Source organism: Paraburkholderia sp. CHISQ3 (assembly GCF_030464945.1).
Lineage (GTDB): Bacteria > Pseudomonadota > Gammaproteobacteria > Burkholderiales > Burkholderiaceae > Paraburkholderia > Paraburkholderia megapolitana.
Map to the genome: position 1 here is coordinate 1 of NZ_JALPRG010000017.1, position 115,343 is coordinate 115,343.

General features: G+C 62.2%; 98 protein-coding genes, 2 tRNA genes and 1 riboswitch. Of the genes, 52 read left to right on the forward strand and 48 right to left on the reverse strand.

The window, feature by feature from the left end:
• Positions 1–207: 207 nt before the first annotated feature.
• Positions 208–408, forward strand: coding sequence for a hypothetical protein (locus tag M0D65_RS30665; protein ID WP_266255851.1), 201 nt, complete (start codon positions 208–210; stop codon positions 406–408).
• A gap of 188 nt (positions 409–596) precedes the next feature.
• Here the strand turns inward: M0D65_RS30665 and M0D65_RS30670 are convergent, their stop codons facing one another.
• The gene (locus M0D65_RS30670) at positions 597–1,529 is read right to left on the reverse strand and encodes an SOS response-associated peptidase family protein (RefSeq protein ID WP_266255852.1); all 933 of its coding nucleotides are present in this window, start codon (positions 1,527–1,529) and stop codon (positions 597–599) included.
• Positions 1,530–2,090: 561 nt separating this feature from the next.
• On the opposite strand from M0D65_RS30670, the gene M0D65_RS30675 reads away from it, so the two are divergent.
• From M0D65_RS30675 to M0D65_RS30695, 5 genes are read left to right on the forward strand one after another with little or no spacing between them, the layout of a single operon-like run.
• Entirely contained in the window at positions 2,091–4,904 is a 2,814-nt protein-coding gene (locus M0D65_RS30675) for a type VI secretion system Vgr family protein (RefSeq protein ID WP_266255921.1), read from the forward strand.
• Positions 4,905–4,930: 26 nt separating this feature from the next.
• Positions 4,931–7,129 carry a DUF3274 domain-containing protein gene (locus tag M0D65_RS30680; RefSeq protein WP_266255853.1) on the forward strand — a complete coding sequence of 733 codons (2,199 nt, stop codon included), beginning with the start codon at positions 4,931–4,933 and terminating at the stop codon, positions 7,127–7,129.
• Between the two features lie 6 nt (positions 7,130–7,135).
• Entirely contained in the window at positions 7,136–8,755 is a 1,620-nt protein-coding gene (locus tag M0D65_RS30685; protein ID WP_266255854.1) for a DUF2875 family protein, read from the forward strand.
• Positions 8,756–8,783: 28 nt separating this feature from the next.
• Positions 8,784–9,182: a hypothetical protein gene (locus M0D65_RS30690; protein WP_266255855.1), complete on the forward strand. Its 399-nt coding sequence runs from the start codon at positions 8,784–8,786 to the stop codon at positions 9,180–9,182.
• 48 nt (positions 9,183–9,230) lie between these two features.
• Positions 9,231–9,491, forward strand: coding sequence for a PAAR domain-containing protein (locus M0D65_RS30695; RefSeq protein WP_266255856.1), 261 nt, complete (start codon positions 9,231–9,233; stop codon positions 9,489–9,491).
• 84 nt (positions 9,492–9,575) lie between these two features.
• On the opposite strand, the gene M0D65_RS30700 is transcribed toward M0D65_RS30695, so the two are convergent.
• A complete protein-coding gene (locus tag M0D65_RS30700) occupies positions 9,576–9,839 on the reverse strand; it encodes a hypothetical protein (protein WP_266255857.1) in 264 nt (87 codons plus the stop codon).
• A 94-nt stretch (positions 9,840–9,933) separates the two neighbouring features.
• Positions 9,934–10,767 (reverse strand): hypothetical protein, encoded by an 834-nt coding sequence (locus M0D65_RS30705; RefSeq protein ID WP_266255858.1) that lies wholly within the window; start codon positions 10,765–10,767, stop codon positions 9,934–9,936.
• A gap of 811 nt (positions 10,768–11,578) precedes the next feature.
• Between M0D65_RS30705 and M0D65_RS30710 the strand changes: the two genes are divergently transcribed.
• The 9 genes from M0D65_RS30710 (at position 11,579) to M0D65_RS30755 (ending at position 20,938) form a co-directional block, all read left to right on the forward strand.
• Positions 11,579–12,613, forward strand: coding sequence for a LacI family DNA-binding transcriptional regulator (locus M0D65_RS30710; protein WP_266255859.1), 1,035 nt, complete (start codon positions 11,579–11,581; stop codon positions 12,611–12,613).
• Positions 12,614–12,782: 169 nt separating this feature from the next.
• Positions 12,783–13,775, forward strand: coding sequence for an ABC transporter substrate-binding protein (locus tag M0D65_RS30715; RefSeq protein ID WP_266255922.1), 993 nt, complete (start codon positions 12,783–12,785; stop codon positions 13,773–13,775).
• Positions 13,772–14,596 (forward strand): ABC transporter permease, encoded by an 825-nt coding sequence (locus M0D65_RS30720; protein ID WP_091014630.1) that lies wholly within the window; start codon positions 13,772–13,774, stop codon positions 14,594–14,596. Before M0D65_RS30715 ends, M0D65_RS30720 begins: the two co-directional genes overlap by 4 nt.
• Positions 14,597–14,631: 35 nt before the next feature.
• Positions 14,632–15,555, forward strand: coding sequence for an ABC transporter permease (locus M0D65_RS30725; protein ID WP_266255860.1), 924 nt, complete (start codon positions 14,632–14,634; stop codon positions 15,553–15,555).
• Positions 15,552–16,610, forward strand: coding sequence for an ABC transporter ATP-binding protein (locus M0D65_RS33195; protein WP_367619348.1), 1,059 nt, complete (start codon positions 15,552–15,554; stop codon positions 16,608–16,610). The genes M0D65_RS30725 and M0D65_RS33195 overlap by 4 nt, the downstream gene beginning before the upstream one ends.
• 61 nt (positions 16,611–16,671) lie before the next feature.
• The gene (locus M0D65_RS30740; RefSeq protein WP_266255861.1) at positions 16,672–17,499 is read left to right on the forward strand and encodes a phosphodiesterase; all 828 of its coding nucleotides are present in this window, start codon (positions 16,672–16,674) and stop codon (positions 17,497–17,499) included.
• Between the two features lie 134 nt (positions 17,500–17,633).
• Positions 17,634–18,860 (forward strand): MFS transporter, encoded by a 1,227-nt coding sequence (locus M0D65_RS30745; protein ID WP_266255862.1) that lies wholly within the window; start codon positions 17,634–17,636, stop codon positions 18,858–18,860.
• A gap of 231 nt (positions 18,861–19,091) precedes the next feature.
• On the forward strand, positions 19,092–19,970 hold the full coding sequence (locus M0D65_RS30750) for a glycosyltransferase family 9 protein (protein ID WP_266255863.1): 879 nt from the start codon (positions 19,092–19,094) through the stop codon (positions 19,968–19,970).
• Complete coding sequence (locus tag M0D65_RS30755; RefSeq protein ID WP_266255864.1) at positions 19,967–20,938, forward strand: glycosyltransferase family 9 protein; 972 nt, start codon at positions 19,967–19,969, stop codon at positions 20,936–20,938. Before M0D65_RS30750 ends, M0D65_RS30755 begins: the two co-directional genes overlap by 4 nt.
• A 25-nt stretch (positions 20,939–20,963) precedes the next feature.
• On the opposite strand, the gene M0D65_RS30760 is transcribed toward M0D65_RS30755, so the two are convergent.
• The 4 genes from M0D65_RS30760 to M0D65_RS30775 all read right to left on the reverse strand — a co-directional run bounded on the left by M0D65_RS30760 (position 20,964) and on the right by M0D65_RS30775 (position 24,243).
• On the reverse strand, positions 20,964–21,191 hold the full coding sequence (locus M0D65_RS30760) for a sulfurtransferase TusA family protein (RefSeq protein ID WP_091014813.1): 228 nt from the start codon (positions 21,189–21,191) through the stop codon (positions 20,964–20,966).
• A 91-nt stretch (positions 21,192–21,282) separates the two neighbouring features.
• Positions 21,283–22,344 carry a Gfo/Idh/MocA family oxidoreductase gene (locus M0D65_RS30765; protein ID WP_266255865.1) on the reverse strand — a complete coding sequence of 354 codons (1,062 nt, stop codon included), beginning with the start codon at positions 22,342–22,344 and terminating at the stop codon, positions 21,283–21,285.
• On the reverse strand, positions 22,341–23,366 hold the full coding sequence (gene iolG, locus M0D65_RS30770; protein ID WP_266255866.1) for an inositol 2-dehydrogenase: 1,026 nt from the start codon (positions 23,364–23,366) through the stop codon (positions 22,341–22,343). Before iolG ends, M0D65_RS30765 begins: the two co-directional genes overlap by 4 nt.
• Positions 23,359–24,243: a MurR/RpiR family transcriptional regulator gene (locus M0D65_RS30775; protein ID WP_266255867.1), complete on the reverse strand. Its 885-nt coding sequence runs from the start codon at positions 24,241–24,243 to the stop codon at positions 23,359–23,361. The genes iolG and M0D65_RS30775 overlap by 8 nt, the downstream gene beginning before the upstream one ends.
• A 252-nt stretch (positions 24,244–24,495) precedes the next feature.
• Between M0D65_RS30775 and M0D65_RS30780 the strand changes: the two genes are divergently transcribed.
• The 7 genes from M0D65_RS30780 (at position 24,496) to iolB (ending at position 33,613) form a co-directional block, all read left to right on the forward strand.
• Complete coding sequence (locus M0D65_RS30780; protein WP_266255868.1) at positions 24,496–25,551, forward strand: sugar ABC transporter substrate-binding protein; 1,056 nt, start codon at positions 24,496–24,498, stop codon at positions 25,549–25,551.
• A 204-nt stretch (positions 25,552–25,755) separates the two neighbouring features.
• Positions 25,756–26,922 (forward strand): ABC transporter permease, encoded by a 1,167-nt coding sequence (locus M0D65_RS30785; RefSeq protein WP_266255869.1) that lies wholly within the window; start codon positions 25,756–25,758, stop codon positions 26,920–26,922.
• 61 nt (positions 26,923–26,983) lie between these two features.
• Entirely contained in the window at positions 26,984–27,787 is an 804-nt protein-coding gene (locus M0D65_RS30790) for an ATP-binding cassette domain-containing protein (protein WP_091014815.1), read from the forward strand.
• Between the two features lie 82 nt (positions 27,788–27,869).
• Positions 27,870–29,894: a 5-dehydro-2-deoxygluconokinase gene (gene iolC / locus M0D65_RS30795; protein WP_266255870.1), complete on the forward strand. Its 2,025-nt coding sequence runs from the start codon at positions 27,870–27,872 to the stop codon at positions 29,892–29,894.
• Positions 29,891–31,885 carry a 3D-(3,5/4)-trihydroxycyclohexane-1,2-dione acylhydrolase (decyclizing) gene (gene iolD / locus M0D65_RS30800; RefSeq protein WP_266255871.1) on the forward strand — a complete coding sequence of 665 codons (1,995 nt, stop codon included), beginning with the start codon at positions 29,891–29,893 and terminating at the stop codon, positions 31,883–31,885. The genes iolC and iolD overlap by 4 nt, the downstream gene beginning before the upstream one ends.
• Before the next feature lie 10 nt (positions 31,886–31,895).
• The gene (gene iolE, locus M0D65_RS30805; protein ID WP_266255872.1) at positions 31,896–32,810 is read left to right on the forward strand and encodes a myo-inosose-2 dehydratase; all 915 of its coding nucleotides are present in this window, start codon (positions 31,896–31,898) and stop codon (positions 32,808–32,810) included.
• Positions 32,807–33,613, forward strand: a complete 807-nt coding sequence (gene iolB / locus M0D65_RS30810; protein ID WP_266255873.1) for a 5-deoxy-glucuronate isomerase — start codon at positions 32,807–32,809, stop codon at positions 33,611–33,613. Before iolE ends, iolB begins: the two co-directional genes overlap by 4 nt.
• Positions 33,614–33,694: 81 nt before the next feature.
• Here iolB and M0D65_RS30815 read toward each other — a convergent pair whose 3' ends face one another.
• From M0D65_RS30815 to M0D65_RS30855, 9 genes are all read right to left on the reverse strand, one after another.
• On the reverse strand, positions 33,695–35,941 hold the full coding sequence (locus tag M0D65_RS30815) for a hypothetical protein (protein WP_266255874.1): 2,247 nt from the start codon (positions 35,939–35,941) through the stop codon (positions 33,695–33,697).
• Between the two features lie 417 nt (positions 35,942–36,358).
• The gene (locus M0D65_RS30820) at positions 36,359–37,072 is read right to left on the reverse strand and encodes an ABC transporter ATP-binding protein (protein WP_266255875.1); all 714 of its coding nucleotides are present in this window, start codon (positions 37,070–37,072) and stop codon (positions 36,359–36,361) included.
• On the reverse strand, positions 37,069–37,821 hold the full coding sequence (locus M0D65_RS30825) for an ABC transporter ATP-binding protein (RefSeq protein ID WP_266255876.1): 753 nt from the start codon (positions 37,819–37,821) through the stop codon (positions 37,069–37,071). Before M0D65_RS30825 ends, M0D65_RS30820 begins: the two co-directional genes overlap by 4 nt.
• Complete coding sequence (locus M0D65_RS30830) at positions 37,818–39,017, reverse strand: branched-chain amino acid ABC transporter permease (protein WP_266255924.1); 1,200 nt, start codon at positions 39,015–39,017, stop codon at positions 37,818–37,820. Before M0D65_RS30830 ends, M0D65_RS30825 begins: the two co-directional genes overlap by 4 nt.
• 109 nt (positions 39,018–39,126) lie before the next feature.
• The gene (locus M0D65_RS30835; protein ID WP_266255877.1) at positions 39,127–40,065 is read right to left on the reverse strand and encodes a branched-chain amino acid ABC transporter permease; all 939 of its coding nucleotides are present in this window, start codon (positions 40,063–40,065) and stop codon (positions 39,127–39,129) included.
• Positions 40,066–40,071: 6 nt separating this feature from the next.
• Complete coding sequence (locus M0D65_RS30840; RefSeq protein ID WP_266255878.1) at positions 40,072–40,518, reverse strand: thioesterase family protein; 447 nt, start codon at positions 40,516–40,518, stop codon at positions 40,072–40,074.
• A gap of 60 nt (positions 40,519–40,578) precedes the next feature.
• Positions 40,579–41,727 (reverse strand): iron-containing alcohol dehydrogenase, encoded by a 1,149-nt coding sequence (locus tag M0D65_RS30845; protein ID WP_091014674.1) that lies wholly within the window; start codon positions 41,725–41,727, stop codon positions 40,579–40,581.
• Between the two features lie 47 nt (positions 41,728–41,774).
• A complete protein-coding gene (locus M0D65_RS30850) occupies positions 41,775–42,305 on the reverse strand; it encodes an NUDIX domain-containing protein (protein WP_091014676.1) in 531 nt (176 codons plus the stop codon).
• Between the two features lie 550 nt (positions 42,306–42,855).
• Entirely contained in the window at positions 42,856–44,181 is a 1,326-nt protein-coding gene (locus M0D65_RS30855) for a YbfB/YjiJ family MFS transporter (RefSeq protein WP_266255879.1), read from the reverse strand.
• 162 nt (positions 44,182–44,343) lie between these two features.
• Between M0D65_RS30855 and M0D65_RS30860 the strand changes: the two genes are divergently transcribed.
• Positions 44,344–45,264 carry a LysR substrate-binding domain-containing protein gene (locus tag M0D65_RS30860; protein ID WP_266255880.1) on the forward strand — a complete coding sequence of 307 codons (921 nt, stop codon included), beginning with the start codon at positions 44,344–44,346 and terminating at the stop codon, positions 45,262–45,264.
• A 188-nt stretch (positions 45,265–45,452) separates the two neighbouring features.
• Here M0D65_RS30860 and alaS read toward each other — a convergent pair whose 3' ends face one another.
• The gene (gene alaS, locus M0D65_RS30865; RefSeq protein WP_266255881.1) at positions 45,453–48,077 is read right to left on the reverse strand and encodes an alanine--tRNA ligase; all 2,625 of its coding nucleotides are present in this window, start codon (positions 48,075–48,077) and stop codon (positions 45,453–45,455) included.
• Positions 48,078–48,531: 454 nt separating this feature from the next.
• Here alaS and M0D65_RS30870 point away from each other — a divergent pair, with 454 nt between their 5' ends.
• Entirely contained in the window at positions 48,532–49,752 is a 1,221-nt protein-coding gene (locus M0D65_RS30870; RefSeq protein ID WP_266255882.1) for a CaiB/BaiF CoA-transferase family protein, read from the forward strand.
• A 47-nt stretch (positions 49,753–49,799) separates the two neighbouring features.
• On the opposite strand, the gene M0D65_RS30875 is transcribed toward M0D65_RS30870, so the two are convergent.
• The gene (locus M0D65_RS30875; protein WP_266255883.1) at positions 49,800–50,009 is read right to left on the reverse strand and encodes an ornithine carbamoyltransferase; all 210 of its coding nucleotides are present in this window, start codon (positions 50,007–50,009) and stop codon (positions 49,800–49,802) included.
• Between the two features lie 300 nt (positions 50,010–50,309).
• Here M0D65_RS30875 and M0D65_RS30880 point away from each other — a divergent pair, with 300 nt between their 5' ends.
• Positions 50,310–52,034 carry a glutamine--tRNA ligase/YqeY domain fusion protein gene (locus M0D65_RS30880; RefSeq protein WP_091014690.1) on the forward strand — a complete coding sequence of 575 codons (1,725 nt, stop codon included), beginning with the start codon at positions 50,310–50,312 and terminating at the stop codon, positions 52,032–52,034.
• Between the two features lie 110 nt (positions 52,035–52,144).
• Here M0D65_RS30880 and M0D65_RS30885 read toward each other — a convergent pair whose 3' ends face one another.
• Complete coding sequence (locus M0D65_RS30885) at positions 52,145–52,594, reverse strand: NUDIX hydrolase (protein ID WP_266255925.1); 450 nt, start codon at positions 52,592–52,594, stop codon at positions 52,145–52,147.
• A gap of 237 nt (positions 52,595–52,831) precedes the next feature.
• On the reverse strand, positions 52,832–54,166 hold the full coding sequence (locus tag M0D65_RS30890; RefSeq protein ID WP_266255884.1) for a cytochrome-c peroxidase: 1,335 nt from the start codon (positions 54,164–54,166) through the stop codon (positions 52,832–52,834).
• 289 nt (positions 54,167–54,455) lie between these two features.
• Between M0D65_RS30890 and M0D65_RS30895 the strand changes: the two genes are divergently transcribed.
• On the forward strand, positions 54,456–56,036 hold the full coding sequence (locus M0D65_RS30895; RefSeq protein WP_091014692.1) for an acid phosphatase: 1,581 nt from the start codon (positions 54,456–54,458) through the stop codon (positions 56,034–56,036).
• Positions 56,037–56,141: 105 nt separating this feature from the next.
• On the opposite strand, the gene M0D65_RS30900 is transcribed toward M0D65_RS30895, so the two are convergent.
• The 5 genes from M0D65_RS30900 to M0D65_RS30920 form a co-directional block, all read right to left on the reverse strand.
• Positions 56,142–56,417: a hypothetical protein gene (locus M0D65_RS30900; RefSeq protein ID WP_091014693.1), complete on the reverse strand. Its 276-nt coding sequence runs from the start codon at positions 56,415–56,417 to the stop codon at positions 56,142–56,144.
• A gap of 349 nt (positions 56,418–56,766) precedes the next feature.
• Complete coding sequence (locus M0D65_RS30905; protein ID WP_308076826.1) at positions 56,767–57,474, reverse strand: alpha/beta hydrolase; 708 nt, start codon at positions 57,472–57,474, stop codon at positions 56,767–56,769.
• Positions 57,475–57,516: 42 nt separating this feature from the next.
• Entirely contained in the window at positions 57,517–58,275 is a 759-nt protein-coding gene (locus M0D65_RS30910) for a hypothetical protein (protein ID WP_266255885.1), read from the reverse strand.
• 1,018 nt (positions 58,276–59,293) lie between these two features.
• Positions 59,294–59,368, reverse strand: a tRNA-Arg gene (locus M0D65_RS30915).
• 79 nt (positions 59,369–59,447) lie between these two features.
• On the reverse strand, positions 59,448–60,278 hold the full coding sequence (locus M0D65_RS30920) for an undecaprenyl-diphosphate phosphatase (RefSeq protein WP_266255886.1): 831 nt from the start codon (positions 60,276–60,278) through the stop codon (positions 59,448–59,450).
• Between the two features lie 78 nt (positions 60,279–60,356).
• Here M0D65_RS30920 and M0D65_RS30925 point away from each other — a divergent pair, with 78 nt between their 5' ends.
• From M0D65_RS30925 to M0D65_RS30945, 5 genes are all read left to right on the forward strand, one after another.
• Positions 60,357–60,644: a hypothetical protein gene (locus tag M0D65_RS30925; RefSeq protein ID WP_266255887.1), complete on the forward strand. Its 288-nt coding sequence runs from the start codon at positions 60,357–60,359 to the stop codon at positions 60,642–60,644.
• Between the two features lie 167 nt (positions 60,645–60,811).
• Positions 60,812–61,720, forward strand: coding sequence for an aldose epimerase (locus tag M0D65_RS30930; protein WP_266255888.1), 909 nt, complete (start codon positions 60,812–60,814; stop codon positions 61,718–61,720).
• Between the two features lie 122 nt (positions 61,721–61,842).
• Complete coding sequence (locus tag M0D65_RS30935) at positions 61,843–62,571, forward strand: peptidoglycan DD-metalloendopeptidase family protein (RefSeq protein WP_266255889.1); 729 nt, start codon at positions 61,843–61,845, stop codon at positions 62,569–62,571.
• A 138-nt stretch (positions 62,572–62,709) separates the two neighbouring features.
• Positions 62,710–63,018, forward strand: a complete 309-nt coding sequence (locus M0D65_RS30940; RefSeq protein ID WP_091014704.1) for a hypothetical protein — start codon at positions 62,710–62,712, stop codon at positions 63,016–63,018.
• 635 nt (positions 63,019–63,653) lie between these two features.
• Positions 63,654–63,962 (forward strand): DUF2288 domain-containing protein, encoded by a 309-nt coding sequence (locus M0D65_RS30945; protein ID WP_091014823.1) that lies wholly within the window; start codon positions 63,654–63,656, stop codon positions 63,960–63,962.
• A gap of 209 nt (positions 63,963–64,171) precedes the next feature.
• Here M0D65_RS30945 and M0D65_RS30950 read toward each other — a convergent pair whose 3' ends face one another.
• The gene (locus M0D65_RS30950) at positions 64,172–64,357 is read right to left on the reverse strand and encodes a hypothetical protein (protein WP_266255890.1); all 186 of its coding nucleotides are present in this window, start codon (positions 64,355–64,357) and stop codon (positions 64,172–64,174) included.
• A 163-nt stretch (positions 64,358–64,520) separates the two neighbouring features.
• On the opposite strand from M0D65_RS30950, the gene M0D65_RS30955 reads away from it, so the two are divergent.
• Entirely contained in the window at positions 64,521–64,694 is a 174-nt protein-coding gene (locus M0D65_RS30955; protein WP_170043828.1) for a hypothetical protein, read from the forward strand.
• Positions 64,695–64,863: 169 nt separating this feature from the next.
• Here M0D65_RS30955 and M0D65_RS30960 read toward each other — a convergent pair whose 3' ends face one another.
• Positions 64,864–65,481 (reverse strand): helix-turn-helix domain-containing protein, encoded by a 618-nt coding sequence (locus tag M0D65_RS30960; protein ID WP_266255891.1) that lies wholly within the window; start codon positions 65,479–65,481, stop codon positions 64,864–64,866.
• A 121-nt stretch (positions 65,482–65,602) separates the two neighbouring features.
• Between M0D65_RS30960 and M0D65_RS30965 the strand changes: the two genes are divergently transcribed.
• From M0D65_RS30965 to M0D65_RS33205, 4 genes are all read left to right on the forward strand, one after another.
• Positions 65,603–66,364 carry an SDR family oxidoreductase gene (locus M0D65_RS30965; protein WP_266255892.1) on the forward strand — a complete coding sequence of 254 codons (762 nt, stop codon included), beginning with the start codon at positions 65,603–65,605 and terminating at the stop codon, positions 66,362–66,364.
• A 2-nt stretch (positions 66,365–66,366) separates the two neighbouring features.
• The gene (locus tag M0D65_RS30970; RefSeq protein WP_266255893.1) at positions 66,367–67,482 is read left to right on the forward strand and encodes an S-adenosylmethionine:tRNA ribosyltransferase-isomerase; all 1,116 of its coding nucleotides are present in this window, start codon (positions 66,367–66,369) and stop codon (positions 67,480–67,482) included.
• An 813-nt stretch (positions 67,483–68,295) separates the two neighbouring features.
• Entirely contained in the window at positions 68,296–69,588 is a 1,293-nt protein-coding gene (locus M0D65_RS33200) for an ESPR-type extended signal peptide-containing protein (RefSeq protein WP_323136872.1), read from the forward strand.
• Positions 69,589–71,459: 1,871 nt separating this feature from the next.
• Complete coding sequence (locus tag M0D65_RS33205) at positions 71,460–72,503, forward strand: YadA-like family protein (protein WP_308076832.1); 1,044 nt, start codon at positions 71,460–71,462, stop codon at positions 72,501–72,503.
• 165 nt (positions 72,504–72,668) lie between these two features.
• Here M0D65_RS33205 and M0D65_RS30980 read toward each other — a convergent pair whose 3' ends face one another.
• Both M0D65_RS30980 and M0D65_RS30985 read right to left on the reverse strand, forming a co-directional pair.
• Positions 72,669–72,947, reverse strand: coding sequence for a hypothetical protein (locus M0D65_RS30980; RefSeq protein ID WP_091020398.1), 279 nt, complete (start codon positions 72,945–72,947; stop codon positions 72,669–72,671).
• Positions 72,948–73,211: 264 nt separating this feature from the next.
• Positions 73,212–73,288, reverse strand: a tRNA-Pro gene (locus M0D65_RS30985).
• A 185-nt stretch (positions 73,289–73,473) separates the two neighbouring features.
• Here M0D65_RS30985 and sixA point away from each other — a divergent pair.
• Both sixA and M0D65_RS30995 read left to right on the forward strand, forming a co-directional pair.
• Complete coding sequence (gene sixA, locus M0D65_RS30990) at positions 73,474–73,932, forward strand: phosphohistidine phosphatase SixA (RefSeq protein ID WP_266255894.1); 459 nt, start codon at positions 73,474–73,476, stop codon at positions 73,930–73,932.
• Positions 73,933–74,128: 196 nt separating this feature from the next.
• Positions 74,129–74,950: a GNAT family N-acetyltransferase gene (locus tag M0D65_RS30995; protein WP_091020402.1), complete on the forward strand. Its 822-nt coding sequence runs from the start codon at positions 74,129–74,131 to the stop codon at positions 74,948–74,950.
• 148 nt (positions 74,951–75,098) lie between these two features.
• Here the strand turns inward: M0D65_RS30995 and ppx are convergent, their stop codons facing one another.
• Positions 75,099–76,712 carry an exopolyphosphatase gene (gene ppx, locus M0D65_RS31000; protein WP_207556578.1) on the reverse strand — a complete coding sequence of 538 codons (1,614 nt, stop codon included), beginning with the start codon at positions 76,710–76,712 and terminating at the stop codon, positions 75,099–75,101.
• 178 nt (positions 76,713–76,890) lie between these two features.
• Between ppx and ppk1 the strand changes: the two genes are divergently transcribed.
• Entirely contained in the window at positions 76,891–78,954 is a 2,064-nt protein-coding gene (gene ppk1 / locus M0D65_RS31005) for a polyphosphate kinase 1 (protein WP_266255895.1), read from the forward strand.
• A 106-nt stretch (positions 78,955–79,060) separates the two neighbouring features.
• On the opposite strand, the gene M0D65_RS31010 is transcribed toward ppk1, so the two are convergent.
• From M0D65_RS31010 to M0D65_RS31030, 5 genes are all read right to left on the reverse strand, one after another.
• The gene (locus M0D65_RS31010) at positions 79,061–79,975 is read right to left on the reverse strand and encodes an EamA family transporter (RefSeq protein ID WP_091020408.1); all 915 of its coding nucleotides are present in this window, start codon (positions 79,973–79,975) and stop codon (positions 79,061–79,063) included.
• Between the two features lie 346 nt (positions 79,976–80,321).
• Entirely contained in the window at positions 80,322–80,588 is a 267-nt protein-coding gene (locus tag M0D65_RS31015; RefSeq protein ID WP_266255896.1) for a pentapeptide MXKDX repeat protein, read from the reverse strand.
• 144 nt (positions 80,589–80,732) lie between these two features.
• Positions 80,733–81,509, reverse strand: a complete 777-nt coding sequence (locus M0D65_RS31020; RefSeq protein WP_266255897.1) for a molybdopterin-dependent oxidoreductase — start codon at positions 81,507–81,509, stop codon at positions 80,733–80,735.
• Positions 81,510–81,531: 22 nt separating this feature from the next.
• Positions 81,532–82,149: a cytochrome b/b6 domain-containing protein gene (locus M0D65_RS31025; RefSeq protein WP_091020502.1), complete on the reverse strand. Its 618-nt coding sequence runs from the start codon at positions 82,147–82,149 to the stop codon at positions 81,532–81,534.
• Positions 82,150–82,221: 72 nt separating this feature from the next.
• Positions 82,222–83,070: a thioredoxin family protein gene (locus M0D65_RS31030; RefSeq protein ID WP_266255898.1), complete on the reverse strand. Its 849-nt coding sequence runs from the start codon at positions 83,068–83,070 to the stop codon at positions 82,222–82,224.
• A gap of 245 nt (positions 83,071–83,315) precedes the next feature.
• A riboswitch (TPP riboswitch) is annotated at positions 83,316–83,435 on the forward strand.
• A gap of 80 nt (positions 83,436–83,515) precedes the next feature.
• Here M0D65_RS31030 and thiC point away from each other — a divergent pair.
• From thiC to M0D65_RS31055, 5 genes are all read left to right on the forward strand, one after another.
• Positions 83,516–85,447 carry a phosphomethylpyrimidine synthase ThiC gene (gene thiC, locus M0D65_RS31035; RefSeq protein ID WP_266255899.1) on the forward strand — a complete coding sequence of 644 codons (1,932 nt, stop codon included), beginning with the start codon at positions 83,516–83,518 and terminating at the stop codon, positions 85,445–85,447.
• Between the two features lie 329 nt (positions 85,448–85,776).
• Positions 85,777–86,262 (forward strand): hypothetical protein, encoded by a 486-nt coding sequence (locus tag M0D65_RS31040; RefSeq protein ID WP_266255900.1) that lies wholly within the window; start codon positions 85,777–85,779, stop codon positions 86,260–86,262.
• A 16-nt stretch (positions 86,263–86,278) separates the two neighbouring features.
• Positions 86,279–86,842 (forward strand): dihydrofolate reductase family protein, encoded by a 564-nt coding sequence (locus M0D65_RS31045; protein WP_266255901.1) that lies wholly within the window; start codon positions 86,279–86,281, stop codon positions 86,840–86,842.
• Positions 86,843–87,125: 283 nt separating this feature from the next.
• The gene (locus M0D65_RS31050; protein WP_091020424.1) at positions 87,126–88,724 is read left to right on the forward strand and encodes an L-lactate permease; all 1,599 of its coding nucleotides are present in this window, start codon (positions 87,126–87,128) and stop codon (positions 88,722–88,724) included.
• Between the two features lie 268 nt (positions 88,725–88,992).
• Complete coding sequence (locus M0D65_RS31055) at positions 88,993–89,928, forward strand: DMT family transporter (RefSeq protein ID WP_091020506.1); 936 nt, start codon at positions 88,993–88,995, stop codon at positions 89,926–89,928.
• Positions 89,929–90,476: 548 nt separating this feature from the next.
• Here M0D65_RS31055 and bamC read toward each other — a convergent pair.
• Entirely contained in the window at positions 90,477–91,709 is a 1,233-nt protein-coding gene (bamC, locus tag M0D65_RS31060) for an outer membrane protein assembly factor BamC (RefSeq protein ID WP_091020426.1), read from the reverse strand.
• Between the two features lie 125 nt (positions 91,710–91,834).
• Positions 91,835–92,359: a hypothetical protein gene (locus M0D65_RS31065; RefSeq protein WP_091020428.1), complete on the reverse strand. Its 525-nt coding sequence runs from the start codon at positions 92,357–92,359 to the stop codon at positions 91,835–91,837.
• Positions 92,360–92,587: 228 nt separating this feature from the next.
• Between M0D65_RS31065 and M0D65_RS31070 the strand changes: the two genes are divergently transcribed.
• Both M0D65_RS31070 and M0D65_RS31075 read left to right on the forward strand, forming a co-directional pair.
• Positions 92,588–93,184 (forward strand): cadmium resistance transporter, encoded by a 597-nt coding sequence (locus tag M0D65_RS31070; RefSeq protein WP_266255902.1) that lies wholly within the window; start codon positions 92,588–92,590, stop codon positions 93,182–93,184.
• Between the two features lie 168 nt (positions 93,185–93,352).
• Complete coding sequence (locus M0D65_RS31075; protein WP_091020432.1) at positions 93,353–94,204, forward strand: class I SAM-dependent methyltransferase; 852 nt, start codon at positions 93,353–93,355, stop codon at positions 94,202–94,204.
• A 12-nt stretch (positions 94,205–94,216) separates the two neighbouring features.
• Here the strand turns inward: M0D65_RS31075 and M0D65_RS31080 are convergent, their stop codons facing one another.
• The 7 genes from M0D65_RS31080 to M0D65_RS31110 all read right to left on the reverse strand — a co-directional run bounded on the left by M0D65_RS31080 (position 94,217) and on the right by M0D65_RS31110 (position 102,163).
• Complete coding sequence (locus tag M0D65_RS31080; protein WP_091020434.1) at positions 94,217–94,984, reverse strand: amino acid ABC transporter ATP-binding protein; 768 nt, start codon at positions 94,982–94,984, stop codon at positions 94,217–94,219.
• Positions 94,984–95,661, reverse strand: coding sequence for an amino acid ABC transporter permease (locus tag M0D65_RS31085; protein WP_091020436.1), 678 nt, complete (start codon positions 95,659–95,661; stop codon positions 94,984–94,986). The genes M0D65_RS31080 and M0D65_RS31085 overlap by 1 nt, the downstream gene beginning before the upstream one ends.
• A gap of 22 nt (positions 95,662–95,683) precedes the next feature.
• On the reverse strand, positions 95,684–96,463 hold the full coding sequence (locus tag M0D65_RS31090; RefSeq protein WP_091020439.1) for an amino acid ABC transporter substrate-binding protein: 780 nt from the start codon (positions 96,461–96,463) through the stop codon (positions 95,684–95,686).
• 257 nt (positions 96,464–96,720) lie between these two features.
• Positions 96,721–97,953, reverse strand: coding sequence for a benzoyl-CoA 2,3-epoxidase subunit BoxA (boxA, locus tag M0D65_RS31095; RefSeq protein ID WP_091020441.1), 1,233 nt, complete (start codon positions 97,951–97,953; stop codon positions 96,721–96,723).
• 32 nt (positions 97,954–97,985) lie between these two features.
• Positions 97,986–99,413 (reverse strand): benzoyl-CoA 2,3-epoxidase subunit BoxB, encoded by a 1,428-nt coding sequence (gene boxB, locus M0D65_RS31100; protein WP_091020444.1) that lies wholly within the window; start codon positions 99,411–99,413, stop codon positions 97,986–97,988.
• A 27-nt stretch (positions 99,414–99,440) separates the two neighbouring features.
• Positions 99,441–101,123, reverse strand: coding sequence for a 2,3-epoxybenzoyl-CoA dihydrolase (gene boxC / locus M0D65_RS31105; RefSeq protein ID WP_091020446.1), 1,683 nt, complete (start codon positions 101,121–101,123; stop codon positions 99,441–99,443).
• Positions 101,124–101,212: 89 nt separating this feature from the next.
• Positions 101,213–102,163 carry a helix-turn-helix transcriptional regulator gene (locus tag M0D65_RS31110; protein ID WP_266255903.1) on the reverse strand — a complete coding sequence of 317 codons (951 nt, stop codon included), beginning with the start codon at positions 102,161–102,163 and terminating at the stop codon, positions 101,213–101,215.
• 191 nt (positions 102,164–102,354) lie between these two features.
• Between M0D65_RS31110 and M0D65_RS31115 the strand changes: the two genes are divergently transcribed.
• The 6 genes from M0D65_RS31115 (at position 102,355) to M0D65_RS31140 (ending at position 109,303) form a co-directional block, all read left to right on the forward strand.
• Positions 102,355–102,822, forward strand: a complete 468-nt coding sequence (locus M0D65_RS31115; protein ID WP_091020451.1) for a DUF4863 family protein — start codon at positions 102,355–102,357, stop codon at positions 102,820–102,822.
• An 80-nt stretch (positions 102,823–102,902) separates the two neighbouring features.
• Positions 102,903–104,498 (forward strand): benzoate-CoA ligase family protein, encoded by a 1,596-nt coding sequence (locus M0D65_RS31120; protein ID WP_091020454.1) that lies wholly within the window; start codon positions 102,903–102,905, stop codon positions 104,496–104,498.
• Positions 104,499–104,514: 16 nt separating this feature from the next.
• Positions 104,515–105,360 carry an alpha/beta fold hydrolase gene (locus tag M0D65_RS31125; protein WP_266255904.1) on the forward strand — a complete coding sequence of 282 codons (846 nt, stop codon included), beginning with the start codon at positions 104,515–104,517 and terminating at the stop codon, positions 105,358–105,360.
• A 175-nt stretch (positions 105,361–105,535) separates the two neighbouring features.
• On the forward strand, positions 105,536–105,871 hold the full coding sequence (locus M0D65_RS31130) for a hypothetical protein (protein ID WP_266255905.1): 336 nt from the start codon (positions 105,536–105,538) through the stop codon (positions 105,869–105,871).
• A 79-nt stretch (positions 105,872–105,950) separates the two neighbouring features.
• Positions 105,951–108,065: a phosphocholine-specific phospholipase C gene (locus M0D65_RS31135; RefSeq protein ID WP_091020458.1), complete on the forward strand. Its 2,115-nt coding sequence runs from the start codon at positions 105,951–105,953 to the stop codon at positions 108,063–108,065.
• Between the two features lie 167 nt (positions 108,066–108,232).
• Positions 108,233–109,303, forward strand: a complete 1,071-nt coding sequence (locus M0D65_RS31140) for an SGNH/GDSL hydrolase family protein (RefSeq protein ID WP_091020460.1) — start codon at positions 108,233–108,235, stop codon at positions 109,301–109,303.
• Positions 109,304–109,364: 61 nt separating this feature from the next.
• Here the strand turns inward: M0D65_RS31140 and M0D65_RS31145 are convergent, their stop codons facing one another.
• The 4 genes from M0D65_RS31145 to M0D65_RS31160 form a co-directional block, all read right to left on the reverse strand.
• Entirely contained in the window at positions 109,365–110,945 is a 1,581-nt protein-coding gene (locus tag M0D65_RS31145) for a thioredoxin family protein (RefSeq protein WP_091020463.1), read from the reverse strand.
• 21 nt (positions 110,946–110,966) lie between these two features.
• Complete coding sequence (locus M0D65_RS31150; protein ID WP_266255926.1) at positions 110,967–111,938, reverse strand: TonB-dependent receptor; 972 nt, start codon at positions 111,936–111,938, stop codon at positions 110,967–110,969.
• Positions 111,939–111,941: 3 nt separating this feature from the next.
• Positions 111,942–113,705: a TonB-dependent receptor plug domain-containing protein gene (locus tag M0D65_RS31155; RefSeq protein WP_266255906.1), complete on the reverse strand. Its 1,764-nt coding sequence runs from the start codon at positions 113,703–113,705 to the stop codon at positions 111,942–111,944.
• 690 nt (positions 113,706–114,395) lie between these two features.
• Positions 114,396–115,310 carry a LysR family transcriptional regulator gene (locus M0D65_RS31160; protein WP_091020466.1) on the reverse strand — a complete coding sequence of 305 codons (915 nt, stop codon included), beginning with the start codon at positions 115,308–115,310 and terminating at the stop codon, positions 114,396–114,398.
• Positions 115,311–115,343: the final 33 nt, after the last annotated feature.

Genomic DNA, 115,343 nt, shown 5'->3' on the forward strand with positions numbered 1-115,343 from the left:
GGGTGGGTCAGATTTAGATGAAATCGGTGGGTTAAGACTCGGTGGAAATCAACAATCAACAAGGTCAGCGTCACACGCTCTAACGGATATTTTGCAGGAGGCCAGCTGATGATCGATTCGTGACGCTATGGAGCCGTGTATCGTTTCTTGGGAAATTTCCCAATTTGCACCGAGTAATTGTTCGACCTGTTTCGTAGGCGTTAGAACGTGGCGAAATTTGTCTCGCATCTGGTACTCACGCTCGAGTCGAACGACTTCTGGGAGAATCCAAACGATATCCAGATCGCCATGCCTGGAGTGGTCCGCGATAGCTCCGGCAGCCTTTCTGCTGATGAGCTGTTCAAAGCTGTCTGCAAAGATGGCGTTAGTATCGAACAACACGTGAAGTGTCTTGCGTTTTTTTCTTGATGGCATGAAATTCTTCGTCGGCAATGTTAATCGTTGTGACTTGCACTTGATCGTTCGTCTCATGACCGACCATGGCGCCCTGGACGTTTGTTCGCCAGAGAAATGCTCAGGTGATCAGCTCGCGGTCATCGCAGCGGGCCTTCGAGCGAGATTCCAAGAAAGTAGACGTCAACAAAGTCACTTTCGAATCACGCTGCCTTCTCGATCTCGTGCTCATAATACGGTCGCATCTTGTCGTCCAGGATAGCTAATTGGGTAGCAAGATCTCGCGGATCCGGGTTCAGCCACGTGTTGACGTTCTCTAACTTGATCGGGATGACGCAGCGGTCGTGTCCGGCAGCAGCAACCTCTGGCGGTGGGTCGTCGGTGATTACGGCAAACGAGTAGATATCTGGCTCGCCAGGCGTTGACGTCAGGTTCCAGGGGCACGCCAGCATGAGCGGTTCACCCGGCGCCGGATCGAAACGCAGAATGACATTTTTGCCGTTGCGTTTGACGTGTTCATAAAAGCAGTCTGCGAGTATCACCCCGTGTCGAACCCCGAAAAGATGCCGCCAGGCCGTTTTCAAACTGTCCCGCCGCGCGCAGTACGTTCCGTCTTTCTTCTTTTCAATTTCAGCCGTCCACCCAGGCAGACGGCACCGGAAACGCATCGGCACGAGCGTTCGTTGACCGTCCTGAACGATCGCCACAGGTGCATACCATCCGGGGTAAATCCGGGAGTCAGAATCCGTTAGTTCCTTGCGGTTGAGATCTTCAAGCCGGCGCAACGCGGCCCTGATTTTCTTGTCTGCAATGCGCCGGCTCTCCGTCGCGGCCTTCGTCGTCTTTTCCTGCAGCGCTCGCTCCGCATCGGCAAAGCGCTTACGTTGCTCGAACAGTTCCTGCTGCAGAGGCTGTTCCTGCATGGCTTTGATTTTCTCGATATACGGGGCGATGGTGTCGTGCCCGTCGACCAACGGATCGGAAAATACCGCGTCCATTGCCTTTAGGGTCACCCCCTGCGTACTACCTTCGGCAATTCCCCAATAGAGACGCGCGAACTCCCGCAGACTCATGTCCGCACCGAAAATCCTGACATATTTGCGGTAATCAGCACGAATCTGCGCCGAATAGCACATGGTCACCGCTCCCCGTCTATCCTTGCATGGTATTGCACACATGATCTGAATATACCGCGCATCCATACAGGTATTTTAATCATACCCCGGCTTCAATTCATCGCTAAAAATGCTACTGAACGCCACGCGCAAGAAATAATGCGCCGATCCAAACAGAGATGTCGAGCGGCTAAAGTTTGAGGTCGTGCGTCTATGTTAACTGCTCCACGAACTTAGTGAGTATTTTTGAACCAGGCAGAAAATGTCGGCGAAAGACGGCGACGGGCACTTGATCGTATGTACAAGATTCGGTGGCTCTTCAGCAACCATATTCCACAACGACTGCCAAGCAAAAATCCCAAACCAAGGGACAAACATAAAGGTTTCATTCAAACGTCCAGCAAGCTTGTATATTGCAGGACCAATCCATACAAATAACATACAGATAGTTAAATCTGGTTATTTTCTGTTTAAATGTTGCGCATTTTGATATCCTCTGGCGAATCAGGGGGTCGCCATCTGGGTGGCATTACGGGCGAAATCGCCTGAGACGATGAAGAGACCAACCCTGAGAGACTCGTGATGAACCCCGCCGCATCCCTGCGCGCCCTCGCTTCCGCCGCGCTTGATTCCAATAACCGCCCCGCCCGCCTGAGTTTCGGCACACAGCAGCGCGCCCTCGAACAGTTACTGGTACTCCAGCGCCTCGACATCACCGAAGGGCTTATGACGGGCCTGCACGGCCGGTTGACCTGCGTGTCGTCACAGGCCGATCTTTCAGAGAAGAAATTCCTCGGTGTGCCCGTGTCAGTGCAGATCGTCACCGACCGGGGTCAGTTGCACGCCATCAACGGGATCATCACGAGATTCAGGCGCGGACAATGGGATGGCTCACTGTGCTGCTATGAATTGACGGTGAGAGACGCCCTCTCCGTCATGGAGAAGCGCCGCAATTCGCGCATCTTCCGCACCATGAATCTGCCTGACATCCTCCAGACGCTGCTTGGCGAGTGGAGGCAGCGCAGCCCTGCCCTTGCAAGTGCTTTCGACTTCGATGTGTCAGGGCTGCAGAGTTCGCGCTATCCCGCACGTGAACTCGTCCGGCAGGACAACGAGACTGACGCCCGTTTCATCCAGCGCCTGCTGCGCCGCGATGGCGTCACCTTCTTCGTCAAGGCAGGGACAGCGACAAGTCAACCATCGTCAGGCGGTGGAGACAGCACGCCGATCCATACGCTCGTGTTCTGTGACGATCCGATGCGCCTGCCGCAGTGTGCAGCGGGCACGGTGCGCTATCACGCGCGCGACGCAGCTACCGAACAGCGCGATTCGATCACCTACTGGTCATGGATGTTCGAACTGGTAGCTGGCCGCGTGGAGCGTGCGAGCTGGGACTACAAGCAAGGCAGCGTTCATCAATCCAACCAGGCCACCAATCTCGATCAGGGTACAGCGGGTAATGACATCGCTCACCTGCTGTCGGACTCCGTGATCGATGTGCCGCACGCGTTCGACTCGTGGAACGATCACGACCGGATCAGTCACGACCGCATGCTTGCCCACGAATTCCAGGCCGCACGGATCGATGCGATCAGTGGTGTGCGTGATCTTGCCGTGGGTTCGTGGGTCCAGGTATCTGAACACCCCATCCTTGACGCCCAGAGTGAGAGTGACCGCCAGTTCGTTATCACGTCACTGCATCACCGCGGCGACAACAACCTGCCGAAGGATCTCGACGATCAGGTGATGACGCTGCTCGAAGCGAGCCGTTCGTTGTTTGACGCGCACGCCTCGTCATCTGCTGCATTGCCCACTTCATCTGTCAGCAACGGACACGCTGACACGCGCTACCAGAATACGTTTTCGTGCGTGCATCGGGGCGTGCCGCTTACGCCCGCCTACGAACCGGCTGTCGATCTACCGCCTGATCATCTCATCACCGCGGTCGTGGTCGGCCCCGATGGTGAGGAAGTGTTCGTCGACGAGCTGGGACGTGTGCGTGTACAGATTCAGGGGCTCAACGCCGATGATCACGCCCATGCGCAAGGAGCAGGCACCAACAGCAACCCAAGCGACAGCGCGCCGGTACGCGTCGCATGCTCCCTAGCGGGCGCAGGATTCGGGGCCAACATTCCCCTACGCGTTGGCATGGAGGTACTGCTGGGCACAGTCGGTGGTGACCCCGATCGCATGGTCATCATAGGGGTACTTTCGAGCGGCCCGAATCCACCGGCGACGTTCAGCCATACCGGTAACCTGCCAGGCAACCGCTATCTGTCCGGGATGAAGTCGAAGGAAATCAAGGGAAGCCGATATGGCGGCCAGCTCAGATTCGACGACACGCCACAGCAAATCAGCGCGCAGCTCGCGAGCCAGCACGCGTATTCCGAGCTGAACCTGGGGTATCTGACCCAGCCTCGCAATAATGGCAGTGGACAGGATCGCGGCGAAGGCGCCGAACTGCGCACGGACGCGGCGGCTGCACTGCGGGCGGCACAGGGCATCCTGCTGACAACCTACGCTCGCACGCAGGCGAGCGGTGGCCAGCTTGACCGCGATGAACTGGTTCAGTTGCTCAGCGAGTGCACGGAACTCTTCAAATCCCTTGGAGATTACGCCGGCCAGCACGGTGGGCAGACGACGGACCTGACCGGCCAGCAAGCGATCGCCTCAACCTTCAAAGGCTGGAAACCCGGCGAAGGTCAGGCGGGAACAGGTGCCGGCGCCACAGCCGGGTCACAGGCGCTAATGGCATTTGGCGCGCAGGCCGGATCGGTGAACCTGACGCCAAAGACGCACGTAACCTACGCCGGAGAGAACATCGACCAGGTGGCGCAGAAGCATCTGCAACTGACAGGCGGCCAGCACGTCACCGTGCAGGCAGGCGAAGGAGTCTCGCTGTTCGCGCAGCAAGGCGGCGTTGCGGCGATCGCCAATCAAGGCAAGTTGCTACTCCAGGCACAGGCAGATGAGGTCGTCGTCAACGCACAGAAGAACGCACAGATCACGTCGTCGACAGGCGAAGTCCTGATTACGGGCAAGACGATCCGTCTGGTCGCCGAGGACGGCAGCTACGTCAAGATCGGTGGTGGAATCACTGTCGGTTCGAATGGTGCATTCGAGGCTCATACAGCGAGTCACGATTTTGTTGGCCCATCTACCGATCAGGCAGACCGGCCGAGCTTTGGTAAGGATGGAACCGATCAGAAGTTCCGTCTGCATTACCCCGGTACCGAAACCGCAGACACGCCACATCCGGCGCCAAACAAGCCCTATGAGATCACGCTCGATGATGGCCGGGTGATCAAGGGAACGTCGGACGCAGACGGGCTCACGCAGCTTGTGCAGAGTGATGTGATGCGGATCGCCAATATCAAGGTGTTTGACCAGATTTGACTCAGAACAAATAACGGGTGATTTCAATGAGCGACACAGATTCTGGGCGCAAGCCCATCGCGCACCACACCGGCACAACCGTACCGAACCGGGATAGCAAAGCCCATCGTCACGTGCCGCTGCCGCAAAGGTTGCCCTGCACGACGATCTTGATCCACGGCGTGAATGATCTCGGTGTGGATTTCGGGACGGTTGAGGGCGGACTGTGCGAGGGGTTGAATGACCGGCTTGGTCGCAAAGACCTGAAGGGCGGCACGTACACGCACGGGCGCACGCCAAACGATCCGACCAACGTAAAGACCTCTGACCTCATGAAGCATCTTGACGACGTGATCTACCGCCGCCAGGAGTCGGAGGGGACGAAGAGTCCGCTAATCCCGTTCTATTGGGGGTTCAAAGCCAGTACTGCCGACATGGCAAAAAAGGCCCGCAAACAGATCAAGAATGGTCAGTATGTCGACAAGTTCGGCAACCGCCTCGATAGTCATCGCGCGAAGAACGGCGGGATGTTCGCGAACGCGACGACTAACATACCGGCCATGTTCGACTCACACTTTGAGGGAGGCTTAAAGACTGCATTCCTGAACTGGAAGAACGATGATCTGACCCATCCGTTATACGAAGCACCGAATCGGCACTACATGGTATTGGCAGCGATGCGGCTCGCCGCACTGGTCCGGCAGATTCGGATTATCGACAAGGACGGGACGGTTAACATCATCGCGCACAGCCAGGGCACGATAATCTCGTTGCTCGCTCAAGCGTTCCTGGTCGACGGGCTGAATCCGCAAAACCGTGGGGCATTCGACCGGCCAGCCGACACCCTGATCTTGATTGATTCGCCATACTCATTTGCTGAATCGAGCATGGACCAGACGCTGCAAACCGGGAACCAACAACAAACGATCTGGGCGCGTGTGAAAACCCTGGCGAACCTAACGGGCGTAGTTGCGTCCGCCAAATACGGTACACCGCCCCCTCAAAAACTGAAGCACCAAAAGGGTAACGATAACTACGGAGTCACTGGCCCAAAGTGGGACCCGGATCATGCCACCCGGCTGACAGGGCCTGAAGGGAACACATCGGTTGTGTTCGCCGAGCGCGATAACCGTGGCAAAGTGTATGTATATTTTTGTCCTGAAGATCAAACCGTTGGGCTCAGGGGCGTGAACGGAATGGGCAGTATTGGGTTACCCAATTCGATAAATGCAGCTCCTGCGCAGGAAGGTGCGAAGCCATCGGCTATAGGGTTGGTGTCGGACACTTTTCGCCAGCGGATCTTTACGCGCCGTTTGCGACATGGCAAACCCGTCCAGGTCGGAACTCCCCCTGGACCATACAATATGCGTGAGCATGGCGAGACTTCGCACGGCGCCAGTGGTACATCGGCACTTGCAAAACAGGCACAGATCGCCGAGAACACGATGCGCAACATCAACGGTGAAGCACTGACGCCGCCTTTCAATCCGGATTTGGAGGAAAACCGACTTCCTGACGCCGGGGGAAAGCCGCAGCCGCTCGACGGGAAATCTCCAAATGAGTTCGAGGGTACCAAACAGTCGATTGATCAGGTCGACGCAGAGACCGCACTGAGCGCTTCAGACCTTCAGCAAGTGACGCCGTACAGAATGCGATGGCCCGGTCTGAATATAGGCGATCTGCCGACTGCAAAGGAGGTTGAGCAAGTACTGAACTCCGAAAAGGGTCCGGACGACCAATGCAAGGTGGACGCGATAGCCAATGCGTACGACGGCGGCGACGAGAATCTCAGGCTTGTACGGGACACCATCGTAGTGCTTCGGACGGAAACCCCGAACGAGGCGAAGGTGCGGTTGATGAATAATTACACGGTGGACGACTCATATCACTCCGCGGTAATGAGTGGGCGTTTGAACCACCGCTGCGCGACAGCGTTTGATGTCTCAATCGGCCAGGCTCGCGCGTTGGACGATCCTCACTGGCAAGCGCTATTGCGCGCAATCGCCGACTGGCGCATACCGATACAACAGGTGAAAGATGCCAGTCCCAACTATCCCAGTCTCGAAGGTATGACCCAAAGAATCGTGGAGGCGAATTGCGCATATTACGATGTGGGGAAATTCCCCTCTGACCTTGTACCGGCAACACCACCAGCACCAGTAGTAAGCGAGACTATCCAGGCCAGGGACACTCTAGCAGTCAAGCAAATGCGGGCCGATCCGTCGTTTGATCAGCCGGCGTTGTGACGCGTTATGACGACCACTATGACTCGCCCCTCCGGCATCCGGTTGTTCCTGTTCGCACTGCCAGTGCTCGCATTGATCTGGATCGTGGCGCTGAAACTCCTTACCATGGGCGGCTATTCGCCCTTAGGAGACACATCAATGATCCAACGTCTGCTGCTGTTGGTCCTGCCACCGCTATTGCTATCGGGAGCTGTGTATGCGGGATACAGCATCTGGGCACACAAGGACGATGCGAGGCAAGAGGTTGGCCCTGCCGCCGTGCAGGGAGCAGCTGCAGGAGGGAAAGCTTCAGCTGACATGCAACGAGATCAGAGCTTCACGCTCGAGGTGCGTCGTTTCGGAGTGACAGTCGATAAGTTTCGTCAACGCGCCATATTGATGCGTCTCGACGAAGCCGGCCCAAAGGGTGCGCTTCTATCACGGGATCCGAAGGAATATCCTTACACGCCCGACGATCGATCGTCGGCGGCCCGACAACGTGAAAATAACGTGTTCGGCTACACACTTCGAGATTGGGTAGATTTCTGGCCGATTCCCGTGATCGTTGCAGGCCCGCCACGCGCTGCGAATGACTCGGAAGCTGATCGCATGGCGACGCATATAAACAGCGCCGATAATGGCGCAGGCATCGGGAATCCGATCTATATCCGCCTTGATGAGATTCATACCGACCACGGCGATGACGTGGTCGCACGCCTGTTCGAGTTTTTTGACCAGCATCCTGATTTGCCCGCAGCGGTTGTCCTGGTTGAGGACGGTCTTCAAACCCGCTCTTACCTGCGATCGGCTGGCGCCGATCGAGATCTGCTCCATACGAAAGGGTACTTTGTGCCGAAGCAGCCAGATAGCTTCGTCGCACTTTTGGTGACACGCAAAGATCGCGTGGATCGATTGATCCGACCTTATGTTGTGGATACACCTGAAGAGATCGACAACACCAAGACGCAATACGACGTAATCAAGCTCTGGAATTATTTCTTTGCCCAACAGAATGCCTATCCACAACCGTCGTTCGGGGTCTACCAGATGCCGTGGGACTACTGGCAAGGCAAACTGGCGGAGTTCTGGAAGACAACACCGTTGAAGGCACCGGCCGGGTTCAAACCAGACCCGTGGGTACCAGTGCCGTGGACGACCTGGCAACTGAAGGAGTATGACGACTGGCCTGTACTCTCCTATCTGCATCGGCCGGTGCGAATCGACCTGAGCGATGGCCATGGCGAGCCGCTCAAAAAGGCCGAACGACTGGACAAGGTCCGTGAAGGATGGCAGCAGGCGCTGGCCACTCTCTCGCCAGGTGATCAACCGAGCCGAATGTTCTTCGATACCGGCGCGTCGACAAACAACCTCGCTCTTCTCGTTCAGGCGCTGCATGACAATCCCCAACACATCGACCTCGATGACCCGAAAGATGCATTCGACATGCAACGTCGTATCGGGGGGGATACTGGGACCAGTTCGACGTGGGTACAAATGGCGCTCGCTCTGATGATGGGATATGGTGATGGCAAGACGAGTGCCCTCGTCAATCTGCGCGATCCGTTGCACGCGACGATCGTCATGATGACGCCGCCTGACGCTGCATCACGCAAGGCGCATCCGCAGACATTTAGCTGGGACTTCTAGGACGTACCCAAACCTTGGCCCACCAACAATGAACAAACTTGATTTTCAGGCGTGGATTTCGCTGGCATGGATCCTTGCATCGCCGCTTGTTATCAACAAGCTTGTTGTCACAGGGCGTTCGGACCGGATGCCGGTTGCGGCACTGGCCCCAGTTGGCGTCGTCTATCTGCTGACCGTAGCAGGCGCGGTATATCTCGCGCACGCGGCATTCTCTGGAAATATGAGCGACGGTTCTTTCGGTGTGTTCTTTTTCTTTGCAGCGATTGCTCCACTGTGGATTCTCGCATCTCCCTTTGTTATATACAGGCTCTTCAAGGCCAAGCGACCGCAATGGGCGTGCGTCGCCATATTGGTTGTAGTGGGCGCGATCACGGCTGATTGGATAGCATTGGGTGGGATCGCCGGCACGCAGTCGTTCCGGAACTAGCGGCGATCTTCTGACCTCGGAATTGCCAGCCTACGAGAGGCAAACGTTATGGGTGAAAAGCGATACATCCTTGAAGGCGACACCCACAGTCACGGTGGTCATGTGCTGTCCGGTGCGCCGAAGTCCCACATCAAGGGGCGGGCAATTGCGCGACTCAACGACCCCGCCATCTGCGAGATTCACGGTCAAACCCACATTGCGAAAGTGTCGGGCAATGCGCGCCTCTCGGGACAGCCGGCCGCCTGCGATGGGGACGAACTCGCGTGCGGCGCACGCCTGATCGCCAGCCAGTCGACCACAGGTGGTTGATCGTTCCGGCTCGTATGTCCGTCGATTTCAGATGCCAAATCGCTCGCCGTATTGCGACCCGTCGTTTCGAGCCGAGACGACAAATCACGCCATGTAGGTGAATAAGCTCTGGCCGTCGAAAAGACCGCAGCACACCACCTGTCCCCAAGGGCCACTAAAGAAAAATAGCCACACGACACCTGCAAGATAGCCAATCGGCACAATCGATAGGCCAATCGTTCCGAACGCCCATTTTCGCGCGCCCGCTTTGAATTGAAAATAGATTATGAACGGCGAAATCAGAAGCCACCCGACAGAGACGAAGAGCGCTCCTATGGCGATATACGGTGCGGCGAGCTCCAGGTTCATATGCAGTTCTCTCAATGTATGCAACTGACAAGTCATCTAGCGGAAGATCGATGCGCGACCTGTTCACCACGCCACATCGGAACGCACGCGCCTCTCAGCCACGAGGCAGCTCAAATTTACCGCCGAACAATAAAAATATGAGGAAGAAGAAATCCGAAATGACGCTTTTTACGGCATCCGTAACCATGGTTAAAGGCCGTAGCAAGCCGTTGAGACGAACGTTGTGCTCCATCTTCTCCTGCGTGTCGAGAATTACCCGGAGATCACTGTTGCAGCAGGTTAACAGGTCCGCTCCTGAATACGCCCCGAGGCTGTTATGGTCATGCCGATGGCCGGTAATGTTCGTGGACCACGTAGCGTTGAAATCACCGGTGGCGTCATTCTTGACTTGCGTAAAACCATATTTTTCCAGCCGGGCAATTTCCGTATGCGGGAGCCCGATATCAAGAGGACGGATATCTGAATCGTAGCCAATGAACGTTACCGTAAGACGCGAGCTAAAGCTGCCATTGGTGTTGATCTGCAGATCCGACAGTTCTCCGTGCGCGTACCATGGCGTATCGGAGCGCTTTATCGGAACCGAGTGTTTCAAAGGCGCCAATGCCACGCTCAGGGTTCGACTGGGAAGAGCGAAGTCGTAGTCGTATTGTTCTGTGCGTACAAGCAGCATGTCTCCCGCCCCGTTGAGCTTCAGCTCGTCAATTGACTCACTGCTCGACTGAGGGTTTTCCGGGAACTCGGGGACGAGGTAGCACACGGCAACAAAAAGAACTGCAAAAATCGCCAGATACTTGATGACTTTCGTTAGTGATTTTCCGGCCATTGTTCTGAAGCGCTCCAGAAATCGGGACTGCTGGTCTCGTGCAGCACCGGAGCCGCTCGCGACGGCGTGCACTTTCTTGCCGTCCGACGACGAGGAATCAGTCAAGCGTTTATCGCGCCACTCGGCCTACGTGGAAGTGGCCGCCTTCGATAGCGGTCGCGATTCGAGCCGCTCTTGCCGGGCACGCATACATAGACCCTGAGCCCGTCTCTGTGCGGAGTAATCGATGCTATTCGTGGGGAATTCCGTGAGTAGAAAATGGGGAGTTTTGTCCGCATTCTCTACCTTTCGTTGTCGAAAGACACGCACGAGAATAACAAGGGAATGAGTATAAGCCCTTGTTTCTACAGGAATAGACATTCGACAGAAAGCGCACGGAAATGTCATCTGGTGCCGGGGACCGGACTCGAACCGGCAAGCTGTTAAGCGGCGGATTTTCGTCACACCACGTCTTTCGACGCCGGCCTTGCATAACAAAAAACAAGGCCGTTCGTGCGCTGGACTATGCCTTCACCATCGCGCGCGTCGGGCCAAGCCCGCCGCGCCACCTTAGGCGCCCCCCGTCTAGTCTCTACACCTTCCACACCAGGCGTCGCAATCGAGATCGAGATCAAGATCACAAACGCAGGCAGGCTTGGCTCGGCGTTGCCTCGGCAGCGCTCATCGCGCTCCAGGGGTTTCACCGAATTTGAGGGGTTCTGCACCGGCCGTTTCCGGCCGGGCACTCAATACTTTAAGTCCGCTATGTTTACCAATTTCATCACCCCGGCAAGGGCGGACGCGATTCTACCATCGCGCCGCAGGCACTCCAAAATCTCTGCCTCCCTCACCCCGATCACCCGCTGCACGTCATCGCGTAGTCATAAAGCATATCGATAATCCGCTCGACGAAAACGTTTACAACAGGCCGATTTCGATGATTCCGACCATCAAGGACGTAGCCGCCCACGCGGGGTTTTCGATCGCGACGGTCTCGCGCGCGATCAACGCGCCGCATACGGTCAATCCACTCACACTGGAGAAAATCCGCCGTTCGATCGACACGCTGAACTTCCGCCCGAGTCCGCTCGGCCGGCAACTGCGCGGCGAACGCACGCGCCTGATCGGTGTCGTGCTGCCGACACTCGCCAACCCCGTGTTCGCCGAATGTCTACAAGGCATCGATGACCTCGCTGCCGCACACGGCTATCGATTGATGCTGATGACGACGCAATACGACGCCGATCGCGAGCGCCACGCGATCGAAACGCTGCGCGCGCAACGCGTCGAAGGGCTGATCCTGACGGTCGCCGATGCCGACACGCATCCGCTGCTCGACGAGCTCGACCGCGACGGGCTGCTCTACGTGTTGATGCACAACGATACGGTGCGTCGTCCGGCGGTATCGGTCGACAACCGGCTCGCTGCATTCGACGGTGTGCGCATGTTGATCGCGCACGGTCATCGCCGCATCCTGATGCTGGCCGGCACGCTCGCGGCTTCAGATCGCGCGCGATTGCGCCATCTCGGTTACGCGCAGGCAATGCAGCAAGCCGGCCTCGTCGCTGCGCCCGCGCTCGAAATCGACTTCAACGCCAACGAACTCGCACCCTCTGTGCTCGCGCATCTAACCACCGGCCCGCACCGCCCTACCGCGCTCTTTTGCAGCAACGATCTGCTCGCAATGGTCGTGATGCGCGGCCTGCATCGTGCACGCCTGCAAGTTCCCAACGACATGTCGATCCTCGGCTTCGACGGTCTCGCGATGGGCGAGCTGCTATCGCCGCCGCTCGCGAGCATCTGTGCGCCGAATCGCGAGATCGGCAGCGCCGCGTGGCATCGGTTGATCGCGCGCATCGATCGCACCGCACCCGATACTTCACTCGCGCTCACGCTGCCGCACACGCTGCGCACAGGCGCAACGATCGCCGCAATTTCGCATACCAGCGAGACCCCTCGCACCACCGCCTGACTCCCTACGTTCCGCTCTGACCACAAGGAGACCTCCTGTGACCCGCCGTTCCCATTGCAACTCCACCCCGCTGCTGCGCCTCGCGCGCACGGCGTTATCCGCATCCGCGGCAGGCATCGCGCGGCTTGCCGCTGCGCTGCGTGTCGCGCCCGTCGCGACCTCGCTTGCCGTGCTCAGCACCACCCTGCTCGCCGGTGTTGCGGCACCGCAGTTCGCCTACGCCGACGAAACCGCGATCTGCTACAACTGCCCGCCCGAATGGGCCGACTGGGCGAGCCAGATCAAGGCGATCCAGCAAAAGACCGGTATCCGCGTACCGTTCGACAACAAGAACTCGGGGCAGTCGATCGCGCAACTGATGGCGGAGCAGAAAAGCCCCGTAGCCGATGTCGTCTATCTGGGTGTGTCGTCGGCGTTCCAGGCAAAAGATAAAGGCGTGATCCAGCCGTACAAGCCCGCGCACTGGAACGACATCCCCGCCAATCTGAAGGACCCGCAGGGCTACTGGTTCGCGATCCACTCGGGCACGCTCGGCTTCTTCGTCAACAAGGACGCACTTGAAGGCAAGCCGGTGCCGCGTTCGTGGGCCGATCTGCTGAAGCCCGAATACAAAGGCATGATCGGTTACCTCGATCCGTCGAGTGCGTTTGTCGGTTATGCAGGTGCGGTCGCCGTCAACGAGGCACTTGGCGGCAGCTTCGACAATTTCAAACCGGCACTCGACTGGTTCAGCAAGCTGAAAGCCAACGCGCCGATCGTGCCGAAGCAGACCGCTTACGCGCGTGTGCTGTCCGGTGAAATTCCAATCCTGCTCGACTACGACTTCGATGCGTATCGCGCGAAATACAAGGACCAGGCGAACGTCGAGTTCGTGATTCCGAAGGAAGGCACGATCTCGGTGCCGTACGTGATGAGCCTCGTCAAGGGCGCGCCGCACGAAGCAAATGGCAAGAAGGTGCTCGATTTCGTGCTCTCCGACGAAGGCCAGAAGCTGTGGGCCAATGCATGGCTGCGTCCAGTCCGCGCGAGCGCGATGAGCCCCGATGTCGCCTCGAAGTTCCTGCCGGCCAGCGACTATGCGCGCGCACACACCGTCGATTTCGCAAAGATGGCAGGTCAGCAGCAAAGCTTCGGCGAGCAGTATCTGCAGGTGATGCATTGAACGACGTCACGTTCCCGCTGCGCTGGCGCATCGCGTTGCTTGCGCCGGCGCTCGCGGTGTTTTGCGCGTTCTGGCTGCTGCCGATGGGTACGCTCGTCCAGGTGAGCGCCGACGGTCATGCGTTCGCCACGTATCGTGCGTTGCTGACCAACTCGCGTTACATGGAGAGTCTGGGTGCGACCGTGTTGCTGTCGGCGGCGGTCACGGCGGCTACGCTCGTGCTGTCGGTGATATCGGGGTTGCTGCTCGCGCGGCGTGAATTTCCCGGCAAGCGCATGCTGCTCGCACTGCTGACGTTTCCACTCGCGTTTCCTGGCGTCGTCGTCGGCTTCATGGTGATCATGCTTGCGGGCCGTCAGGGGTTGATCGGTGCGTTGTCGCTGAAGCTGACCGGTGACCGCTGGGTGTTCGCGTATTCGATGGCGGGGCTTTTCGTCGGGTATCTGTACTTTTCGATTCCGCGCGTGATCGTCACGGTGATGGCGTCTGCGACAAAACTCGATGCCTCACTTGAAGAAGCCGCGCGTTCGCTCGGTGCGTCGCCGTGGCAGATCATGCGCGACATCGTGCTGCCCGCGTTGTCGCCGGGATTGATCGCGGCCGGTGCAGTGTGCTTTGCCACTTCGATGGGCGCATTCGGCACGGCGTTCACGCTCGCCACCGATATCTCCGTCCTGCCGATGACCATCTACACCGAGTTCACGCTGAACGCGAACATGGTGACGGCCGCTGGCCTGTCGATCGTGCTCGGCATCGTGACCTGGCTAGTACTCGCGCTCGCGCGTAACGCGACCGGCTCCGCTGTTGCGGCTACTGCCTGAAACACGCCCCTCTCGATTCCGATCCGCTTATACGCATGAACCCGCTCACCAACACCGCCCCACACAACGCCGCCCGGCCGCGACCGTTGCCGCGCATATCGTCGCGTACCCTGCTCGCCGCCGGGCAATGGTTCGTCACACTGCTGCTGTGCGCGTTCCTGATCGTGCCGGTCGTCATGTCGATCGTCGCCGGCCTTACCGTCAACTATTTCAAGGGCGTATCGAGCGGTCTCACACTGCGCTGGCTCGCCGAGGTATGGGCGCAGTACAACGGCTCGGTGTTCCTGTCGCTCGAAGTCGCGGCGCTTACGCTCGCAGTCACGTTGATTACCGGCGTGCCGGCGGGATACGCGCTCGCGCGCAGCAAGACGCGCGCGGCACGTTTCATCGAGGAACTGCTGGTGCTGCCGATCGCGCTACCGGGTCTCGCGTCCGCACTCGCGCTGCTCGTCGTGTACGGCGGTTTCACGGCGTTCCGGATGAGCGTGCTGTTCATCGTCGTCGGGCACGTCGTGTTCACGCTGCCGTTCATGGTGCGCGCGGTTGCCGCAATCTGCGCGAGCGCCGATCTGCGCACGCTCGAAGAAGGCGCCGCGAGCCTCGGCGCAACCTTCATGCAGCGTTTCATCACCATCGTGCTGCCCAACGCGCGGCCAGGCATCGTCGCCGGTGCGCTCGCGGTGCTCACGCTGTCGATCGGCGAATTCAACCTCACGTGGATGCTGCACACGCCCGACACGAAAACGCTGCCGGTCGGGCTCGCCGATACGTACGCCTCGTTGCGCATCGAGATCGGCAGTGCGTACACGATCCTGTTCTTCATCATGACGATGCCGCTGCTCGTCGCGATGCAATGGTTCGGTGTCGACGCCACCGGCCAACGCAACACGACAAAGCCGCGTCGCACGCGCGTCGCCAATCTGCAGAATCCCTCTTCGCTTTCCGACGAATCGCCATGAAACTCGCCTCCGTTCCGGTCACGCTCACGCAATGCGCGAAAACGTTCCGCGGTACCCGCGTGCTCGAGCCGCTCGACCTGCACATCGCCGCCGGCGAAACATTGGTGCTGCTCGGACCGTCCGGTTGCGGCAAGACCACGACGCTGCGCATGATCGCGGGGCTCGAAACGCCCGATGCGGGTGGCCGTGTTGTCTTCGGTAATGAAGACGTCACTGCTCTGCCGATCGAACGTCGCGAAGTCGGCATGGTGTTCCAGAGCTACGCGCTGTTTCCGAATCTGACCGTGCGCGGCAATATCGGCTACGGCTTGCGGATCAAGCGCGTGGAGAAGCGCGCCGCGCGCAGCCGCGTCGATGAATTGCTCGCGATGATGCGGCTCACCGCGCATGCCGACAAACCGATCGATCAACTCTCCGGCGGACAACGTCAACGCGTAGCTCTCGCCCGCGCGCTCGCATTGCAGCCGCGCGTGCTGCTGCTCGACGAGCCGCTCACAGCGCTGGATGCCCGTCTGCGCGACACGCTACGCAGCGAAATGAACACGCTGCTGCGTGGTCTAGGCATCACGACGGTGTACGTCACGCACGATCAGGCTGAAGCGATGGAACTCGGCGACCGCATCGTCGTAATGAGCGCCGGTCGCATCGAGCAGATCGGCACGCCGCGCGACATCTACTACCGGCCCGCTAATCGCACGGTTGCGCAGTTTATCGGCACGATCAATCGTCTCGCGGGCGAAACGCGTAACGGACAACTGGCCACGACCGGCGGTGCTGTGCCACTACCCGCCGCACATGCTCATACGCACGCAGAGTCGTCATCACCGCACGAGCTCTTCTTCCGCCCCGAAGACGCCTACCTCGCCGACCCCGCACAAGCCCATCTACGCGGCACCATAGAGACTGCCGCCTTCCTCGGCGAACGCACCCGCCTGACGATCGCCGGCGCGGCTCCCGATGCGCTCGTCATCGATGTCGCCGGCCGCGTCGAACTGGCGCGCGGCACACCGGTCGGCATCTCGATCGCGCAAGACGGGTTGATTGCGTTATCGTGACTATCGTGACAGTCACAGCGCGTCAAATTCAGACACACGCATTCAAAATCAAGGATTCCCCATGCTGCTAGCCCAGATCAGCGATCTCCACATCAAGCGCCCCGGCGCGCTCGCCTATCGGCGCGTCGACACCGCGGCGTATCTCGTGCGCTGCATCGCCAGGTTGAATGCGCTCGACCCGCGTCCCGACGCGATCGTCATGACCGGCGATCTGGTCGATCAAGGCACCGCCGAACAGTACGCGCATCTGAAAACGCTGCTCGCCACGCTCGAGATTCCGTACTACCTGCTGGTCGGCAATCACGATGCACGCGGCCCGTTGCGCGAGGTCTTCGGCGAGCGTCCGGAACTGTCGACAGGCGGCGAATTCGTGCAATACGCGCTCGACATTGGTCCGTTACGGTTCATCGCGCTCGATTCGCTGGTGCCCGGCCAGAGCGGCGGCACACTGTGTGATACGCGCCTCGCATGGCTCGCCGCGCAACTCGATGACGCGCGTGGGAAACCCGTAGTCGTCGCGCTGCATCATCCACCGTTCGACGCGGGCATCGGCCACATGGACGAGATCCGGCTCGATGCGCCGTCGTCGCAACGTCTCGCCGCCCTCATCGCGCAACATCCGAATGTCGAGCGCGTACTGTGCGGCCACGTGCACCGGCCGATGTTCGCGCGTTTCGGCGGCACGATCGCATCGGCGATTCCGTCGCCAGCACATCAGGTCGCGCTCGATCTGCGCGACGATGCGCCGTCCGCGTTCACGATGGAACCGCCCGCATTCGCGCTGCATCGCTACGATGCGGCGACCGGGATCGTCACGCACCATGCCTATGTCGAAGCGGCGGACGGCCCCTATCCGTTCTACGAGCCCGAAGGCGCGCTGATCGATTGAGCGATTGAGCGTGTGCGGCACGTCGTATGGCGGCCTGCCGGGCCGCCAGCACGATCGCGGGGGCTCCGGTATGATCGGCACGCTTGAAGCCTTCTGCCGGCCGGTGCGCCGGCTTACCGCCAGTCGTCCCGCTCATGTCTACGCCCGCCCCCTCTTCTCCCGCCGTGCCCGAACGGTCGCTCGCCGGCCTGCTGTTTCTGCTCGCGACGATCGCCGGCGTTTCGGTTGCGAATATCTATTACAACCAGCCGCTGCTCGACAATTTCCGCCAGTCGTTTCCGCATAGCGCGTCGTGGGTCGGTGCGGTGCCGGCGGTCACGCAGCTCGGCTACGCGGCCGGCATGCTGCTGCTTGCGCCGCTCGGCGACCGCTTCGACCGGCGCCGTCTGATCCTGCTGCAAATCGCCGCGATCTGCGTCGCACTGATCGTCGCAGCGACAGCGCCGACGCTAGAGGTACTGATCGCCGCCAGTCTCGCGATCGGTGTGCTCGCAACGATCGCCCAGCAAGCGGTGCCGTTCGCCGCCGAACTTGCGCCCACTTCGCAGCGCGGTCACGCCGTCGGCACCGTGATGAGCGGTTTGCTGCTCGGCATCCTGCTCGCGCGGACCGCGGCGGGTTTCGTCGCCGAGTACTTCGGCTGGCGTGCGGTGTTCGGCGTATCGGTGGTGGCGCTGCTCGCACTGTCGATACTGATCATCGTGCGCTTGCCGCGCAGTCAACCCACTTCGACGCTACCTTACGGAAAGCTTCTCGCTTCGCTCTGGCATCTGACCGTCGAACTACGCGGCCTGCGCGAATCGTCGCTGACAGGCGCGGCGCTGTTCGCGGCGTTCAGCATTTTCTGGAGCGTGCTGGCGTTATTGCTTGCCGGTGCGCCGTTTCATCTCGGGCCGCAGGCTGCGGGACTATTCGGCATCGTCGGCGCAGCGGGCGCGCTGGCCGCGCCGTATGCCGGCAAGTTTGCCGACCGGCGCGGGCCGCGCGCGATCATTTCGCTGTCGATTGCCCTGGTAGCCGTGTCGTTCGTCGTGTTCGGGCTATCAGGGGCGAGCATCGTCGGACTCGTTATCGGTGTGATCGTGCTCGACGTCGGCGTGCAGGGTGCGCAGATTTCCAACCAGTCGCGCATCTATGCACTCAAGCCGGAAGCGCGTAGCCGCGTCAACACGGTCTACATGGTGTGCTATTTCATCGGCGGTGCTGTGGGGTCCGGCGTGGGTGCCGTGGTCTGGCCGGCCTTCGGATGGGTTGGCGTGTCGGTTGCCGGATTACTGTTTGCCGGGCTTGCGGCATGGAGCCATGCCCGCGGACGGCAGCAAAATCCCCAGAGGAATTGCGATGCAAACCCCACGCTTTGAGGGGCAATTGAAAGGGCAACCAAAGCGGCAACTAAAGGGGCAATACCCGTAACTATGGCGCGTGGGACAAAATCCTTACGGCACTTTATACTTGCCGCCGAAAGATGTCGTAAACATTGACCAGGCACCAATTCGAAAAGGGCCGACGGGGCAATCATGGGTCATAACTCTCCGATAACGGGGCGTGTTGCTGTAATTTCATCGAAAGCAATAGGCGACTCATTGTTGCTCATGACGGTTGCCCACAACCTGCAACTGAACGGTGCAACGGTTACGGTATTCGGCCGCCACATCCATGCGTTGCGCAAGTGGTTCCCCGGTGTCGAAGTCCGACCTCCGCTCGAACCCGCAACCGCGCAAACAACACTCGGCGATTTCTCGCTGGTCCTCGCCCTTCACCCCACACTCGATCTGACCGGCACCCATCCTCGCGTCGTGTTGCTCGACCATCTTTGCAGAAGCGGTTCGCAGGAACCGATGGCACGCCGCTTGTTCGATTTCTGTCGCGATGAGCTCAACCTGCCGGTCACGCAGAACATCAACGGCCTCACCGCTCCGGCGGACCTTCAGCATCGCAAGCACGCGAGCCGCGTGATCATTCATCCCACCGCGAGCACCGCCGACAAATGCTGGCTCAAGTCGCGCTACGTCAATCTCGCGCAACGGTTACGCCACAATGGCTTCGATCCGCATTTCGTGGTTGCGCCCGAAGAGCGCGCTGAGTGGCTCGACGTCCTGCGCGAAGGATTGAATCTGCCCGCATTCGACACGCTCGAAGACGTCGCGGCCTCGGTCTACGAGAGCGGCTGGTTCATCGGCAACGACTCCGGCATCGGTCACCTCGCGTCGAACCTCGATATACCGACGCTCTCGCTCTTCATGCGGCGCGGTATTGCGCGGACCTGGCGTCCGGGCTGGGGCGGCGGGCAGATATTGATCGGCAGTTCGTTTATTCCCGGCGCACACCTCAAGGAGCGGTTCTGGAAATACGCGCTGACCGTGGGCCGGGTCGAGCGCGCGTTCGCACGGCTGCGGCACGCTACCGGTCAGGTCTCGGCGCAAGCGGCGCCGACCGTCACGGCACCGGCGTTCGTGCGGGAAACGGTATGAACGCGCGCCTCGAAGCGCGCATGCTGGCCCGACAACATCCGAGCACCGAACCCCGTCTGCACAAAAGCAATCTTGGCCGGATGGCGTTCTCGATGTCGAACGCGATCGGCGACACGCTGATCTCGATGATCATCGTGAGCAATCTGCTGAAGAACGGCATCGACGTCACTGTCTACGGCAATCCTGCCTACGCGCTTCGACACTGGTTTCCCGGTGTCGTCGTGCACCGCCTGCCCGCCGAAGAAGACAGCGCGAACACCTTCGCCGCCTACGACACCGTTCTGCAGATGCAGTGGAACCAGCCGCTCGTCCGCTTGCTGGATGCCCATTCGCGTGTGCGGACGCTGCACGACGTCGAGTTCGGCGAGCATTCGGGGTGCATGGCGGAACGCTTCGCCGACTTTTGCCGCAACGAGCTGGATCTCGACGACGTGGATCTGGCCAACGGGGTCGTAGCGCCCGCCGGTCTGCTGCACCGGCGGCACGCGAGACGTGTGGTCATTCACCCCGAAGCCAGTACCGACGACAAGCGCTGGCCCGCCGCACGCTTCGTGAAACTGGCGCGGCGGCTGCAACGCAAAGGTTATGAACCCCATTTCGTGATCGCGGAACACGAGCGGGCGCGCTGGAAAGACATCGATATGTCCGGTGTGCCCGCGCCGGTTTTCGCCGATCTCGGGACGCTGGCTGCCTGGGTTTACGAATCCGGCTACTTCATCGGCAACGATTCGGGCATCGGGCACCTGGCATCGAATCTCGACATTCCAGCCGTGAGCCTGTTTCGCCGCCGCGGCGTGTCGGCACGCTGGCGACCGGCATGGGGTGCGGTGGAGATCATTCTGCCGTGGCAGTGGGTGCCGACGTCGCGATTGAAGGAGCGTCTGTGGAAGGAGACGCTGACCTGTTCGCGGGTGCTGTCGGCGTTCTTGAGGATGACGCGGCGATATCCGGTTCCGGCATCGCTGTAAGGGCGAAAACCGGCCGAAACAAGACTTACCGTCTCTTCATCAGAAAAACAAAAACCTTGTCCTGCGTCGAGACTTCGACGATCTCATTGCCGGTCTGCTTCGCGAACGCGGCGAAGTCGCGTTGCGAACCGGGATCGGTGGCGAGCACCTTGAGAATCTGGCCGCTTTCCATATCGGCGAGCGCTTTCTTCGCGCGCAAGATGGGCAGCGGGCAGTTTAGCCCGCGTGCGTCGACTTCCTTGTGAATCTGGATCTGCATCGAGGAAAACCTTTCTGCCAGAGCGGCAACAGCGGCGGCAACGGCACCGCACAGAGGCCCAGATTCTACCGCAGCCGCCCCGCGCTCACAGCGTCACCGCCTCCCCGCTTGCCAGCGAAGCCCGCAGCGCACTGCCGATGCGCGTCGCCTCCAGCGCATCCGCGAGGCTCGCGCCCGTTTGCGCGCCGCCGCGCACCGCCGCGACGAATGCCTGCGCCTCGGCCAGAAACGCGTCTTCGAAGCGCTCGAAGAACGTCGGCGTGCATTCGTTACGCACGCCGTGCGCATCCAGAATCTCGACGCGATTCAAACGCGGATTGCGACCGATAGAAAGCGCACCCGCCGTGCCGATCACTTCGCTGCCCGAGTCGTTGCCATGCGCCATCGTGCGCGACGCGTAGAACACCGCCAGCCGTCCGTCTTCGAATTCGCAGATCGCGACGCCATTGTCGACATCACCGAATTCGCGCAGGCCTTCATGCAGCGCCACCGTGCCGCTTGCAAACACGCGCTTCGCGCGCGGCTTGCCGAGCAACCAGCGGGCCACGTCGATGTCGTGCACCGTACAGTCGAGAAAAATGCCGCCCGACGTCGGCGCAAAGCGCACGAAAAAGCCATCCGGATCGTTCCAGTCGCAAGTCTGCGAGCGCACGAGAAACGGCCTGCCGATCGCGCCATCGCGCACCTTGTCGAACGCATCGCGATAGCTCGGATCGAAGCGCCGCATGAAGCCGATCGTCGCCTGCAGATGCGGATAACGCGCCGCCTCCGCCAGCACGCGTTCGCATTCGGCGACATCGAGCGAAAGCGGTTTCTCGCAGAACACATGCTTGCCCGCGTGCAGCGCATCGACGATCTGCTGCGCGTGCAACGCCGACGGTGTGACGAGCCACACCGCGTCGACGGTCGAGTCGACCAGCAGCGCCGCGTAATCGTCGTAGAGCCGCAGATCGGGCAATGTATCGCGCGCCCACGCACGCTCTTCGTCGAGCGGACTGCATGCCGCCACGAGCGTCGCGCCCGGCACGCGATACGCGAGATTCTGCGCATGCCGGCGCCCCAACCGCCCCAGCCCCACTACCCCGACGCGCACGCTCTGCCTGCTCTTACTACCAGGTTCCTGCCCCACCCCGTTCGCCACAGTCATCGCACCGCCTCATCGAGTTTCACCGCGCGGCCTTCGCGCCACGACCGCGTCGCCGCTTCGGCGAGTTCGAGTGCTTTCACGCCATCGGCGACTGTCGTGCGCACCGGTTTACCCTGCGTGACAGCTTCAAAGAAATGCGCAATTTCCAGCGCGTACGCCGCACGATAACGTTCGAGGAAGAACGCTTCGGGTACGTCGCTCGACACTTCGGTCTTCGAATACGCGACCACTTCGGTCGGCCGCACGTTGCCCGCCTGCAGCATCCCCTCACTGCCGAGCACTTCGAAGCGCTGGTCATAGCCATAGGCCGCGCGCCGCGTAGTATTGATCTGGCACAGCCGCCCGCGTTTCGTGCGGATCGTGACCGCGGTGCAATCGATATCGCCCGCGGCCTCGATCGTCGGGTCAGTCAGCACGCTACCCGTTGCATGCAACGTGTCGGCTTCGTCGTCGAGAATCCAGCGGAAGATGTCGAAGTCGTGAATCAGCATGTCCTTGAAAATGCCGCCCGAGTGACGGATGTAATCGACCGGCGGTGCGCCGGGATCGCGGCTCGTCACGACGAGCATTTCCGGCGTACCGATCTCGCCCGCGTCGATGCGCGCCTTCAGTGCCGAGAAGGTCGGATCGAAGCGCCGCTGAAACCCGATCATGCAGACCACGCCCGCGCGCGCTACCGCATCCGCGCAGGCACGCGCACGTTCGAGCGTGAGGTCGACCGGTTTCTCGCAGAACACGTGCTTCTTCTGCGCCGCCGATTGCAGGATCAGTTCGGCATGCGTGTCGGTGCTCGAACAGATCACCGTCGCGCCGACCGCCGCATCGCCCATCGCGCCGTCAATGTCGGCCACCTGCGCACCGTGCTGTGCCGCGAGCGCGGCTGCGGCTTCCTGGTTCACGTCCACTACGTATTTAAGCCGCACGCCCGGCTGGCGTGCGAGATTCGCCGCGTGAATGCGGCCGATCCGGCCCGCGCCGAACACCGCGACATCGATCGGCTTGCGGCCTGCTGTGTCAGTCATCGTATCCTCCAGTGTCTTTCGATTCTTCTACGTTCAGTTCGAGCTTGTACGCGAGCGCAATGAAGAGCGCCTGGCACAGGCAGATCGTGCTCGTGAGCGAGCGGAACGCGAACGCGCTCCCCTCCTTCACATACAGTTGCGTCGTGGCGTAACGCGCGAGCGGCGACAGCTGGCTGTCGGTGATCACGAGCGTCTTCGCCTGATGGTGATGCGCGACGCGCAGGCAATACTGCGTTTCCTTTCCATACGGCGCGAAACTGATCGCAACGACCACGTCGCCCTTCTTCACGCTGCGAATCTGTTCGCGATACATACCGCCAAAACCGGACACGAGATGCACGCGTTTCGGTGTGTGCTGCAACGCGTAGACGATGTAGCTCGCAACCGGAAACGAACGCCGCACGCCGATCACGTAGATGTTGTCCGCGTGCTGCAACATCTTCACGGCGGCATCGATCTGCGCATCGTCGAGGCTCGTTTCCAGCTCATCGAGACCGCCGCGACACGCAGCCACGAATTCGCGTGCCACCGCACCGCCCGAAAGCCGTCCGCCCGGCTTCTCGTCAATCAGCTTACGAATGCGCTGCTGGTAACTCGGCGACGACGCGCCCTGCCCCGTGTACGCCTGCCTGAACACCGCCTGCAGATCGGAAAAACCCGAGAAACCGAAGCGCTGCGCAAAACGCACCACCGCCGACGGATGCACACCGCAACTCGCGGCGATATCGCTCGTGCGATCGACCATCACGCTCGCGCGATGCTGCTCGATATACGTCGCCACGCTCTTTAACTGCCGCGGCAGGTCTTCGTAGTTTTCCGCGATGCGCTGCATCAATTCTTCGACGCTCGGCAACTCTTCGGTGCTGTCGTCCGCCATGGTGCTCCCTCAGATATTTTTTGCGCTGCAAAACCGCTGCTTCACGTGCCGCCGAACGGCCCGTCGATGCTGCCGATTATAGGCAGCGCTCCGCATAAATGGAACGGATTTTCTATTTTTATTTGTAATGAAATTTTCGTTGCACGCTCGCGAAAGATCGCCTAATCTTGGTTTTGAGCAGCGACGCGACATGCGTTGCGACGCACGACGTCACGCTCCCTCAAAAACGACAGACCGACAAAAGGTGGAGACATGAGACTTGGCAATGGCAAGGCTTCGCTCAGAATTCTGGTGGCCGCGCTTACGCTCGCGGCGGGGTTCGGAGCACCATCAGCGGCATCGGTAGCCCAGGCAGCGGACGCGCACTTCGTCCTGATCAGCCACGCACCGGACTCCGATTCGTGGTGGAACACGATCAAGAACGCAATCAAGCAGGCCGACGAGGACTTCAACGTCCAGACCGACTACCGCAACCCGCCTAACGGCGACATCGCCGACATGGCGCGCCTCGTCGAACAGGCCGCCGCGCGCAACTACGACGGTGTGATCGTCACCATCGCCGACTTCGACGTGCTGAAAAGCTCGATCACGAAAGTGACCGAGAAAAAGATTCCGCTCGTCACGATCAACTCCGGCACTGAAGAACAAAGCGCGCAACTCGGCGCGATCATGCACGTCGGCCAGCCCGAATACGTAGCCGGTCATGCGGCCGGAGAGAAAGCGAAAGCAGCCGGCGTGAAGTCGTTCCTGTGCGTGAACCACCTCGCCACCAATACGGTGTCGTTCGATCGCTGCCGCGGTTTCGCTGAAGCAATCGGCGTCGACTACAAAACCTCGACGATCGATTCAGGCCAGGATCCGACCGAAATCCAGTCGAAGGTCAGCGCGTATCTGCGCAATCATCCGAACACTGGCGCAATCCTCACGCTCGGCCCGGTACCCGCCGCGGCAACGCTGAAGGCCGTGCAACAGATGGGCCTTGCCGGCAAGATCTACTTCTGCACGTTCGACTTCTCCGACGACATCGCGAAGGCGATCCAGGCCGGCACGATCCAGTTCGCGATCGACCAGCAGCCGTATCTGCAGGGCTATATCCCGGTGGCCGTGCTGGCGATCGTGAAGCAGGAGCACACCACCGATCCGACGAAGATCCGCCAGATCCTGCAGGCCAATCCGAAGTTCAAGGCACGGCTCGAAGCGTACGGGCTGCAACCGTCGTACGGACCGAAGAACATCCGCTCGGGCCCGGGTTTCATCACGAAGGACAATCTCGACAAGGTCATCAAGTACGCGGGCCAGTACCGTTGAGGGTCACCCGGTCGGCCTGACACGCCGACCGTCAGTCGCACGCGGCGCCACTCGTAGACAGCGGTACATCCGGCACCGGACACTCCGGTGCGCTTACCGCCACGCACAGGGCGCGAAGCACGAGGCGCCGCGGTTTTCCCCGTATTTCACCGGTCTGCCGGCGCGCACGTCGCGTCGTCGGGGGACCGGCATCAAGGAGACATCATGGGCGTAGCCGGTAAACACTTTCCTTCGCACGCGAGCAAGAACGTCGACGCACCATCGTCGGGGCAGCCCGCTCCGGCCGGCGCCGACGAGCGCGTTCGCAAGGAATCGTGGTTCGGCCATCTGCTGAACCGTCCGGAATTCGCCGCTATTTCGGGTGCCGTGCTCGTATTCGCCGTGTTCGCGTTTGCGGCTGGCGGCTCGGGCATGTTCAATCTCGACGGTGTGATGAACTGGTCGCAGGTGTCGGCCTACCTCGGCGTACTCGCGGTCGGCGCGTGCCTGTTGATGATTGCCGGCGAGTTCGATCTGTCGATCGGTTCGATGATCGGCTTCGCCGGCATGATGGTTGCCATCCCGTCGGTCTACTTCCACTGGCCGCTGTCGCTATCGATCCTGTTTGCGTTCGCCGGCTCGATGCTGCTCGGCGCGCTGAACGGCTATCTTGTGATGCGTACGCGGTTGCCGTCGTTCATCGTCACGCTCGCCTTTCTGTTCATCCTGCGCGGCCTGACGCTCGCGCTGTCGATCATGGTCGCCGACCGCACGATCATCTCCGGTGTAGGCGATCTCGCGAAGCAGGACTGGATCGCCAATACGCTGTTTCACGGTGTCGCGTTCACCGGCCTATTCACGGCGCTCGCGCATATGGGCATCGGTCAGATGCTCGACAACGGCCAACCGCTCGTGCCCGGCATTCCGAAGGTGATCTTGTGGTGGTTCGCACTCGCCGCGATCTGCGCGTTCGTGCTCGCCAAAACGCGTTACGGCAACTGGATTCTCGCGGTTGGCGGCGATGCGAATGCGGCGAAGAACGTCGGTGTGCCGGTGCGGCGCGTGAAGATCTCGCTGTTCGTGCTGACCGCGTTCTGCTCGTGCCTGTTCGCCGTGCTGCAGGTGTGCGACATCGGCTCGGCTGCGGCGGACCGCGGCCTGCAAAAGGAATTCGAGGCGATCATCGCCGCGGTGATCGGCGGCACGCTGTTGACCGGCGGCTACGGCTCGGTGATCGGTGCCTGCTTCGGCGCGTTGATCTTCGGCGTCGTGCAGATCGGCATCACCTATACCAACGTGAGTTCCGACTGGTTCCGTGTGTTCCTCGGCGTGATGCTGCTGATCGCCGTGCTGTTCAATCACTACGTGCGCCGCCGCGTCGCGCAATCGTAACCGTCACGAGGAGACAAACATGTCCGATACCCTCCCCGGTAACAACGCGCCTGCCAACGCTATGACTCCTGCAGTCGATACCGGCGACACGATTCTCGCGCTCGAAAACGTCAGCAAGTTTTTCGGCAAGGTGATCGCGCTGTCCGGCATCACGTTGCGCCTGAAACGCGGCGAAGTGCACTGCCTGCTCGGCGACAACGGTGCCGGTAAATCGACGCTGATCAAGACGCTCGCCGGTGTGCATCAACCGTCGTCGGGCCAGTATCTCGTGGACGGCAAGCCCGTGCACTTCGAGTCGCCGAAAGACGCGCTCGATCTCGGCATCGCCACCGTCTATCAGGATCTCGCGCTCGTACCGCTGCTGTCGGTGGCGCGCAACTTCTTCATGGGCCGCGAACCGCAGAAAAAGATGTTCGGTTTTCTGAACGTGATGGACCTGCAGACGAGCGCCACCACCGCACGCGAAAAACTCGCGGAAATGGGCATTCATGTGCGCGATCCACATCAGCCGATCGGCACGATGTCCGGCGGCGAGCGGCAGTGTCTCGCGATCGCGCGCGCCATTCACTTCGGCGCACGTGTGCTGATTCTCGACGAACCGACCGCCGCGCTCGGCGTGAAGCAGAGCTTCAATGTGCTGAAGCTGATTCACACGGCGCGCGCCAAGGGCATCTCGGTGATCTTCATCACGCACAACGTGCACCACGCGTATCCGATCGGCGATTCGTTCACGCTGCTCAATCGCGGCAAATCGCTTGGCACCTATACGAAGGAAACCATCAGCAAGGACGAAGTGCTCGACATGATGGCCGGCGGCGCTGAAATGCAGAAGATGATCGGCGAACTCGACGGCGCCGTCATCTGACGCACGAGCCCCCTACGCTGCCACGCTGCTGCGCTATCACCGCTCGCGCGCCCTGGCGCAACCCAGACACTCAGGACATTCCATGGCACTTTCCAGCAACTCCAGCGCAGCGACCACGAGCCCGAGCCGCTTCGCCGCCGGCCGCAGCCGCGACATCGTCTGCCTCGGTCGCCTCGCGGTCGATCTCTACGCGCAGCAAGTCGGCTCGCGACTCGAAGACGTATCGAGCTTCGCAAAGTATCTGGGCGGCTCGTCGGCCAACATCGCGTTCGGCTGCACGCGGCTTGGCCTCGCCGCGGCGATGCTTGCGCGTGTCGGCAACGATCACATGGGGCGCTTTCTGACCGAAACGCTCACGCGTGAAGGCTGCGACGTCAGCAACGTGCGCGTCGATCACGAACGGCTGACAGCCCTCGTGGTGCTCGGTCTGAAAGATCGCGACACGTTTCCGCTGATTTTCTATCGCGAGAACTGCGCGGACATGGCCGTCGACGAACACGACTTCGACGAAGCGTTTATCGCATCGTCGAAGTCGCTGCTCATTACCGGTACGCATTTCTCCACCGAACAGGTGAACCGCACGAGCCGCCGCGCACTCGACTACGCGCGCCGTAACGACGTGCGTACGGTGCTCGACATCGATTACCGGCCGGTGCTGTGGGGACTCACCGGCAAGGCCGATGGCGAGACCCGCTTTATCGCCAACGAAAGCGTCACCGCGCATCTGCAGCGCATCCTGCCGCTATTCGATCTGGTGATCGGCACCGAAGAGGAATTCTGCATTGCGGGCGGCAAGACCGATCTGCGCGAAGCGCTAGCGATGGTCCGCGCCGTCACACCGGCGACACTCGTTGTGAAGCGTGGGCCGCTCGGTTGCCAGATTGTCGACGGCGCGGTACCTGCGTCGCTTGACAGCGTGCCGGTGCATGGCGGCGTCGAGGTCGAAGTGCTGAACGTGCTCGGCGCAGGCGATGCGTTCGCGTCGGGCTTCCTGTCCGGCTGGCTGCGCGATCAACCACTCGAAGCCTGCGCGCGCGCCGCAAACGCGAGCGGCGCGCTGGTCGTATCGCGCCACGGCTGCGCCCCCGCAATGCCGACGCCCGCCGAACTCGACTACTTCCTGCGCGAAGCGCAAACCGATCCGCAGCGCATGCGCCGTCCGGACCGCGACGCCACGCTCGCGCGGCTGCATCGGGTCACACCGCCGCGTACGCCGCGCGACGAAGTGCTCGGCTTCGCATTCGATCACCGCAACCAGTTCTTCGATCTCGCGCAGCAGACCGGCGCCGATGAAAGCCGCATCGCGCAACTGAAGGGGCTGTTCGTCGAAGCAGTCGCGCAAACGGAAGCCGCACTGGGATTGCAAGGCCGCATCGCCGTGCTGATCGACGACCGCTACGGTCAGGACGCGTTGAACGCGGCAACCGGACGCGGCTGGTGGGTCGGTCGCCCGGTCGAACTGCCCGGTTCGGTGCCGCTCGTGTTCGATCACGGCCGCTCGGTCGGAACGACGCTGGCGAGCTGGCCGCGCGAACATATCGTCAAGTGTCTCGTGCAGTTTCACCCCGACGAGCCGATCGAACAGCGGCTCGAACAGGAAGCCCAGTTGCGCGCGCTCTATGACGCGGTACAGGCAAGCGGTCACGAACTGCTGCTCGAAGTGATTCCACCCAAACATTTGCCGCAGGCACCTGATACGGTCTATCGTGCATTGAAGCGCCTGTACAACATCGGCATCTACCCGGAATGGTGGAAACTCGAGCCGGTGGACGCCACGCAGTGGCAGGCAATCGACGCACTGCTTGCGGAGCGCGATCCGTATTGCCGCGGCGTGGTGCTGCTCGGGCTGTCGGCGGGGGTCGAGCAATTGAGCGACGGCTTCCGGGCAGCGGCCGGATCGGCGACCTGTCGTGGGTTCACGGTCGGCCGGACGATCTTCCATGAGCCGAGCCATGCCTGGCTCGCCGGGCAGATCGGCGACGACGAACTGATTGCACGCGTGCGGCAGACATTCGAAACGCTGATCGCGGCATGGCGCGATACGCGCAGCGCGTCGGCTACACAGTCGGCGCAGCCGCGCAACGTTCATCAGGAGCAGGCGGCATGAACCAACGCGTGTTGCATCAGGATCAAGCTGCTTCACCTGCGGTTCCGACCGCGGGCGAAGCGCACGGCACGATCCGTCTCACCACCGCGCAGGCGCTCGTACGCTACCTCGCCGCGCAACGTGTCGCTACGGAAGACGATCCCAACAGCAGTGAACCGCTTTTCGGTGGTGTGTTCGCGATCTTCGGTCACGGCAACGTGGCGGGGATCGGTGAAGCGCTGTATCAGCACCGCCACGAACTGCCGACGCTGCGCGCGCACAACGAACAGGCGATGGCGCACAGCGCGATCGCCTACGCAAAAGCGCACTTCCGCCGCCGGATGATGGCGGTCACCACCTCGATCGGACCCGGTGCGACGAATCTCGTCACGGCTGCTGCGCTCGCGCACGTCAACCGTTTGCCGGTGCTGATGCTGCCTGGCGACATCTTCGTCTCGCGTGCGCCCGACCCGGTGTTGCAACAGGTCGAGGATTTCCACGACGGCGGTATTTCCGCTAACGATGCGCTCAAGCCCGTCTCGCGTTACTTCGATCGTATCGTCCACCCTGCGCAATTGCTCAATGCGTTGCCGCGTGCGATCCGTGTGCTGACCGATGCCGCGCTATGCGGCCCGGTCACGCTCGCGTTGCCGCAAGACGTGCAGGCAACTGCGTGGGACTTTCCGCTCAGTTTCTTCGAACCGCGCGTCGTCAAACCGCACGCCCCTGCTCCGCGCACCGATGAAATCGATGCAGCCGTCGAGCGTCTACGCCGTGCGAAACGGCCGATGATCGTTGCCGGCGGAGGCGTGCTATACGGTGGCGCGACTGCTTCGCTACAGGCGTTCGCGGCAACGCACGGCATCCCGGTCGCGGAAACGCAGGCCGGCAAGAGTTCGCTAGCGTGGGACGACCCGTTGAATACCGGGGCGCTCGGCGTGACCGGCTCGCCCGCGGCGAATGCACTCGCGCACGACGCCGATTGCGTGCTTGCCATCGGCACGCGCTTGCAGGACTTCACGACCGGCTCGAACACGCTCTTCACGCAGGCCGACGTAATCGGGATCAATGCAAACGCATTCGATGGTTTGAAGCATCGCGCGCTGGCTGTCGAAGCCGATGCGCGCCTTGCACTCGACACACTCACTGAACGCCTGCACGACTGGCACGCGGACCGCGCGTGGACTGCGCGCGCACAGCAGGCCGCGACCGACTGGCGCCACACCGTCGGCACGCTGACACACACGCCACAGCGCGACACCGTGCTGCCGTACGACGCCGACGTGATCGGCGCCGTGCAGCGCTCGAGCCCGCAGTCCACCACCGACGACATCGTCGTCTGCGCAGCCGGCACCCTGCCCGCCGAGTTGCACAAGTTGTGGCGCGCAGGCCGCCCAGGTGCCTATCACGTCGAGTACGGCTACTCGTGCATGGGCTACGAAATTGCCGGCGGCCTCGGCGCGAAACTCGCGCGGCCCGAGCGCGAAGTGATCGTGATGGTCGGCGACGGCAGTTATCTGATGATGAACAGCGAGATCGCAACCTCGGTGATGCTTGGTGCGAAGCTGATCATCGTGGTGCTCGACAATCGTGGCTACGGTTGCATCAACCGTCTGCAACAGGCGTGCGGCGGCGCACCGTTCAACAATATGTTCGACGACTGCGCGCAAGGTCCGCTTGGCGCTCCCGCGATCGATTTCGCAGCACATGCACGCTCGCTCGGCGCGCATGCGGAACACGTCGCCGATGTGGCAGCACTCGAAGCCGCGTTGCAACGCGCCCGCACCGCCGATCGCACCTACGTGATCAGCATCGACACCGACGCGTCGCGCACCACCGACGACGGCGGCTGGTGGTGGGAAGTCGCCGTGCCCGAAGTGTCGGCACGCGAGGCTGTCCGCACGGCCCGCGCGCAGTACGAAACTCATCTCGCGGCCCGCGTCGAAGGCGCGAATCCTGCCGCCGGAAACGACACTAACGACGCCAACGGCGCTAACAGCGCTAACGATTAAGGACCCGAGCATGACTTCCTTCGACGTACGTATCGGCATCAACCCGCTGTCGTGGATGAACGACGATCTGCCGTCGCTCGGCGGCGAAACACCGCTCGAACTCGCGCTGACCGAAGGCCGCGCAATCGGCTACCAGGGGTTCGAACTCGGCAACAAGTTTCCGCGCGAGCCAGAAGCATTGAAGGCACTCCTTGCGCAATACGATCTCGCGCTTGTCTCCGGCTGGTATTCGGGTCAACTGGCCCGACGCAGCGCCGAAGCGGAAATCGCCGCGGTCGGGCCGCATCTGGAGCTGCTCGCGAAGAACGGCGCCACTGTGATGGTGTACGGCGAAGTCGCCGACACGATTCAGGGCGCGCCGCGTCCGCTGTATCAGCGGCCGCGGTTTTTCAGCGAAGCACAGTGGGACGAATACGCGGCGCGCGTCGAGACGTTCGCGCGCTACACGCTGAGCCACGGCGTGCGGCTCGCGTATCACCATCACATGGGCGCGTATGTCGAGACGCCCGCCGACGTCGACCGTCTGATGGCAAAAACCAGCGAAGCCGTCGGTCTGCTGTTCGATGCGGGGCATATCACGTTCGCAGGCGGCGATCCGGTCGATGTACTCGACCGCCATATCGCGCGCGTGTGCCACGTGCACTGCAAGGACGTACGGCCCGCAGTCGCAAAGCTCGCGCGCAATCGCAACTGGAGCTTTCTTGAAGCGGTGATCGCAGGCGCATTCACGGTGCCCGGCGACGGCAGCATCGATTTCCCGGCTATCATTGACCGGCTCAAGCGGCACGGCTACCGCGGCTGGCTCGTCGTCGAGGCGGAACAGGACCCGGTCGTCGCGCCTTCGTTCGCGTATGCGCAAAAGGGCTACCAGACGCTGCGTGCCCTCGTCGATGCGCCGCTCAATCCTGCCAGGGAGGCTGCATGAGTTTGCTAGTCAAAGCCCAGCGCGAAGGTCAGACAATCGCGCGCGTCACGCCGGAGTCGGCCGGCTGGCAGTATGTCGGCTTCACCGCCCACCGGCTCGCGGCGGACGGCGTCATGCGGGTGCTCGAGACGAACCGCGAGTCGTGCATCGTCGTGCTGTCCGGCACGATCGACATCGATACGCCCGCTGCAAAATGGCTCAGCCTCGGTACGCGCCGCAGCGTGTTCGACGATGCGGCGCCGCATGCGGTGTACCTGCCGCCGAATGTGCGCGCCACGATACGCGCACGCAACAATGCCGAGATCGGTGTGGCCAGTGCGCCTGCCACCGGACGCTATCCGGCGCGCCTCATCCCGCCGTCGCAGATGACGCGCTCGACGCGCGGCACCGGCCTCAACACGCGCTACGTGTGCGATATCCTGCCGCAAACCGAACCCGCCGAATCGCTGCTCGTCGTCGAAGTGCGCACACCGGGGGGTCATGCATCGAGCTACCCGCCGCACAAGCACGACACCGACAATGTGCCGGTCGAGAGTTCGCTGGAAGAGACTTACTACCACCGGCTCAATCCGCCGCAAGGGTTCGCGTTTCAGCGCGTGTATACGGATGCGCGCGATATCGACGAGTCGATGGCCGTCGAGGATCACGATGTCGTGATGGTGCCGCGCGGCTATCATCCGGTGGTCGTGCCGTATGGCTACGACTCGTACTATCTGAACGTGATGGCGGGTAGTCGGCGCACGTGGCACTTCAAGAACGATCCCGCGCATGAATGGATCATCGAGCGGGATGCGCGTAGCTGAAGGCAACTGAAGGCAACTGAACGTAGCCGGGCCGCGTCGATGCGCGCGGCCCAGATGATCGTGCATGTGGTTAGCCGTAAGTTACTTCCGCGCCGCGACATCCACCGCGAGCGCGCCATCCTCCGCCATCCGCACCGTCCCCTTCGCCACATCGCGGCGATATCCGTACAGATCGAAATGCATCGGGTCGCTGTTTGCGCTATCGCGTATCAGCGTATGGCCGTTCACGACCAGCGAGTTGTACATCTTGATGTCGCCCGATTCGATCCACACGTAGCTGCCGCCCGCGCCCGCCGGCGGATGCGCGACGGCCGCGCCCGTCTGCCGCTTGAACTTCAGCACGAGCCCTTCGTTTGTCACGGTTGCACCCGCGAGACGCCCCTGCAACACCGGCGGCGGAAACACCGTGTACTGATCGAATACCAGCTCGTTACCTTCCAGCTTGACGCCCTTGCGCGCAAACGGTGTCAACGAGGCGAGCGGAATATTCAGCGCGCGCAGCAAGCCGGCCTGCGGCACACCGAGCACCGACACCGATTCGGGCGTGTAGACCAGATGCCGTTCGTCGCGTACGGCGAGCGTGCCGTGCATCTTCGTCGGTAGCCAGACGCCGGGGAAGTGATTCCATAGCTTGATACCACCGGTCACGTCGAGGCCACCGTCGGCGGGCGTCAGTTGCATGTCGTTCAGCGAGCGCGGCGTGTAGTCGAGCAGATAGTCGTTGAAGAGCGATGCCATCGCCGGCCACGGTTCGACAACCTCGCCACCGAGGATATGAATGTCGTACTGGTTCGGATCGTCGAGATCGACGGGCTGACCGGGCTTCTTCGGCACGAGCTGCGCATCGAGTGTGCGTACGTGAAAACCGATTCGTCCCGACACGTAGAAGTCGACGTTCTGTACGTGGATCAGCGGTGTACCGCCCGGTGAATGGCGTTCGTCGGAGAGCGTGGTGCCTGCCGTAGCTGTTGAACGCAGGCTCACCGGGATGCGCCGCCATTGCTCGCGTGCGGCGGCGAGCGCGACCTGTTGCGCACGGATGTAGCTATCGTTGTAGCGCGCCGCCGCGCTACCGGTTTGCGCTGTCTGTGCCGCATCGCGCGCAGCACCGGGCAGCGTCGTGTACGACGGCAGATGCACATCGAGCGCACCGTTTTCGTCGAACGTGAAATAGCCCGCCGCCATCTGCTCGCGATAGTGATACAGGTCGAGCACGAAAGGCGCGCCCGACGTGCCGGTATCGAGCGGCGTGATCGCCATCTCGATGTTCATCGGGATCGAGCGCATGAACTTCACGTCGCCGCCTTCGAGCAACATGCCGCGCGCGGGCATCTCCGCGGGGAACGCGACGTCGGGCAGCGTACCGTCGTCGAGCGTGAAGCGCACGCCGGCCGGCGTCGTGTCGACCGCCGTGATCCTCATACGCAACGCGGGCGGCGGCGTCAGTTTCGCGACCTGCATCACGACGTTGTCGCCGTCGAGTTGCGCAATCGGCGTGTTCACCTTCAGCAGGTCTGCCATGCGCACGTGTGCGGCCTTCATCAGACGGTCCGCAGCGACGCCCGCGACTTCGGTATGGTCGGCGTGAAACACGAGTTCGGTTGCGTTGCGCATCGCCAGCGTGCCCGTGAGCGCAATCGGCACCCAGCCGTCGCGTTGCATTTCGCCGGTGATCCGCAACTGCCTCTGCTGCGGCTCGACCCGCATATTGCGCAGCGGCGAGCCCTGGTACTGGAACAGATAGCGATTGAAGATTGCTGTGAGCTTCGCGGCATCGAGCGTGACCTCGCCGCGGTGGACGTTGATCGTCACGCTGTTCGGATCGTCGAACACGATCGGATTGCCGGCGCGTGTCGGCGTAAGCGTTGCAGCCATGCGGTGGATCAGGAAGCCGATGTCGCCGGTCAGGCGGAAATCGACATCGCGCGCGAACATCATCGAGCCGTCGATGCCGGAGTCGCGTAATGTCAATGGCCGCGTTCGTGTAACGCGCATACCGCCGGCAGCGGGTACGCGGGCCGCGACTTGCTGCTGCTCTGCTAGCTGGCGCGCCTTCGCAACTTCGAGCGTGGGTAGCGTTGAGGATGCGGGTTGTGCGGCGGCGGCATCGCCGGGATTTTGTACGGTGGTCCCGCTCGCACTTGAAGCCGTAGGTGCAGCTACATTCGCGGAGCTTGCTCCAGTGGGAACAACTACGCTCGCGGCACCCGACGCACCGACGGCAGAACTCGCAGCCGAACTCGCGTCAGCACTCGCATCGGCACACGCACACACCAGCAGCGACGCGATGACGATCACGACCGCGGACACGCTCAGCGCGTGACGCATAGGCCCGCTATCAACCGCAGAGTGCCGCCCACTCCCTCCGTTACCCCTGGGATTGCAGCCTTGTTCACTGCCGGCGTGGGTACGCGGCAGATGCAATCTGTCGTCGGTATCGTGCATATCGTCTCCTCCCTGGTCCGGTACGCCCGCACAGGCGGGACGCCGGACTGTCTCGCGCCGGCACGGATGGCCGGGCATCTTTGCCTTCGATTGTCTTTATTTGTGGCCGCGCTGCCGACAAGATTCCTGGAGGGCCGGCACCAAACGCTCAGACGTTTGAATGAAACAGAGCACGGGCCGCCAACCCGCGCGGGGCGGACATGCGACGCCGCTGCGCGCAATCGGGTCAAACAGAAGGGAAACCGGCGTTGGCCGAGAACGACTGGTTGCGCCCGCTGCGCCGCACGCAAATGAGCCGCGTTAGCCGACGCCGAGCCATTCCTGCATCACATCGTGACGCGCGCGAAACGCCTCGAACGTGCCGTCGAACACGATCTCGCCATGCCCCATCACCGCGACCCGACTCGCCAGTTCGTGTGCGATTGCGAGCCGTTGCTCGATCAGCAGCATCGCGACGCCGCGCGCATGCAAGGTCCGCAGGCACGCTGCAACCTGCGCGACGCGCTGCGCGGCGAGCCCTTCGGCCGGCTCATCGATGACCAGCAGATCCGGATCGCCGAGCAGCGTGCGCGCGAGCGTCAGCATCTGCTGCTCGCCGCCCGAGAGTGCAGCAGCACGCGTGCGCTGTCGTTCACGCAACACGGGAAAAAGCGCGTAGGCATCGTCGAAGGTAAAACGCGGCGGCCGCGCGCGCCTGGTCGAAGCTACGCCGAGCAGCAGGTTTTCGTGCACGCTGAGCGTCGGAAACACATCGCGATGCTCAGGTACATAACCGATGCCGAGCCGCGCGATCTGGAACGGCCGCAAGCCCACCAGCGAGCGGCCCGCAAAACGCAGTTCGCCCTCGGTGTGCACGAGTCCCATGATCGCCTGCGCGAGCGTCGAGCGCCCCGAACCATTGCGCCCCGCGAGCGCCACGATCTCGCCTGCCTCGATGCGCAGATCGACGCCGTGCAGCGCCTTGCTCGCACCATGCCACGCATGCAGACCGGCGATATCGAGCAAAGCGGTCATGTTTCGAACCCATCGCCGAGATAGGCCGCGCGCACCGCAGCATGCGAGCGAATCGCGGCCGGTGTGCCGGTCGCGATCACGCGCCCCTCCACGAGCACGGAGATGCGGTCCGCGAGACCGAAGACTGCATCCATGTCGTGCTCGACCATCAGCAGCGTGCGGCCGGCGGTCGCGCTGCGGATCAGTTCGATCGCGCGCGCAGCTTCGGCCCGGTTCATGCCGGCCGTCGGCTCGTCGAGCAGCAGCGTGTGCGCGCCGCCCGCGAGCGCTAGACCGAGATCGAGCGCGCGTTGCTCCGCATAACTGAGCGTGCCGGCCAGCACCTGGGCGCGTGCGCCGAGGCCCACGGCATCGAGTACCTGTTCGGCGCGCGTGGAGGCGGCACGCGCATGCGTCCAGCGACGCCACCGGCTGCCGCGCCCGCGCTCCGCAAACAGCGCGGCACAACGCAGGTTGTCGAACACCGACAGCCCCGCGAACACACTCGTGTTCTGGAAGCTGCGCGCAAGCCCGCGGCGGTTCACCGCGGCCGGCCCAAGCCGCGTGATGTCGACGCCGAACAGTTCGATGCGACCCGCGCTCGGCCGGCCACCACCGGCGATCAGATTGAACAGCGTCGATTTGCCCGCGCCGTTCGGTCCGATCAGCGCATGGCGCTCGCCGGGTTCGATCGACAGATCGACACCGCGCAGCACCTCGGTGGCACCGAAGCGTTTGTGGACCCGTTGCACGGCGAGCGCGGCGGTCATCGAATGCTCCCGGCTTCGCGTGTGTTTGCCGCCTGTACGTCGCGCGGCCATGCGCGCCGTGCACCACGCGAAGCAATCCAGCCGGCGCCTGCGAGCAACACGACAGCAGCGGCGATCCATTCACCGGAAGACGTCGCACCGGCAAGCAACAACCCGCTGAACGGCAAACCAGTGCCGTCATCGGTGCCGAACTGTCGCGCGTACGCCCATTGCACCGCAAGCACGACCGCACCGGTCCACGCGAGCGCCGCGCTCACGCCGCATAGCCACGACTTCGCGCAAACCCGCCAGCCGTGCTGCGCGAGCCGCGCGGCCTGGCGCTGCGCGAACCCGGCGATGCCATCGGGCGAGCCCGCCACGATCACGATGAACAACAGCCCAAGATAGAACAACCACGCACGCGTCACGCTCGCCACCGCGACGCTGAAAAACGTCAACACGACCGCCCCCGCCACCGGCCCGAAGAACGCACCGGTTCCACCGATCACCGTCGCGATCAGCACCGCGCCCGAGCGCAGCATGCCGACGCTTTCCGTCGATACCAGCTCGACGTTGATCAACCCAAGCGTGCCCGCGATACCCGCAAAGAACGCCGCGAACACGACACTCGCATAACGGATGCGGCGCGGCTCGCAACCGATCGCCGCAGCCCGCACCGGGTTGTCGCGCACCGCATTCGCGACGCGCATGAACGGCGTGCGCGACAACGCGAACATCGCGGCACACGCAAGCAGACACCACAGCGCGATCAGCAGATACGCTTCGCGCGCGGGGCCGAAGGTCCACGTGCCGAGTGCAAGGCCGCTCGCGCGATCGATCGGCATGCCCGCTTCGCCGCCGAACCAGTCGGGCAGCGTCCATGCGGCAGCCGCCACGAGTTCGCCGATACCGAGCGTGATCATCGCGAACGCCGTGCCTGCGCGCCGCGTCGACACATAACCGGCAAGCAGACCGGACAGCGCCCCGCCGATCCCGCCCACCAGCGGAACGAGCGGCAACGGCAAGCGCCATGCGTTGAACAGATACGCGGCCACGAGCGCGCCGAGCCCCGCGTGCGCGGCATGACCGAGCGACAGCAAGCCGGTGCCGCCAAGCAGCAGGTTGTACGACAGCGCGAACACGATCATCGCCGCGGTCTGCGCAAGCCACGCGAACAACCAGCTCTGCGATGAGACGAGTGGCGGCACGGCGAGCATGGCGATCAGCACGAGCCACGGCAATGCAGCACGCCATGTCGGCGTACGCGGTGCGCGCGCGGCGGCAAGCGTCTGCGGCGCTGCGTGTCGGGAAGCGGTGTCGTGCGGCTCAGACATCGTCATCGCGCAGACCGAAGAGTCCGCCCGGCCGCAACGCGAGCATCGCGACGAGCAGCACATACGGCACGAGCGGTGCGAGTTGCGCGAGCGTGAGCCCACCCCATGCAGTGGACAGCGGCTGCCCGAGCGCCGCCGCGATACCGCCGAGCGACACGTCGCTCGCCACCGCGAAAGTCTGGATGCAGCCGATCAGCAGCGACGCCGCAAGCGCCCCGCCCAGCGATCCGAGCCCACCGATCACGACGACCACGAAGACGATCGAGCCGACCGATTCGGCCATCGCCGGTTCGACCACGAAGAGCGGCGCACCGATCACACCGGCAAGCGCAGCGAGCGCGGTACCCGCAGCAAAGACAAAGGTAAATACGCGTGGCACGTTGTGGCCGAGTGCTTCGACGGCGTCCGGATGCATGAGCGCCGCGCGCACGATCAACCCCGTCTTCGATACGCGCAACACCGCGTACAGCACCACGAGCATCGCAAGCGACACCACCATCATGAACGCGCGATAACGCGGAAACGCAGCGCCATCGAAGGTAAATAACGCGCCGTCGAGCGCGGCCGGCACCGGTGCGGCGATCGCCTGCAAGCCCCAGGCCAGCTTCACCGCTTCGCCGATCAGATACGCGGCACCGAACGTGAGCAGCAGCTCGGCGAGATGTCCATGCGGTCGAACGCGACGCAACAGCCAGCGTTCGACCGCTGCGCCGATCAGGCCAACTACCAGCGGCGCACCGATCAAAGCGCCCCAGAAACCAAGGTGCGCCGTCAGCGCGAAACCGACATACGCACCGAGCATGTAGAAACTTGCATGCGCGAAGTTAAGCACGCCCAGCATGCTGAAGATCAACGTCAGCCCCGCCGACAGCATGAACAGCAGCAGCCCATAGCTGACGCCGTTCAGCAGGTTGATCGCAAACGACTGCATGCGCGACTACTCCGCGAGCGCGACCACGAGCGGCAGGAGCGCCGCGCGTAACGCATCGGGTAACGTGACCGGTTTACGCGTCGCACGGTCCACATAGACGTGCACGAAATGACCCTGCGCCGCCGGCTGGGCCTCGCCTGCGCGAAACAGCCCGACTTCATAACGCACGCTCGAACCGCCGAGCCGCGCGACGCGCAGACCTGCCTCGACCGGCTCCGGGAACACGAGTGGCGCGAAGTAGTTGCACTGTGTCTCGACGACGAGCCCGATCGTCTCGCCATGCTCGACGTCGAGCACACCCGCGCGGATCAGGTACTCATTCACTACCGTATCGAAGTAGCTGTAGTAGACGACGTTGTTCACGTGGCCGTAGACGTCGTTGTCCATCCAGCGTGTCGTGATCGGCAGGAAGTGGCGGTAAGCGTTGCGCAGCGCGGGAGCGGGCTTGTTCATCGGGCGGGTGTGTGGGTCCGGAAATGAGCGAGTGAATGATTGCCGAATGCGGCGGCGCGGTCAGAGCGATTCAGTCAACATGCGCCGATAATCGTCGGCACTCGCTTCGCGTGGATTGGTCTTGTGGCAATGATCGGCGAGCGCACCTGCGATCACCTTGTCGAACACCTGCTCGTCGACACCCATCTGTCGCAGCCCGGTCGGCAGCCCGAGGCGCGCGGTCATGTCGAACAGCGCCTGCGCAAGGTCCGCGCCGTCCGGCAGATTCATCACGCGACGCATGCGCGCATAGCGGTTGTTCGCCACCACGGTCTCCGCGCTTTCGTTGAAACGCAAAACCGCAGGCAGCACGACCGCGTTCAGCGTGCCGTGATGTAGCGACGTGCGTCCATTGACCGGCACGCCGCCCAATGGATGCGACAGCGAATGCACGCAACCGAGTCCCTTCTGGAACGCCATCGCCCCCTGCATCGATGCGCTCATCATGTTCAGGCGCGCATCGCGGTCGCTGCCGTCGCGCGTCGCGCGCTCGAGGTTCGCCCATGCGCGCTCGAGCCCGTCGAGTGCGATGCCGTCGGCGGGTGGATTGAACGCCGGCGCGAGGAAGGTTTCGATGCAATGCGCGATCGCGTCCATGCCGGTGGCCGCCGTCAACGGTGCGGGCAGGCCGAGCGTGAGGCCCGGGTCGCACAGCGCCGACTTCGGCAGCAGATGCCACGAGTGAAAGCCGAGCTTGCGACCATCGTTGAGAATCACGATCGCGCCGCGCGCCACTTCACTGCCGGTGCCGGCCGTGGTGGGCACCGCGATCAGCGGCGCAGCGGCGTCGGTGATCTTGCCGCTGCCGCCTTCGATCGTCGCGTATTCAGTGAGCGTGCCCGGATGTGTTGCTGCAATTGCCACGCCCTTCGCGAGATCGATCGACGATCCGCCGCCCACCGCGATCAAACCATCGCAGCCCTCCTCGCGATAACGCGCGGCCGCGGCCAGCACCATCGCCTCGGTCGGATTCGATGGTGTGTCATCGAACACCGGCACATCGCCGAGCTTCAGCACATCGAGCGCGCGCTGCACGAGGCCGGCTGCGACGACGCCCTTGTCGGTCACGATCAGCGGTCGCGCGATACCGATGCGCGCGCATTCCGCCGGCAACTGCGCGAGCGCGTCGTAACCCAGATGGATGTGAGTCAGATAGAAGATGAAGGCCATGTCGATGTCCGTTGCGGGGTTGAAGGAGCGCGCGCCGTTATTCGCCGTTATTGTCCGGGCCGCTCGACGAATTCGAACGGCAGCCCGCGCCGGCGCATCCATTCGCCGAGCGCCTGGCCGGTGCCCGCACGCCACGGCCGCAGCTTCGCCGGTTCGACGAGCCGGTATTCGAGCAGCTCCGGCGAGAGCGCAATCGTGCCGTTCGCGCGCACGTGGTACGCGATGATCAGCTCGTTCTTGCGGATGAACTCGTACACGCCGATCAGCTCGACCGATTCCGTGTCCAGCGAGGTCTCTTCTTTCACCTCGCGCGCGATGCCCTGCTCGGGTGTCTCGCCGTTTTCGAGGAAGCCGGTGATCAGCGCAAACATGCCTTCAGCCCATGCGGCATTGCGCGCGAGCAGGATCTTGCCTTCGTACTCGACGATCGCGGCGACCACCGGCAGCGGGTTGTTCCAGTGGACGTAGCCGCAGGTGTCGTCGGGACAGACCTGACGCACGCGGCCGCCTTCGTGCGCGGGATCGGCGCGCTCGATTAGCGGGGTGGCGCAGCGGGGGCAGTATCGGTAGTCGCTCATGTTCTATTGAAGTGGGGTGGAGGTGTCGTCGGTTGACGACACGGCGCAGTGATGACCGCGGTCCGTGCCTGCGGATAGCTGCTCGCGAGGTTGTCCGGTTCGTTATCCGATGCGTTGATCCATACGTTGATCGATGCGTTATTCGATGCGAACGGCGGCATGACTGGCGAAACGTCCGGCGACGGACGCAGGAGAATGGCAGGAAAGCGGACATTTTAGTGCGCGGCCCCGAAACGTGTTCGATTGATCGAACGAAGGGGCGGTGGAGGCGATTGGGGAGCGGGAGACGATCCGTGTGGGAAGACGTGACGGACGGCGCACTACGGAGCGCAGAGACTGGCGCCCGGGCCATTGACGACGTTCAACGGAGCGACCGGGATTTCATCTCGATGCAGCAGCGAGTCCGGTTTCCCTGCGGCAAGTCAGTGGCATCGCATCGCCGCTGCCGCCACCAGGCAGCGACGCTCTTCGTTCGCGCTACAACGAAGGAGTGACAGGGAAGTTTCGACAGAAGGAGCAGCGAATGCGGCTCCGGGTGTGCAGACCGTGATCAGCGGCGGCGCATCGACGCAACCGCCACCAGCGCGACGGCGCCGAGCAGCAACGCCCCCGCTGCCAGCCACAGCGCCGGCGAGAACGAGCCCGTATGCGCCGCAACCGGCGCGGCGACCAGCGGCCCGACGATCTGCCCAAGCCCATAGGCCGCCGTCGCGTATCCCATCAGCCCCGCCGCCGTGTCGCCATGCAGGCGACGCGCCTCGCGCATCGCAAAGAGCGTGATCGCCGTGAACGGCAAACCGATCAGCACGCTACCCAACGCGAAGCCCCCCGCGGTCGGCCACACGATGCCAAGCACGATGCCGATGGCCTGCAGCACATAACTGCCCGCGAGCAGCGTGCGGTTGTCCCAGTGCGAAGGCAGCCGCGCCGCGCCAAGTGCCCCGACGATCAACGCAGCGCCGAACATCGGCCAGAACAGGTCCGGCCATGCGGAGCCGGTGGGCAACGCATGACGGGCGATCACCGGGAGGAAGGTGGCGGTGATGATGTAGCCGAAGCCGGGAATGCCGTACAGCACGACGAGCCAGAAAGCGTCTGCGCGATGTGCAGGGCGGTGGGTCGTCACGGCCGCCGCGGGTGCTTCCCGGGCATCTGCCTGCGTGGCGGCCGGTGCCACGTTCGCCGCTGAGCCGTGCGCTGAAGCGTCGGCTGTGGCGGCTGTGGCGGCTGTGGCGGCTGTGGCGGCTGTGGCCAGCGTAGTCCGCCCATGTTGCCCCCTCGCGATCGGCGCAACAAATACCCGCCACACGAAAGCCGTCAGCACCGCCGATATCGCACCAAAGCCGAGCCACCCGAGCGTCGCGCCATACCCACCCGCCGCACTGACGAGCAATCCCGTACCAACGATGCCAAACCCAGGCCCCGTATAAATCACACCACTCCACTCGTTCGCGTGGAGTTCGGCGAGCCGGCGCAGGCCCCATTGCGACGCGAACACGAAAGTCCACGCACTGACGACGCCGGCCACGAAGCGCACCGGGGCCCAGATCCAGAACGTCGACGTGAGTCCCATGGCAAGCGTCAACAGCACGGTGAGCACGAGGCCGACGTGCACCATCCGCGCGGGTTGGACACGCAGCGCGGCACACGTCACCGCCCCGACGAAGTAGCCCGCGTAGTTGAACGATGCGAGCCAGCCGCCGTGCCGGATGTCGAGCGCGCCGCTCGACAGCATCAGCGGCAGCAATGGCGTGAACGCAAAGCGCCCCACGCCCAGCACCACCGCGAGCGCGATCATGCAGGCGAGCGCCGCGCGGCGGGCCGCGTGCGGTTCGGTATCGGCGGGGGCCAAGGGTGGGGAGGCGAAATCGGTCATGAAGCAGTCGGGTTTGGCAGCGCGGACAACGGGGATCGGCAAGCGAGACGGCTAAACGTGCAAGCGGTTAGCAAGCGGCTATCCACCTGACAGTATGCTAACTTGACGCAAACATCACGAAAAATGAATAATCCAGATATGAATCATCGCTAGGAGAGAACCATGGATCTCGCCGCCTTGACGATCTTCCGCGCTGTGGTGCGCGAGAACGGCGTCACGCGGGCCGCTGCGAAGCTGAACCGGGTGCAGTCGAATGTGACGACGCGCATCAAGCAGCTCGAAGAGCAGCTCGGCACCGAGCTGTTCATTCGCGATGGGCGGCGGCTTGTGCTGACGCCGGCCGGCCAGACGTTACTGCCCTACGCCGAACGCCTGCTCGCGCTCGCCGACGAGGCGCGCCACGCGCTCCGCGAAAACCGTCCGGCTGGCCGCCTGCGGCTCGGCACGATGGAAAGCGCGGCGGCGAGCCGCCTGCCCGGGCTGCTCGCGCGCTATCACCAGGCCTGGCCTGAGGTCGAACTCGAACTCGAAACCGGCACGACCGCCAGCCTGATCGAGCGCGTGCGGGAATTCGAAATCGATGCTGCGCTGATCGCGCGACCGCTCGATAGCCCCTGGCCCGACGACCTGTTCGAAGCGGTGCCGGTGTTTCGCGAAGAACTCGTGATGCTGACCCCACGCGGCCATCGACCGATCCGTCAGGCGCGCGACATCGCCCTGTCGACGCTGATTGCGTTCGAGCGCGGTTGCACGTACCGCAGCTATGTCGAGCGGTGGTACATGGAGAACGATATCCGTCCGGCGCGGGTGCTCGAACTCGGTTCGTATCACGCGATCGTCGCGTGCGTGGCGGCCGGTGCGGGCGTGGCAGTCGCGCCGCGCTCCGTGCTCGAGCTACAGCCCGAAACGAACGACATCGCGCTGCATTCGCTCGGTGAACTCGGTGAGATCGATACGTTGCTGACGTGGCGGCGCGGGCATTTTTCCGCGGCGCTCAATGCGTTGCGTGCTGCGTTGCTCGGGGAAAGCAATCTGGTTGCGCATGCGGCTGGGCGGAATGATGCGGTGCTGACGCGAACGTAAAAGCTGAGTGCGTATCGTGCACCTCCTGGCTTTCATCAGCGTGATGCACCGCGTGCCAATGCCGGTACCAACGCCGCAGTGAAGACAACAGCAGTGGCTAGCGGCCATAAAAAAACCGCGCGTTGCGAAACGCGCGGTTTTTCATTTCAGCCTGAGTCCAGCCAGAGGCCAGACGAATGCGTCTGCGCTTACAACTGCGCTTCGACCCACCCCTTCACGCCAGCCAGCGCCGCCGCCAGACCAGCCGGGTCCGTGCCGCCTGCCTGCGCCATGTCCGGACGTCCGCCGCCCTTACCGCCGACCTGCTGCGCCACGAAGTTCACCAGCTCGCCCGCCTTCACCTTCTTGCTGGCCTCTGGTGTCACACCGGCGATCAGGCTGACCTTGCCACCCTCAACCGACGCAAGCACGATCGCCGCGTTCTTCAGCTTGTCCTTCAGCTTGTCGACGGTTTCGCGCAGCGTCTTCACGTCTGCACCATCGAGCGTCGCAGCCAGCACATGCACGCCTGCCACGTCGATCGCCTGGCCAACGAGCTCGTCGCCCTGGTTCGATGCGAGCTTCGACTTCAGCGCGCCGAGTTCCTTTTCCAGCGACTTCACCTGTTCCTGCACCTGCACGATCCGCTGCGTCAGCTCGGACGGCTGCGCTTTCAACGCGGCAGCAGCTTCGCCGATACGCGTGTCGAGTTCCTGCACGTAACGCACCGCGTTATCGCCGGTGATCGCTTCGACGCGGCGAATCCCTGCTGCCACACCGCCTTCCGCCACGATCTTGAAGAAGCCGATATCGCCCGAGCGGCTGACGTGCGTACCACCGCACAATTCACGCGAGAAACCGAGATCGAGGACGCGTACTTCGTCGCCATACTTCTCGCCGAACAACGCCATCGCACCGCCCTTCACGGCTTCGTCGAACGGCATCACGCGCACGATGCCCGGCGCGTTCGCCAGTACTTCCGCGTTGACGATCGACTCGACCTGGCGAATCTGCTCGTCGGTCATCGGTGCGTTGTGCGCGAAGTCGAAGCGTGTCTTGTCAGCGTCGACGAGCGATCCCTTCTGCTGAACGTGCGTGCCGAGTACTTCGCGCAGCGCCTTGTGCATCAGGTGGGTCGCCGAGTGGTTACGCTCGGTACGGGCGCGGCGGATCGCATCGATCTCTGCCTTCACGACGTCGCCAAGCTTCAACGTGCCCTGCTCGAGCGTGCCGTGATGGCCAACCACGTCGGCCTGCACCTTCAGCGTATCGGCCACCGCGAAACGCACGCTCGCATTGCTGAGCACGCCCTGGTCGCCGACCTGGCCGCCCGACTCCGCGTAGAACGGCGTGTGGTCGAGCACGACGACAGCCTGCTGGCCCTTCGCGACCTCGTTCACCGACGCACCATCGACGTACAACGCAATCACCTTCGCGTCGTCGAAAACGATTTCTTCATAACCATGGAACGTGGTCTTCGCACCTGAGTACTGGAGACCCTGTGCCATCTTGAACTTGCCGGCCGCGCGCGCCTGGTCGCGCTGGCGCGCCATCGCGTCGTCGAAGGCGGGCTCGTCGACGGAGATGCCACGTTCGCGACACACGTCTGCAGTCAGGTCGAGCGGGAAGCCATATGTGTCGTGCAACTTGAACGCGAGTTCACCGTCGAGCGTCTTGCCACCCTTCGCATCGAGTTCCGCCAGCGCACCCTCGAGAATCGACATGCCGTGTTCGATGGTTTCGAAGAAGCGCTCTTCTTCCTGGCGCAGCACGTCGGTCACGCGCTGTTCGGCTTCCTTCAGTTCGGGATACGCGCCGCCCATCTGCGCGACCAGATCGGAGACGAGCCGATGGAAAAACGCGCCCTTGCGACCAAGCTTGTAGCCGTGGCGGATCGCACGGCGCACGATCCGGCGCAGCACATAGCCGCGCCCTTCGTTGCCGGGAATCACACCGTCGACGATCAGGAACGAGCATGCGCGGATGTGATCCGCAATCACCTTCAGCGAGTTGTTCGTCAGATCGGCCACGCCGGTTTCGCGACCGGCTGCCTTGATCAACGCCTGGAACAGATCGATTTCATAGTTGCTGTGTACGTGCTGCAGCACGGCGGCGATCCGCTCGAGGCCCATGCCGGTGTCGACGCACTGCTTCGGCAGAGGCGTCATGTTGCCCTGCGCGTCGCGGCTGAACTGCATGAACACGAGATTCCAGATCTCGATGTAGCGGTCGCCGTCTTCTTCCGGCGATCCCGGCGGACCACCCCACACGTCCGGGCCGTGATCGTAGAAGATTTCCGAACACGGGCCGCACGGGCCGACGTCGGCCATCTGCCAGAAATTGTCCGATGCGTAGCGCGCGCCCTTGTTGTCGCCGATGCGGATGATCCGCTCGACCGGCACGCCGACTTCCTTCGCCCAGATGTCGTGCGCCTCGTCGTCCTCGTGATAGACGGTGACCCAGAGCTTGTCTTTCGGCAACTGGTAGACGCCGGTCAGCAGTTCCCACGCGTAGTGGATCGCGTCGCGCTTGAAGTAGTCGCCGAACGAGAAATTGCCGAGCATCTCGAAGAACGTGTGATGCCGCGCGGTGTAGCCGACGTTTTCCAGATCGTTGTGCTTGCCGCCCGCGCGCACGCTGCGCTGGGAGGTCGTCGCACGCGCGTACGGACGCGATTCCGCGCCGAGGAAGACATCCTTGAACTGCACCATGCCCGAATTGGTGAACAGCAGGGTCGGGTCGTTGCCGGGCACAAGGCTCGACGAGCGGACGATCGTGTGGCCCTTCGATTCGAAGAACTTGAGGAATTTCTCGCGGATTTCGGCGGCTTTCATGGCGTGCTGGGGACGTTCTCTGCGTGATCTGGCGACATCGCGGGGATGCGCCAGCCGATTAGCGCTGGATTGGCTTTGAAACGACCGATTATACGGGATCGGCGCTTCTGCGCGGGGGGTTGGGCTTTGTCGGGACACGCTGCGGGCCGGTGGGCCGCATGGGTTGCGCTTCTTGCGCGGCGGCGGTTGCCCCGGGGGCGCGCGGCATCGTGCGGGCCGACATCGGTGTCCCTGGCGTGCACGCCCGACTGCCCCAGGACTCGGGAATCGCTTAAGATTCCGCACATTCAGACGATTTCGGCTGCCAGTTGGTGGGCGAAACCCAGTCGGTCGCCCTACGGGCATGGGACCGCAGTAAGTGCTCTGCATAGGCCCCGAGTAACGTGCTAAAGCGCGAACTCGGGTCGACAGCTAAAGCGCTAACTGCGGTCGACAATGGAGACGTGATCAAAATATGGGTGCACTCAGTCATATCCGCGTACTAGACCTCACCCGCGTACTCGCGGGCCCCTGGTGCGCGCAAACGCTCGCCGACTTCGGCGCCGACGTGATCAAGGTCGAGCGCCCCGAGGTCGGCGACGATACGCGTCACTGGGGGCCGCCGTACCTGAAAACGCCCGCCGGCACGGACACCCACGAAGCCGCGTACTACCTCGCGGCGAACCGCAACAAGCGCTCGCTCACCATCGATATCGCCACCCCCGAAGGCCAGCGGATCGTGCGCGAACTGGCCGCGCACAGCGACGTGGTGCTGGAAAACTACAAGGTCGGCCAGTTGAAGAAGTACGGCCTCGACTACGAATCGCTCAAAGCGGTGAAGCCCGATCTGATCTACTGCTCAGTGACGGGTTTCGGTCAGACCGGGCCGTATGCGCAGCGTGCGGGCTACGACTTCATCGTGCAGGGCATCGGCGGCTTCATGAGCATTACCGGCGAGCGCGACGCGCTGCCGGGCGGCGGTCCGCAGAAGGCCGGCGTGGCGATTGCCGACCTGATGACCGGGATGTATTCGACGGTCGCGGTGCTGACCGCGCTCGCACACCGCGACCGCACGGGCGAAGGCCAGTACATCGACATGGCGCTGCTCGACGTCCAGGTCGCGATGCTCGCAAACATGAACTCGAACTTCCTCGCAAGCGGCACGCCGCCCACGCGCTGGGGCAACGCGCATCCGAACATCGTGCCGTATCAGACGTTCCAGACGAGCGACAGCTGGATCATCGTCGCAGTCGGCAACGACGGCCAGTTCCGCAAATTCGTCGAGGCTGGCGGCCGCGCAGAACTCGCCGACGACGACCGCTTCGCGACCAACCCGGACCGCGTGCGCAATCGCGATGTGCTCGTGCCGCTGCTGGCCGAGATGGTCCGCACGCGCGACAAGCACGACTGGATCGCGGCGCTCGAAGCCGCCGGCGTGCCGTGCGGTCCGATCAACGATCTTGAGGAAGTGTTCGAGAACGAGCAGGTGATCGCGCGCGGCCTGCAGGTCGATCTGCCGCATCCTTCGGGCGGAACGGTCAAGCTCGTGCGCAATCCGGTGAAAATGAGCGCCACGCCGCCGCAGGCACTCACTCATCCACCCACGCTCGGCGAACATACCGACGAAATCCTGCGTGACGTGCTGGGTTACGACGACGGGCAGATTGCCGCGTTGCGCGGGCAATCGGTGATCTGAAGAAACGGTGGACTGAAACAGGCGGCGCGGTCGTTCGGCGACCCGCCTCAGTGACCCGCCCCAATCAGCCCGCCCGCTGCCGCGCCGACGATCGTACCGACCGGGCCGCCCGTCAGCACATAGCCAAGCGCGCCGCCTGCCCCCGCGCCGATCGCCGCGTGCGCCTGCGAGCGCGACATCGAATAGCATGCGGACAGACTCGCAACCAGTGCGACAGAAACCGTAATTTTCAGTACGCCAGCGATACGTCGATTCATGATGATCCTTGTGAACAGGCAGATTGCAGCCGCCCTGTAGAGCGGCCCGCAGCGGCATCCCACCGCCGCGACCGACGCATCCTAAGTGGCCGCCATGCGCGCGCACAAAGCGTTTTACCTCCTGTTACAGCGTGCAACAGCGCGGTCGAAAATTCGCCGGCCGGGCGGCGAACCAAGGTGGCAGCGGCGCGCCGCGATGCAGAAAGGCGTGTAAAGGCAGCCGCGTATTGACACGTCAGGTAGAATTGACAAATCAGCAGGCGCATAACGCGCTTCAAACTGTCTCTCTCTCCTTCTCGCATGAACAACGAACGCAAAGACGCCGATCGCGGCGACGCGCCGGCGGCGTCCAATTTCATCCGCAACATCATCGATGACGACAACCGCTCCGGAAAGTGGGGGCAACGGGTGGAAACGCGCTTTCCGCCGGAGCCCAACGGCTACCTCCACATCGGCCACGCGAAGAGCATTTGCCTGAACTTCGGCATTGCGCGCAGCTATGGCGGCGTGTGCCATCTGCGCTTCGACGACACGAATCCGGAAAAGGAAAGCTTCGAATACGTCGACTCGATCGTCGACGCGGTGCGCTGGCTCGGCTTCGAATGGAAAGAAGCGGACGCCGACTACCAGTACTTCGCGAGCGATTACTACGGGAAGCTGTACGAATTCGCCGAACTGCTGATCCAGCGCGGCAAGGCGTATGTCGACAGTCAGTCGGCGGATGAAATGCGCGCCAATCGCGGCTCGGCCACCGAACCCGGTGTGCCCTCGCCGTTCCGCGACCGTACGCCGGAGGAAAACCTCGACCTGTTCCGCCGCATGAAAGCAGGCGAGTTCAAGGAAGGCGAGCACGTGCTGCGCGCGAAGATCGACATGGCGTCGCCGAACTTCAACATGCGCGACCCGGTCATCTACCGCATCCGCTTCGCTCATCACTACCGGACTGGCGACACGTGGTGTGTGTACCCGATGTACGACTACACGCACTGCATTTCGGATGCGCTCGAGAACATCACGCATTCGCTGTGCACGCTCGAGTTCGAGGATCACCGGCCGCTGTACGACTGGATCCTGAACGAACTTGCCGAAGCCGGTATCTTCACGCGGCCGCTGCCGCAACAGATCGAGTTCTCGCGCCTGAACCTCACGTATGCGATCACCAGCAAGCGCAAGCTGCTGCAACTCGTCACCGAGGGGCATGTGGACGGCTGGGACGATCCGCGGATGCCGACTATCGTCGGTGTGCGTCGGCGCGGCTTCACGCCGGAGAGTATCCAGTTGCTGTGCGAGCGGATCGGCGTGACGAAGGTCGATTCGTGGATCGACATGAGCGTGTTCGAAGGTGCGCTGCGCGACGATCTCGACGACAAGGCGCCGCGCGCCGCAGCCGTGCTCGATCCGCTGAAGCTCATCATCGATAACTTCCCCGCGGGCACGACTGAAACCTGCAGCGCGCCGGTGCATCCGCATCATCCGGAGCGCGGTACGCGGTCGTTCGAGATTTCGCGTGAACTGTGGATCGAGCGCGACGACTTCAACGAAACGCCGCCGAAGGGTTTCTTCCGTCTGTTCCCTGGCAACAAGGTGCGGCTGCGTTACGGCTATGTCGTCGAATGCACGGGTGTGGACAAGGATGCGGACGGCAAGGTGATCGCCGTGCACTGCAACTATTTCCCGGACAGCAAATCGGGCACCGAAGGCGCGAACAACTACAAGGTGAAGGGCAACATCCACTGGCTTAGCGCCACCGATGCAGTCCCCGCCGAAGTACGCCTGTACGATCGCCTGTTCAAGGAAGCGCAGCCCGACGCGGGCGGCCGCGATTTTCTCGAAGCACTGAATCCGGACTCGAAGCGCATCGTTAACGCTTGGGTCGAACCGGGTGCGCGCGATGCCGAACCCGAACAGCGCTACCAGTTCGAGCGCCACGGCTACTTCGTCGCGGACCGTGTCGATTCGAAGCCGGGCAAACCGGTGTTCAACCGCATCGTGAGTCTGCGCGACAGCTGGGGTAAGCCGGCCTGAATGGGCGGTGTCATGGCAGTCGAGGCACGGTCGCGGCATTGCCCGGCCGCGCCTCGTTGAATCGCGTGGCGTGGTGACGTGACGCGATTCAAGGTGCACTCATCGCACGTTCACAACGTGCGGTGCAGTTCGGGCAACAGCAGCGTCGTCTGAAACAGCCGCGTCAGACTGCGGCTCGCGTACCGCTCCACTTCGTCGTTCGCGGCCCAGCGATAGGCGTCCATCTCGGGAATCATCGTGCCATCCGAGCGGCGCGGAAACATCGACGTACATACACACACGCTGAGATCGAGCTCGTGATCGCGTGCACGCGCGCCGAACAGATGCAGGTCCTTGTCGCGCCGATAGACAAAGCGGCCCAGGTCCTTCAGTCGCTCGACCCCGAGAACGATGCCGGTTTCCTCGACCAGTTCACGCAATGCGGTGACATGCGGCACCTCGCCTTCTTCGCCGTGGCCTTTCGGAATGTCCCAGTGAGAAGTATCGGTGGCGTGCGCGAGCAGGACGCGGCCGTCGGGGTCGAGCAGCACAACGCCGCACGACACGATGCGCGCGCTCATCGACGGGACGAGCCGCGGGATGCAGGCGTAGCGGATGCGCAGCGTGCGCGAGGTGAGATTAACGAGAGCGGTTGCGCGCAAGCCGCGCATTCGGCATTCGATACCGTCATGTCCTTTTCCCGGGTAGCTGAGGAACCGCTGGTCCGTACTGCACAGGCATAACCCATCGGACCAGGCGCGAAAAAGGATAGCACGGTGCCTCTAGCGCCCCGCTCTGCTAGCGGTAGCGCATCAAGCTCATCGCACCGGCGGCCGGTAACCGTCGGTCAACGTGTTCAGGAAGGCGACTACATCCTTGATCTCCGCTTCGTCGAGCGCGGGCGCATCGCCGCGTTTGCGATCGAACGGCGGGTCGGTGTTCAGATTGCTCCAGTAGCGCTTCGGCAGATCGTCGAACTTCTGCACGACGCCATTCTTCGATACTGGATAAAACTTCTCCGGGTTCGTATCGCGCTCCACATAGAAGCGCACGACCTCGTCGAGCGAACTATACAGACCGTTGTGGAAAAAGCGCTTCTTCAACGCGACGTTGCGCAGCGTCGGTGTGCGGAAAATACCGCAAAACTCGTCGCGTCCCTGCAAGTCCTTGCGCTCGGGTCCGCACGCGCCGAGATCGTAAAAGCGCGGATCGCGATTCACCGCGAGCGCATGGTTGCGCGGCACGCCGATCGCAATCAGGCCGAAATCGCTGAACTGCGGCGGCGAGCCGTCTCTCGCCCGCTCGCTCAGGTGGCAGCTCGCGCAGTTGCCCTTCTTCTCATCGTTGAAGAGCTGCAAGCCGCGCGACTCGGCGGCAGTCAACTGCGTCTTGCCCGCGAGATACGCGTCGTATTTACTCGTGTAGGGATAGAAGGTTTCGGGCGTCTGTTCAAAAGTTTCGAGCGCTTGCAACACGGCCTTGAAAGTCGCATCGTCGCTGTCGAAAATCTGCGCACCGAACGCGTCGCGAAACGCTGCGGCATATGGCGACGCCTTGACGGCAGCGGCCACCTTCTGCGGTGAGCTGCTCATTTCGAAGGTAGACAGCAACGGGATGCGCGCCTGGTCCGAGCCACGATCGACGCGGCCGTCCCACGTGAGCCCGCCCGTCGGACCGGCATCGACGCTTTCGTCGCCCTCGTCTTCCGAGTCGTGAAAGTGCTCGCTGAATGCGGGCACCGATTGCAGATACTTGAGCGTCGGCACCGCGCGAAAGCCGGGCTGCCGCATATCGCCGCCGCCCAGTTGTACCTGCAGCGAATTCGGCGGCGTAAAGGCATGGTCGGGGCTGTGGCACGACGCACACGAGAGCTTGCCCGAGCCCGACAGCGACGGGTCGAAGAACAGCTGCTTGCCGACCGAGGTCATCTTGCGCACCGACGCATACACCTCGGCGCGCGTCTGGCCGCCCGACGCTGCCGAGCCGGCCACGGGCAACAGCAAACCGCTCGCTGTCGCGCCCGACGCAGATGCAGCAGCGGTTGTGCCGCTGTCCGGGCCGTGCGCATCGCAAGCCACGAGCGCAAGTATCAGCGGCAAACATGCCGCACCTCGCCGGCCGGCGCGCAAGGTCGCTCCAGCAAGCCGCTCCATTCGAATCCCCGCCAGACCACGCAGCATAGTAAGTAGTTTTATGTGTTGAGCAACTGCGCGAGCGTATGTCATTCATGTGTCGCTCACATGACATATCCCCTACGAAACCCTCCGATCGCTAGGCGTTTAGTGTGTAAACCCCAAGCAAAACGTTCGAAAACTTTAAGCTACTAGTAATTATTTACATCTCTCTGTCAAAAACCGCTGCGACACTTCCGTCGCAGGTAAGCCGTCCGTGCCTGGAGCCGGGCGGCATCGACCTGTCCCCAACGCGAGAGAGATAAAACCGATGAACAAGAAACTGATCTGCGCGACGCTTACCGCGATCGCAGCAGCAATCGGGCTGTACGCCTGTGGCGGCAACGACATCAGCGGCAAGCCCGACATCACCGCGGTGAAGACCGTCGTCGTCATCTATGCGGAGAACCGCAGCTTCGACAACCTGTACGGCAACTTCCCCGGCGCCAACGGCTTGCAAAACGTGAGCGCGACAAGCGCGCAGCAGCTCGACCGCGACGGCTCCGTGCTCGCAACGCTGCCGCAGATCTGGAACGGTCTCACCCAGACCGGCGTCACGCCGGTGATCACCCAGGCCATGACGGCTAACCTGCCGAACGCCGCTTTCGCCATCGACGATCCGAACGGCTTCAACGCACCGGCCAGCGCAACGACACGCGACCTGTACCATCGTTTCTACGAGAACCAGATGCAGATCGACGGCGGCAAGAACGACAAGTTCGCCGCATGGGCCGACTCGGGTGGCCTCGTGATGGGTCACTACACGATGAACGCGGACAAGCTGCCGCTGTGGAAGATCGCACAGCAATACACGCTCGCCGATAACTTCTTCATGGGTTCGTTCGGCGGCTCGTTCCTGAACCACCAGTGGCTCGTCTGCGCATGCACGCCGACCTATCCGAACGCGGACAAGAGCCCCGCGGCCGGGTCGATTTCGTCGGTGAATACGGATGGTGTGTCACTGAAGCTCGCGACGAATTCGCCGGCGTCGTCATTGAGCGGCCCGCCGAAGTTCGTCAACTCGGGCAACCTGACACCCGACTTCTACGCGGTCAACACGATGCAGCCGCCGTATCAACCGAGCGGCAACAAGCCGGCTTCGGGCGGCGATGCGAACCTCGCTGATCCGGGTGCTGCAACGACGCTGCCGCCGCAGACGCAGCAGAACATCGGCGACCTGTTGAATACGGCCGGCGTGTCGTGGGCGTGGTACGGCGGTGCATGGGGCGCAGCACAGCAAGCCGCGCAAACCGGTACTTCAGGCGTGATCTATGGTGCGAATCTGTCGGCACCGAACTTCCAGCCGCATCATCAGCCGTTCAACTTCTTCGCTAATCTCGCACCGGGCTCGGCGAATCGCGCGAAGCATCTGCTCGATGGCGGTCTGGCCGGTTCGGAGTTCATCAAGGCCATCGATGCCGGCACGCTGCCGCAAGTGTCGTTCTACAAACCGCAGGGCAACCTGAACGAACACGCGGGCTATACCGACGTGACGTCGGGCGACCAGCATATTGCCGACCTGATCGCGCATCTGCAGAAGAGCCCGCAGTGGAACAACATGGTCGTCGTCATCACGTATGACGAGAACGGCGGCTTCTGGGATCACGTCGCGCCGCCGAAGGGCGATCGCTGGGGTCCGGGTACGCGCATCCCCGCATTGATCGTTTCGCCGCTCGCGAAGAAGGGCTACATCGATCACACGCAGTACGACACGACGTCGATCCTGCGCTTCATCACGCATCGCTTCGCGCTGCCGGCACTGCCGGGACTCACCGCACGCGACAATGCACTGGTCGCGAACGGCGGCAAGGCGATGGGCGATCTGACGAACGCGCTGGATATCGCGCATTGATACAGCGCGGTGATGCGTTACGTTGACAAACGATAAGCAGCAGTCCGCTCAAGGCGGGACTTTCGCAAGGCAGCTTCGGCTGCCTTTTTTTACGTCAGCGCGCCGTCACTTTCCCGTAGCCAGGCGCGGACCGATCGTACGACCCGATCCAAAGTCCGCAATCACTTTCGGCACCACACTCGCCGACGGCTGGATGCCGCGCGTCTGCACGTCCTCGAGGAACAGCACGCGTGCGCGCCAGTATTCGAGCTGAATGTTGGCATCGATCACGCGCTGCTCCGCGGTGAACAGTTGCATGCGCGCATTGACCAGCATCGACGTTGCCGCTTTCTCGGGCGTAGGAGCACGTTGTTGCATCAACCGGCTGAGCCACTTTGCCATGACGACCTCCGTTCTCGATGGGTACCGGATGGCACCCCGACGGGACCATAGTAGGTAGCCCAATGCGATAAGGCGATGTCATTTAGCCAAAATTGACATTGCGTTTACGACTTTTACCTGGGGATTCAATTGGTTACATTCGGGCCGGGTGGCTCAGCTTCATGAGGTCCTGCAGCGCTTGCAACGTTGCCGCGGGCGCTTCTTGCGGAATGTTGTGGCCGATACCGGACAATACCCGGCGCTCGTAGTGGCTTCGAAAGTGTGCGTGATCGTTGTCCGTTCTGGACGGTGGATCGACGCCGTCATCGGCGCCGCATAGTGAAATCGTGGGGACATCGATGGCTGGTTGCTAACTTAGCTGGTACTCGATTTCTTCAAGCGCGGGATCGCCCGGCGCGTAGCCGTAGCGATGCCGATACGAGTGGATCACGACATCGACGAAATCGGGGTTGTCGAAAGAAGAAGACGTGCGCGCATAGGTGTCGTCGTCGAACGACCATGATGGCGACCACAAGCGCCATAACAAACGGCACAGCGCCTCGCGGTTTGCCGTCAATCCGGCGACACCGCGTTGACCGTGAAAATAGTATTGATACCAGAACCGGTGTTCGGCTTCGGGATCGGCGGGAATGACGGAGCCTGGGATGTTCTGGATGTTGTAGCCATCGCCGGTGATGAGGCAGCGCACGCGTTCCGGCCAGAGCGCCGCGACGATGCAGGCGGCGCGGCCACCCCAGTCGTACCCCACCAGTGCTGCGCGAGGAATTGAGAGCGCGTCCAGAAGATCGAGCAGGTCGCGGGAGAGAGCGGCCTGTTGACCGGAGCGCATGACATCGCTGGAAATGAATCGGGTTGGGCCGTAGCCGCGCAAGTAGGGGGTGATGACGCGGTGTCCGCTTGCCGAGAGTCCTTCTGCTACGTCGTCGTAGCCGCGCGGGTTGTAGGGGAAGCCGTGCATTAACACGACGGGATCGCCGGTTGGCGAGCCGCGCTCCTCGTATGCGAGGTCGAGCATCGAGGTGCGGATATGGCGGATGGTGTTCATCGTGGCGGACACACGGGAGCTTCTCCTATAAGTCTCTCTCGCGATATAACGAAGCTAGTTCAACGACGTGGCTATCAAACCTTTGAGATTATCGTCGTCAAAGATCACCGTTTTGCCCGTGTAATAGTTGGCACGTTCAAACTGCTTCTTGCCCACCGCCTTCTGACTCTCCACGACCGCCAGAACGAAGCCGGGCGTCTTCTGCATGCGATATTGCATATGGATGACTTCAGCCTCAAGCAACCGCGTTGCCCCAGTGGCAGCGATTACGATCAGAGGTATCGGCGTGTCTATCACGTGGTCCGCAAGCAGGCCACCGGAAATCGGCAGCTGCACATTTTCGTGATGCTTCAAACCCAAGTCTGAGGCGATATCAAGAACGGCGCGGGTCAGTCGTTCCCTGAAATCGCTGGAGTGCCGGTCGGCACGAGCCGTGGCGAGCGCGTATAGATGTTGGGCTGCTTCAGCAACGCGGAAAATGGACGGCGCTATCAACCGGGTGTCGAGACAATTGACGATTAATGTTTCATCGTCGTCCATGGTCACTGGACCGCCCTCCGATAGATCATCGACCCACCGCTTCACCACTTCAGATTCGGTGTCGCCATCCGCCATATTTGCGTACATCGCGGCTTCGCCGTTTTCATCAACGCGATAACTACCATCGGGCTGCGGGCGTACACGCACAACAATCCGGTCGGATGTCCCTGGATATTCGATAGGCGTGACAATACGCTGCACACCGTTCTCGTCAGCATGGACTTCGAAGAGTGAGCAAATTGATCGCTTGAGATCGTCTACCAGGAGTTCCATAGGTTCAGTTGAGACTTGTCAGCGTCAGGGTCAAGTGTCACGCCACAGGCCTCGCAAAAAAGCACGATCAGTTTTTGTCGATCCAGATCCACGCGCGGATCCAGGGAGGTTGAACCCGAGAGAGCGAGCTCCGGTGCCCTCACCAAAAACCGGTCCGTGTAGTCCAGGTCCGTCCTACACGGTATTTTGCAGTGTATTCCCTTGTGACTTGGGTGCCAATGGAACTCAAGAATGATGCAAAGGGCACCCTGAGCGAGGTTACACGTTAAATATCCAAAGAAAGAAGCGTCTGCAAGTGTCTCGCCATTTCTCCAGATGAACAGAGCCGAATGATCGTCGGATAGTTTGATCATGCCGCTGCTCTGGCATCGTAGGCCACCCATCTTGTGAAAAGGTTTTGGCAATTTGCCCTTCTTCAAAGGCAAAAAATCAGGCATTGCGGTCAGCACCTTGCTCGTCGCCTTATGCATTGCCAATTCCCTCGGATTCATTTCTGGTCCCTATTTTTTCGTTCGACCGCCGCCCTCTCGCTGCCTCGGGTATATCTTGTGTCCGCCCACCATCCACCAGCTGATTCTGCGGCAAATTATGCCTTTTCTCTGGTCCCGAAAATCACCTCACCACGGCCTCATCCTTCGAGGCAAAGACAGTTGCTAGGCATGGTTGTACGCCGCCCGAACGTCGTGCGCTCGCTGTGCGCGAGTTACCGTTCGGTCCAGTCGCTGTTGAATTCGTTCTCGTTATGTGAGGGGTCGAGGCCCGAGTGCGAAGAGTCCTTGATGGCACTCCGGAATTTGCGGGCGGTGAGCAGGGAAAGTGTCGGATGGACGGCCAGAGTGGCTCGTCGCGCTTCACCGTCAAAGCGGGATTTCTGGCGTCGGTATCTGGCACCCGCGCGTATAACTAGATGCCCCACGAGGCGTGGGTATCACCGGGAAAAGCAAGTAAAGCGAAACCGACCGGTCCCCGACTGCCTTAATTATCTGGCGAGTGTGGAAATTGTCGGCCCAACAACCTTTGGCCCCCCCACGAGGAATCGAACCTCGATTTCAGGTTTAGAAGACCCGTGTTCTATCCGTTGAACTATGGGGAGGCAAGACCGCGATTTTAACCGACTGCGCGTCCGCTGACGAGGTTGCTCTTCGATCGGGATCGCGCGCCGGAAAAAACCGTCACACCGGCGCCGGATGCAGCACGAACCAGCCGAGACACAACGCACCCGCGATCACGCAATACACGCCGAACGCCGCGAGCCGCCCGCGCCCTTCGAAATAGCGCATCAGGAAGCGCACGCTGAGATACGCGGCGACCGCAGTGAGCACACCGCCAAGCACCGCATCGGCGAGCTGGCCAGGCGCATGAAACAGCTTCGGCACTTCGAGCAGACCTGCCGCGAAGATGATCGGCGTGCCGAGCAGGAACGCGAACTCCGCGGCCTTCTCGGATGTGAGACCCGCTGCGTTGCCGGCGATCATCGTCAGACCGCTGCGCGAAAAACCCGGAATCAGCGCGCCAACCTGCGCAAGCCCGACGAGAAACGCCTGCTTGAACGTGAGCTTTTCAGGCGCAAGGTGCGCACGCGCGCGTTGCAGTCGATCGCCGAACCACAACAGCACACCGTTCACCATCAGCGCGATCGCCACGATCCGCAGATCGTGGAACAGGTGCTCCAGCCGCTTCTCCAGCAACAAACCGACGATACCGGCGGGGATCGTGCCGATGATCAGCGCCCACATCATGTGACCGTCGTCGTTAGGACGCCCGGCCAGCGACGCAAAAAAGCCGCGCACGAGCGCAACCCAGCGCTCGCGGAAGTACCACAGCAGCGCGAGCGCCGTGCCCAGATGCAGCGCGACGAGAAACGGCAGCAGTTGCGGCGCATGTGCATCGATATGCATGCCAAACAGCGCCGGCACGAGCAGCGTGTGGCCGAGACTGCTGACCGGAAAGAGTTCGGTGACGCCCTGCAACACGCTCAGAAAAATCAGAAACCACAAGCTCACGCGACGGCCCTCTTTGGTGAAAGTGTGAACGAACAGCGCGCCGGATCTCGCGATCCGGCACCCGGAAGCGCACCGATTATGACTGGCGCACAAGACAGCGCCAAGCGTTTGAGCAGAGATTTGCGGAAATTTGCGGCGCTGCGGCACAACTCGATACGATTGTTACGTCGCAGAAAACACAAAGCCCGCCAAAGTGGCGGGCTTGCGGGGCGGCGGCAAATGCGCCGGTTCGATCTCGCCTTAACGCGCGATCTGGTAGAAGAAATAGATTGTGCTGCCGGTGAACATACCGAACAGAGCAACACCCATTGCCATTGCGAGATCCATGATGCCTCCGGAAACTTGCCAGCCCGGCAGCAGGATTGACCGGGCGATGGGACAGATTATCGGTAAGCCGATGCTCCACGTCACGCCCGCAGTTTCCCCAGAGAGGGTTTCCCCGTAGGACAAAGCAGCGCACAATCGGCAGCGCACGCCGCACCCGGCGGTCCTCTTTCTTCAACGCCCCTAACTCCCTCTATCCCCTGCCCGCCATGCCTGAAATCCAGCCCCCGCCCACCGTCGACCTCGCGCACGGCGCCTCCCTGCTCCGCTTCGCTCCGCAAGCGGGCGGCCGCCTGCTGTCGTGGCATATCGACGGCAAGCCCGTCATTCACTGGCCCGATCATGCGGACTGGAGCCATCCTTCGAAAATCCGCGGCGGCAACCCGCTGCTGTTTCCGTTTCTCGGACGACACCGCGTCGACGGCAAGATCGGCTTCTGGCGCGATGCACACGGCACGGTGCGCGAAGTGCCGATGCACGGTTTCGCCCGCGACTTGCCATTCGACACCAAGGTCGCCCCCGACGGCCAAAGCCTGCACATGACGCTCACCGACAGCGACGCGACGCGCACCGGCTATCCGTTCGGCTTTCGCTTCGAAGCCGTGTACCGGCTCGCCGACGACCACACACTCGACGTCGAACTCACCACCACCAACACCGGCGACACCGCGCTGCCCTACTACACGGGCCATCACTTCTACCTCGAGCTGCCTCACGAACAACGTGGCGAAACCGTGCTCGAGCTGCCGCCCACCCAGCGCCGCTACCAGTTGCCGGACGGCTCGATCAGCGCCGCGGAACCGGGCGAGCCGCGCTATACGCTCGACGAAACGCGCATCATCGACCGCTTCCACTGTCTCGAGGGCATGTCGGACCAGCCGGTACGGCTCATCGCGCCCGGCCTGAACCGCGTCGTGACGATCGATCTGCGGCGCCCCGGCTCGCTCGACTGGTATGCGGTCACTACATGGACCGAAGCGCCGGATTCCGACTTCTACTGTGTCGAGCCGTGGCTCGGGCTGCCCGATGCGATTCACAACGGCCTTGGTCTGCGCCGGCTCGAACCGGGCCACAGCGAAACGGCCGCGTTGCGCATCAAGGTCGAGACGCTCCGCTGACGTGCGCTGATCATCCGCACCCGTGCCGTTTTCGCGTGTCCGGGTGCAAAACCGTTAGAATCGGACGTTTTGCCTCTGCCGCGTGATCGGGATCGGCGCGCGGCGGCGCTTTGCGAGGTCCAATGCTGGGAACAACAATCAGACGGCTCGTCTGCGTGCCGGTTACCGCTGTACTCGTCACGATGCTCGCCGCATGCGGTTCCGCGCCGGTCGGGCCAGGTTACTACCGCGTCGAACGCGGCGACACGCTTTCGAAGATCGCGCGCAGCAACCGGCAGTCGACGTCGAGCATCGCCCGCTGGAACAATCTGTCGAATCCCGATTCGCTCGAGGTCGGTCAGGTGCTGCGCGTCGTGCCGCCCGCCGGATCGGTGAGCACCGCGGGCAGCGCACGCAGCAGCAGCGGTTCCGGCAGCACGCGGACGCCGGCGCCGAGCAGCGCGCCGACCGAAACCGCGGACGCGCCCGTCAGCGCACCTGCCACATCGATATCGCTGATCTGGCCGGCCAACGGCACGGTCGTGAGAACCTTCGACGGCAAGAACTCGAAGGGCATCGACATCACCAATACGGCCGGCACGCCGGTCGTCGCGGCAGCTGCCGGGTCGGTGGTCTATGCCGGGAACGGTTTGCGCGGCTACGGCAATCTGCTGATCATCAAGCACAACTCGGAATACCTGACCGCCTATGCGCATAACCGGGCGCTCTTCGTGAAAGAAGGTCAGGCGGTGACGCAAGGGCAGAAGATCGCCGAAATGGGCGACACCGACAGCGACCGTGTGGTGCTGCACTTCGAGTTGCGCTATCAGGGGCGCTCGATCGACCCGTCGCGCGCCCTGCCGCCCCGCTAGCGCGACACACCGCACAGGCCCGGGCACGCGTCGTGCTGCGAGCGGTGGTCATGCTGCAATGGAGCCGCACGCGTAGAACCGCGCTCCATCGACGGCAGGACGCGGCACCGGGCCGCGTCCCACACGAGGACTTCCGCGATGAAAACCGCACTCTGCGCGGCCGGCATCGCCGCGCTGACACTGACGAGCCTCGCCGGCTGCTCCAGCACGACGACGCTCACCTATCTGCCTGACGGTCAGGCAGGCTTCGCCATCAACTGCAGCGGCAGCGACGCCAGCTCGAACTGGGGCGAGTGCTACAAGCGCGCAGGCGTTGCCTGTGGCGCGTATGGCTATGACGTCATTTCGAAGGATGTCGACAATGGGGCAACCGCGGGCGGTTCGCTCGGTGGACTGCTTGGGGCGAACGTCAAGAACCGCTCGATGGTGATTCGCTGCAAGCAGTAGCCGCCACGACGGGCGTCCATCCGAGGTCCTACAAAAAAAGCCCGGCACGTGGCCGGGCTAACGGGGGTTCGGCGCATATCGGCAAAGGACCGGTTCACCATGCGCCGATTGGAAATCTAACAACGCATCTATGCACACGCAATCGATTAATTGTGTGGAAAATGTGTTGCGGCGCACGGAATACGCATTATGTGAATATAAATCGTTAAATTAACGCAGCAAATCACACGATATCATACGTGTCGTCACGGTAGATATTTTCATCTCGTTATTAACGCTATCCATCGCTAACGTATATGTGGCGGGCATTCGGCGAATATCGCGTTGCCCGGGAAATATAGCCAGGCACAGGGAGATCGTTAAATCGATGCAAGCCCTCGAACTGCCGATAACTATCGTCCATTATTCGTACGCAAGCGCACCCATAAGAGAACGCCGCTTGAATCCGTTAGACGGCGACACTCTTCGCCTTCCGTCCGTTTGCGCGGAATAAATGTCGCTGGAAGCGATTGATATAATCAGCTTAATGGGTTGTAAAAATCCGCAGAATGCGATGCGGACAGTGCAACAGATCCGTTTTGGCCGCGCGCCGATGGTTTATAGTAGCGGCCGCTGTCCGAATCCCACTGATGCTCATGACCCTGCCCGCCTCCTCCCACACTCCGCTGTACGCCAAACTGCTCGCGGAAACCGCGCAGATCGGCTGGTCCGAACTCGAGCGTTTCTTTGCGCGCGGCATGCTGCTGCGCGTTGCCGGCGACCTCGATCTCGTGAGCGTGGCCGAAGCCATCGCCGGCGACGACGCCGCGCAAGTTACGCAGTGGCTATCGGCGGGGCTCGTCGAGCGCGTCCAGGCCGACACGGCCGCCGATTTCGCCGCCCGCGATCCGAACCTGTGGGCCGTCGTCGTCTCGCCGTGGATCTGCGTGCAGGAGCGCGCCTGAGCAATGCCGGGGCGCCACACGGTGTCGCACATTCCATGCATATTCCACGCGTATTCCAGTTACCGCTTGAAACAAGCGCATACAAATCGCATAGCCGATTCGTGCTCGAATAGCTGCAGCCCGTGGTCTCCGCGCGAACAGTGCTCGCGGGTCAGAAGCTCCGGCGTGCCCGCGCCGGAGCTTCGCCTTTTGCGATGTCCTGTTCCCGATTACTTCGGAGCGTCAGCGGCAGATGGCGTGGCGATCGCCGGCGGCCGGTCGTCGGTGGGTACGCCGTGATAGTCGGGCGGGTCCTTCGGCGGCGTGCGATGAGCGGTGGATGAACCGTCGGCGCAACCCGCGACGGACAGAATCAGGGACGAAAACAGCGGGACCAGCCATGCGGCGCGATTCATAAATTCTCGAAACAAGGGAATGTGAAAACCACAGGTACAAACGACTGCGGCCCTGCAGTCTACCCGCAACGCAGCATGCACGACGACAAGCCGGCACGCTCCTTTCCCTTTGCTGCAACTGACCTACCATGTACGCATGGCCGCATTGCGAAAGGAGGCTGCCATGGAAGCAGAAACAATCGCCGGACTGATCGGTCTTGGCGTCGGCGTACTGGTGCTGATCGCGCTGTCGGTGTTCGAATCGCGCAATTACCGACGCGAGCACGGCGGCGAAAGCATGACGCACCACTGGCTGGCCGAGCATCACATGCTCGACTGGATGCGGCGCAAGCACTAACCCTCGTTTGTTCCGCGATCGCGCGAATCGCCCGGTAGGCCGTTAAGCCTGCACCGCACGCGCGATCCGTACTGCCGGCATTTTCCCGTCGGCCCCGATCGTGCGGGCCGCGTTCTCCTGTTGTTGTCATCCGCAGCGCAGCACGCGACGCAGCAGGTTCGCTGCGCGACTAGACTCCCGCCTTCGCCAGAATCACGATCGACACGCCCAACGCGCTGTGTTGCGTATCCTCATTGCGATACGAATGCGGCACGTGACCGGGAAACGCCAGCACATCGCCTGCTTCGAGCCCGTGCCGCTCGCCCGCGACGAACACGGCAACGCGCCCGTCGATACAACTGAAATACTCACGCGTGCCCGGTAAATGCGGCGTGCCGCGCATATAGCCGCCGGGAATGAAGGACATCGTTTCGAGGATGCCGTCCGGCATCGGTTCCGGCACGAGCGGGCGGATCGTCAGCCCATTGCCGCGGTTCTGCACCGACACTTCGGCCGCCGCCCAGCGGCGCACTTTCGCGCGCGGCGACGCAAGCAGTTCGTCGAGCGGCGCGGCGAGCGCACCCGCAACCTTCATCAGCACCGCCAGCGACGGATTGCCCTCGCCCGACTCCAGATTCGCCACCGTCGAGCGCGGCACACCCGATGCCTTCGCCAGCCCATCCTGTGTCAACGCGCGGGCGTGCCGCAGCGCGACGAGATTGCGCGCGAGATGCTGCGCAGCGCGCGTGACGTCGTGCGCTTGATCGTCGGCGGGTTCTTCTGCGGCGGGGGGAACGGTTTCGTCCATCGTATCGACTTTCCGACAAGGGGTTGGACATCGCGCTCGGTTGAACGACGACGCGTTCCTATTATCAGGCCATCGAGCCAGCGCGACTCACGCGCGGCTCTCATCCACTACGGAGCATGGCATGACCTCGTCGATCGATACGCTCGCAGGCATTCGCGTCGCCCTCACGGGCGGCACCTCGGGGCTCGGCCTCGCACTGATGGACGAACTGCTCGCGCGCGGCGCACACGTTGCCTTCGTCGCACGGCACGCAGACCGCGTTGCGGCTGTTACGGCGGCGCGGCAGAAAGTTGTCGGACTGGTCGGCGATATCGCGAAGAAGGACGACATCTATCCGCTTGCACTGCAGATCAGCGGCGTGCTGGGCGGTGTCGATGTGCTGGTAAACAACGCGTCGTCGCTGGGACCGGTGCCGCTCGCACCGCTCGCCGATACCGCGTGCGAGGACCTCGAAGCCGCGCTGGCCGCGAACCTGCTCGGCCCGTTTCGTTTGACGAAAGCGCTGCTCGGTTCGCTCGCCGCCGCTGCACGCGAACGCGGCGGCGCAGTCGTGTTGAACGTGTCGAGCGATGCGGCTGTCGAGCCTTATCCAACGTGGGGTGCCTACGGCGCAAGCAAGGCAGCGCTACGGCACATGACGCGAATCTGGAATCTCGAACTTGCTACGCAGCGCGTGCGTTTGCTGTCGCTCGATCCTGGCGATATGGATACGCCGCTGCATGCGCTCGCCGTGCCGGATAGCGACCCTGCCGGGCTCAAGGCACCCGCGGTTGCGGCGCGCGAGATGGCCGACGCGATCGAAGCTGCACTGCGCGAGTTGCGCACGCCGGATGGGTCGAGTTCGAATGGCTCCAGCAATGTCGACGCGTTGGCGAGGGCCTGACGATGCGCGCAGCCACTGTCCCGATACAACGCCCTCGCGATGCGCGTCTTCTCACCGTCGATCGTTACGGTCGCATCGACGAGCACCCGCGCACCGCGTTCGCCGATCTGTTGCGCCCGGGTGATTGCGTAATCGCCAACGATGCCGCGACCTTGCCCGCCAGCCTGCACGGTGTCCATGAACGCAGCGGCAATGTAATCGAAGTGCGGCTTGCGGGGCGCACATCGCTCGCCGGCGGCGATGCGATGAATCGCTTCAGCGCGATCGTATTCGGTACCGGCGATTTCCATACGCTGACTGAAGAGCGAGCCGCACCGCCCGACTTGCATCGCGGCGACCGCCTTAGATTCGGCGCTGATGGCGCGACGATCGTGCGATTGCTCGGTCATCCGCGCTTTGTCGAACTGCATTTCGACGGCGACGCTGCACAGGTGTGGCGCACGCTCGCATCGCATGGCAAGCCTGTCCAGTACGCGCACCTGGCGGACCCGCTTGCGCTATGGGATGTATGGACGCCGATCGCCGCGCAGCCCGTCGCGTTCGAGCCGCCTTCAGCAGGCTTCGTCCTCGACTGGAGCACGCTAGATGCACTGCACGCGCGTGGTGTGCCGTTCGCGACGCTCACGCATGCGGCGGGATTGTCGTCGACTGGCGATGCGACGCTCGATCTGCGTCTGCCGCTCGATGAGCCGTATCGCATTCCGGCTGCCACGGCCGCACTCGTCAAGGCGACCCGTGCGGGCGGCGGCCGGGTCGTGGCGATCGGCACGACGGTTGTGCGCGCACTCGAACATGCGGCGGCGACCGACGGCGCTGTGCATCCTGGCGATGGCATCGCGACGCAGCGAATCGGGCCGCATACACGACTGCGCGCCGTCGATGTGATCGTGTCGGGTACACATGAACCGGATTCGAGCCACTACGCGCTGCTACGGGCGTTCGCCGATGCATCGACGCTTGCGCGCGTCACCGCGACGCTGGAGGCGCATCGCTATCGCACGCATGAATTCGGCGATTCGATGTGGGTCGAGCGGAGTATGGATGCCGTGCGGGAAGAAGAGCATGTGTACGACGAGCGGCAGGGTTCGTGGGTGGCGGTGCCTTGCGATTTAAGCTGAAAATTGTTTGCAAAAGTTTGCAAAACGCTGTCGAAAACCCGAAAAAATCCCAGAAAACCCGCAATCCCCAAAGTCAGAGTCGCGATAAATATCAGAAGCGCTCTCTTTGCAACTGAAAATCGTTCAAAAGTTTTCGACACAGGATGCGGGTTTTGATTACGCGTCTCGATCACCGGGCTGCCAGTAGTAGTGTTTGGTAATGTGGTTTGCAACCGTCGAAGGTTGCGTATTTCGGCGCTTCCCGGAAGAAAAATAGCGACTGTTCCAGCTCTTTCCGTTTGCACGAAAGAGCCGTACGACACCTGCACCGCCGAATAGACCTGGCCGGCCCGTCCGGCAATCGACCTCACCGAGTGAATGCCCTGCTCCCGCAGATTCGATTCGCGGCGAATAAATCATGCGCCTGCAGATAACACAAAACATGAAATTATAGCCGGCAATTTCAACATTTTTAGCATTTTATTATTTTAACAACTACGAATAATCACGGCCATTTCCACTGTAAGCATTTGTTTTAAAGTGCCAATTGCTAAAAGAAAAAACGTTATGCAAGCAAATGCAACATTGCATTGAGACGCGACCAGCGAGTTGAGAAATGGCGTCTCGAGACTGACAGCACATCGGTTTCTTATTTTCTTGCGTTTCGCATACAAAAATATTTCATCGTTTGAAAATTCGCATATTCGGGGATATGTAATTCGCACATTTAAATCTGGATGCGCGGCGTTTTCTTTCGCCTCGGGAACGATTCTCCCAGCAATTACCTGAAGGCTTCGCTGCGTCGCACAGCCCCTACCGGAGAGGTGATTCAAAATGAACAAGACGTACAGGACTATCTGGAATGAAGCCCTTGGTGCGTGGGTCGCTGCATCCGAGCTGGATTCGGCGCGCGGGAAAGGCAAGCGCTCGGCGTCGGTCAAACTCCTTGTGAATTTGCTTCTGCTTGGAGCGGCTCAAGCGAGCTATGCCGGGATCTTCACGTTTTCCGGCGGCAATGGTGGGGGAAACTGCGGCTTTGCCGGGGGTACTGGGCCTGATGGCGTGCGCACCTATGGAGCAGGTGCAGCCCCCGCCGACGGCAGCGGTGGGTTTTCGTCCGTCGCGGGGTGTAACGCAAACGGCGCAAATCTGAGCGGCGTGACCTTATACGGCTCTTACACGACTGCGAGCGGAGCCGCCGCCGTAGCGTTCGGTATGGGAGCGCTCGCCGGCAATTTTGCAACGTCTATTGGGTTTCAGGCCACTGCCTCCGGAACGCAAAGCAACGCTTTCGGGTTTAACGCAACGGCGTCGGGTACGTCGTCGATTGCGATTGGTTCGGCGGCCATTTCGTCCCAGTCGTCTTCGACAGCTATTGGGCCAGGCGCGAGCGCCACGGGGGCCTCGGCAACGGCGCTCGGCAGCGGCAGTCGAGCTACCTATGCGAACAGTGTGGCGATTGGTGCCGGCAGTGTCACAGGTGCGGCTGCACCCACCGGGACAGGTTTTCTGACCGGGCAGGCGGCGCCGCTTTCGGAAGTGTCGGTGGGCAGCTCGACGGCGTTGCGCCGGGTTACCAACGTGGCTGACGGTTCCGCGCCGCAGGATGCAGTGACCGTGTCGCAACTGAGCACCGGCTTGAGTACGACGACGAGCAGCATTTCGAGCTTGTCGACTTCGGCTTCGACGGGGATTACTTCGCTGTCGACCGGTTTGAGCACGACCAACAGCAACGTGACCAGTCTGTCGAGTTCGAGTTCGACTGGTATCAGTAGTTTGTCTACTGGTCTGAGTACGACTAACAGCAGGGTGACGAGTCTGTCGACTTCGACTTCAAGTGGTATCGGTTCGTTGTCGACTGGGGTGAGTTCGTTGTCCACTTCGACTTCGACGGGCATCAACAGTTTGTCTACCGGCCTGAGTACCACGAACAGCAACGTCACGAGTCTGTCGACTTCGACTTCAAGTGGCATCGGCTCGTTGTCGACTGGGGTGAGTTCGCTGTCGACTTCGACTTCGACTGGCATTACCAGCCTGTCTACCGGCCTGAGCACCACAAACAGCAACGTCACGAGTCTGTCGACTTCGACTTCAAGTGGCATCGGCTCGTTGTCNCGACTGGGGTGAGTTCGCTGTCCACTTCGACTTCGACTGGCATTACCAGCCTGTCTACTGGCCTGAGCACCACGAACAGCAACGTGACGAGCCTGTCGACGTCGACTTCAAGCGGCATCAGCTCGCTGTCGACTGGCGTGAGTTCACTGTCCACTTCGACTTCGACTGGCATCACCAGCCTGTCTACTGGTCTGAGCACCACGAACAGCAACGTGACGAGCCTGTCGACTTCGACTTCAAGTGGTATCGGTTCGCTGTCGACTGGGGTGAGTTCGCTGTCCACCTCGACGTCGACTGGCATCAACAGTTTGTCTACCGGTCTGAGTACGACTAACAGCAACGTCACCAGCCTCTCGACTTCGACATCAAGCGGCATCAGTTCACTGTCGACGGGTGTGAGTTCGCTGTCCACATCGACTTCGACTGGCATCACTAGCCTGTCTACTGGCCTGAGCACCACTAACAGCAACGTGACGAGCCTGTCGACTTCGACTTCAAGTGGCATCGGTTCGCTGTCGACAGGCGTGAGTTCGTTGTCCACTTCGACTTCAACCGGCATTAGTAGCCTCTCGACCGGCCTGAGCACAACCAACAGCAATGTGACGAGCCTGTCGACTTCGACTTCAAGCGGCATCAGTTCACTGTCGACTGGGGTGAGTTCACTGTCCACGTCGACTTCGACTGGCATCACCAGCCTGTCAACGGGCCTGAGCACGACTAACAGCAGAGTCACAAGTCTGTCCACCGGTCTGAGCACAACCAACAGCAACGTCACGAGCCTGTCGACCTCGGCCTCCACGGGTATCAGCTCGCTGTCGACGGGTGTGAGCTCATTGTCCACCTCGACTTCGACCGGCATCACCAGTCTATCGACGGGTCTGAGCACGACCAACAGCAATGTGACGAGCCTCTCGACATCGACTTCAAGCGGCATCAGTTCGCTGTCGACCGGCGTGAGCTCGTTGTCCACGTCGACATCGACCGGCATCACCAGTCTCTCGACCGGACTGAGCACAACCAATAGTCACGTAACAAGTCTGTCGACTTCAACGTCAACTGGCATCAACTCCCTGTCGACCGGTGTGAGTTCACTGTCCACTTCGACATCGACCGGCATCACCAGTCTGTCTACCGGTTTGAGTACGACCAACAGCAACGTGACGAGCCTGTCGACTTCGACGTCAAGCGGCATCAGCTCCCTGTCGACTGGTGTGAGCTCACTGTCCACATCGACCTCAACGGGCATCGCAAGCCTGTCGAGTTCGACCTCGACGGGCATCAGCTCGCTGTCCACTTCAACATCGACCGGCATCGGCAGTCTATCCACCGGCCTGAGCACGACGAACAGCAACGTGTCGAGCCTGTCGACCGGCCTCAGCACGACCACCAGCAGCATCGGCAGCCTGTCGACTTCGACCTCAACCGGTATCAGCACCCTGACGAACAACGTCACTTCGCTTTCGACCGGACTGAGCACAACAAGCAGCGCTGTATCGAGCCTGTCGACACTGACATCGACCAGTATCGGATCCCTGTCGACGGGCATCATCTCGCTGTCCACCGGCGTGGCGAACTCGGTCCAGTACGACGACCCGTCGCACTCGAGCGTGACGCTTGGCGGAGTCGGCGCAACCGCACCGGTTAGATTGACCAACGTCGCGCCCGGTGTGAACCCGACCGATGCGGTCAACGTGAGCCAGGTGTCCTCGCTGTCGACATCCGTGGCCTTTGCGATCAACTCGCTGTCGACGGGCCTGAGTACGACCAACAGCACGGTAACCAGTCTCTCCACATCGACCTCGACCGGTATCGATTCGTTATCCACGTCGAGTTCGACGGGAATCGGCTCGCTGTCGACCAGCATCACGTCGCTATCGACCGGAGTGAGCACCACGATCGGTAGCCTGTCGGCATCGACCTCGACCGGCATCGGCTCGTTGTCCACCGGTGTGAGCTCGCTCTCCACCACGGTAAGCACCGGACTCAGCACGATCACCAGCGCGATTGCCAGCGGTGCCGGTGGAAACGGCGTAGTCCTGTCCAGCCTGTCGACGTCACTCGCGCCCATCAATGCCGCATCCACGACCGCCAGCTCACGCGGTGCGACCATCGGCGCCACGCTCACTGGCGGTGTCAACTCGTCCGGCGCAGTCGTCTCGCAGGGACGCGCCACCAACAACACCTCCACGCAAGTCGTGCAGGCTTCCGGTTGCGGTGTAGCCAACGGCACGGATACGACGGCAACCGGGTTGTGTGCGGGCGCGGGCACGATCGCCGGGGTCAATGGCGCGACGACCACGACCGTGGCCAACGGTGCGACCGCGTACGGTTCGCAGTCGCTTGCACAGGACGCGAACACGACCGCGATCGGTTTCCGCGCGACCTCGCAGTACGCGGGTTCGGTTGCCATCGGTTACCAGGCGCAGGCGATCGCCGATCCGGCGACAGCAGTCGGCTCCAATTCGCTGGCTTCCGGCAACAACTCGGTCGCACTGGGTGCGGGCGCGCAAGCCACGGCCCAAGGCGCGGTCGCACTGGGTGCCAATTCGGTTGCGGACCAGGCCAACACGGTATCGGTCGGCTCGCCAGGCAACGAGCGTCGCATTACCAATGTGGCGCCGGGTATCAACCCAACCGACGCGGTCAACGTCTCCCAGTTGCAAGGCGTGCAGAGCAACGTCAACAACGTCGCGCGCGTGGCTTACGCTGGGATCGCCATGAGCATGGCGCTGGCGGGCAACTACATGCCGACGCTCGATCCTGGCGAATTCGAACTCGGGGCCGGCGTGGGCGGGTACCAGGGCTACGGAGCACTCGCGATCAATCTCAAGCGTCTTTCCGAGAGCGGTCGCTGGTCATGGGGCGCAGGCGTTGCCACCACGGGGAATCAGGTGGGCTTCAATGCTGGGCTGGGATGGAAGTGGTGATATTTGTGCAGGGCGTACCGGCGGGCATCGGATGATGGATCGCGATGCTCGCCGGTCGCGAAGATTCGCGTGGGCAGCGTCTTCACCAAAGGCCGAATCGTGTACACGTTGTGAGGTGCGCATCCATGCAGCCACCGAAGGACGATACCGGGCGGCGCCGGGATTTCAATCGTCGTCGTGCAGTAACCCTGCATCGAGCAGCCAGTTTGCAAACAGGAATAGGGCTATGTCCCCAAGCCAGATCCACACGCTCGACTCGCGATAGATGCCCCACCAGGATCCGAAATAGTAATCGTCGCTACTGTCGGTGTAGTGAACACGATAGGTATGGGTAGCATCGGGGCTCAGCGTGGCCAGCCAGGACCGCTCATCGTGCATGAACGTACCTGCCCCAAAGTTCAGGACAAAGATCACCATGCATATGCGTACAACGGTGCCAAACATGATCAAAGCCCCTGGATCTGGATTCTCCGGGTTCCGGGTTATCGCGCAGCCAGTCTGTGCGCGTAGTACGGCCGCTCCCGATCATCGAGATTTGAAGAGTCGGGTTGAGCCATGCGTCAACATACTCCGGCTTGATCGGGATGATGCAGCGGTCACGCCCGGCCGCAGCGACTTCGATTAGACAACCGCTGGACTTTGGCTTCGACAAAAGAAAAAGGACCTACGGCGTTAGCTCGTAAGTCCTTGTCCCTGCTGCTTTTTTCGTGGTCGGAGCGATAGGATTCGAACCTACGACCCTCTGATCCCAAATCAGATGCGCTACCAGGCTGCGCTACGCTCCGACGAAGCCTGCGATTCTAGCCGCCTTTCTGTCACGCGGTCAACCTTATGCTGCGATAACCTCTTCTGCGGCAAGCCGAAAGAACCATCGACGGACAAAGGCACCGGTTCCCGGTCCACAATAACCCCGCCCCGCGCACCCAAAACGCACCCCAGAACACAACGCCAAAAGAAAGGAGACAACCCCATGAACCTGATCCTCTGGCGCCATGCCGAAGCCGAAGACATCGCCGCGAGCGACCTCGCCCGTCAACTCACAGCACGCGGCCGCAAACAGGCACAGACAGTCGGCAAGTGGCTGCGCGCACGCATCGACGCTGACGCATTGATACTCGTCAGTCCCGCCGTACGAACCGTGCAGACCGCCGAGTCGCTGTCGGACCAGTATCGCGTCGTGCGCGAGATCGCTCCCGACGCGAGCGCCGATGCCGTACTCGCCGCAGCCGGCTGGCCGAACGGCGTCGCGCAAACGGTTGTGATAGTCGGCCACCAACCGACGCTCGGTCACGTGGCCGCCCGGCTGCTCGCTCACAGCGGCGCCAGCTGGCCGGTGAAGAAAGCCGGCGTCTGGTGGTTCGAAAGCCGCGAGCGCGCCGGCGACGAACAGGCTGTGCTGCGTGCAGCGATATCGCCCGAGCTGATCTAGACACCCTACCTGCCCCCACCAGGTACCAGGTGTCGGCACTACACAACAACGCACAACCGGCCGTAACACAACCCACAGGCCAACCTTACGGCACGTCATTGAATCGTCATCGCTTTGCCACGCGAGCGTCATTACCGATTACTACATTGGCGAAAAAGTACATAAACACAAACCCTTTTTCGACCAGGAACGCCACATGCGAGAACTGCCGACGCCTACCCTGCCCCTCGCTTCGATCCTTCCGCTCAAGCGCCGCCGTCGTCTGCCGCGCGCATCAGAAACCGTCACCGCACAACATCGTCTGCAAGTCGCCTGGGCGCGTAGCGACGAGGAGCTTCGCGAGGCGCAGCGTCTGCGGTATCGCGTCTTCGCCGAAGAAATGGGCGCACAACTGACTGGCCCTGCGGGCCTCGACGTCGATTCGTTCGATGCCTACTGCGACCATCTGCTCGTGCGCGATCTCGATACGCTGAAGGTGGTCGGTACGTATCGTGTGCTGCCGCCGCATCAGGCGGCGCGCATCGGCCGGCTGTATGCGGAAAGCGAATTCGACGTGTCGCGCCTCACGCATCTGCGCTCGAAGATGGTCGAGGTCGGTCGTTCATGTGTGCATCCCGACTACCGCAGCGGTTCGGTGATCATGTCGCTGTGGGCAGGCCTCGGTGCGTACATGCAGCAGAACGGCTACGAAACGATGCTCGGTTGCGCGAGCGTCGCGATGGCCGACGGCGGTCACTTCGCGGCAAACCTCTATTGCTCGCTGCGCGACAACTCGCTGACCGCGCCCGAATACCGCGCGTTCCCGCACACGCCGCTGCCCATCGACGATTTGCAGACCGGCACCGAGGTCGCAGCACCGCTGCTGATCAAGGGTTATCTGCGGCTCGGCGCGAAGATTTGCGGCGCGCCCGCGTGGGACCCCGACTTCAATACCGCCGACTTCCTCACGCTGTTCCGTCTGTCCGATATCAACGCCCGCTATGCACGCCACTTCCTCGGCGACGAACTGACGCGCTGATCGCTGGCTCTTGAGCGGCATGCGCAATGCATGCCGCTAAAAACAGAAGCCCGACGAGCAAAAAACTCGTCGGGCTTCTTGTTTGATTCGACATCCGATTCGAGACCTGTTCGCAAGCTTCACCACATCCGGTGAAGCGCAACGCAGCCTATTCGTCCTTGTCGGTATACACGACGCGATACGGAATCCCGACCTTCTCCCACTCGGCGGCTTCCTGAATCAGGCTGTAGTCGGTCAACGGATTGTTCTCGACCCACTCGTTCGGCAAACGCACTTCGTACCCACCGCCCACCTGCGCCACGAGAATACCGGGCAATCCGACATCGGCGCGGCGACGACACAGCAGCGACGCGAGACGCAGGCAGAACAGCAGCGGCCACTCGACATCGCGCGTCTGCGACAGCTTGCCGAGCTTGCCCGCATGCCCGAGCACGAGTGCGGCAAGCCGCGCCTGGTCGGTGCGCGAAAAACCCGGCATGTCGGCATTGCTCGCGATATACGCGGAATGCTTGTGATACGCGCTGTGCGAGATCGACAGACCGATCTCATGCAACGCGGCTGCCCAGCCAAGAAACATGCGGTTCTCCGCACGCCGTTCCTCATCGGGCTCTTCGAGCTGATCGTAGAAGCGCACCGCCAGTTCGCCGATGCGGGCCGCCTGCGCCCGGTCGATCCCGTAGCGCCGCATGAAGCCTTCCACGGTCAGCGTCCGCATGTCTTCGTGCTGCGACCGTCCGAGCAGGTCGTACAGCACGCCGAGACGCAACGCGCCGTCAGTCGTATCGACGTAATCGATGCCGAGTTCGTCGAACACCGCGAGCATGATCGACAGGCCGCCTGCAAGTACCGGCACGCGGTCCGACTTGAGCGCCACGAGCTTCAGACGGTTCACGTTCTCCGCCTTGATCAACGCGCGTTTGAGCCGCTCGAGCCCACCGCGCGAAATGCCGTGCGTGATACCCGGATCGTTGAAGCCGTTTGCTTCGACGAGTTCGGCAAGCGCCCGCGCAGTGCCGGACGAGCCGATTGCCTGTTCCCAGCCGGTCTTGCGATATTCGCTGGAAATAATCTGGATTTCACGCGTAGCCGCCAGTTCGGCCTGGCGCATCGTGTATTCGTCTACATTGCCCGCGGGGAAAAATGCCCGGCTATGGCTCACGCAGCCGATATACAGGCTTTCCATCTTGATCGGCGTGTAATGCGAGCCAATGATGAATTCCGTCGAGCCCCCGCCGATGTCGACAACGAGCCGTTTGCCCGCACTGGCCGGCACGGAATGAGCGGCGCCCGCATAGATCAGCCGTGCCTCTTCGCGTCCAGCAATCACTTCGATCGGAAAACCGAGCGCTGCCTGGGCCTCGACAAGGAATTCGCCGGCGTTCTTCGCGACGCGCAGCGTATTGGTGGCAACCGCGCGCACGTGGTCGGGGTGGAAGTCGCGCAGCCGTTCGCCGAAGCGTTTCAGCGCATCCCAGCCCCGCACCTGCGAGGCGCGATCGAGCAGTTTGTCGCGGGCGAGCCCGGCGGCAAGCCGCACCGACTCGCGCAGCGCATCGACCTGATAGATCTGGCTACCGGCCTCGGTTTCCTCGACCCGGCCGACAATCAGCCGGAAGCTGTTCGAACCGAGATCGACAGCGGCGAGGAGTTTCGGGGTGGGGTTGACCATCGATTGTGCGGACTCCATGCGCGCGAGCGCCGCCATCTGACCGGCTGTGGCGCTGTTTAAAGACGCCATTCTAAGCGTACTGGACCTCGCCATGTCATCGTTCCGTATTGTGCGTCCTTCATGGTCCCATACGCACTGCGTCGTATTTACGACAAAGCACGAATACAGCGTAAAATTCGTGACATTCCCGATGTCATGATAGTTTCATCATTCTGTGAGAGTTTCCGAGCGTCCTATCAAACCCCTTCCTGATCTTCCATTCTCGCTGCCGATGTCCATCCGCTACCCTCTTCTCAATCGCGAGCTGGGCATTCTAGGTTTCAACGAGCGGGTCCTGGCGCAGGCGGCCGACCCGTCCGTACCGCTGCTCGAACGCCTGCGTTTCATCTGCATTACCAGCAGCAATCTCGACGAATTCTTCGAAGTCCGCATGGCCGGGCTGCACGAACAGATGCGCGACAACCCGGGCGCGCTGTCGCCGGACGGCATGTCGCTGCAACACGTCTACGATCTCGTCGTCGAGCGGGCGCAAAAGCTCGTGCATCGTCAGTACACGATGCTGCACGACACGGTGCTGCCCGCGCTCGAACACGAAGGCATCCACTTTCACGGCACCGAAGCGTGGAACGAGGCGCAGACCCTGTGGGCGCGCCAGTACTTCATCGACGAGCTGCTACCGGTGTTGACGCCGATCGGCCTCGACCCCGCCCATCCGTTCCCGCGCGTGCTGAACAAGAGCCTGAACTTCGTCGTCGAGCTCGAAGGCAAGGATGCCTTCGGCCGCCAGGCGCTGATGGGGATCGTGCAGGCGCCGCGCGCGCTGCCGCGGCTCGTGCGCATGCCGCAGGAGCTGTCGGGCTATCCGCACGGCTTCGTGCTGCTCAGCTCGCTGTTGCAACGCTATGTCGGCGAGCTGTTTCCGAACTTGATGGTGCACAGCTGTAACCAGTTTCGCATCACGCGCAACAGCGAACTGTTCGTCGACGAAGACGAAATCACCAACCTTCGCGTCGCGCTGCAGGGCGAACTGCCCGCGCGCCATCTCGGCAACGCGGTGCGGCTCGAAGTATCGGCGGAAACACCGGCGAATCTCGCGCGGCGATTGCTCGACGAAAGCGGATTGCAGGAAAAGGACTGCTATTACGTTGACGGTCCCGTCAATCTGGTGCGGCTGATGCAGTTGCCGGAAATGGTCGACCGGCCCGATCTGAAATTCGTTCCGCATATTCCAGCCATTCCGGCGCAGGTCACCAACGGCGTCAGTCTTTTCGACGTGATCGATCAGGGCGACCTGCTGCTGCATCATCCGTACGAAAGCTTCCAGCCGGTGCTCGAACTGCTGTTGCAGGCCGCGAAAGATCCGAACGTCGTGGCGATCAAGCAGACCATCTACCGCACCGGCACCGACTCCCCGCTGATGGACGCGCTGATGCAGGCCGCGCGCAACGGCAAGGAAGTCACGGTGGTGGTGGAACTGCTCGCGCGCTTCGACGAGGAAACCAACATCAACTGGGCGTCGCAACTTGAAGCGGTCGGCGCGCACGTCGTGTATGGCGTGGTCGGTCACAAGTGCCACGCGAAGATGATGCTGATCGTGCGGCGCGTGTCGGCGGGCGGCAAGTCGACGCTCAAGCGTTATGCGCACCTCGGCACCGGCAACTACCATCCGCGCACGGCCCGTCTCTACACCGACTTCGGCCTGATGACGTCGGACCAGAAAATCTGCGAAGACGTGCATCACGTGTTCCAGCAATTGACGGGTATCGGCGGCGAACTGGCGTTGCACGAATTGTGGCAGTCGCCGTTTACGCTGCATCCGAAGCTCATCGATGCCATCCGCGCCGAGGCTGCGAATGCGCGCGCCGGCAAGAAGGCGCGCATCGTCGCGAAGATGAACGCGCTGCTCGAACCGACCGTGATCGCGGAACTGTACGAGGCGTCGCAGGCGGGCGTGAAGATCGACCTGATCGTGCGCGGTGTGTGCTCGTTGCAGCCCGGGGTAGCCGGTCTGTCGGAGAACATCACGGTGCGCTCGATCGTCGGGCGCTTTCTCGAACATCACCGCATCTACTACTTCTACGATGGCGGCAAGGAACAGGTCTATCTGTCGAGCGCCGACTGGATGGACCGCAATCTGTTCCGCCGTGTCGAAGTGGCCTTCCCGATCAACAACCGGCGGCTCAAGCGGCGTGTGATCGCGGAAGGACTGTCGATGTTCCTCGGCGACAACCAGTCGGCCTGGCTGATGCAGAGCGATGGGCATTACCGGCGGCGGCGGCCAGGCAAGTCGTCGCGCAATACGCAGATGAGTCTGTTGACGAAGTTCTGTTCATAAGAAAAACGCCGGTCCACCCGGCGTTTTTCTTACCTACTCGGGGAGCCTCGCGAGACGCGCCAGCTTTTGGGGGCGCTCATAACCGCCGTGCATGGCGGTACATACGCTAGCTCGTTACGCGCTGCCGGTCGAACCAGAACGACAAGCCCACGCTCGCGAGAATGATCAGCGTCGCGATCACCGTCCATCGCGTCACGGGCTCGCCGAGCGTCACTGCGCCCAGCGCCACCGCCACCACCGGATTCACGTACATGCAACTGCTCGCGATGATCGGACTCGTGTGGCGGATCAGATAGCCGTACGCGACGTACGCGCCCATCGTGCCGACCAGCACGAGGTACAGAAAGGCGAGCGCGGGCGCGAACGACAGATCCATCATCCGTTCGCCGAGCGTCCACGCAATCACCGTCGACACCGCGCCACCCAGCCCGACCTGCAGCGAAGTCGACAGGAATAAATCGGACGGCATCTTCAGGCGCCCCGCGAGGTGCGCGCCGCCGGCCCAGAACAGCGCACCGGCGAGAATCGCGAGACTGCCGCCCGCCGATCCCGCCGACGCGTCGCCATGATTGAGCACGGCAATGCCGACCAGTCCCAGCGCGACCGCGCCCCACTCTCCTTTCGAAATCGATCGGCCCGCCACAGCCGCGATCACCGTCGCGAAGAGCGGCACGGTCGCCACCATCACGGCGGCCATGCCGGTGCCGACCGTGCGCATTCCGACCGCGAGCATCCCGCTCGACAGGGCAACCAGCATCGTGCCGACCAGCCCGGCGTTGCGGATCTCGAGCAGCGTCGGCCGCTGCGGGCGGCGTTGGATCGCGAACACGAACAGCCCGATGCCGGCCAACAGGTTGCGCAGCCCGGACAGCAGCAGCGGCGGGAACGACTCCAGCGAGACGTGCACGCCGAGATACGTCGAGCCCCAGACGATATAGACGAAAGCCAGCGACAGCGCGATCCGGCCGCCCTGCGTTCGCGGCAGGCGCACCGGCAGGCGGGCGAAGAATGATGAAGCCATGGCGTCAGTCCGCTCGCGCCGTAAGGGCAACTGCGCCCGGAGAAAGAATCGGCAGACCGGGGCGTGCGCGCTGCGCGCGTAGCGCAGCCGGGCGGGCGAAGCAGGACGGCATGATGGTCGAGCGGGACAGACGGGAGACTGACGATAAGCCCGGCCGCGCTAAACCTGGGGAGTGCGGGACAGCCGGGACACTGTGCGAACGGTTGCGGCGCACACCGGCAGCATTATGCAGGAGAGTCAGAAGGGGGTTGTAAAACAGACGTAACTTTTGTTGCGGCCGTTGCAGCCGCAACCAGGCACGGGAGCCGGCGAACCAACTCCCGTGCCGGTTGCAAAACGCCGACGATCAGTTGCTCATCGCACCCGATGCTTCGTGCTTCATGCCCATGGCGTCGCCGCTCTTCTTCATCTTGTCGTGCTTGGCCATCTTGTCTTTCGACATGCTGTCCTTCGACATCGAATCTTTCGACATTGAGTCTTTCGACATCGCGTTCTTGGACATGCTGTCTTTCGACATCGCGTCATTGGACATCGCGCCGCTTGCCTGCGCGAACACGGTGCCGCTACCCAGCGTGAATGCGAGAGCGGTAACTGCAATTGCGAACGTCTTCATGGGATCACTCCAGTTTTTGTAGGTGAGTTGGTCAATCAGTGAATCAGTGAGGCAGTAAATCAAAACCGGCCATGCCGGGCGTTTTCGAAGCATCTGCCGCTCGTGACCGCCTGCAATTGCTTGCATCGAGGGCGGGCCCGCGCGTCAGGAGCCTCCGAACCAGTTGTATCCCTGGTCGACCCAATAGCCGCCGGGATAGGTGTTAGTGACGAAGATCTCCACGATGTGCTTCGGATTCTTGTAGCCGAGCTTGGTCGGCATCCGCAGCTTCATCGGGAAGCCGTATTTGGCGGGCAGACGCTCGCCGTCGTAGTCGAAAGCAAGCAGCGTCTGCGGATGCAGCGCGGTCGGCATATCGATGCTTTCGTAGTAGTCGTCGGCGCACTTGAAGCCGACGTACTTCGCGCTCGTATCAGCGCCGACGCGGCGCAGAAAATCGCCGAACGAGGTCCCGCCCCAACGGCCGATCGCGCTCCAGCCCTCCACGCAGATATGCCGCGTGATCTGCTCTTCATGCGGCAGCGCGTACAACTCGGGCAGTGTCCACGTGCGCTTGCCTGTGACGAGGCCGCTCAACTGCAACCGGTAGGCAGCGCCGTTCACGTCGGGCACGTCGTCGATGCCGTAGAACGCGTTGAACGGAAACGGTCGCGTGATCTGCGCTTCGGTGTAGGTCGGCGCGAGCTGCTTCGGGTCGAAGAGGAACGCCTGTGCCCGGTCGTTCAGACGCGACACGGCTGTGAGGAATTTATTCACCGAGTCGTCGTCGGTGAGTGAGCAGCCGGTCAGCATCGACAGACCGCCGAGCGTCAGCAACCGCTTGCCGAACAGGCGTCGCGACGGCATGGCGAGCTCACGGCGCGCATCGATCAGGATCGACTCACGATCGAGTTTCGCAGGGGTTTTGTTCGAGGAAGGCATGACGATGTCCTGAGAGATGGGCTCAGCGGCCGCGCAACATTGCGAGCAGCGAGCGCGGCACCAGGGCGACTAGCGCGAGATGCACGACGAGGAACCCGGCCATCAGCGACATCGCGCTGAAATGCACGATCCGCGCGGTGTCGTAGCCGCCCATCAGTTCGCGCAGCAGCGGAAACTGCACCGACTTCCAGATCGCGAGCCCCGACAGCACGAGCACGATCAGGTCGACGATCACGAACAGATAGGCAAGCTTCTGCACGGCGTTGTAGTGGCTCAGGTCGTCGTGCGAGAGCTTGCCGCGCAACGCGCTGACGAAATCGCGCAGCAGTGCGCGCGGCGACAGCGGCAAAAACTTGCGCACGAGGCGCCCGCTCGCCAGATTCAGCAGCAGATAGACGATGCCGTTGAACACCAGCAGCCACATTGCGGCGAAGTGCCACTGCAGCGCACCGCCGAGCCAGCCGCCGAGCGTGATGCCGTTCGGAAACGAGAAACTGGGGAAGATCGGCGACGCGTTGTAGATGCGCCAGCCCGACAGCATCATCGTGAGCGCGGCGAGTGCGTTAAGCCAGTGGGTGATGCGCACCCAGACCGGATGGATCGTGCGGGACTGCTGCACGGGCGGCACAGGCGCGGGCATCGATGCGAGACTGGCCGGCAGGCGTGTGGGGTTCATGATGTTTTCCGAAGGCGAAGCGAACAGGCGGTCTGGTTAGTGACACGCCGCGAGATCGGCGGCCTGCAGCACGTCGCCGGTAGCAGCGTTCTCGACGAACGCGACGACACCGAACCGGTCGGCCGGTGCGCCGGCATCGACCGCGTCGAGCGTGACGTCGTGGCGAATCTGCGCGTGGCCTGCAGCTAGCGGCACCGGACCGATCCATTGCCGCACGACCCGCTCGTGATGCAGCGTCGCGCCGCTGTTCTCGCCTGCGCGCACCTGTGACGTCAGCGCATTTTCATAGACCGCGACGTACGCGTTCAGCGGATCCGCGGTGGAAGCACGCGAGGTGAATTGCGCATCGATGTCGAAGGCGCCTGACGAACCGCCTGCGCGCGGCTTAAGCTCCACGGCGACGTCGGCGGATGCGGGTTGTGCCACGATCTGGCGGACCCGGTCCGCAAAGTTGTCGGCACTCGACCAGCTACGCAACTCGCGACCCGCAACGAATACTTCCGGCGTGTAGATCGTGTGCGCACCGGCGACATCGGTCAGCGTCTGCTGCCGCTCGGTGAAGCGATGCTGCGAGAAGCGGTCGGTCCAGCCGAGGCTGTTCCAGTAATCGACATGCAACGCGAGCGGCACGACACCTTGCGCAGCACCGCCCTGCTTCCATTGACTGAGCCAGTTGTCGGCGGGCGGGCAGCTGCTGCAGCCTTCGCTGCTATACAGCTCGACGAGCGCGACCCGATGCGCGGGACTATGCGCGAGGCACTGGCCGGCGGCAGCGTTCGCCACGCCGCTCGCGAGAGCCGCCCCGCACGCCACCGCGAGCGCGCACCAGCGCGCAAAACGCCCCAGCGCAAAACCGGACCACCGACCGTTCGAAAAGAAGACCATGACACGCTCCATCGGGAAATCTGCGTGTTGGTCGGGCGGCGGCGGCTGTTATGACAGCGAAAACGCAAATTTTTTGCACAGGGCGGCAAGCGGCGTCGGCACGGTGAGTCCAGCGAGCGCGCCTCGCCGCAGCCAGCCTTGGCCGTGAGCGGATCCGCCGCCGGCGTCAGGAAATTGTCAGGAAGCGCACCGGCCCGAGGCGGCAGCAAGTTGCCAAGCCCGCCCCGCCCGGTGTATCGTGTGCGCTGCTAACGCGGGGGTCCTGCGTCGCGCATCGCCATCGGGCGGTGAGCTGCGTGGGTGAGAAATACCCTTTGAACCTGATCTGGATAATGCCAGCGCAGGGAAGCGTCCGGGCTTCGCCGCTTACCACTGCTTCATCTCTCGCGAACCCCGACTCACTTCATCTCATCTCCTGCCTAGCCGCCCCACTAAGGAGATATGCATGAACGCCAACCCAAAATTCATTTCCGCCGACGCTCACGTCGACGAAGCCGCTGTCGCCCCGCTGCCCAATTCGCGCAAGGTCTACGTGACCGGTTCGCGTCCGGACATCCGCGTGCCGATGCGCGAAATCTCGCAGGCCGATACGCCTGACAGCTTCGGCGGCGAAAAGAATCCGCCGGTCTATGTCTACGATACGTCGGGCCCCTACTCCGATCCGGATGCCAAGATCGACATTCGCGCGGGCCTGCCGGCACTGCGTCAGGCGTGGATCGAAGAGCGCGGCGACACCGAAGCGCTGACAGGTCTGTCGAGTGACTTCAGCCGCGAACGCGCCGCCGATACCGCCACCGCCGATCTGCGCTTCCAGGGCCTGCACCGCACGCCGCGCCGCGCGATCGCCGGCAAGAACGTGTCGCAGATGCACTATGCGAGAAAGGGCATCGTCACGCCGGAAATGGAATACATCGCGATCCGCGAAAACCAGCGCCGCGCCGAGTATCTCGAGAGCCTCAAGACGAGCGGCCCGAACGGCGAAAAGCTCGCGGCGATGATGGGCCGCCAGCATCCAGGCCAGGCGTTCGGCGCGAGCGCATTCGGTCCGAATGGCCTCACGGCGATCACTGCAGAATTCGTGCGCGAAGAAGTCGCCCGTGGCCGCGCGATCATTCCGAACAACATCAATCACCCGGAAAGCGAACCGATGATCATCGGTCGCAACTTCCTCGTGAAGGTCAACGCGAACATCGGCAACTCGGCGGTGACGTCGTCGATCGGTGAGGAAGTCGACAAGATGACCTGGGCGATCCGCTGGGGCGGCGACACGGTGATGGATCTGTCCACCGGCAAGCACATTCACGAAACGCGCGAGTGGATCATCCGCAACAGCCCGGTGCCGATCGGCACGGTGCCGATCTATCAGGCGCTCGAAAAGGTGAACGGTAAAGCCGAAGACCTGACCTGGGAAATCTTCCGCGACACGCTGATCGAGCAGGCCGAACAAGGCGTCGACTACTTCACGATTCACGCGGGCGTGCGTCTGCAGTACGTGCCGCTCACGGCGAAGCGGATGACCGGCATCGTGTCGCGCGGCGGCTCGATCATGGCGAAGTGGTGCCTCGCGCATCACAAGGAAAGCTTCCTGTACGAGCACTTCGAAGACATCTGCGAAATCATGAAGGCGTACGACGTCGCCTTCTCGCTCGGCGACGGTCTGCGTCCCGGCTCGATCTACGATGCCAACGACGAAGCGCAGCTCGGCGAACTGAAAACACTCGGCGAACTCACGCAGATCGCGTGGAAGCACGACGTGCAGACGATGATCGAAGGTCCGGGCCATGTGCCGATGCAGCTCATCAAGGAGAACATGGACCTGCAGCTCGAATGGTGCGATGAAGCGCCGTTCTACACGCTCGGACCGCTCACCACCGATATCGCGCCAGGCTACGACCACATCACGTCGGGCATCGGTGCAGCGATGATCGGCTGGTTCGGCACAGCGATGCTGTGCTACGTCACGCCGAAGGAACACCTCGGGCTGCCGAACAAGGACGACGTGAAGACCGGCATCATCACGTACAAGCTCGCCGCGCATGCAGCCGATCTGGCGAAGGGTCATCCGGGTGCGCAGGTGCGCGACAACGCGCTGTCGAAAGCGCGCTTCGAGTTCCGCTGGGAAGATCAGTTCAACCTCGGTCTCGATCCGGACAAGGCGCGCGAATTCCACGATGAAACGCTGCCGAAAGACTCCGCGAAGGTCGCGCATTTCTGCTCGATGTGCGGACCGCACTTCTGCTCGATGAAGATCACGCAGGACGTGCGCGAGTTCGCGGCGCAGCAAGGCGTCACCGACGACGAAGCGCTGAAGAAGGGGATGGAAGTGAAGGCCATCGAGTTCGTCCGCAAGGGTGCGGAGATTTATCAGCGGCAGTGAGTGACGGCAATGAGTCACATCAATAAGTGACAGCGAGCCGCGCGCGGAATTCAACCACGTGCAGCCGTTCTTCATCGTGAGCCATTCGTAAGAATCGGAGCATCGTCAGCGAATCGGGAAGAAACACCCGATCCTTTGCTGGCACAGGTTCCCGCCCGATACATCCGAAGCAATAGCGCGGCGCATTCCGGCAACGGATGCGCCGCGTTCGTTATTGCAATGGCTTGAAATATGCGGTTACCGCTTCGCAACCCCGTGTAGACGCCACGGGGGTAAGCTCGATGGATTACGTGGCGCCCCAGGTACTGCGCCGATTCAAGGAGTCCGTCATGAACCCTCGCACCTTGCCATCTTTCTCCACGGCAGCCCGGCTCGGCGGTGCGGCCTGTCTGCTGGTGCTGGCCGGATCGCTGGCCGGTTGTTACTACCCGTACGGCTACTATCCGGGCGGCTACTACTCCTACTATCCGACGGTCCCCGCTACGACCACGCAACAGGCCGTGCCTGTGCCACCGCCGCCAACGACATCAACGCAACAGTCGGCGCGAGTCGCGACGACGACGCCTCCACCCGCCCAGTACTACGCGCAGGCCCAACCGCCGGTCTACGTCGCGCCCGCTTATCCGCCCGCTTACCCGCCCGATTACTACCCGGCCTACTACCCCGCTTATTACCCGGCCTATCCGGCCGGTTATGGCTGGTGGGGCGCACCGTCTATCTCGCTGGGCATTGGCTGGGGTTGGGGTGGCCGCGGCTGGGGCGGGCGTGGCTGGGGGGGACGTGGTTGGGGAGGCGGTCGCGGCTGGCATCACTAAAGCGCTGCAAAACACAATGGGCAAGCTCAGGTTCGGCATGATGGCTTCGCTCGACGGCTACGTCAGCGACGTCGACGGCAAGTTCGACTGGGGTCAGGTCAGCGAGGAAGTACACCGCTTTGCCGAACACGAGCAGACCCACGAAGGTATTACGATCTACGGTCGCCGGATGTTCGAGACGATGGCCGTATGGGACGTACTTGCCGAAGACCAGACTGTCAGTGAGTTCATACGCGACTTCGGCGTCGCGTGGCAGAAGACCGACAAGATCGTAGTCTCCCGCTCGCTTACCGAGGTCACGACGACGCGCACGCGCCTTGTCCGCGAATTGAGCGCGGACGACATCTGCCAGCTCAAGGCGGAGTCGCCACAAGACATCGGCGTGGCCGGACCTACGCTCGCCGCAAGCTACCTCAAGCAGGGCTTGATCGACGAAGTGTCGGTGTATTGCATTCCTGTCGTCGTCGGTGGCGGAACACGGATGTTTCAGAACATCGACGCAACGATCCGGCTGGAGCGCATCGAGCAGCACGCATTCGGCAACGGCGTCACCTTCATGCGCTACGCGGTGCGAAGGTGAATACCGCTTGGCCCATCGCAGCATCGCAGCATCGCAGCAACCCGCACAACACTTTCCTCGCCACATTTCTTCCACTCTCTCCCCCGCGTAGTTTCCCGCCTTGACGCGGCCAGCAAGCGTTCTATGCTGGCGGTTGCCGCACGCACTACCTGCTTAATACGCGACCCCACGTCGTGCCCTCGCACGCCGCCGCCGCCATCCGTCCTGATCCGACCGACGCGCCGCGTGACCTAGACCACACGCAGAACAAAGCGTCGATTCGAACAACAACGAAGGAGACGTGATGTTCCACCAATTATTGACGCCCATCGGCAATGCACTACTGCCGTCCTTTCTCGTCGCTGTCCTGCCGATCGCCGTCGTGCTCGTCCTGCTCGGCTGGGCCCGAAGGCCTGCATGGCAGGCATCGCTTGCCGGGCTGGTCGTCGGGCTGATCGTCGCTATCTTCGGCTGGCAGTTTCCGGTCGGGCTCGCGCTGAATTCGGTTGTCGCGGGCGCGGTGTTCGCCTGCTGGCCCGTGATGTGGATCGTGTTCGCCGCGATCCTGCTGTACAACATCGCCCAACGTTCGGGCCGCTTCGCCGCATTCCGGATGTGGATGATCGACAACCTGCCGAACGACCGGCGCATCGTGCTCGTCGTGATCGGTTTCTCGTTCGGCGCGCTGCTCGAAGGCATTTCGGGCTTCGGCACGCCGATCGCGATCACCAGTTCGCTGCTGATCCTGCTCGGCTTTCCGACCCTCGAAGCGCTCACCTTCACGCTGATCTTCAACACCGCGCCGGTCGCATTCGGCGCGCTCGGCGTGCCGATCACGGTGCTCGGCGCGGTCACCCATCTGCCCACCGATGCGCTCGCCAAAATGGTCGGCCGGCAGTTGCCGTTCTTCGCGCTGCTGCTGCCGTTCTACGTGATCGGTGTGTATGCGGGTTTTCGCAACATGCTGCGCGTGTGGCCGGTGCTGCTCGTGTCGGGCGCGAGCTTCGCGCTGACGCAGTTCGTCACGTCGAACTTCGTCAACTACAGTCTGACCGACGTGCTGTCTTCGCTGGTGTCGCTGCTGGTAACGATCACCTTCCTGCGCATCTGGAAACCCGCAGTCGACCCGGCCTTCGCCATCAACGTCGATCGCGTGAACGAGGTGCGCGGCAAAGTAAGTGGTGCCCAGGGCTGGTACCCGTGGCTGATCGTCTCGGCGGTGGTGATCGTCTGGACCATTACGAAGATCTTCCTGATCGGCGATGTGAAGATTCCGTGGCCCGGTCTCGACAAGGCGGTCTTCATCACGCTCTATAACACGCCGTATGGCGCGGTCTGGGACTTCCAGCCGCTTGCAACCGGCACCGCAATCCTCGTCGCAGCGATCATCACGGCGGCGGTGTCGGGCGTCGGCGTACGTCAGTTCGGCGGCGCGATCGCCGACACGTGGGTGCAAACGCGCATCGCGATCCTGACCGTCGCGACGATCGTCGGGCTCGCGTATCTGATGAACTACTCGGGGCTCAACTACACGCTCGGTCTCGGCGCGGCATCGGTGGGCGCGCTGTTCCCGCTCGTGTCCGCGTTCCTCGGCTGGGTGGCGGTCTTTCTGTCCGGCAGCGACACGTCGGGCAACGCGCTGTTCGGCAACCTGCAGGTGGTCGCCGCGAACCAGTTGAACCTGAACCCGATACTGATGGCTGCGACGAATTCGTCCGGTGGCGTGATGGGCAAGATGATCTCGCCGCAGAACATCGCAACTGGCGTCGCCACCACCGAGCTGAAAGGCAAGGAAGGCGTCGTGTTCGCGAAGACCTTCAAGCACTCGATCCTGCTCACCGTGCTGCTCGGCATCCTCGTCTGGCTGCAACAGAACGTGCTGCAGGGGATGATTCCGCATTGATGCGCGCTGGCCCCGGTTCACGGTTCGCAGTTTGTGGTTCGAGCCGGGACGGCCGCAATTTTTCTCACATAGCCGTGAGAATTGATCGTTTTGCCCGCCTGTCCGCCGCGCTTACGATGACGCTCTTCGAACGCGCGGCGTCAGCGGCGTCACGTCTCCAGCCGGTCTCCGGTTTCTTGCCGTTTCATTACGGCCTGAAGCTTTCAGGGGATTTGCGCTGATACGATGTGTGCACGTCACGACTCAACCGTGCATGACGCCGGAATCCATGAAACCCGCCAATCTGATCCAGTTACTCGTACTCGCCGCCTTGTGGGGCGCCTCGTTTCTTTTCATCCGCGTCGGTGTGACCGACTTCGGCGTGGCGCCGCTGATGGCGCTGCGCGTCGGCATCGGCGCCGTGTTCCTGCTCGCCGTGATGATCATGCGGCGCCCGGTGCGCGAATCGCTGCACACGCTGCGCACGCGCGCATGGCCACTGCTCGTCGTCGGCGTCCTCAATTCGGCGGCGCCTTTCTGTCTGTTTGCGTATGCGGAGCTGACGCTGTCGGCGGGCGTGACGTCGGTGATCAATGCGACGGCGCCGCTGTGGGGTGCGCTCGTCGCCTATCTGTGGGTCAAGGACAAGCTCAGCATGCTGCGCGTGCTCGGGCTCGTCGTCGGTTTTGCCGGCGTGCTGATGCTCGTGTGGGACCAGATCGCGACGCCGCACGGCGCGGCCGCCACGCCCACGACTACCGCGCTCGCCGCCGCGGCCGGGCTCGGTGCCACGCTGCTGTATGGCATCGCTGCGAACTACACGAAGCGTTATCTGACGGGTATCGATCCGCTGACCATCGCCGCCGGCACGATGACCGGCGCAACCATCGTGTTGCTGCCGCTCGCGATTCTCTGGTGGCCGGCCACGCCGATCTCGCACACGGCATGGGGCGCGGTGCTGGCACTCGGCATTGCCTGTACCGGTATCGCCTACATGCTGTACTTCCACCTCATCGCGGTGACCGGTCCTGCCCGCGCGATCACCGTGACCTTCGTGGTGCCGATCTTCGGCATTCTGTGGGGCATGCTGTTCCTGCACGAGAGCGTGTCGATCGGGATGATCGAAGGTTGCGCGGTGATACTCGCCGGCACGGCGCTCGCGACGGGTGTGATCAAGCGGATTCCTGGCATCGGGCCGCCGCGTGCCGAAAGCGCGCGTCAGTGACACGCCTGGCCGTGTCAAGGCTGGCCGCTTCAAGGCCACCTGCCTTGCCCAGCTAACCCGACCCGTACTGCCACGCGCCCCGCTCACGTCGAGGCGCGCTGTTTTCTGCCGCCACAAAAAAAATAGCCCGCACTCCACAGGAGCGCGGGCGAAACCGTCGCCCTACGAGGATAGGCGACGGGGCCACAGAGACCCGCGTGCTGGGCACGCGAGTCATCGTCGGGCATCGCGCAGGCTCGTGTCGGCCGGCGCGGAAATTCTGCTGCACCACGGGAAGCGCCGAAAGCCTTGCTGCATAAGGCTCATATCCCGCGTTGGGGGAGTAAAAGCAGCTTACGTGCCAGCCGTCAATGTTACAGAAACAGGTGTGCAACCCATTGATTGTTATGGGTGTCGGTGGAACCGTAAGGAAAATTAGGGGCTGGCTGGACGGGCGTTACGGCGTAACGTCACGTTACGTCGCAGGTATATCTTCAGACGTGAAAAAACCCGCCGAGGCCTGACGCCGGGCGGGTTTTCGGGGTACTACGCGAGATAGCGCGAGGGTTTCAGCGCAGCTGGTCGACCACCAGCGACATGATCTGCTTCGCCTGCTTCGACGAATCGGTCTGGCCCGCCGCATCGACGACGGCCACGCGCGTCTGTTCCGGCGTCACCGCGCGGACATTGACGCGGTACTGCTTCGCGACCTTTTCCTTCTTGCCGTGGAACACCTGGCTCCAGAAGCCCTGCTCCGCTTCGCTCAGATCGGTCGGATCGACGTAACGGATGTAGTACAGGCCGTTTGCGCGGTCGCGGTCGTCGACGGTGAAGTTGCTGCGGTCGAGCGCGATGCCCACACGCACCCATGCGCGGTCGTACGGCTCTCCGAGCGTGAGTTCGGTGGACGTGAACTGCGCGCCGCTACCCGAGCTATCCGACGAATCCGAACGTGCAGGCGTCTGTGCAGCGAGTGCGACGTTCTGCGCCGCGGTCGCGGCCGCCGCCGATTTCGCGCCGGCTGTAGCCGCGCCCGGTGCATCCTGCGAGCCCGCCGGCGTCAGCGCAGCCGACGTATTGCCCGTTCCGGCACGCGAATCGTTCACTGCCAGCGTCGCCATCAGCCGCTTCAGATATTCGGTTTCGAGCCCCGGATCGTTCGGCTTCGGCTCCCACTTGCTGTTCTCGTTGTTCGTGCCGGTCAGCGCTTCGCGCATGCCTTTCTGGCTGATGAACACATAGGTGCCGCCGTTCGACGTCGGTTCGAGACGCGTGCGGTACTTGTTGCGCTCGGCGGTCACGTACGAATTGCCCATCGCCAGCGTCAGCGTGTTGCGGATCAGCCCGTCGTTCACCTTCGGATGGGTTTCGTTCCAGTCGGTTTCCATCACGCCCTTCGCGCGCTGGTCGACGACGAGCAGGAAGCCCTGCTCCTGCCAGAAGCGGCGGATCTGCGGCCATGCCTGATCGGGTGATTTGTTGTCGATGACGAGCCAGCTTTCGCTGCCGTCGCGCTGGATGTGCATGTTGCTGACGACCGGCACCACGACGTCGGTGGTGGCCGGAGCAGCCTGCTGGACCTGCTTGAGCGAAGAAAGCGATGCTTCGCCACCTTGCGGCGGCAGCGAACGCTGATCCGGCGTCTCGTCGATCAGGTTCGGCGGAATGGCCAGCGACACCTGCTTCGATTTCGAATCGCTTTTGTAGTCGATTTTGTTCGGCGACGACGTGCCGCAGCCGGCGACCAGCCCGCCTGCCATCAGCAATGCTGCAAACCGCTTGGTAAGACGAAGATCAGTCATGTTCGGGGAATCCTTCGCAACGCAACGCCACGGCAAGTTTCCGTGGATCAACCCAGCATTTTACCGATCCAGCGAGAGGATGCGCAAAAAGTAGAGTCAGGGGGTGAAAGTAAGGTGCCCGCACTTCAATCGGTGTCGTCGGACGGCGGGTTGGTTTTGACCATGTCGGGCGGCGCGAGCCAGCGGAACGAAGTAAGGCCGCTCCGGTTATACGTACATTGGACTGCGGCCGGCACTTTGCCTGGTTTCAGCCTGGCCTGCTTCACCGGTGCTGTCGGCGGGTGCAGACCGTCAAACGGGGAACTGAAGCCTTCGCCGGCGCGCCGCGTGGTAGCGGACACCGCGGACGCCGCCGAAGCAGCAGACGCGGCCGCAGCCTCGGAGGCGTCGGATGCCTCGGACGCGGCCGATGCTGCCGTCGCCACCGCTACCTCGGACGCAGCCTTCTGGATTTCCCCCTCGACGACCACTCGCGTGCCGTCGATACCGACACCCGTGTGCGAAACCTTGAGCTTGTCGGCCGATTCGGCGCCCAGCGCGATACGCATCGATTGTTCGCACGCATCCGCGTTGCGGTACACGGCCGTGCATGCAGCCGACAGCGTAGCTGCGGCGACAACGCTGGCGAGTAGGAGAATCCGGGTCTTCATCGAGCTTCCGTGGTTCAGTGCGACGCCAATTGTAACGTAGCGCCCGCCTGCGACGAGATGCGACCGCGGGCATGCATTCGGCGCGCGACTGGCGCGCACCCGCCGTGTACCTGCCAACGCCGCGCGACTGGCAGAATAGCGGCCAGCCGTCGGCCCGTGCCGGCACACGCTAGCGGGCCTCATCGGCACGCGATGCGCCTCGCTTGCGACTACAGGTATTCCATCCGCATGACCAGTCTCGTGATTCTCGCCGTTGCCGCTTACGCCGCCACCAACATCGACAACCTGTGCGTACTGCTCGCCTTTCTCGCCGATGCGCGCGACGGCAAGTATCGCGTGATCGTCGGGCAGTTTCTCGGCTCGGCGGCGCTTGTTGTCATCGCGCTGGCGGTAGCCGCACTGCTCACGAAGCTGCCGGAGCCCTATATCGGCCTGCTCGGTTTTCTGCCGGTCACGGTCGGCATCGTGAAGGGACGGACATGGCTGCGCTCGCGTTCCGGTGTGGAACAGGCGGAAGTAGCGAGCGCGTCGCGCGGGTCGTCGCAGTGGACCGTTGCCGGCGTCGCCATCTCCAACGGCTCGGACAATCTCGCGGTGTATGTGCCGCTCTACGCCGCGCATTCTGCCGCCGATGCGGTGACGATCACGCTGGTCTTCGCCGCGATGACAGCACTCTGGTGCGCGAGCGCCGTGTGGCTCGTGAATCATCCGTTGCTGGGGGCGCCGCTGCGGCGCTATGGCGCGGCGATCCTGCCTCTTGTACTGATCGTCATCGGGATCTCGGTGATCGTGCAGCACGAGGCGTGGCGAGTAGTGATCGGCTGATGCGCCGACACGCTGTGGGACCAACGTATCGATGCACTGCGGCGCACGCCTTGGCCTCTCTTCGACACGCCGCAGCCACGCGCATATCGATATACCGATTCGCGCATTTCGCTTTCCAGCGCTGCGCCGCATAATGGCCGTCACTTCACTCCCCACTCTCCGACCGCCATGCGTACGCCCCGCCTCACGCTTGCGGCGCACTGCGCCGCGTTATCCACGGCGCTACTGCTCGTCGCCTGCGCAACATCGTCCACGAATCCGCCTGCACCCGATGTCGCGCTCAATGCAGCGATCGCCGGATCGCAGCGCAGCGACGCCGCTAAAGCACGCGACGTTTATCGTCATCCGCAGCAGACGTTGCAGTTCTTCGCGATCGCACCGACACAACGCGTACTCGAAATCGCCCCGGGCGGCGGCTGGTACACCGAGATTCTTGCGCCCTATCTGCATGATCGCGGCACGTTATACGAAGCGCAGTACGTCAGCCCCGCCGCCGATGCCGCACAGGAAGAGCACACGACCGGCGCCGCGTTCGAACGCAAGCTCGCGAGCGCGCCGGCGCTGTATGGCAATGTGATCGTCGGAACGCTGCATGTGGGGCAGTTCAGCTTCCCTGTGAACGGCACGATCGATCGCGTCTTCACCTTCCGCAATATCCATAACTGGATCAAGGATGGTCAGATCGATGCGAATCTGCAGGCGTTCTATGCCGCCTTAAAACCGGGCGGCGAACTGGGTGTGGAGGAACATCGTGCGGCGCCGGGCACCACGCTGCAACAGATGATCGACAGCGGCTACGTGACCGAAGACTACGTGATCGCTCACGCGCGCGCGGCCGGCTTCACGTTGCTCGCACGCAGCGAGATCAACGCGAATCCGCAAGACACGAAGGATTACCCGCACGGTGTATGGTCGTTGCCGCCCACCTACCAGGGCGGCACCGCCGACCGCGCGCGTTATACGGCCATCGGCGAATCGGATCGCATGACGCTGACCTTCGTCAAGCCGCTGACGCAATAGCGGCGTCGAGACTCAGTCGGTCCAGCTTTCCGGCAACGCTTGCGTGAGCGTCGACACGAAGCTTGCGGTTTCGGCCTGACGCGGCCGTGTGAAGACATCGCGTGCACTGCCGGATTCGACGATTGAGCCGTTGCTCAGAAAGACGACATCGCGCGCAATCGATGCGGCGAGGCGCAGGTCGTGCGTCGCCATCAGCATCGTCATGCCCTCCTTCGCGAGCTGCTTGAGCACCTCGACGACTTCGGCGGCGAGACCCGGATCGAGTGCGGAAGTCGGCTCGTCGCACAGCAGCACATCAGGTGAAGGCGCGAGCGCCCGCGCAATCGCGACACGCTGCTGCTGGCCACCCGACAACGTGACCGGCCACGCATCGGCCTTGTGTGCAATGCCGACCTTGGCGAGCAGTTCCTGCGCCCGTTCGCGGGCACGCGCCTTGTCCCACTTCTGCACGGTCAGCAGCCCTTCCATCACGTTCTCGAGCACCGTGCGATGCGGAAACAGCTGGAAGTTCTGGAACACCATGCCGGTGCGACGACGGATCGCGAGCACCGCATCGCGCGAAGGCTTTTCGGTGCGGCTGAATGCGAGCCGCTCGCCGCCGAGTTCGAGCGTGCCCGCCTCGGGAATCTCGAGCAGGTTCACGCAGCGTAGCAGCGTGCTCTTGCCGCTGCCCGACGGGCCGATCAACGCGGTCACGTTGCCCGGTTCGAGCGCGAGATCCACGGTGTGCAGCACCTGGTGGTCGCCGAAATATTTGTCGATACCGGAGAGGCGGATCATCAGTTGCCCGACTGGAAAAGTGCATGCCGCCCGAACTTGCGTTCGAGCCGGACCTGCGCCGAGGACAGTACCGAACTGAACACCAGGTAGATCAACGCGGCTTCAACATAAAGAATGAGCGGCTCGTAGGTCACCGATGCGATGCGCTGCGCGGCCTGGAAAATCTCCGGCACGGTGAGCACCGCGGCGAGCGACGTGTCCTTGACGAGCGCGATAAACGAGTTCGACAGCGGCGGCAAGGCCACGCGCGCCGCCTGCGGCAGGATCGCGCGACGCAGTGCCTGGCCGCGCGTCATCCCCATCGAATACGCTGCTTCCCACTGCCCTTTCGGAATCGATTCGATCACCCCGCGAATCACTTCGGAGTTATACGCGCCGACGTTCAGTGAAAAACCGATGATCGCCGCCGTCAACGGATCGAGCACGATGCCGACGTTCGGCAAGCCATAGAAGATCACGAAGAGCTGCACGAGCAGCGGAGACCCGCGGATCAACCAGACATAGAAGCGCACGATCGCGACCGCCCACGACGGTCCGAACAGACGCACCAGCGCGACTGCGAACGCAAGCGCGAGCCCGATCGCGAACGAAACGAGCGTGAGGGGCACGGTGAACACCAGCCCCGCGTACAGCAGGGGCCACAGCGACTGCCCCATCAATTGCAGCCATGCCGGCATGATTCAGGCGCTCCGTGAGCGATTACTTGGAGACATCCTTGCCGAAATACTTTTCGGAGATTTTCAGGTACGTGCCGTCGGCCTTGATGTCGGCCAGTGCCTTGTCGATCGCCGCAAGCAGTTCGGGATTGCCCTTGCGGATCAGCACAGCCGATTTATCCGCGTCGCCGGAATCGTCGAGTGCGGCAATCTTCACCTTCGCATCGGGGCGGTGTTTCTTGAAGTCGAGGTACGACAGCGAGTCGTTCACCGTCGCATCGACGCGACCCGACGTGAGCAGATCGACCGATTCATTGAAGCCTTGCACACCGACCACCTCCGCACCGTTTGCCACGGCGATCTTGCCGAAGTTGCTGGTCAGCGTGTTGGCCGACTTCTTGCCCTTCAGGTCGGCGAAAGTTTTGATCGTCGTGTTGTCCGCCCGCACGATCAGCGCCGCGTGCGACGCGATGTACGGCGTGGAGAAATCGTACTTGACCTTGCGCGCGTCGGTGATCGCCACTTCGTTGATCACCGCGTCGTAGCGGCCCGCATCGAGGCCCGCAATCAGACCGTCCCACTTGCCTTCGACAAACTCCGCCTTGACGCCGAGACGCTGCGCGATCGCGCGGCCGATCTCCACATCGAAACCGGTCAGCTGATTCGACGCATCGTGAAAGGTGAACGGCGCATAGGTGCCTTCGGTGCCGATCTTGAACACGCCGGCCGCCTTGACCTGCGCCAGGCCGTCCGCCGCGAACGCCGCGGTCGCGGTGGCGACCTGCAGCAAACCAATCAACAGGATGGATCGAATCGACTTCATCAGAATGTGCTCCGTAGGGTGGTTTTGTCGAGACTGACAGCCTCCGCCGCCCGGACGCCGGTCCGGCAGAATGGGGCGGACTGTAGCAAACGGCCTTTATTTCCACAACGCATTTTGCGCTGGAAGAATATACCAAGGGGGAATAAGTTAGACCGATCGGATCGCCTTGGCAAGGCTCGACAATACGGAGTGTAGCGCGGGCTGCCGCGCTGGTTGACGCGGGGTTGGGTCGGGGTTGGGTCGGGGTTGGGTATGCGTCAATAGGTCTCGAGATGCAGCCGGCCTTCTTTCCTGAGCCGCTGCCACAACGCGTCCCAGTCAAGACCCTGCCCTTCCGCGATCTCTTTCAGCGCCTGAAGCACGCCGTCCTCCATGCCTTTCAACCCACAGACGTAGATGTGCGTGTTGTCGTCCTTCAGCAACTGCGCGACATCGGGGGCGCGTTCGCGCATCGCATCCTGCACATAGCGTTTGGGCTGCTTCGGCGTGCGCGAGAACGCGAGGTTCGTATCGATGAAGTCCTTCGGCAGGTTCGTGAGCGGCCCAAAGTACGGCAGTTCCTCTTTCGTGCGCGCGCCGAAAAACAGCATCAGCTTGCCGGTCGCGCCCTTCAGCCTGCGGCGCCGGCGATACTCGGTCATCGCGCGCATCGGTGCCGAGCCGGTGCCCGTGCAGATCATCAGTAGATGCGAGTTCGGATGGTTCGGCATCAGGAACGTGCCGCCGAACGGCCCGATCACGTTCACGACATCGCCCTTCTTCAGGTCGCACAGATAGTTCGAGCAAACGCCCGCGGTCGCGTTGCCGTCGTGATCCTGCACGACGCGCTTCACGGTCAGCGAAACGTTGTTGTAGCCGGGGCGTTCGCCGTCGCGCGGACTCGCAATCGAGTATTGCCGTGCGTGATGCGCGCGTCCGTCGGCACTCGCGCCCGGCGGCAGAATACCTATCGACTGACCTTCGAGCACCGGGAACGGCGTCGCACCGAAGTCGAGCACGATGTGATGGATTGCGCTGTCGGTGGCCGCATCGGTGAGGCGGTAGTTGCCGACCACCGTCGCGGTGGTCGGTGCCTTATGCGTATAGAGATTGACGTGCGGTTTTGCTGCGGACCACGGTGGTACGGTCGAACCACGCACAGTGTCGGTTTGCGGGCCTGGCTCAATGATGTCGCTTGCACCCGCGTTTTCAGTCGCCAAGGTTGCCACCGGCACTGCGCCCTGCGTCGGCAGCACGTCCCACGTCAGTTGCTCATCGACACCGTACGCATCGGCACGCAGCAGCGTGCGCCAGTTGTCGATCGCACCGGTCGGGCATGGCGGCACACATGCCATGCAGCCGTTACAGGTATCGGCCTTGACGACGTAGTTGTTCTCGTCATGCGTGATCGCATCGATCGGGCACGTCTCTTCGCATGTGTTGCAGCGAATGCAGATCTCCGGATCGATCAGATGCTGCTTCAGGATGTCGATCGATACTGGCGCGTTCATGGTTGTCTCCTGCCATGTGCTACGGTCTGTTCTTAATTGAACCGCACATATTCGAAGTCGACCGGCTGGCGGTTCACGCCCATCGCCGGTGGCGCGATCCAGTTCGCGAATTTGCCCGGTTCGCTCACGCAGCCCATCAGCGACGCGACATACGCGCGGTCTTCCGGCGTCGGCAGCCACTTCGCCTCGTTCGCAGCCCATTCGCTTTCATCGATCACGCGGCCATCCGGCGCAACCCGCACGCCGGCAAACGTGCCGATCTGCCGGTTGAACGCTTTATGCGGCACGGTGAGACGAAAGTCGAGACCGGCCTTTTCGAGCACCTTGTTCCAGCGCCCCACCCCTGCCACCGAATCCTTGATGTAGTCATCGCGCAGCACTTCGTTCATCGCATTGAGCATCGGTACTTCGCGCTCGACGAGCTTGCCGTCCTGCACGTCGAGCAACCGATAGTTCTGACCAACCAGTTGATGATCGTCGTCGCGTTTCGTTTCCTCGTAGCGCCCCTTCAGGCCCGAGCTATAGAACGTCGCCGCATTCGACGAATGATCGGCACCGAACAGATCGATCGTCACCGAGTAGTGGAAGTTCAGATAACGCTGGATGGTCGGCAGATCGATCACGCCGGCCGCACGGATGCGCGCGACGTCGTCGGTCTGCAGTTCGTTCATCACCTGCGCGGTGCGCTGCACGACGCGCGACACGCCCGATTCGCCGACGAACATGTGATGCGCTTCTTCAGTCAGCATGAACTTCGTCGTGCGCGCGAGCGGATCGAAGCCCGACTCCGCGAGTGCCGACAACTGGAACTTGCCGTCGCGATCGGTGAAGTACGTGAACATGTAGAACGCGAGCCAGTCCGGCGTCTTCTCGTTGAAGGCGCCGAGAATGCGTGGATTGTCGTCGTCGCCGGAGCGGCGGCCGAGCAGCGCTTCCGCTTCCTCGCGCCCGTCGCGGCCGAAGTAGCGATGCAGCAGATACACCATCGCCCACAGGTGCCGCCCTTCTTCGACATTCACCTGGAACAGGTTGCGCAGGTCGTACATCGACGGTGCGGTGAGCCCGAGATGGCGCTGCTGTTCGACCGATGCCGGCTCCGTGTCGCCCTGCGTAACGATGATGCGACGCAGGTTCGCACGATGCTCGCCCGGTACGTCCTGCCACGCGGCCTCGCCCTTGTGTTCGCCGAAGTGGATCGTGCGGTCCTGCTCGCCTGGTGCGAGAAAAATACCCCAGCGGTAATCGGGCATCTTCACGTGATCGAAATGCGCCCAGCCGCCCGCATCGACGCTGACCGCCGTACGCAGATAGACATCGTAGTTGTGCGAGCCGTCCGGGCCCATATCACCCCACCACGACAGGAAGTTCGGTTGCCATTGCTCGAGCGCACGCTGCAACGCGCGGTCGTCGGCGAGGTTCACGTTGTTCGGGATCTTGTCGCTGTAGTTGATCGTGGACATGTCGGTTCCTTGTGCGGAATGCGCGCGTCAAACTCGCGCGACGTCGAATTGCGCCTTGCTGCCCTTGCCGTACACCTTGAGCGCACCCTTCTCGCCCACTGCATTCGGCCGGTTGAAAATCCAGTTCTGCCACGCGGTGAGACGACCGAAGATGCGTGTCTCCATCGTCTCCGGCCCGTTGAAGCGCAGGTTCGCTTCGAGACCGGTCAATGCGTCGGGCGACATCGCCGCGCGCTCTTCGAGTGCGATGCGGATTTCGTCGGCCCAGTCGATGTCGTCGGGTGCTGCGGTCACGAGCCCGAGACGCTCGGCTTCGACCGGGCGGATCGAGCAGCCAATCTTCGTGCGGACCGCGTCGAGCGGCGCCGCTTCGTCATAGAAGCGTCGCGCGAGGCGTGACTGATGCGTGACCATCGGATACAGACCGAAGTTGACTTCCGACAGCGTGATGACCGGCTCTTCGTCTTCGTTGCTGGGCAGCGCGGCCATATAGGTGCGGTCCGCCGCGAACGCGAGTTCCGCGAACGTTCCGGCAAAACACGAACCCGGTTCGATCAGCGCAAACAGCGAGCGCGACGACACGTCGATGCGCGCGAGCGTGCGGCGCAGCAGGCCGATCGTCTCGCGCACGAACCAGTGCTGCTGGTGCTGCATCAACGATGCGTCGACGGCGAGCAGCGCACGCGCATCGCCTTCGGTGCGGAAGATCCATGTGCCGATGTCGAGCTCGTTGGTGCGCATCGACAGGATCGCGTCGTCGAGTTCGCGGGCGAAGCGCAGCGGCCACCACTGCGTGCCGGCTACAACGATCCCGTCGATGTCGTCGGGTTGCGGCGTTGTGGGAGCTTTCGCGGTAAAGGTAGCGGTACGTTTCGCACGATCAATCGCGACGTCGACAGTCGCGTAGCCGAGGCCGTCGCTGCGTTCGACGCGTTCGATGCGGGTCAGCGCAACACCTTGCGCCTCGGCCGGACGATCGCTGTGCGCAGCAAGTTCGAGCGCGCGCGCCTGGATAGCCTGCTCGAACTGGTTCGGCTTGACCACTTCGTCGACGAGCCGCCATTCCTTCGCACGCTCGCCACGAATCCCTTCGACAACGGTGCAGAAAATATCCGCGCGATCGTGCCGGACCTTGCGCTTATCAGTGAGCCGCGTGAGACCGCCGGTGCCCGGCAGCACACCAAGCAGCGGCACCTCCGGCAACGCAACCGACGACGAGCGGTCATCCACCAGCCAGATTTCATCGCATGCCATCGCGAGTTCGTAGCCACCGCCTGCGCACGCGCCATTCACAGCGGCAACGAACTTGAGCCCCGAATGACGCGACGAATCTTCGATGCCGTTGCGCGTTTCGTTGGTGAACTTGCAGAAGTTGACCTTCCACGCATGCGACGAGAGACCGAGCATGAAGATGTTCGCGCCCGAGCAGAACACGCGATCCTTGAGGCTCGTCAGCACCACGGTCCGCACTTCCGGATGCTCGAAGCGGATGCGCTGGATCGCATCGTGCAATTCGATGTCGACGCCGAGATCGTAGGAATTGAGCTTCAGCTTGTAGCCGTCGCGAATGCCGCCGTCTTCGGCGATGTCCATGCCGAGCGTCGCGACCTGACCTTCGAAGCTCAGTTTCCAGTGCCGGTACTGCGCAGGGGCGGTGCGATAGTCGACCGGCTGGGTCGCGAGAGGAGCGACGGTTTCGGCTATGGACATGGGGCGTCTCCAAATAAATGCACGCTGTTCGATGCAGGCTTGATCGAACAATAGTGCATTATTTTTCCCATGTAAAGCACTTTAGTGCATCATTCGATGCCTCGATCCTCCGCCGTCTCGGCTGCGAGCCGCGCCGCCAGCCGGTCGCGCAGTTGCAGATAGGCGTCGGCGAGCGTCTTTTCGCTGGTATCGAACGTCATGTCCGCGCGCCCGTACAGCTCGCCGCGACCGGCCAGAATCCGCTTCAGGTCGTCCATCGCTTCGTTGTTGCCCGACATCGGCCGCAGGTCGCCCTGCGCGACCACGCGCCGCATGTGTTCTTCGGGTGTGGCCTGCAGCCAGACCGTAAAGCAGTGCGCGAGCAGTGCGTTGAACGTCCCCGCCTCCGACACGAGCCCGCCCGGCGACGCGATCACCGCGCGCTCGTGCTCATGGATCACGGCCTCCAGAGCTCGATGCTCGTACCGCCGGTACGCACTCGCGCCGTACAGCGAATGAATCTCCGACGGCGGACAGCCGGCCAGTTGCTCGATGACCCGGTTCAGCTCGACGAATGGCACCTTCAGTTCCTGCGCGAGCATCCGGCCGAGCGTCGATTTGCCTGCGCCGCGCAGCCCGATCAGCGCAATCCGGTCCTTGCGATGCGGATCGCGCGGCGCCTGCGCGAACATCTCCGCGAGCGCGAGGCGCGCGCGCTGCAGCGCGGCCTGGTCCCGGCCCTGCAACAGTTCGCGGATCAGCAGCCACTCGGCCGACGACGTCGTCTCGTCGCCGATCACCTCCGCGAGCGGACAGTTGAGCGTCGTCGCGATCTGCCGCAGCACCAGCACCGAGGCGTTTCCGACCCCGGACTCCAGATTCGCCAGATGCCGCTCGGAAAGACCGGTCTCCTGGGCGAGCGCCTTGCGGGTCATGCCGCGGCGCGCCCGCAGCAGTCGCACGCGCTCGCCCATCGCCGTGAGAAACGGATCGCGCTCGCCTTTTGGCGCATCGGCATCGGGAACATCGGCGACGGGGTCAGCAGAGTAAGTTTGCTTCATATGAAAGGTTCAATGTCCACTTGAATATGTACTATAGTGCTTGACATGCATCAAGCAAGCGGTTAATTTTCGCCAAAACCCGGCGGAATAACAAACGCTGACGTACGCAGCCGCTTTTAGCGGCCGCGTCCCGGAGACGGTCGCCGGCCTCGCATGCACTGACGTGCGGCCGGCGGTCCACGGAGACCCCCATGTCCCCTGACGATTTTCAGCGCCTCATCGCAGGCGTTACTTCGCAACTGGCCGACCGTCCGCTCGACGGTGAGCTGGCCGGCTGGCTCAATGCAACGTGGCCGGCGGATAGCACTGTCTTTCGCGATCTGGCCGCAGCATGCCGCACCGGTGTCGCCGAGGGCTGGCTGTGCAATCGCGAGGGCGGCGGCATCCGCTACGGACGCATCTTCAAGGCGCTGCCGGAAACCCACGGCTTCTCGGTCGATGTCGTCGACATGAAAGATCTTGCCGGTCCGCACCACGTCCATCCGAACGGCGAAATCGATCTGATCATGCCGCTCGACGCAGGCGCAACGTTCGATGGTCACCCGGCGGGCTGGTGTGTCTACGGGCCGGGTAGCGCGCATCGTCCGACGGTCGCGGGCGGCGAAGCACTGATCCTGTATCTGCTGCCACAAGGCGCGATCGAATTCACACCGGCCTGATCCGATCGGCACGCATCGCCATCGCCTCGCGATCTCATCGACACCGATCGAGCGCACGCCGCCCCACCGTTGGAGGAACCATGCAAGCCCTGCTGGACACACCGGCGAGCCCGCCTGCACAGGAAATCGCAGCAGCGCCACCCGCGCGCTTCAACTTCGCGGCGCATCTGTTCGATCTCAATCGAACGCGCGCCGCGAAGACCGCCTATATCGACGATACGAGCGCGACGAGCTACGCCGAACTCGAAGACCGCGCGCGCCGCTTCGCGACCGCGCTGCGCTCGCTGGGCATTCACGCGGAGGAACGCATCCTGCTCGTGATGTACGACACCGCCGAGTTGCCAGTCGCGTTTCTCGGCGCGTTGTATGCAGGCGTCGTACCGGTGATCGCGAATACGCTGCTCACCTGCGCCGACTACGTCTATATGCTCACGCACAGCCACGCGCGCGCGGTGATCGCATCGGGCGCGTTGTTGCCGGTCATCGCGCAAGCGTTGAGCGACGCCGAACATGACGGCTGCATGCTGATCGCCTCGCAACCTGGCGCAGGCGACCTGCCCTGCGCGTATGTATTGAGTCATCTGATCGAGCATGCACCGCCCGCCGTGCGCGCCACCTCGAGCGGCGCCGACGATATCGCATTCTGGCTCTACTCGTCGGGTTCCACCGGCAAGCCGAAGGGCACCGTTCATACGCACGCCAACCTGTACTGGACCGCGCAGCTGTACGCGAAACCGATACTCGGCATCGGCGAACACGACGTCGTGTTCTCGGCGGCCAAGCTGTTCTTTGCATACGGGCTTGGCAATGGGCTCACGTTTCCACTCACAGTCGGTGCGACCGCGATCCTGATGGCTGGACGCCCCACCGCCGACGCCGTGTTCGAGCGGCTCGTGCGTCATCGCCCGACGATCTTCTACGGCGTGCCGACGCTCTACGCGAATATGCTTGTGTGTCCGAACCTGCCCGCACGCGCCGACGTGGCGCTGCGCATCTGTACGTCCGCCGGCGAAGCGCTGCCGCGCGAAGTCGGCGAGCGCTTCGCGGCGCACTTCGGTTGCGACATACTCGACGGAATCGGTTCGACAGAAATGCTGCACATCTTCCTGTCGAACCGCGCCGGCGATGTGCAGTACGGCACGACCGGGCGGCCCGTGCCCGGCTACGACGTCGAGCTGCGCGACGAAGCGGGCCAGCCGGTGGCCGATGGCGACGTTGGCGACCTGTACATCAAGGGGCCGAGTGCCGCGCTGATGTACTGGAGCAATCGCGAGAAATCGCGCGCAACGTTTCTCGGCGAATGGATCAGGAGCGGCGACAAGTATCGGCGGCTTGAAAGCGGCTGCTACGTCTACGCAGGACGCAGCGACGACATGCTGAAGGTGAGCGGCCAGTACGTCTCGCCGGTGGAAGTGGAGATGGTGCTGGTCCAGCACGATGCGGTGCTCGAAGCGGCGGTCGTCGGCGTCGATCACTGCGGCCTCGTCAAGACATGCGCATTCGTCGTGCTGAAGCAGAGCGCCGTCGATTCGGGCACACTCGCCGACGAACTAAAAGCATTCGTGAAAGAGCGGCTCGCTCCGTACAAATATCCACGCGATATCATCTTCGTCGACGACCTGCCGAAAACCGCGACCGGCAAGATTCAACGCTTCAAGCTGCGGGAACTGCTCTGAGGCTCCGAGAAACGCCATGCCGCTTCCGTCGAACGCAACGACCGCCGCCACAGCCAGCGAATTCGCTACGTTACCCGCCACAGCGACACGCGATGCGTTGCGCATCGAATACCGCTGGCTCGAAGCGAGCGCACCTGACGCGCCGCTCGCGGTGTTCCTGCACGAAGGCGCCGGCTCGGTTGCAACGTGGCGCAACTGGCCACACACGCTCTGCGCCAGGCTCGGCATGCGCGGACTCGTCTACTCGCGGCCCGGTTATGGACACTCCACACCACGCCCGCACGCCGAACGTTGGCCCATCGATTTCATGCACCACCAGGCGCATGACGTACTGCCCGCCCTGCTCGACGCGCTCGGCGTCGACACAGAAACACGCGCGCGGATGTGGGTGATCGGCCATAGCGACGGCGGTTCGATCGCGCTGCTGTACGCGGCAGCATTCCCCGCCGCGCTGGCCGGCGCAATCGCAATCGCGCCGCATGTGTTCGTCGAGGACGTCACGATCGACGGCATCCGCGAAGCGAAACACCTCTACGAAACCACCGACCTGCGCGAACGGCTCTCGCGCTATCATGCCGACGTCGATTCCGCGTTCTACGGCTGGAACGACATCTGGCTCGACCCGGCGTTTCGCGCCTGGAACATCGTCGGGCGGCTGTCGGCCATTCGCTGTCCATTGCTCGCGGTGCAAGGCCATGACGATCACTACGGCACCATGGCGCAGATCGAAACGATCGCCGCACAGGTGCCGCAAGCACAACTGGCAAAGCTGAACGACTGCGGACATTCGCCGCATCGCGATGTACCCGGTGCACTGAACGACGCGATCGCAGCGTTCGTTGACACGACGCGCGATAGCTAAATCGGCGCACATGCGGTAACGTTCCCGAAAGCTTGAACGCAGCACCATCCGGAGCGGCAAGGTCATCGCACCGGATTCACAATTCCTAAACACGCTACTGGTTATGCTTGTTGACTGCAGGGCCAACGTGCGTCGACACGTCGCCCGGCAATCTGCTTGAGTGCCGGAGAGCGTCATGTCCCCCGAATTCCCCCCAGAATTCCGCAGTTTCGCTGTACGCCGTAGCAAACGTTTAATCAGCCAGCTCCAACGCCCCACTGTGGTGCTGGCGTTCTGCTGCTGCGCACTCGTCGCAGCCTGCAGCGACGACGGCGCCCACGCGTCCGACGCCGCTGCTTCGTCGGCTCAATCGTCTCAATCGGCGCAGGACAGCGCGCCATCCGCCTCCGCTTTCAACGTCTCGCCCTCCACGATCGTTGCCACACCCGCCGCTGCTTCGTCGCAAGCCGATGGCACAGCCGCATCCGCATCTGCAAGTCTCGCCCCACCCGTGATTCACACCGTCGATTGAAGTTGCTGCCCCCGGAACGGTGCCGTGCCGAGTTGTTTGCACCGTCGCTCTACCCACTTACTGAAGATCCAAGCTCAACATGACCTCAAAAAATCGCCGTGATTTTCTACGCGCAGCCGCCCAGGCTGCCGGTTCCGCGACCGCGCTGTCGATGCTGCCGCTCGGCATCCGCAATGCACTCGCGATTCCCGCCAACAATAAGACCGGTAGCATCCGCGACGTCGAGCACATCATCGTGCTGATGCAGGAGAACCGTTCGTTCGATCATTACTTCGGCACGTTGAGGGGCGTGCGCGGCTTTGGCGATACACGTGCCATCAATCTGCCGACCGGCCAGCCCGTGTGGAACCAGCCGCTCACCGCCGACGGCGCAGCCGGCACCGTGTTGCCGTTCCATCCCACCGCACCGAACCTCGGCCTGCAGTTCCTGCAGGATCTGCCGCACGACTGGAGCAGCACGCACGCCGCGTGGAACGGTGGCCGCTACGACCAGTGGGTGCCGTCGAAGGGCACCACGACGATGGCTTACCTGACGCGCGACGACATGCCGTTCCACTACTCGCTCGCCGACGCGTTCACGATCTGCGACTCGTATCATTGCTCGCTGCTCGGACCGACCGATCCGAACCGCTACTACATGTGGACCGGCTGGGTCGGCAACGACGGCAGCGGCGGCGGCCCGGTGATCGACAACTCGGAACTCGGCTACGGCTGGACGACGTTTCCGGAAGTCCTGCAAAACGCCGGCATCACGTGGAAGATTTACCAGGACCAGGGGACCGGGCTCAACGCGCAGGGTTCGTGGGGCTGGACCAACGATCCCTACATCGGCAACTACGGCGACAACTCGCTGCTGTACTTCAACCAGTACCGCAATGCGCAGCCGGGCAACCCGCTGTACGACAGGGCGCGCACCGGCACGAACGTTTCCGCGGGCGGCACCTTCTTCGACATCCTGCGCCAGGACGTGCAGAACAACACGTTGCCGCAGGTCTCGTGGATCGTCGCACCGGAAGCGTATAGCGAACACCCGAACTGGCCGGTCAACTACGGCGCGTGGTACATCGACCAGGTGCTGCAGGTGCTGACGTCGAACCCGGACCTGTGGAGCAAGACGGTCCTGCTGATCAACTACGACGAGAACGACGGTTTCTTCGATCACGTGCCGCCGCCGTTCGCACCGAACGGCACCAACGGCCTGTCGACCGTCGATACCTCGAACGAAAACTTCGCCGGCAACAGCAGCTACGCAGCCGGCCCGTACGGGATGGGACCGCGCGTGCCGTTGATCGCCGTGTCGCCGTGGTCGAAAGGCGGTTGGGTGTGCTCGGAACTGTTCGACCATACATCGGTGATCCGCTTTATCGAAGCGCGCTTCGGCAAGCAGTACAACATCCCCGAGTCGAACATCACGCCGTGGCGCCGTGCAGTGAGCGGCGACCTCACGTCCGCGTTCAACTTCATCAACCCGAACGACGCGTTCCCCTCGCTGCCGAGCACGGCCGGCTACGTGCCGCCCGATCAGTTGCGCCATCCCGACTATGTACCGGTGCCGCCTGCCCAGCAGTCCGTACCGACACAGGAAGCCGGTGTGCGTCCGCTGCGCGCGCTGCCTTACGAAACCTTTGTGCGTGTCGCTCACGACTCCGGCAGCAGCCGTCTCACGATGCGCTTCGTCAACACGGGCCGTGCCGCCGTATCGTTGCTCGTGTATTCGGCGGGCAGCATCTATGGGCCGCGCACGTACACGGTCGAAGCCGGCAAGCGTCTCGTCGACTACCTGTTGCCGTTCAAGCATGAAGGTGCGTTCGACTACACGGTGTATGGACCGAACAGCTTCCTGCGCCGCTTTGCAGGGACGCTGGCGGGACTCGACGGTAGCAACGGCGCAACGGCTATTCCGGAAGTCGCGGAAGGCTACGACGTCGCGAACGGCAACCTCGATCTGCGGTTGCGCAATACCGGTACCACCGCCTGCACGTTTACGATCGCGGATGCGTACAACCCGGGTCACGTCATCACGAAACGCGTGCGCGGCGGCGACACCCAGACGCTGTATTTCGACCTGCGCAAGGTATACGGCTGGTACGACCTGACCATCACCGTCGATACGGATCAAAGCTTCGTCCGTCGTCTGGGTGGACACGTCGAAACGGGCCGTGCCAGCAAGAGCGATCCGGCGCTGGGAGGCTAAGCGGGAAACGGCTTCGTCGTGCGAAGGTTGCTAACGACGAAGCCGGTTTTTCAGACGTTCAATCACGTTGACTATCCGCCAGCAGATCGGTACAACGTGGAACCTTGGCATTGCTATGCAAGGCAGCAAGCGCTGCTTTGCCTTCACTCCTACCTGCCGAGGTGCTTATGGGTTCAAGGTCCTGGTCGCATCTTGTCCTGAGTTGCGCTGCTTGCCTGACAGTGTCCGCCTGCGGTGGCGGCGGTATTTCCTCCGATAACCCAAACCGGATCGAACAGGTCGTGTCGTTCGGCGACAGTTTGTCCGACGTCGGTACGTATGCGTACGCTAGCGGATTCGGCGGCGGTCGCTACACCACTAATCCAGGCTTGATCGCAGTACAGCGAATCGCCGCGCACTACAACGTCACGTTGACGCCGGCCTTGACAGGCGGCTTCGGCCAACCGAGCGTCACTCTCCCCAACGGGTTCGGCTATGCACAAGGCGGTGCGCGTGTGGCGAATCCGCCCAATCCCGGCGATGCCACCGGCGACACCGGCGAGTTGCAAACGCCGGTCACCTCGCAGGTCTCGGCTTACCTCAGTCAGCATCAACGCTTCAACACACATCAGCTTGTGCTGATACAGGCCGGCGGTAACGATGTGCAGGATGTTTATGGCGCGTGGGTGAATGCGGTTCAGTCCGGAACCGATCCGGCCACTGCGTTGACAGCGGTTTTGCCTACTGCTGCACAGGTGGGTACTCAGTTGGCCGGCATCGTGCAGACGTTGCTCGCAAACGGCGCGAAGCACGTTGCGGTGCAGAACGTACCTGATCTCAGCAAGACACCGGCCGGTGCGGCGGCGGAGCAGCAACTGCCAGGTTCGATGCAGGCGTTGCAGCAGATCACGCAGGCGTTGAATACGGCGCTGGCATCTGCATTGCCTTCTTCTGCGGCCGTGCTACAGATCGACGCTTATACGTTCTTCAATCAGACCGCCGCTAATTTCCAGAGCCTTGGGTTCCAGTACGACGGCAGCAACGCTACACAGGTGGCGTGCGGGCCAATTCCCTTGCCGATTCCCTATGCGGCGGATTCCGACAGCGCGCTTTTTTGTAGTCCGTCCACCTATGTGGCGCCCAATGCGGATCAGATTTATATGTTCGCCGATGCGTACCATCCCAGTACGCATCTACAGCAGTTGATTGCTGCTTATGAGGTTGGGCTGACGGATGCTTGGCTGGGGTCGCAGAATTAATACGCGTGCGCTGCGGATCACCGCAGCGCATCGCTTGCACCGTTCGTCCTGCTGTTCAATCTCAAACCTTAACCGGCCGGATCAGACTTTCACACGTCGCTAGCGCCGCATCGCCGGCAGGCAGCTTGCTGCACACGCCTTCGAACTGTTTGACGATCACCTTCACCGTCGAATCGTGTGCCCCGCCCTTGTTCCACTGCGCGAGTTGCGTGACGACCTTGTTCAGTGCGCGTCGGTTGGTGCCATAGAACGCGCCAGGCGTCTGACCGGCCTGCACGAGCAGATCCGATGCAACGTGCTGGATGCGTGCAGTGTCGTCAGGTGCAAGTGTGACGGCTCCAGCGAAGTAGTTCGCGCCCCAGCGCAGACGGGTCGCCGGTCCGCTCGATGCATCGTACGCACGTTGGTACCAGTCGAGTGCAGCAGCCTTGTCGCCACGTGCCTTCGCATTCGCTGCGAGTTCCGACATGAAATAGTACGGAGCGGGCGAACGTCCCATCGACGACTTCAGCAACGTATCCGATTCATCGATCAACCCGGCATCAGTCAGCGTCTCGGCTCCTTCGCTGATCACCGACTGCCGTTCCCACGCACTGGTCGTTGCCTTGTCCGCCGCGGCTACCTGCTCGCGCACTGCATCGAGTAGCGGTTTAGCGAGCGGTGCCGGTTTCGGCGTGTCGAGTCGCGCGAGGTTCACCCGGCCATCGAGCGCCGACAGGCGGTCGGTCGTCGACAACGAACTATCGGCGGCCAGACGCGTGAGCACCGCGTCCCATTGCTTCGCGAGATCGCGTTGTCCCGGCGTGCCCTTGCCGACGAGATAGGTCGTGTCGTCCGCGGGGCTCTCGATCAGAGCATCGAAGTCGTCGCGGCTAAGCTTGGGGTCTTGCAACACCTGATGCAACGTTGCCAGCGCAGCGGCCTTGTCTAGCGTGCTGCTTTGTTTCGGATCGCCGGATGCGGCGATGTTCACCGCGGTCAACTCAAGCCGCTGCGACTCGGCCGGTGCGTGATCGGCCTTTGCGTGTCGAGCCAGCGTTTGCAACGTCGCACTGATGCGATCCTCCGGCACCGGCAAATCGCCATCGGTGTCCCATGAGTAGTTGGCCAGCATGCGCCAGTCGTCGCGAGTCAGTTTCGCGCCGTCTTTCAGTGCGATCGCAAAGGTCTGCTTGACCGGGTGCGCTGCATTCAAGCCCGCCGATAGCGCCTGCATGTAGCGATCGGGATCGGCCTCGCCAGGCAACCGGGTGATTTCGGTTCCATCGGGTTTGAACAGGATCATCGTTGGATAGCCGCGCACTTTATATCGCTCGCCTACCTTCTGCGCATTCGCACTGTCGCCGTCGAGATAGACCGGAACGAAAAACGACGAACGATCCTTGAATGCCTGCTGACTGAAAATGGTTGCCTTGACCTGGTTGCAAGGCGGACACCAGACAGCGCCCCAATAAAGCAGTAACGGTTTGCCGGAGGTCTTAGCCAATGCGAATGCTGCGTCGACATCGCCCTGCTGCCACGCGATGCCAGGCGGTAAATGTACGGTCGCGGTCGGGGCGGCAGACGGTGCGGTAGCAGCAAAGCCCGCGCTCGATGCAATCAGCATGATCGATGCCGCCAGATGATGAAGTCGAATGTTCATGTTCTGGTTCTCCAGTAGTGCTCAGTTGAAGCGGTGATCGAATTCCAGCCAGAAGGTCCGCCCGTAAGGCATGTAGTAGCCAACGGTATAGTACGGCCATCCGCCGGAATCGTCGTGCTTGATGGTGTTCATCAGGTTGTTCACGATCAGCGTGACCGACGTGTCTTTGCTGAACTCATGCGCCACGCTCAGGTTGGCTAGCGCCGTCGGCGACAGGTACGCCGTCTGCGCCGCATTGGGCACCTTGCCGTAGCGCTCGACCTGCAAGGTCGAAATCCATTTGGCAATCGACCAGGTCACGCTGACGGTCAGCTTGTCCGGCCACTCCGGGTTACCAGTGGGATTCTGCAGCGAATGCAGCAAGTCCTGCACCGGACCGTTCGCGTACTGCTGGTATTTGTGGCTCAAGACTTTCGTGAAATTGGCGGTCCACAAAAAATTCCCGTATCCGTGTGTCTTGAAACGCCACTTGCCGGTCAGATCGAAACCGCTGGTCCGCTCCATCGCCGCGTTGATCGGGTTCACGAGTATCTCGTTGATCGCGCCGGGGTTAAGCACTGCCGTCAGTGGATTGCGCACCACGCGCGACAGCGCGTCCTGACAATCCGGCGAGTTGATGTTGAGTTGTCCCTCGCGACATTTTGCTTCGGTACGCAACAGGTTATCCGGATCGATCACCGTGACCAGGTTGTCGATGCGGATGTTGTAGTAATCGGCCGAGAAATCCACGTCCGCAGTCGGCGACAGCACAAATCCATATCCCCACGATGTGCCGTTTTCCGGCCTGAGGTTCGTGTTGCCGGTCTGGATATAGTTGGAGCCCGGGGAAACATTCGCGAACTCGCAATTGCTTAAGGGCTCACCGGACTGATTGCAGCGGTAATAGTCGGTGGTGCTCTCGAAGTAACCCTTCTGCTTGCCCTGATAGAGATAATTCATATCGGGTGCGCGGAAACTCGTCCCGTAGTTGCCTCTCGCAAGGAAGGTGTTGATCGGTCAATATTCGAGGCCCAGCTGGTAGGTGAATTTTCCCGCGCTGCGACCGCTATAGAAGTAGTCGTCATAGCGACCCGCCACGGTCGCATCAAGTTGATGAATGATCGGGATGTTGAGTTCGACAGCAGCCGCATAGCGCTTGCGATTGCCGCTAAAGGTTCCCGTATCGTTAGCGTTGTCGTATGCGCCCTGGTAGATCAGCGGATCGGCCGTATTGCTGAACCCCTGCGTACCGTACTCGAGCACGCCGGCTCCCTTGACCATACCAGCCGGTAATTTGAACAGATCGCCGTTAGCACTGAGGCTGAGATTCTGCGTCCACGTATTGTTCTGGCTCGCGGATTCGCTATAAAGCGATGCGAACTGCGACGCCGTGAGCGGCGTTGCAAAGCGGTTAGCATTGGGTGCGTAGATCGGCACGCCACCAGCGGTTGTGCCCAGTTGCGGTCCCAGATAGTACGTATTGATGGATGAATCCAGACGCGGCACTGTCGCGCGGCTCTGATAGCCGGACGCACTATAAGTCGCCTCGTAGTTCCAGCTACTGTCGCCGATTGCACCGCGCACACCGAGAGCAAGATTGCCGGACACATCGTTCCATTGCTTGTCCCACGCTGTCGCGCCGCCAATCTCCTCCGGCGCAAAGCGTTTGCTCCACACCTCATCTGCGCCCGTCGTCTGGTTGAAAAAGTAACCGGTAGTCGCCGCGGCCGACGTCCAGATCGGTCCGCGCGTATTGTTTCTGGTTTGATCCCATGCACCTGAGGCCGTGCCGAACAGCGTCGTCTTGTCATTCAGACGGTACTCGAATCCCGCATAGACGTTCTCGCTACTGTTGTCTGTCTGGGTGGTCCAGAAGTCCGGCCTCGCCTTGCCGCTGCCGCAATACGAGCCGCCTTGTCCATTGACGCTCGTTACGCTGCCGCCAAATGCATGGATACCGCTGAGCGCACCGCAAGCGGCAGGCCCACCAAGGTACTGTCCGGTATCGAGATTCTGGCGCGACCAGATCGAGGTCGGCGTCTCTCCCTCGAGCGTCGATGACGACATGAAGTCGCGCTGCGCCGACCAGATCGGATTGGTCTTGCTGACCTCGATGCCGAAGACGGTACTCAGCGCGCCGAAGTCCTTGCCGCCCGATATCTGCAGGCGACCGTTGGTACCGCCGCCTCCCTGTGTTGTGCCGCCCTTCACGTTCACCTCCACACCATCGATATGCTTCTTCATGATGATGTTCACAACGCCCGCGATCGCATCGGAACCGTAGACTGCCGACGCAGCGCCGTTCAGGATCTCGATCCGGTCGATCATCTCGGACGGAATATTCGCGAGGTTCACGAAGTTGACGTTGCCGTCGTAGGCGACCGGATAATCGGCCACCCGGTGTCCATCGACCAGTACCAGCGTGTGATTGGGTCCTAGTCCGCGCAGATCGATCGTGTTTGCCGCAGGCGTGAAGGTATTTCCGTAGTCCGCACCCTCGGTAAATCCCGTATTCTGGGTTTGCTGCGCCAGCGCATCGTAGACATTCCGGTAACCCTTGCTCTCGATGTCCTTGCTGGTGATGACCGTCACACTCGTCGGTCCTTCCTTTTGCGAACGGGGAATCCGCGATCCGGTTACGACGACCGGTTTGAGACTCACGGCATCGCCCTTGACCACGTCTTGCGCTGCGCTTGCGGCCACGGGTGTGCTTGCGGTAATCGCCGCACTTGCGGAAACGGCCGGTGTGGTTTCCTGTGCGCTAACGGAATATGCGGCCACGCCAGACAGACTCGCCAGTCCGACGCAGATCAGTCGGAATCCGATGGAATGCAGGCTACCTTTCGAAGTACCCATTGTTGTTTATATAAGAGATCTCGCCGATGCTTAGGCACGACGTGACCCATCCGGCCTCTACGACGAGAAGCCAGCGATGGAAATGTACGAGAGAGGGATTACGGGCGATCTGGAAGCAGGTTTTCCGCGCGACGAAACGCAGGTCGCAACAACCCGACTACGAAATCAGGCCATCATTTCTTATAGATTTTCCGCTGCATCGTGGTATCTCTTTTTATAAGGAACCCAGAATGTAATGGTCTGAAATAAAACCGGTCCACCGATATTTGCTTATATCGATGTACGAATTTCTGTATTGATGAGGATTGGTACGACGACAGCGGGTCGCTGTCGTGTTGCCTGCCGATCACCGAAAGTGCCTTGCGAGAAGGCCGCGCCGCTTTAGCAAGAGGAAGTACGTCGGCGCGTACGTATCGAATCGATAGCGAGCACGAAAATTCTCATTGAGAAAAATTGAAGATCAAACGGTACGTGTCAAACGATACGCATCGGCATATGCCGTAGTACGAACTACGGCATATGCATGGCGCAATGTACGAGAGCGGTCGCACGCGGTAACGATTGATGTCCCGAACCTGACTCGAAACCGAGTAATCGCAGCACACCATGACACGCCTAACGCGCATGCTCAAGGTGCGGTTGCATCAGTTCCTCGAACCAGTCGATAAACACATTGAGCCGCCGCGAGCGCTGCCGCCGGTGCGGATACAGCGCGGACACATCCATCGATGCCGCACGCCACTCCGGCATCACTTCCACGAGCCGCCCCTGATCGATCAGATACTGCACGTCGAAGCGCGGAATCTGGATCAACCCTACGCCAGCGAGACAGCACGCAATATAGTTCTCAGCGTTGTTGACGATAACGCGACTCGGCACCGCCACATACGACGCGCGCCCTTCGCCATCGGTCAGATATTCCCATGGCAGTTCGCGCCCGGTTGTCGGCGACGCGTAGCCGACCATCCAGTGCTCGCGCTCCAGTTGCAGCGGATGCGCCGGCACGCCATGTTCGTTCAGATAACCGGGACTCGCGCAGTTGATCAGCGCGATATGCCCAAGCGGCCTGACGACGAGACTGCTATCCGTCAGTTCCCCCACGCGTATCACGCAGTCGACGCCCTCCTGGATCAGGTCGATCGAACGATCGGTGGAACGCAGCGCCAGCTCCAGCTTCGGATGACGCCGCAGCAACCCCGGCAACATCGGTGCGATCAGACGACGCGCGATCCGGCTCGGCACATCTACGGTGAGTCGGCCGCTCACATCGAGTCGCGCATGGAACAGCCCATCGAGTTCGTCGGCATGCGCAAGCAGTTCGCGCGCGCGTTCGACGAGCAGCAGACCATCGGCGGTCGGCTGCACCGTGCGCGTCGTCCGGTGCAATAGACGCGTGCCCATCGCGGCTTCGAGTTGCTGGATCGCCGCGGACACCGTCGCGCGCGGCAGTTCGAGCCGGTTCGCGGCCTTGATGAAACTGCCCATCTCGGCGATCTGCACGAACACCTTCAATTGATCGAGTCGGTCCATATCCGTCTTCCTTTGGCACGAATCGATTGTTCA

Excerpts from the sequence above, each read along its gene's own strand:
- M0D65_RS30880 (WP_091014690.1), top strand. The coding sequence starts at position 50,310 with ATGAACAACGAACGCAAAGACGCCGATCGCGGCGACGCGCCGGCGGCG.
- M0D65_RS31055 (WP_091020506.1), top strand. The coding sequence starts at position 88,993 with ATGAAACCCGCCAATCTGATCCAGTTACTCGTACTCGCCGCCTTGTGG.
- M0D65_RS31145 (WP_091020463.1), bottom strand. The coding sequence starts at position 110,945 with ATGAACATTCGACTTCATCATCTGGCGGCATCGATCATGCTGATTGCA.
- M0D65_RS30750 (WP_266255863.1), top strand. The coding sequence starts at position 19,092 with ATGACGGTTGCCCACAACCTGCAACTGAACGGTGCAACGGTTACGGTA.
- M0D65_RS31090 (WP_091020439.1), bottom strand. The coding sequence starts at position 96,463 with ATGAAGTCGATTCGATCCATCCTGTTGATTGGTTTGCTGCAGGTCGCC.
- M0D65_RS30950 (WP_266255890.1), bottom strand. The coding sequence starts at position 64,357 with ATGAATCGCGCCGCATGGCTGGTCCCGCTGTTTTCGTCCCTGATTCTG.
- M0D65_RS30940 (WP_091014704.1), top strand. The coding sequence starts at position 62,710 with ATGAAAACCGCACTCTGCGCGGCCGGCATCGCCGCGCTGACACTGACG.
- M0D65_RS30815 (WP_266255874.1), bottom strand. The coding sequence starts at position 35,941 with ATGCGTCACGCGCTGAGCGTGTCCGCGGTCGTGATCGTCATCGCGTCG.
- M0D65_RS31040 (WP_266255900.1), top strand. The coding sequence starts at position 85,777 with ATGAACCCTCGCACCTTGCCATCTTTCTCCACGGCAGCCCGGCTCGGC.
- M0D65_RS30935 (WP_266255889.1), top strand. The coding sequence starts at position 61,843 with ATGCTGGGAACAACAATCAGACGGCTCGTCTGCGTGCCGGTTACCGCT.
- M0D65_RS30670 (WP_266255852.1), bottom strand. The coding sequence starts at position 1,529 with ATGTGCTATTCGGCGCAGATTCGTGCTGATTACCGCAAATATGTCAGG.
- M0D65_RS30965 (WP_266255892.1), top strand. The coding sequence starts at position 65,603 with ATGACCTCGTCGATCGATACGCTCGCAGGCATTCGCGTCGCCCTCACG.
- M0D65_RS30785 (WP_266255869.1), top strand. The coding sequence starts at position 25,756 with ATGGGCGTAGCCGGTAAACACTTTCCTTCGCACGCGAGCAAGAACGTC.
- M0D65_RS30970 (WP_266255893.1), top strand. The coding sequence starts at position 66,367 with ATGCGCGCAGCCACTGTCCCGATACAACGCCCTCGCGATGCGCGTCTT.
- M0D65_RS30890 (WP_266255884.1), bottom strand. The coding sequence starts at position 54,166 with ATGGAGCGGCTTGCTGGAGCGACCTTGCGCGCCGGCCGGCGAGGTGCG.
- sixA (WP_266255894.1), top strand. The coding sequence starts at position 73,474 with ATGAACCTGATCCTCTGGCGCCATGCCGAAGCCGAAGACATCGCCGCG.
- M0D65_RS31080 (WP_091020434.1), bottom strand. The coding sequence starts at position 94,984 with ATGATCCGCCTCTCCGGTATCGACAAATATTTCGGCGACCACCAGGTG.
- M0D65_RS30840 (WP_266255878.1), bottom strand. The coding sequence starts at position 40,518 with ATGAACAAGCCCGCTCCCGCGCTGCGCAACGCTTACCGCCACTTCCTG.
- M0D65_RS30945 (WP_091014823.1), top strand. The coding sequence starts at position 63,654 with ATGACCCTGCCCGCCTCCTCCCACACTCCGCTGTACGCCAAACTGCTC.
- iolD (WP_266255871.1), top strand. The coding sequence starts at position 29,891 with ATGAACCAACGCGTGTTGCATCAGGATCAAGCTGCTTCACCTGCGGTT.
- boxA (WP_091020441.1), bottom strand. The coding sequence starts at position 97,953 with ATGAACGCGCCAGTATCGATCGACATCCTGAAGCAGCATCTGATCGAT.
- thiC (WP_266255899.1), top strand. The coding sequence starts at position 83,516 with ATGAACGCCAACCCAAAATTCATTTCCGCCGACGCTCACGTCGACGAA.
- M0D65_RS31075 (WP_091020432.1), top strand. The coding sequence starts at position 93,353 with ATGCGTACGCCCCGCCTCACGCTTGCGGCGCACTGCGCCGCGTTATCC.
- iolE (WP_266255872.1), top strand. The coding sequence starts at position 31,896 with ATGACTTCCTTCGACGTACGTATCGGCATCAACCCGCTGTCGTGGATG.
- M0D65_RS31085 (WP_091020436.1), bottom strand. The coding sequence starts at position 95,661 with ATGCCGGCATGGCTGCAATTGATGGGGCAGTCGCTGTGGCCCCTGCTG.
- M0D65_RS30930 (WP_266255888.1), top strand. The coding sequence starts at position 60,812 with ATGCCTGAAATCCAGCCCCCGCCCACCGTCGACCTCGCGCACGGCGCC.
- ppx (WP_207556578.1), bottom strand. The coding sequence starts at position 76,712 with ATGGCGAGGTCCAGTACGCTTAGAATGGCGTCTTTAAACAGCGCCACA.
- M0D65_RS31140 (WP_091020460.1), top strand. The coding sequence starts at position 108,233 with ATGGGTTCAAGGTCCTGGTCGCATCTTGTCCTGAGTTGCGCTGCTTGC.
- M0D65_RS30740 (WP_266255861.1), top strand. The coding sequence starts at position 16,672 with ATGCTGCTAGCCCAGATCAGCGATCTCCACATCAAGCGCCCCGGCGCG.
- M0D65_RS30850 (WP_091014676.1), bottom strand. The coding sequence starts at position 42,305 with ATGAGCGACTACCGATACTGCCCCCGCTGCGCCACCCCGCTAATCGAG.
- M0D65_RS30830 (WP_266255924.1), bottom strand. The coding sequence starts at position 39,017 with ATGCTCGCCGTGCCGCCACTCGTCTCATCGCAGAGCTGGTTGTTCGCG.
- M0D65_RS31110 (WP_266255903.1), bottom strand. The coding sequence starts at position 102,163 with ATGAAGCAAACTTACTCTGCTGACCCCGTCGCCGATGTTCCCGATGCC.
- M0D65_RS30845 (WP_091014674.1), bottom strand. The coding sequence starts at position 41,727 with ATGGCCTTCATCTTCTATCTGACTCACATCCATCTGGGTTACGACGCG.
- M0D65_RS31135 (WP_091020458.1), top strand. The coding sequence starts at position 105,951 with ATGACCTCAAAAAATCGCCGTGATTTTCTACGCGCAGCCGCCCAGGCT.
- M0D65_RS31115 (WP_091020451.1), top strand. The coding sequence starts at position 102,355 with ATGTCCCCTGACGATTTTCAGCGCCTCATCGCAGGCGTTACTTCGCAA.
- M0D65_RS30780 (WP_266255868.1), top strand. The coding sequence starts at position 24,496 with ATGAGACTTGGCAATGGCAAGGCTTCGCTCAGAATTCTGGTGGCCGCG.
- M0D65_RS30955 (WP_170043828.1), top strand. The coding sequence starts at position 64,521 with ATGGAAGCAGAAACAATCGCCGGACTGATCGGTCTTGGCGTCGGCGTA.
- M0D65_RS33195 (WP_367619348.1), top strand. The coding sequence starts at position 15,552 with ATGAAACTCGCCTCCGTTCCGGTCACGCTCACGCAATGCGCGAAAACG.
- bamC (WP_091020426.1), bottom strand. The coding sequence starts at position 91,709 with ATGACTGATCTTCGTCTTACCAAGCGGTTTGCAGCATTGCTGATGGCA.
- M0D65_RS30960 (WP_266255891.1), bottom strand. The coding sequence starts at position 65,481 with ATGGACGAAACCGTTCCCCCCGCCGCAGAAGAACCCGCCGACGATCAA.
- M0D65_RS30900 (WP_091014693.1), bottom strand. The coding sequence starts at position 56,417 with ATGGCAAAGTGGCTCAGCCGGTTGATGCAACAACGTGCTCCTACGCCC.
- M0D65_RS30860 (WP_266255880.1), top strand. The coding sequence starts at position 44,344 with ATGGATCTCGCCGCCTTGACGATCTTCCGCGCTGTGGTGCGCGAGAAC.
- M0D65_RS31020 (WP_266255897.1), bottom strand. The coding sequence starts at position 81,509 with ATGCCTTCCTCGAACAAAACCCCTGCGAAACTCGATCGTGAGTCGATC.
- M0D65_RS30825 (WP_266255876.1), bottom strand. The coding sequence starts at position 37,821 with ATGACCGCCGCGCTCGCCGTGCAACGGGTCCACAAACGCTTCGGTGCC.
- M0D65_RS31120 (WP_091020454.1), top strand. The coding sequence starts at position 102,903 with ATGCAAGCCCTGCTGGACACACCGGCGAGCCCGCCTGCACAGGAAATC.
- iolG (WP_266255866.1), bottom strand. The coding sequence starts at position 23,366 with ATGACTGACACAGCAGGCCGCAAGCCGATCGATGTCGCGGTGTTCGGC.
- M0D65_RS30790 (WP_091014815.1), top strand. The coding sequence starts at position 26,984 with ATGACTCCTGCAGTCGATACCGGCGACACGATTCTCGCGCTCGAAAAC.
- iolC (WP_266255870.1), top strand. The coding sequence starts at position 27,870 with ATGGCACTTTCCAGCAACTCCAGCGCAGCGACCACGAGCCCGAGCCGC.
- M0D65_RS30745 (WP_266255862.1), top strand. The coding sequence starts at position 17,634 with ATGTCTACGCCCGCCCCCTCTTCTCCCGCCGTGCCCGAACGGTCGCTC.
- boxC (WP_091020446.1), bottom strand. The coding sequence starts at position 101,123 with ATGTCCATAGCCGAAACCGTCGCTCCTCTCGCGACCCAGCCGGTCGAC.
- M0D65_RS30875 (WP_266255883.1), bottom strand. The coding sequence starts at position 50,009 with ATGAATCGACGTATCGCTGGCGTACTGAAAATTACGGTTTCTGTCGCA.
- M0D65_RS30700 (WP_266255857.1), bottom strand. The coding sequence starts at position 9,839 with ATGAACCTGGAGCTCGCCGCACCGTATATCGCCATAGGAGCGCTCTTC.
- M0D65_RS31050 (WP_091020424.1), top strand. The coding sequence starts at position 87,126 with ATGTTCCACCAATTATTGACGCCCATCGGCAATGCACTACTGCCGTCC.
- boxB (WP_091020444.1), bottom strand. The coding sequence starts at position 99,413 with ATGTCCACGATCAACTACAGCGACAAGATCCCGAACAACGTGAACCTC.
- M0D65_RS30710 (WP_266255859.1), top strand. The coding sequence starts at position 11,579 with ATGATTCCGACCATCAAGGACGTAGCCGCCCACGCGGGGTTTTCGATC.
- M0D65_RS30895 (WP_091014692.1), top strand. The coding sequence starts at position 54,456 with ATGAACAAGAAACTGATCTGCGCGACGCTTACCGCGATCGCAGCAGCA.
- M0D65_RS31010 (WP_091020408.1), bottom strand. The coding sequence starts at position 79,975 with ATGGCTTCATCATTCTTCGCCCGCCTGCCGGTGCGCCTGCCGCGAACG.
- M0D65_RS30870 (WP_266255882.1), top strand. The coding sequence starts at position 48,532 with ATGGGTGCACTCAGTCATATCCGCGTACTAGACCTCACCCGCGTACTC.
- M0D65_RS30725 (WP_266255860.1), top strand. The coding sequence starts at position 14,632 with ATGAACCCGCTCACCAACACCGCCCCACACAACGCCGCCCGGCCGCGA.
- M0D65_RS30835 (WP_266255877.1), bottom strand. The coding sequence starts at position 40,065 with ATGCAGTCGTTTGCGATCAACCTGCTGAACGGCGTCAGCTATGGGCTG.
- M0D65_RS30765 (WP_266255865.1), bottom strand. The coding sequence starts at position 22,344 with ATGACTGTGGCGAACGGGGTGGGGCAGGAACCTGGTAGTAAGAGCAGG.
- M0D65_RS30925 (WP_266255887.1), top strand. The coding sequence starts at position 60,357 with ATGACTGGCGCACAAGACAGCGCCAAGCGTTTGAGCAGAGATTTGCGG.
- M0D65_RS30995 (WP_091020402.1), top strand. The coding sequence starts at position 74,129 with ATGCGAGAACTGCCGACGCCTACCCTGCCCCTCGCTTCGATCCTTCCG.
- M0D65_RS31015 (WP_266255896.1), bottom strand. The coding sequence starts at position 80,588 with ATGAAGACGTTCGCAATTGCAGTTACCGCTCTCGCATTCACGCTGGGT.
- M0D65_RS30910 (WP_266255885.1), bottom strand. The coding sequence starts at position 58,275 with ATGGAACTCCTGGTAGACGATCTCAAGCGATCAATTTGCTCACTCTTC.
- M0D65_RS31070 (WP_266255902.1), top strand. The coding sequence starts at position 92,588 with ATGACCAGTCTCGTGATTCTCGCCGTTGCCGCTTACGCCGCCACCAAC.
- M0D65_RS30685 (WP_266255854.1), top strand. The coding sequence starts at position 7,136 with ATGACGACCACTATGACTCGCCCCTCCGGCATCCGGTTGTTCCTGTTC.
- M0D65_RS31125 (WP_266255904.1), top strand. The coding sequence starts at position 104,515 with ATGCCGCTTCCGTCGAACGCAACGACCGCCGCCACAGCCAGCGAATTC.
- M0D65_RS30680 (WP_266255853.1), top strand. The coding sequence starts at position 4,931 with ATGAGCGACACAGATTCTGGGCGCAAGCCCATCGCGCACCACACCGGC.
- M0D65_RS31030 (WP_266255898.1), bottom strand. The coding sequence starts at position 83,070 with ATGGTCTTCTTTTCGAACGGTCGGTGGTCCGGTTTTGCGCTGGGGCGT.
- M0D65_RS31025 (WP_091020502.1), bottom strand. The coding sequence starts at position 82,149 with ATGCCCGCGCCTGTGCCGCCCGTGCAGCAGTCCCGCACGATCCATCCG.
- M0D65_RS31045 (WP_266255901.1), top strand. The coding sequence starts at position 86,279 with ATGGGCAAGCTCAGGTTCGGCATGATGGCTTCGCTCGACGGCTACGTC.
- M0D65_RS30775 (WP_266255867.1), bottom strand. The coding sequence starts at position 24,243 with ATGGCGGACGACAGCACCGAAGAGTTGCCGAGCGTCGAAGAATTGATG.
- M0D65_RS31160 (WP_091020466.1), bottom strand. The coding sequence starts at position 115,310 with ATGGACCGACTCGATCAATTGAAGGTGTTCGTGCAGATCGCCGAGATG.
- M0D65_RS30980 (WP_091020398.1), bottom strand. The coding sequence starts at position 72,947 with ATGTTTGGCACCGTTGTACGCATATGCATGGTGATCTTTGTCCTGAAC.
- ppk1 (WP_266255895.1), top strand. The coding sequence starts at position 76,891 with ATGTCCATCCGCTACCCTCTTCTCAATCGCGAGCTGGGCATTCTAGGT.
- M0D65_RS31130 (WP_266255905.1), top strand. The coding sequence starts at position 105,536 with ATGTCCCCCGAATTCCCCCCAGAATTCCGCAGTTTCGCTGTACGCCGT.
- alaS (WP_266255881.1), bottom strand. The coding sequence starts at position 48,077 with ATGAAAGCCGCCGAAATCCGCGAGAAATTCCTCAAGTTCTTCGAATCG.
- M0D65_RS30675 (WP_266255921.1), top strand. The coding sequence starts at position 2,091 with ATGAACCCCGCCGCATCCCTGCGCGCCCTCGCTTCCGCCGCGCTTGAT.
- M0D65_RS30855 (WP_266255879.1), bottom strand. The coding sequence starts at position 44,181 with ATGACCGATTTCGCCTCCCCACCCTTGGCCCCCGCCGATACCGAACCG.
- M0D65_RS30820 (WP_266255875.1), bottom strand. The coding sequence starts at position 37,072 with ATGACCGCTTTGCTCGATATCGCCGGTCTGCATGCGTGGCATGGTGCG.
- M0D65_RS30755 (WP_266255864.1), top strand. The coding sequence starts at position 19,967 with ATGAACGCGCGCCTCGAAGCGCGCATGCTGGCCCGACAACATCCGAGC.
- iolB (WP_266255873.1), top strand. The coding sequence starts at position 32,807 with ATGAGTTTGCTAGTCAAAGCCCAGCGCGAAGGTCAGACAATCGCGCGC.
- M0D65_RS30695 (WP_266255856.1), top strand. The coding sequence starts at position 9,231 with ATGGGTGAAAAGCGATACATCCTTGAAGGCGACACCCACAGTCACGGT.
- M0D65_RS30690 (WP_266255855.1), top strand. The coding sequence starts at position 8,784 with ATGAACAAACTTGATTTTCAGGCGTGGATTTCGCTGGCATGGATCCTT.
- M0D65_RS31065 (WP_091020428.1), bottom strand. The coding sequence starts at position 92,359 with ATGAAGACCCGGATTCTCCTACTCGCCAGCGTTGTCGCCGCAGCTACG.
- M0D65_RS30885 (WP_266255925.1), bottom strand. The coding sequence starts at position 52,594 with ATGAGCGCGCGCATCGTGTCGTGCGGCGTTGTGCTGCTCGACCCCGAC.